70 protein-coding genes, 1 rRNA gene and 1 pseudogene (1 of these 72 running past the window's edge) are annotated in these 87,744 nt (G+C 68.2%); 25 read left to right on the top strand and 47 right to left on the bottom strand.

Annotated features, from left to right (window positions below):
• Positions 1 to 933 (bottom strand): 16S ribosomal RNA (locus tag VEW47_07710); the annotation flags it as partial.
• 310 nt (positions 934 to 1,243) lie between these two features.
• On the opposite strand from VEW47_07710, the gene rimP reads away from it, so the two are divergent.
• From rimP to amrA, 11 genes and pseudogenes are all read left to right on the top strand, one after another.
• Entirely contained in the window at positions 1,244 to 1,705 is a 462-nt protein-coding gene (rimP, locus tag VEW47_07705) for a ribosome maturation factor RimP (GenBank protein ID HYS05063.1), read from the top strand.
• Between the two features lie 39 nt (positions 1,706 to 1,744).
• Positions 1,745 to 3,316 (top strand): transcription termination factor NusA, encoded by a 1,572-nt coding sequence (nusA, locus tag VEW47_07700; protein HYS05062.1) that lies wholly within the window; start codon positions 1,745 to 1,747, stop codon positions 3,314 to 3,316.
• Positions 3,317 to 3,445, top strand: a pseudogene (locus VEW47_07695) (translation initiation factor IF-2 N-terminal domain-containing protein).
• A 705-nt stretch (positions 3,446 to 4,150) separates the two neighbouring features.
• Complete coding sequence (infB, locus tag VEW47_07690) at positions 4,151 to 6,088, top strand: translation initiation factor IF-2 (GenBank protein ID HYS05061.1); 1,938 nt, start codon at positions 4,151 to 4,153, stop codon at positions 6,086 to 6,088.
• 33 nt (positions 6,089 to 6,121) lie between these two features.
• Positions 6,122 to 6,406 carry a DUF503 domain-containing protein gene (locus VEW47_07685; GenBank protein HYS05060.1) on the top strand — a complete coding sequence of 95 codons (285 nt, stop codon included), beginning with the start codon at positions 6,122 to 6,124 and terminating at the stop codon, positions 6,404 to 6,406.
• Positions 6,407 to 6,446: 40 nt separating this feature from the next.
• Positions 6,447 to 6,821: a 30S ribosome-binding factor RbfA gene (gene rbfA / locus VEW47_07680; GenBank protein HYS05059.1), complete on the top strand. Its 375-nt coding sequence runs from the start codon at positions 6,447 to 6,449 to the stop codon at positions 6,819 to 6,821.
• A 2-nt stretch (positions 6,822 to 6,823) separates the two neighbouring features.
• Positions 6,824 to 7,744 carry a tRNA pseudouridine(55) synthase TruB gene (gene truB / locus VEW47_07675; GenBank protein ID HYS05058.1) on the top strand — a complete coding sequence of 307 codons (921 nt, stop codon included), beginning with the start codon at positions 6,824 to 6,826 and terminating at the stop codon, positions 7,742 to 7,744.
• Between the two features lie 99 nt (positions 7,745 to 7,843).
• Positions 7,844 to 8,113, top strand: a complete 270-nt coding sequence (rpsO, locus tag VEW47_07670) for a 30S ribosomal protein S15 (protein HYS05057.1) — start codon at positions 7,844 to 7,846, stop codon at positions 8,111 to 8,113.
• A 300-nt stretch (positions 8,114 to 8,413) separates the two neighbouring features.
• Complete coding sequence (gene pnp, locus VEW47_07665; GenBank protein ID HYS05056.1) at positions 8,414 to 10,624, top strand: polyribonucleotide nucleotidyltransferase; 2,211 nt, start codon at positions 8,414 to 8,416, stop codon at positions 10,622 to 10,624.
• A 32-nt stretch (positions 10,625 to 10,656) separates the two neighbouring features.
• Positions 10,657 to 11,970: a hypothetical protein gene (locus tag VEW47_07660; GenBank protein HYS05055.1), complete on the top strand. Its 1,314-nt coding sequence runs from the start codon at positions 10,657 to 10,659 to the stop codon at positions 11,968 to 11,970.
• A 32-nt stretch (positions 11,971 to 12,002) separates the two neighbouring features.
• The gene (gene amrA / locus VEW47_07655; protein ID HYS05054.1) at positions 12,003 to 12,575 is read left to right on the top strand and encodes an AmmeMemoRadiSam system protein A; all 573 of its coding nucleotides are present in this window, start codon (positions 12,003 to 12,005) and stop codon (positions 12,573 to 12,575) included.
• Here the strand turns inward: amrA and VEW47_07650 are convergent.
• From VEW47_07650 to rsmD, 3 genes are all read right to left on the bottom strand, one after another.
• Positions 12,569 to 14,035 carry a LysM peptidoglycan-binding domain-containing protein gene (locus VEW47_07650; GenBank protein HYS05053.1) on the bottom strand — a complete coding sequence of 489 codons (1,467 nt, stop codon included), beginning with the start codon at positions 14,033 to 14,035 and terminating at the stop codon, positions 12,569 to 12,571. The two genes, amrA and VEW47_07650, sit on opposite strands and share 7 nt — an antisense overlap.
• Before the next feature lie 191 nt (positions 14,036 to 14,226).
• Positions 14,227 to 16,575: a tetratricopeptide repeat protein gene (locus VEW47_07645; GenBank protein HYS05052.1), complete on the bottom strand. Its 2,349-nt coding sequence runs from the start codon at positions 16,573 to 16,575 to the stop codon at positions 14,227 to 14,229.
• The gene (gene rsmD, locus VEW47_07640; protein HYS05051.1) at positions 16,572 to 17,132 is read right to left on the bottom strand and encodes a 16S rRNA (guanine(966)-N(2))-methyltransferase RsmD; all 561 of its coding nucleotides are present in this window, start codon (positions 17,130 to 17,132) and stop codon (positions 16,572 to 16,574) included. Before rsmD ends, VEW47_07645 begins: the two co-directional genes overlap by 4 nt.
• Positions 17,133 to 17,293: 161 nt before the next feature.
• On the opposite strand from rsmD, the gene VEW47_07635 reads away from it, so the two are divergent.
• On the top strand, positions 17,294 to 21,424 hold the full coding sequence (locus VEW47_07635) for an FG-GAP-like repeat-containing protein (protein HYS05050.1): 4,131 nt from the start codon (positions 17,294 to 17,296) through the stop codon (positions 21,422 to 21,424).
• A gap of 3 nt (positions 21,425 to 21,427) precedes the next feature.
• On the opposite strand, the gene VEW47_07630 is transcribed toward VEW47_07635, so the two are convergent.
• From VEW47_07630 to VEW47_07580, 11 genes are all read right to left on the bottom strand, one after another.
• A complete protein-coding gene (locus VEW47_07630; protein HYS05049.1) occupies positions 21,428 to 22,573 on the bottom strand; it encodes an energy transducer TonB in 1,146 nt (381 codons plus the stop codon).
• 27 nt (positions 22,574 to 22,600) lie between these two features.
• On the bottom strand, positions 22,601 to 23,695 hold the full coding sequence (locus VEW47_07625; protein HYS05048.1) for a serine hydrolase domain-containing protein: 1,095 nt from the start codon (positions 23,693 to 23,695) through the stop codon (positions 22,601 to 22,603).
• Complete coding sequence (locus VEW47_07620) at positions 23,692 to 24,672, bottom strand: Gfo/Idh/MocA family oxidoreductase (GenBank protein ID HYS05047.1); 981 nt, start codon at positions 24,670 to 24,672, stop codon at positions 23,692 to 23,694. Before VEW47_07620 ends, VEW47_07625 begins: the two co-directional genes overlap by 4 nt.
• Before the next feature lie 11 nt (positions 24,673 to 24,683).
• Entirely contained in the window at positions 24,684 to 25,469 is a 786-nt protein-coding gene (lpxA, locus tag VEW47_07615; GenBank protein HYS05046.1) for an acyl-ACP--UDP-N-acetylglucosamine O-acyltransferase, read from the bottom strand.
• Complete coding sequence (gene fabZ / locus VEW47_07610) at positions 25,466 to 25,942, bottom strand: 3-hydroxyacyl-ACP dehydratase FabZ (protein HYS05045.1); 477 nt, start codon at positions 25,940 to 25,942, stop codon at positions 25,466 to 25,468. Before fabZ ends, lpxA begins: the two co-directional genes overlap by 4 nt.
• 31 nt (positions 25,943 to 25,973) lie before the next feature.
• Positions 25,974 to 27,044 carry a UDP-3-O-(3-hydroxymyristoyl)glucosamine N-acyltransferase gene (gene lpxD, locus VEW47_07605; GenBank protein HYS05044.1) on the bottom strand — a complete coding sequence of 357 codons (1,071 nt, stop codon included), beginning with the start codon at positions 27,042 to 27,044 and terminating at the stop codon, positions 25,974 to 25,976.
• A gap of 11 nt (positions 27,045 to 27,055) precedes the next feature.
• Positions 27,056 to 27,679: an OmpH family outer membrane protein gene (locus tag VEW47_07600; protein HYS05043.1), complete on the bottom strand. Its 624-nt coding sequence runs from the start codon at positions 27,677 to 27,679 to the stop codon at positions 27,056 to 27,058.
• A gap of 77 nt (positions 27,680 to 27,756) precedes the next feature.
• Positions 27,757 to 30,915: a POTRA domain-containing protein gene (locus tag VEW47_07595; protein ID HYS05042.1), complete on the bottom strand. Its 3,159-nt coding sequence runs from the start codon at positions 30,913 to 30,915 to the stop codon at positions 27,757 to 27,759.
• 49 nt (positions 30,916 to 30,964) lie between these two features.
• Entirely contained in the window at positions 30,965 to 33,388 is a 2,424-nt protein-coding gene (locus VEW47_07590; GenBank protein HYS05041.1) for an ATP-dependent Clp protease ATP-binding subunit, read from the bottom strand.
• Between the two features lie 38 nt (positions 33,389 to 33,426).
• Positions 33,427 to 34,167, bottom strand: a complete 741-nt coding sequence (locus VEW47_07585) for an ABC transporter ATP-binding protein (protein HYS05040.1) — start codon at positions 34,165 to 34,167, stop codon at positions 33,427 to 33,429.
• Complete coding sequence (locus VEW47_07580) at positions 34,160 to 35,401, bottom strand: FtsX-like permease family protein (protein ID HYS05039.1); 1,242 nt, start codon at positions 35,399 to 35,401, stop codon at positions 34,160 to 34,162. Before VEW47_07580 ends, VEW47_07585 begins: the two co-directional genes overlap by 8 nt.
• Positions 35,402 to 35,556: 155 nt before the next feature.
• On the opposite strand from VEW47_07580, the gene VEW47_07575 reads away from it, so the two are divergent.
• Positions 35,557 to 37,662, top strand: a complete 2,106-nt coding sequence (locus tag VEW47_07575; GenBank protein HYS05038.1) for a VWA domain-containing protein — start codon at positions 35,557 to 35,559, stop codon at positions 37,660 to 37,662.
• 25 nt (positions 37,663 to 37,687) lie between these two features.
• On the opposite strand, the gene VEW47_07570 is transcribed toward VEW47_07575, so the two are convergent.
• The 9 genes from VEW47_07570 to VEW47_07530 all read right to left on the bottom strand — a co-directional run bounded on the left by VEW47_07570 (position 37,688) and on the right by VEW47_07530 (position 44,901).
• Positions 37,688 to 38,458 (bottom strand): hypothetical protein, encoded by a 771-nt coding sequence (locus tag VEW47_07570; GenBank protein ID HYS05037.1) that lies wholly within the window; start codon positions 38,456 to 38,458, stop codon positions 37,688 to 37,690.
• A complete protein-coding gene (locus tag VEW47_07565) occupies positions 38,455 to 39,498 on the bottom strand; it encodes an Asd/ArgC dimerization domain-containing protein (protein HYS05036.1) in 1,044 nt (347 codons plus the stop codon). The genes VEW47_07570 and VEW47_07565 overlap by 4 nt, the downstream gene beginning before the upstream one ends.
• The gene (gene pssA / locus VEW47_07560) at positions 39,485 to 40,246 is read right to left on the bottom strand and encodes a CDP-diacylglycerol--serine O-phosphatidyltransferase (protein ID HYS05035.1); all 762 of its coding nucleotides are present in this window, start codon (positions 40,244 to 40,246) and stop codon (positions 39,485 to 39,487) included. The genes VEW47_07565 and pssA overlap by 14 nt, the downstream gene beginning before the upstream one ends.
• Positions 40,243 to 40,887 carry a phosphatidylserine decarboxylase gene (locus VEW47_07555; protein ID HYS05034.1) on the bottom strand — a complete coding sequence of 215 codons (645 nt, stop codon included), beginning with the start codon at positions 40,885 to 40,887 and terminating at the stop codon, positions 40,243 to 40,245. Before VEW47_07555 ends, pssA begins: the two co-directional genes overlap by 4 nt.
• Positions 40,888 to 40,972: 85 nt before the next feature.
• On the bottom strand, positions 40,973 to 41,218 hold the full coding sequence (locus tag VEW47_07550; protein HYS05033.1) for a hypothetical protein: 246 nt from the start codon (positions 41,216 to 41,218) through the stop codon (positions 40,973 to 40,975).
• Positions 41,219 to 41,355: 137 nt separating this feature from the next.
• Complete coding sequence (gene rimI / locus VEW47_07545; protein ID HYS05032.1) at positions 41,356 to 41,859, bottom strand: ribosomal protein S18-alanine N-acetyltransferase; 504 nt, start codon at positions 41,857 to 41,859, stop codon at positions 41,356 to 41,358.
• Positions 41,856 to 42,539, bottom strand: coding sequence for a tRNA (adenosine(37)-N6)-threonylcarbamoyltransferase complex dimerization subunit type 1 TsaB (gene tsaB, locus VEW47_07540; protein ID HYS05031.1), 684 nt, complete (start codon positions 42,537 to 42,539; stop codon positions 41,856 to 41,858). Before tsaB ends, rimI begins: the two co-directional genes overlap by 4 nt.
• Before the next feature lie 29 nt (positions 42,540 to 42,568).
• Positions 42,569 to 43,777 carry a diguanylate cyclase gene (locus VEW47_07535; protein ID HYS05030.1) on the bottom strand — a complete coding sequence of 403 codons (1,209 nt, stop codon included), beginning with the start codon at positions 43,775 to 43,777 and terminating at the stop codon, positions 42,569 to 42,571.
• Positions 43,774 to 44,901, bottom strand: a complete 1,128-nt coding sequence (locus VEW47_07530; GenBank protein HYS05029.1) for a PilZ domain-containing protein — start codon at positions 44,899 to 44,901, stop codon at positions 43,774 to 43,776. Before VEW47_07530 ends, VEW47_07535 begins: the two co-directional genes overlap by 4 nt.
• A 287-nt stretch (positions 44,902 to 45,188) precedes the next feature.
• Between VEW47_07530 and VEW47_07525 the strand changes: the two genes are divergently transcribed.
• The 7 genes from VEW47_07525 (at position 45,189) to pheA (ending at position 55,190) form a co-directional block, all read left to right on the top strand.
• The gene (locus VEW47_07525; protein ID HYS05028.1) at positions 45,189 to 47,321 is read left to right on the top strand and encodes a serine protein kinase; all 2,133 of its coding nucleotides are present in this window, start codon (positions 45,189 to 45,191) and stop codon (positions 47,319 to 47,321) included.
• A gap of 93 nt (positions 47,322 to 47,414) precedes the next feature.
• Positions 47,415 to 48,521, top strand: coding sequence for a DUF444 family protein (locus VEW47_07520; protein HYS05027.1), 1,107 nt, complete (start codon positions 47,415 to 47,417; stop codon positions 48,519 to 48,521).
• Positions 48,522 to 48,523: 2 nt separating this feature from the next.
• Entirely contained in the window at positions 48,524 to 50,017 is a 1,494-nt protein-coding gene (locus tag VEW47_07515) for a SpoVR family protein (protein HYS05026.1), read from the top strand.
• On the top strand, positions 50,017 to 51,882 hold the full coding sequence (locus VEW47_07510; protein HYS05025.1) for a helix-turn-helix domain-containing protein: 1,866 nt from the start codon (positions 50,017 to 50,019) through the stop codon (positions 51,880 to 51,882). Before VEW47_07515 ends, VEW47_07510 begins: the two co-directional genes overlap by 1 nt.
• A gap of 121 nt (positions 51,883 to 52,003) precedes the next feature.
• Positions 52,004 to 53,383, top strand: a complete 1,380-nt coding sequence (locus VEW47_07505) for a glutamate-cysteine ligase family protein (protein ID HYS05024.1) — start codon at positions 52,004 to 52,006, stop codon at positions 53,381 to 53,383.
• 2 nt (positions 53,384 to 53,385) lie between these two features.
• Positions 53,386 to 54,348, top strand: a complete 963-nt coding sequence (gene ftcD, locus VEW47_07500) for a glutamate formimidoyltransferase (GenBank protein ID HYS05023.1) — start codon at positions 53,386 to 53,388, stop codon at positions 54,346 to 54,348.
• Complete coding sequence (pheA, locus tag VEW47_07495; GenBank protein ID HYS05022.1) at positions 54,345 to 55,190, top strand: prephenate dehydratase; 846 nt, start codon at positions 54,345 to 54,347, stop codon at positions 55,188 to 55,190. Before ftcD ends, pheA begins: the two co-directional genes overlap by 4 nt.
• A gap of 7 nt (positions 55,191 to 55,197) precedes the next feature.
• Here the strand turns inward: pheA and pyk are convergent, their stop codons facing one another.
• The 8 genes from pyk to lpxC form a co-directional block, all read right to left on the bottom strand.
• Positions 55,198 to 56,622 carry a pyruvate kinase gene (gene pyk / locus VEW47_07490; GenBank protein HYS05021.1) on the bottom strand — a complete coding sequence of 475 codons (1,425 nt, stop codon included), beginning with the start codon at positions 56,620 to 56,622 and terminating at the stop codon, positions 55,198 to 55,200.
• Between the two features lie 28 nt (positions 56,623 to 56,650).
• Positions 56,651 to 58,708 carry a radical SAM protein gene (locus VEW47_07485; protein ID HYS05020.1) on the bottom strand — a complete coding sequence of 686 codons (2,058 nt, stop codon included), beginning with the start codon at positions 58,706 to 58,708 and terminating at the stop codon, positions 56,651 to 56,653.
• 95 nt (positions 58,709 to 58,803) lie between these two features.
• Positions 58,804 to 59,664 carry a PHP-associated domain-containing protein gene (locus VEW47_07480; protein ID HYS05019.1) on the bottom strand — a complete coding sequence of 287 codons (861 nt, stop codon included), beginning with the start codon at positions 59,662 to 59,664 and terminating at the stop codon, positions 58,804 to 58,806.
• A 101-nt stretch (positions 59,665 to 59,765) separates the two neighbouring features.
• Positions 59,766 to 60,173 carry an Rrf2 family transcriptional regulator gene (locus VEW47_07475; protein HYS05018.1) on the bottom strand — a complete coding sequence of 136 codons (408 nt, stop codon included), beginning with the start codon at positions 60,171 to 60,173 and terminating at the stop codon, positions 59,766 to 59,768.
• 78 nt (positions 60,174 to 60,251) lie between these two features.
• Positions 60,252 to 61,619, bottom strand: a complete 1,368-nt coding sequence (locus tag VEW47_07470; GenBank protein HYS05017.1) for a sigma-54 dependent transcriptional regulator — start codon at positions 61,617 to 61,619, stop codon at positions 60,252 to 60,254.
• Positions 61,620 to 61,644: 25 nt separating this feature from the next.
• On the bottom strand, positions 61,645 to 63,876 hold the full coding sequence (locus tag VEW47_07465) for an ATP-binding protein (GenBank protein HYS05016.1): 2,232 nt from the start codon (positions 63,874 to 63,876) through the stop codon (positions 61,645 to 61,647).
• Positions 63,860 to 64,429 (bottom strand): DUF4390 domain-containing protein, encoded by a 570-nt coding sequence (locus VEW47_07460; protein HYS05015.1) that lies wholly within the window; start codon positions 64,427 to 64,429, stop codon positions 63,860 to 63,862. Before VEW47_07460 ends, VEW47_07465 begins: the two co-directional genes overlap by 17 nt.
• Before the next feature lie 116 nt (positions 64,430 to 64,545).
• Complete coding sequence (gene lpxC / locus VEW47_07455; protein ID HYS05014.1) at positions 64,546 to 65,481, bottom strand: UDP-3-O-acyl-N-acetylglucosamine deacetylase; 936 nt, start codon at positions 65,479 to 65,481, stop codon at positions 64,546 to 64,548.
• 262 nt (positions 65,482 to 65,743) lie between these two features.
• On the opposite strand from lpxC, the gene VEW47_07450 reads away from it, so the two are divergent.
• Positions 65,744 to 66,817 (top strand): hypothetical protein, encoded by a 1,074-nt coding sequence (locus VEW47_07450; GenBank protein ID HYS05013.1) that lies wholly within the window; start codon positions 65,744 to 65,746, stop codon positions 66,815 to 66,817.
• 17 nt (positions 66,818 to 66,834) lie between these two features.
• Here VEW47_07450 and mpl read toward each other — a convergent pair whose 3' ends face one another.
• The 7 genes from mpl to VEW47_07415 form a co-directional block, all read right to left on the bottom strand.
• Complete coding sequence (gene mpl / locus VEW47_07445) at positions 66,835 to 68,235, bottom strand: UDP-N-acetylmuramate:L-alanyl-gamma-D-glutamyl-meso-diaminopimelate ligase (protein HYS05012.1); 1,401 nt, start codon at positions 68,233 to 68,235, stop codon at positions 66,835 to 66,837.
• 88 nt (positions 68,236 to 68,323) lie between these two features.
• Positions 68,324 to 68,764, bottom strand: a complete 441-nt coding sequence (locus tag VEW47_07440) for a biopolymer transporter ExbD (protein ID HYS05011.1) — start codon at positions 68,762 to 68,764, stop codon at positions 68,324 to 68,326.
• Positions 68,765 to 68,776: 12 nt separating this feature from the next.
• A complete protein-coding gene (locus VEW47_07435) occupies positions 68,777 to 69,217 on the bottom strand; it encodes a biopolymer transporter ExbD (protein ID HYS05010.1) in 441 nt (146 codons plus the stop codon).
• Between the two features lies 1 nt (position 69,218).
• On the bottom strand, positions 69,219 to 69,866 hold the full coding sequence (locus VEW47_07430; GenBank protein HYS05009.1) for a MotA/TolQ/ExbB proton channel family protein: 648 nt from the start codon (positions 69,864 to 69,866) through the stop codon (positions 69,219 to 69,221).
• A gap of 93 nt (positions 69,867 to 69,959) precedes the next feature.
• Positions 69,960 to 70,724 (bottom strand): TonB family protein, encoded by a 765-nt coding sequence (locus VEW47_07425; GenBank protein ID HYS05008.1) that lies wholly within the window; start codon positions 70,722 to 70,724, stop codon positions 69,960 to 69,962.
• Positions 70,725 to 70,791: 67 nt separating this feature from the next.
• Positions 70,792 to 71,640 (bottom strand): tetratricopeptide repeat protein, encoded by an 849-nt coding sequence (locus tag VEW47_07420; protein HYS05007.1) that lies wholly within the window; start codon positions 71,638 to 71,640, stop codon positions 70,792 to 70,794.
• A 285-nt stretch (positions 71,641 to 71,925) separates the two neighbouring features.
• Positions 71,926 to 72,279: a sigma-70 family RNA polymerase sigma factor gene (locus VEW47_07415; protein HYS05006.1), complete on the bottom strand. Its 354-nt coding sequence runs from the start codon at positions 72,277 to 72,279 to the stop codon at positions 71,926 to 71,928.
• 285 nt (positions 72,280 to 72,564) lie between these two features.
• Between VEW47_07415 and nth the strand changes: the two genes are divergently transcribed.
• Positions 72,565 to 73,299 carry an endonuclease III gene (gene nth / locus VEW47_07410; protein ID HYS05005.1) on the top strand — a complete coding sequence of 245 codons (735 nt, stop codon included), beginning with the start codon at positions 72,565 to 72,567 and terminating at the stop codon, positions 73,297 to 73,299.
• On the opposite strand, the gene VEW47_07405 is transcribed toward nth, so the two are convergent.
• From VEW47_07405 to VEW47_07380, 6 genes are read right to left on the bottom strand one after another with little or no spacing between them, the layout of a single operon-like run.
• A complete protein-coding gene (locus VEW47_07405) occupies positions 73,296 to 73,607 on the bottom strand; it encodes a PGPGW domain-containing protein (GenBank protein ID HYS05004.1) in 312 nt (103 codons plus the stop codon). The genes nth and VEW47_07405 overlap by 4 nt on opposite strands.
• Positions 73,608 to 73,626: 19 nt before the next feature.
• Positions 73,627 to 74,475, bottom strand: a complete 849-nt coding sequence (dapF, locus tag VEW47_07400; protein ID HYS05003.1) for a diaminopimelate epimerase — start codon at positions 74,473 to 74,475, stop codon at positions 73,627 to 73,629.
• Positions 74,476 to 74,477: 2 nt separating this feature from the next.
• Entirely contained in the window at positions 74,478 to 75,578 is a 1,101-nt protein-coding gene (locus VEW47_07395; protein ID HYS05002.1) for a hypothetical protein, read from the bottom strand.
• Between the two features lie 58 nt (positions 75,579 to 75,636).
• On the bottom strand, positions 75,637 to 77,037 hold the full coding sequence (hslU, locus tag VEW47_07390; GenBank protein HYS05001.1) for an ATP-dependent protease ATPase subunit HslU: 1,401 nt from the start codon (positions 77,035 to 77,037) through the stop codon (positions 75,637 to 75,639).
• Entirely contained in the window at positions 77,037 to 77,567 is a 531-nt protein-coding gene (hslV, locus tag VEW47_07385) for an ATP-dependent protease subunit HslV (GenBank protein HYS05000.1), read from the bottom strand. The genes hslU and hslV overlap by 1 nt, the downstream gene beginning before the upstream one ends.
• A gap of 43 nt (positions 77,568 to 77,610) precedes the next feature.
• Positions 77,611 to 79,707, bottom strand: coding sequence for an acetate--CoA ligase family protein (locus VEW47_07380; GenBank protein HYS04999.1), 2,097 nt, complete (start codon positions 79,705 to 79,707; stop codon positions 77,611 to 77,613).
• Between the two features lie 196 nt (positions 79,708 to 79,903).
• Here VEW47_07380 and VEW47_07375 point away from each other — a divergent pair, with 196 nt between their 5' ends.
• Positions 79,904 to 80,668: a hypothetical protein gene (locus tag VEW47_07375; protein HYS04998.1), complete on the top strand. Its 765-nt coding sequence runs from the start codon at positions 79,904 to 79,906 to the stop codon at positions 80,666 to 80,668.
• Between the two features lie 14 nt (positions 80,669 to 80,682).
• The gene (locus VEW47_07370) at positions 80,683 to 82,452 is read left to right on the top strand and encodes a tetratricopeptide repeat protein (GenBank protein ID HYS04997.1); all 1,770 of its coding nucleotides are present in this window, start codon (positions 80,683 to 80,685) and stop codon (positions 82,450 to 82,452) included.
• Here VEW47_07370 and VEW47_07365 read toward each other — a convergent pair.
• A complete protein-coding gene (locus VEW47_07365) occupies positions 82,449 to 84,140 on the bottom strand; it encodes a M20/M25/M40 family metallo-hydrolase (GenBank protein ID HYS04996.1) in 1,692 nt (563 codons plus the stop codon). The genes VEW47_07370 and VEW47_07365 overlap by 4 nt on opposite strands.
• Before the next feature lie 177 nt (positions 84,141 to 84,317).
• Between VEW47_07365 and VEW47_07360 the strand changes: the two genes are divergently transcribed.
• Entirely contained in the window at positions 84,318 to 85,322 is a 1,005-nt protein-coding gene (locus VEW47_07360) for a hypothetical protein (GenBank protein ID HYS04995.1), read from the top strand.
• Positions 85,323 to 85,419: 97 nt separating this feature from the next.
• Here VEW47_07360 and VEW47_07355 read toward each other — a convergent pair whose 3' ends face one another.
• Positions 85,420 to 87,744: the 3' portion of a cohesin domain-containing protein gene (locus tag VEW47_07355; GenBank protein HYS04994.1), read on the bottom strand. 1,587 nt of this gene lie beyond the right edge of the window; only the last 2,325 of its 3,912 coding nucleotides appear in the window; the start codon falls outside the window, past its right edge — the gene reads right to left on this strand; its stop codon occupies positions 85,420 to 85,422.

Raw genomic sequence — 87,744 nt, 5'->3', positions numbered from 1 at the left:
CTTTGAGTTTCAGCCTTGCGACCGTACTCCCCAGGCGGTGCACTTAATGCGTTAGCTTCGGCACTGGAGGGGTCGATACCCCCAACACCAAGTGCACATCGTTTAAGGCTAGGACTACCAGGGTATCTAATCCTGTTTGCTACCCTAGCTTTCGCGCCTCAGCGTCAGTACTGGTCCAGGAAGCCGCCTTCGCCACTGGTGTTCCTCCCGATATCTACGCATTTCACCGCTACACCGGGAATTCCGCTTCCCTCTCCCAGACTCCAGCCAGGCAGTATAAGATGCAATTCCACGGTTAAGCCGTGGGATTTCACATCAAACTTACCTGGCCGCCTACGCGCCCTTTACGCCCAATAATTCCGAGCAACGCTGGCCCCCTCCGTATTACCGCGGCTGCTGGCACGGAGTTAGCCGGGGCTTCCTCTAGTGGTACCGTCAAGGTCCGGAGATATTAGCCCCGGACCCATTCTTCCCACCCGACAGGACTTTACGACCCGAAGGCCTTCATCGTCCACGCGGCGTCGCTGCGTCAGGCTTTCGCCCATTGCGCAAGATTCCTCACTGCTGCCTCCCGTAGGAGTGTGGACCGTGTCTCAGTTCCACTGTGGCCGGTCGCCCTCTCAGGCCGGCTACCCATCGAAGCCTTGGTGAGCCGTTACCTCACCAACTAGCTAATGGGACGCGAGCCCCTCCTCAGGCGCCAACTTTCAATGAAGAGGTCGGCTTTAGATGCAGAGCCCGAAGACCCCGCATCGTCATCCGGTATTAGCCCGCCTTTCGGCAGGTTATTCCGGACCCAAGGGCAGGTTACCCACGCGTTACTCACCCGTTCGCCACTGTACCGGGGGTCTTGCGACCCCTTTCTCGTGCGACTTGCATGTGTTAGGCACGCCGCCAGCGTTCGCTCTGAGCCAGGATCAAACTCTCCATTTAAACTCGAAGCCCCGAAGGGCTTATCGCTTGGTTTGTCTGATCTGGTGATTGGTCTGACTGAAGCTCAGATCTAACGGACGCACTATTCAGTTTTCAAAGAGCAATTTTCGCGAGGGGCGTATTCTAGGAGAGCCTTGGGGGCCATGTCAAGCCCCTGAACGCATTAATTTTCCCTTGATCGACCCCGCATCCTTAATATAGGATACCTGCGTGAGAACGGCTCAGTGGGCTGGCGGTTCGCCCACTTTTTTATTTTAGGGAGGTCCCGGCTCCGCGGGCTCCCCCGCCGAGTGTCCGGGCCGTGAACAACATGGCAGCCGAGATCCTCGACAGGGTCACGACGCTGGCCCGCGAGATCCTGGAGTTCGCAGGGATGGAACTGGTTCATCTGGAGATGAAGCGCGAGCCCGGGGGGCTGCTCCTGCGGCTCTATATCGACAAGGATGGAGGCGTCACGCTGGATGACTGTGCCCGGGTCAGCCGCCAGCTTTCCGTGCAGCTGGACGTCGAGGATCCGATCGAGGGGCGGTACACCCTCGAGGTCTCCTCGCCGGGTCTGGACAGGCCTCTCCTCTCGGATCGCGATTTCGCGCGGTTCGCGGGCCGGCAGATCCGCCTTTCGACCCTCGTGCCGCTTCAGGGTCGACGCAATTTCCAGGGACGGCTGGACGGGCTCGTGGATGGATCGGTCCGGATGACGCTGGAGGGCGGGCACCGCGTAGATATCCCCCGCGACCAGGTGGCGAAGGCGCGGCTCGAGATCGAACTCTAGGAAACAAATTCCAAGGCTCGCGAGGAGAGGACGTCACGAATGAGCAATGAGATCTTTCAGGCCATCGAACAGGTCGGCCGGGAGAAGGGGATCGAGGTCGACATCATCATTCAGGCGGTGGAGGACGCCTACGCGGCCGCCGCCAAGAAGTATTTTCGCACCAAGGAAGACCTCGGGGCCAGGTTCGACCGCGACACCGGTTCTCTGGCGGTGTTCGCCCGCAAGAAGATCGTCGACGACGTGACCAATCCCGATCTGGAGATCTCTCCGAACGAGGCGGAGGAGATGACCCTGCCCGCCAACGAAGAAGGCATCGTGGAGATCCCGAAGCCCAAGGAGGAGCTGGCTCAGCTCGGACGCATCGCTGCGCAGGCCGCCAAGCAGATCATTTTTCAGAAGGTCCGGGAGGCCGAGCGCGACAACGTCTACAAGGAATACATCGGTCGGGCGGGAGAGCTTGTGAACGGTGTCGTCAAGCGGTTCGAGCGTGGCAGCATCATCATCGATCTCGGACGCACCGAGGGCATCCTGCCCAAGAAAGAACAGTCGAAGGCCGAGCGTTACAGCCAGGGTGACCGGGTCCGGGCCGTGATCGTCGACGTGGACCGGAACGCCAAGGGCCCCCAGGTCATCCTGTCCCGAACCGATGAGCGGCTCCTGATCAAGCTGTTCGAGATGGAGGTCCCCGAGATCTACGACGGAACGGTGCAGATCGAGAGGGCCGTGCACGATCCGGGTGATCGCGCCAAGGTGGCCGTGCGATCGAAGGACCGGGATGTCGATCCCGTGGGGGCGTGCGTCGGGATGAAGGGCTCGCGAGTGCAGTCGATCATCCGCGAGCTGCGCGGCGAGAAGATCGACATCGTCGAGTTCTCCGATGACGTCAGCACCTTCGTCACCAACTCGCTCAATCCCGCGAAGATCAACCGCGTGCAGATCACCGATCCCGAAAACAAGACGCTCGAGGTGGTCGTCGACGACGAGCAGCTGTCACTGGCCATAGGCAAGAAGGGACAGAACGTGCGCCTGGCGTCGCGTCTCGCTGGCTGGAAAATCGACATCAAGAGCGAGCAGGAAAAGAAGCGCGAGGTCCAGGCCGAGATGGAGCGCATGGCACGGGATGCCCGCGAGATGGCCGGCCTCGAAGGCGTGAGCGAGAAGCTCGTTCAGAAACTGCAGGAGGGCGGCGTCCAGAGTCTGGATGCCATCACCGCCTTCGGGATCGACGGGCTGACGAATGTCCCCGGAGTCGGTCCGAAGACCGCCGAGAAGATCCTCGCCGCGGCTCAGGCCGGGCTGCAGGCCCGCGCCGAACTCGAGGAGGCGGAGCGGATCGAAGCGGAACGCCTGGCGGCGGAGGAAGCGGCGCGCCAGTCCGAAGAGCAGGCGCGCCTGGCCGAGGAGGCGGCAGCCGAGGAGGCGGCCCGGCAGGCCGCGGAGTCCGCGGCGGAGGCCCCGGCCGCCAGCGCAGAGGACGACGAAGCCACCGAAGTCGGGGCGGAGCCGTCGGAGACCGATGAGGATGCCGCCGGTCCAGCGGCGGAAGAGGCTGCGACACCCCACGGCGAGACCCTCGATAGCACCGCCGGCGAGCGCAGGGAGGGCGACTAGATGGCGAAGATTCGCGTCGGTCAGCTCGCCAAGGAGCTCAACCTGAAGGTCGCCGATCTGCTGGCGCGCCTGCATGAGCTGGGTGCCGAGGCCAAGTCGAACCTGAGCACCGTCGATGACGAGGTTGCGGCACGACTGAGATCGGCCGCTCCCTCCGCCGGTAAGTCGCCGGCCGATGGCCCGGGCCCCACCCCGTCGGCCAAACAACCCGCGATTGCCAGAACGGTCCCGAGAACCGGCGCCCGAACTCAGTCTGCCGCCGAGACTGCGGGCGTTTCCCCGGTCGCGCCGAAGCCGGCTTCCCCGACGGTAAAGGGCACGGTCGGGACACCACTCAAGGGCAGCGTGGCGAAACCGGCCGCCGCCGCATCCGTCAAACCCCCGGTGAAGCCATCGGCGTCGACGCCGTCCGCCTCCGTTCCCCGCCCCGCCGGGGCGGTCGCGCGGCCAACTGTGCCCGCTCCAACGCGGCCAGGAGCACCCCTGGGGCAAGCGGGGCCGCACGCGACGCCGGCAACGCCGGGCACGCAGTCCCGTCCGATCCCGGTAGCACCGGTCCGGCCAGGAGGCACGAACATCCCGCAGCGACCGCAGGCGGCCACGGGAATTCCGAGGCCCGGCCTGGTCCGAGGTCCAGTCTCGGCCCCGGCGGCCCGTCCGGGGACTCCCCCCACAGCCACCGTACGCCCCTCGGCAGGAGTTCCTTCAGCCGGTCAGAAGCCCACCGGGATCCCCGCGCGCCAGACGTCGGGAGTGGTGCAGCCACAACGCCCGCTGCCGCCCCGCATAGGGGGTCCATTCAGCCCGGCCGCGCCCGGCGGCTCGAGGCCGGCGATGCCGCCGCGATCCGGAGCACCCTCCACGCCGCTCCGTCCCGTGCCGCGTGGCGAGGCGCCGCGCCGTACCGGTTCACCGGCCACGGCCGCGGCGACCGCCCAGGCGACGCGGCCGCAGGCCGTGCCGCCGCCGTTGACGCGCCCGGCTCCTCCCCCCCCGCCTCCCCAGGTGCCCGAGATCCTTCAGGGAATCACGATCACGGAGGGAGTGACGATCAAGGAGCTGTCCGAGAAGATGGATCGCAAGGCCAAGGACATCATCACGAAACTTCTCGGTCGGGGCATCATGGCCACGATCAACCAGCCCCTCGACGTCAACGTCGCGAGGGAGGTGTGCCGGGAGTTCGGATTCGACGCCAAGGTCATCACGTTCGAGGAAGAAGTGTCGATCGAGCAGACCCGGGAGGCCGTTCCCGCGGACATGCGCCCGCGCGATCCGGTCGTGACGATCATGGGACACGTCGACCACGGCAAGACCTCCCTCCTGGATGCGATCCGCGAGTCCAACATCGCCGGCGGGGAGGCCGGCGGCATCACGCAGCATATCGGCGCCTACCACATCCGCCGCCGTTCGCGCGGCATCACGTTCATCGACACACCCGGCCACGAGGCGTTCACCATGATGCGCGCGCGCGGCGCCAGGGTCACGGATATCGTGATCCTGGTCGTGGCGGCCGACGACGGCGTCATGCCGCAGACGACCGAGGCGATGCACCACGCCCGCGCAGCGGGGGTGCCGATGGTGGTCGCGATCAACAAGATCGACAAACCCGGTGCCAATCTCGATCGCGTGAAGAAGCAGCTCGCGGACCAGGGTCTCCTGGTCGAGGACTGGGGTGGTGACGTTGTGTCGGTGCAGGTCTCCGCCAAGCAGAAAACCGGTATCGACGATCTGCTGGAGATGATCCTCCTGTCCGCCGACATGCTGGACCTGAAGTCCGATCCTTCGTCCCTGGCGTCCGGCGTGGTCCTGGAGTCCCGGCTCGATCGCTCGCGCGGGCCGGTCGCCACGGTCCTCGTGCAGCGCGGCACGATCAGGATCGGCGATCCGTTCATCGCCGGCGCGATTCATGGAAAGGTGCGCGCCATGTTCGACGATCTCGGACACCGCGTGAAGGAGGCCGGTCCCTCCATCCCCGTCGAGGTCCTGGGCCTCGAAGGCGTCCCCGAGGCCGGGAACCCGTTCCAGGTGCTGGAGGATGAATGGAAGGTTCGGCAGATCGGGGCGTTCCGCCAGCAGAAGCTGCGCCAGGAGGCGATGGCCAAATCCTCGCGGCTCACCCTCGACCACCTGTACCAGCAGATCAAGGAGGGGATGGTCAAGGAGTTGCCGCTGGTGGTCAAGGCGGACGTCCAGGGATCGGTCGAGGCCCTCTCGAAGAGCCTCACGGACCTGCCCTCCGACAAGGTGAAGATCCGGATCATCCACGCGGGGTCGGGTGCGATCACCGAGACCGATGTCCATCTCGCCTCGGCCAGCAACGCCATCATCGTCGGGTACAACGTGCGTCCCGAGCGCAGCGCCCAGGACCTGGCCGAGAAGGAGAAGGTCGATATCCGGCTGCACTCGGTGATCTATGACATCACGAACGAGATCAAGAACGCCATGCTGGGGCTCCTGGAGCCCGAGGCGAAAGAGGTCTACCTGGGCAGGGCCGAGGTGCGTCAGGTCTTCAAGGTGCCGAAGATCGGCACGGTCGCCGGTTGTCATGTCGGAGACGGCAAGATCACGCGCAGCGCCGAGGTGCGCCTGCTGAGGGACAACGTGGTGGCGTACACCGGCAAGGTGGCCTCCCTGAGGCGCTTCAAGGACGACGCCAGCGAGGTGAAGGCGGGGTACGAGTGCGGCATCGGCCTGGCCAACTTCAATGACGTGAAGATCGGCGACATCATCGAAGCCTTCAAGATCGAGAAGATCGCCGTCAAGAACCTCTGAGGACCTGTCCCCCGCGCACCCGGGTCGGAAGCCGTGAACGTCGCACTCTGTGTCATCCAGATCCATCTGCCTGCGGTCGCATCTCTCAAGGAGAAGCGGCAGGTGCTGCGCAGCTTGAAGGACCGGTTGCGCCAGCACTTCAACGTCTCGGTCGCCGAAATCGATCACCAGGACCTCTGGCAGCGCGCCACTCTGGGAATCGTCGGCATCGCGGCCGCCCGGGTGCCCCTCGAGCAGACGTTCTCATCGATCCAGAGCGAGGTCGAGCGCAAGGTCCCCGGCGAAGTCCTGAGCTGCGACCTCGAGTTCCTCACCTGATGCGGTGGGGGCCCCCGTGGGCCCCGCGCCGGGAGACACCGTGAGCACGCGCACCGAGCGGGTATCCGATCTCATCAAGGGCGAGATTTCCCGGCTGCTCCTGCGGGAGGTGCGCGATCCGCGCGTCGGCTTCGCGACCATCACCGGCGCCACCGTCAGCCCGGATCTGAAAAGCGTGAGGGTGCACGTGAGCGTTCTCGCGGAGCCGGCCGCCCGGCAGGTGTCCATCAAGGCGCTCAATGCTGCGGCGGGATTCTTCCGGCGCGCGTTGTTCCGGAACCTGAGACTCCGCTTCGCGCCGAGCGTCGTGTTCGTTCTGGACGAGTCGCTCGATCGGGGCGACCGGATCGAGCGCGTGCTGCGGGAGATCCACGATCAGGACGGGCCGCGGACGCCCGGCGACGAGGAGGAGTAGTCATGGGCAGCGAACTGGACGGCGTCCTACTGCTGGACAAGCCCGAAGGCCCCACCTCCCACGACGTGGTGGCCCTGGCGCGCCGCGTGCTCGGCGTGAGGCGCATCGGTCACGCCGGCACGCTCGATCCGATGGCGACGGGGCTTCTTGTTCTGATGATCGGCAGGGCGACGCGCCTGGCGACGTTCCTGTCGGGCATGGACAAGACCTATCGCGGCGCGTTGCGTCTGGGGATCGCGACCGACACCTACGATCGGGACGGCGTCCCGACGGGTCCCGCGCGCGCCGTGGAGGTGGACGCGGCGGCCGTGGAGGCGGGGTTCGAGCGGTTCCGCGGAACCATCACGCAGGTGCCGCCCGTGTTCTCGGCGAAGAAGGTGCGCGGCACGCCGATGTACAGGCTGGCCCGCAGCCACAAGCCCGTGTCCCCGACCCCCACCACGGTGACCTTCCGGGTCCTGAGGTTCCTGGGACTCTCCGGAACGGACGTGACGTTCGAAGCCCAGGTGTCCGCCGGAACGTACCTCAGGGCATTCGCGCATGACCTCGGGGACATCCTGGGTTGCGGGGCGCATCTTTTCTCGCTCCGACGGGTGGCTGCCGGTCCGTTCTCCGTCGACGACGCGCTCACTCCCGACGACTTGATCGCGCTGGGGGCGCGCGCGACATCACGCATCACTCCGATGGAGGAGATTCCTCTGGGAATCCCCACACTGGTCCTCACGGCCGCCGGCACGCACGCCATCCGTCACGGCCGTCCCTGCGGACTGAGCGAGGTGGCGACGCCGGGCCCGCCTCTGCCCGCCGGACGCTGCCGCCTGAAGGGGCCCGAAGGGGCCCTCATCGGAATCGGCGAAGTCCAGCTCCGGGCTCCTTCCGAGGCCCGGCCGGTCATACGCCCCCAGATCGTGTTCACGGGATAGGACTCCCCCGGATCGCCTTTACAGGCCCCCCGACATGTGTTAGATTGGCGCCTCAATCGAGACCAACGGGAGATGCAAGAAACCGCAACGAGTCGAGGCATGGCACTGACGAAGGATCTCAAGACCCAGATCATCAGTTCTTACCAGACCCACCCGTCGGATACGGGATCTCCCGAGGTCCAGATTGCCATTCTGAGCCGTCGGATCGAAGATCTGACCGGGCATTTCAACGCGCACGCCAAGGATCATCACTCCCGCCGCGGCCTGCTCAAGATGGTCGGGACCCGCCGCCGCCTCCTGGACTACCTCAAGGACAGGAACGCGGAGCGCTACCGAGAGCTGATCAAGAAGCTCGGGATTCGCAAATAGGAAGGCACGGCGATCCCGGGCGACCGCGCCCGCGGGCGGAATCCACGCGAACGGGATGGCTGCGAGCGAACCTGAGGACCGACTCCGGGGAATACCAGAAGGGAACCCTGTCTTCATACTTACTTCTGGACGTTCAGTCTTCCCTTCCCCTGGCTTCGACCTCTTCCTCGCTCCGCCGCCGCCCACAGTCGCGGTCGGTCGTCGATGGTGCCTTCCATAAATCGCCGGGCGCCCAGATGCGCCCGATCGGACGCCGGGACGCCTCCGTGGCGCGCCTTGTCCGGCTGAGGAGACTGTTTGATGAGCACACGCACCATTGATTTCGGCGGAAGACCCCTGATCGTCGAGACCGGCAAGATCGCCAAGCAGGCGGACGGTTCCGTCACCGTGCGCTACGGGGACACCGTCGTCCTGGTCACGGCCACCGCGGAGCGCAAGGAGCGACCCGGCATGGGATTTCTGCCCCTCACCGTCGATTACCGCGAGAACACTTACGCCGCCGGGAAGATCCCCGGCGGTTTCTTCAAGCGGGAGGGGCGCCCGAACGAGAAGGAGACCCTCACCTCGCGCATGATCGACCGTCCGATCCGTCCGTTGTTTCCCAAGGGCTGGTCGTACGAGACGCAGGTCATCGCCCTGGTCCTGTCGGCCGATCTCGCCAACGATCCCGACGTGCTGGCGATCACGGGCGCCTCGACCGCGCTGCACCTGAGCGACATCCCGTTCACGACCCCGATCGCCGCGGTGCGCGTCGGCCTCAGCGATCAGGGTTATGTCCTGAACCCGACCTACGAGCAGATGGAGTCCAGCCGTCTCGACCTGGTCGTGGTGGGGAGCGCCACCGACGTGGTGATGGTCGAGGCCGGCGCGAACGAGGTCTCCGAGAGCGAAATGCTCGAAGCGATCTGGTTCGGCCAGCAGCACTGCAGGACGCTGGTCGGTGTGCAGGAGGACTTGCGACGCGAGGTCGGAAAGCCAAAGCGCGCGCCGAAGATCCGCGAGCTGGATCCCGCGCTCTACCGCCAGATCGAAGCCGCCTGCCGCGACCGTCTCTACCAGGCGATGAAGATACCGGTGAAGATCGACTCGTACCGCGCCGTCGCCGCCCTCATGGACGAGCAGGTCAAGGCGATCCCGGACTCCGAGCCGTTGAAGCGCGAGGAGGCGGCCCTCATCCTGAACGATCTTCACAAGAAGATCAGCCGGCACGAGATCCTGGTGGAGCGCCGCCGGTTCGACGGCCGGGCCTCGGACCAGGTGCGCAAGGTGACCTGCGAGGTCGGCGTCCTCCCGCGCACGCACGGATCGGCCCTGTTCACCCGGGGCGAGACGCAGGCCCTGGTCACCAGCACGCTCGGGACCTCCGAAGATGCCCAGCGGCTGGACTGGCTCGAAGGGGAGTCCGAGAAGCGCTTCATGCTGCACTACAATTTTCCGCCCTTTTCCGTGGGGGAGGTGAAGTTCCTGCGCGGTCCGGGCCGGCGAGAGATCGGCCACGGCGCGCTTGCGGAGCGCGCCCTTCTTCCCCTCATGCCCGGGGAGGATGATTTCCCCTACACCATCCGGCTGGTCTCCGACATTCTCGAGTCCAACGGCTCCTCCTCGATGGCCTCGATCTGCGGCGGCTCCCTCTCCCTCATGGACGCCGGCGTGCCGTTGCGTTCCGCGGTGGCCGGTGCGGCGATGGGCCTTGTCAAGGAGGGGGACAACTACATCATCCTGACGGACATCGCCGGTGTTGAGGATCACTACGGCGACATGGACTTCAAGGTCGCGGGCACGCGCGAAGGGATCACCGCCCTGCAGATGGACATCAAGATCGACGGCATCAGCAAGGCGATCATGGAGCAGGCCCTGAGCCAGGCGCGCCAGGCCCGCATGCAGATCCTGGACGTCATGGACACGACGCTCGCCAAGCCGCGGGCGAACATCTCCACGTTCGCCCCCCGCATCTTCACGATCCGGATCAACAAGGATAAGATCCGCGAAGTCATCGGCCCGGGCGGCAAGATGATTCGCTCGATCATCGAGAGGACCGGCTGCAAGATCGACGTCGAGGACGACGGCCGCATCCACATCGCCTCGGTGGACGAGGGCTCCGCCATGAAGGCGATCGACATCATCAAGGAAATCACCGCGGAGGCCGAGCCGGGCAAGACGTATCTCGGGAAAGTCACGCGCATCGCCAACTTCGGAGCCTTCGTGGAGATCCTCCCCGGTCTCGAGGGGCTGCTGCACATCTCCGAGGTCGCCGAGCACCGCGTCAAAGAGGTCCAGGACGAGATCAGCGAAGGCGAGGAGATCCTCGTGAAAGTGATCGAGGTCGACGGCGACCGTGTCCGGCTGAGTCGCAAGGCGGTGCTGCGCGACAAGCGGATCGAAGCCGGTGAACCCGCGCCTCAGGAGGTGGCGGCCGGCGCTCCTGGACCGTCCGGCCCGCGGCGCCCGTTCGGAGGCGGCTCGGGCGGGCATGGCGGCCACGGCCGGAGGCATTCGTCCCGGCACCGCTAGGAACCGATGATCGCCAGCCAGGAGCTCCTTCCTTGACACAGCAGATCGGCGAGTGGCTCGTCGGCAAGGGAAAGATCACCGAGGAGCAGCTCCAGCAGGCCCTGCACGACAAGGCGTTCTTCGGCGAGCGGCTCGGGAACAGTCTCATCAAGCTCGGATTCATCGACGAGGACACTCTCGGAGACTACCTGGCGGAGCAGTCGCGCACGCGCTACGCGGCGGCCCGACGCCTGGAACGTGTTCCACCCGAAGTCATCGCCGCCGTGCCGGCCCGGATCGCCGCAAAATACTGCATCGTGCCGATCGGGATCGAGAGTCGCCGGATCCACCTGGCGATGCGCGATCCGAAGGACTTGATCGCCCTGGACGAGATCGCCTTCCTCACGGGGCTCCCGATCGAGCCCTATGTGGCGACCGAGTTCCGGTTGATCCGGGCGATTGAGCAGTATTACCATATCAGTCTCGGCACGAAGGCGATCCCGGTGGCCCCGGGACCGCCCGAACCGGCGCGTCCGAGGGCGGCGACTCGAGCCGCGGCCCCGGCACCTGTCCCCCGGGGGCCCGAGGTCGGTCTCGACGGTCTGCCGCTCAACGCAAGCCCCGACGATCTCGACCAGCCTTTCATGGATGCGACCGGCGCCGCTCCGCCGTCGATCGGCTCCGGAGAGGCTGTTCCGAGCTCGCTCGAAGCCTGGAGGGAGCAGGCCGAGGTCCAGGAGTCGGCGGCGCGGCCGCGCGGCGCGGCCGAGGTCTCGCCGTCCGCTCCTCCCCGGCCGCGACCCGTGATGGTGCGTGGAGGCGTGATGTCGCCCGCCGCCGACGGCGCTGCCACCGCCCCGGCGACCCAGCCGCCGGCCACGACGATGGAAGCGGTCTCCACGCGCCTCCGCCAGGCAGAAACGCGCGACGAGGTGTTCGACGCGGTTCTCACCTTCACCGCATCCCGCTTCACGCGCGCCGCCCTGTTCGTGGCGCAGCCGGACCGCGTACTCGGTTGGAGCGGCCGCGGCGGCGGCCTGCAGCCGCTGCGGGTCCGCAACGTGATCGTCCCTCTCGACCGCCCCTCGCTCTTCGTCTTCTTCCGGACCGGGGGAGACTATTTCTATGGTCCGGTGCCGGACCTGCCCGCGAACGCCAAGTTCTATCTCGATCTGGGCTGCCCGCCGCCGGCGCGCGTCCTGCTGATGCCGCTCACGATCACGGACAGGCCGGCGGTCATTCTCTACGCCGACAACGGACCGGAGGCCTCCACGGCGCCGGACGTCCAGCAGTTCCGGCGTCTTCTCGGGAAGGCGGCGCTGGCGCTCGAGGTTCTGATCCTGCGCAACAAGATCATGATGATCTAGGGGTCCGCGGGGGCCCAGGAGGGGTCGCGCGCATGACGGTTGCCCTCCCTCGTCTCACGCCCGGGCAGGAGACCACGCTCCTCGACCTGGCGCGGCGCGCCGTCGCGGCGCGTCTGCAATCCCGGCCGGCTCCCCTGCTCGAGAACCCCTCCCCCAGGCTCCTCGCGCCGCAGGGCGCCTTCGTAAGCCTGCACCTGGGCCGCGCGCTCCGAGGCTGCGTCGGCGTGGTGATGCCGGTGCGCCCTCTGGCCACGACCGTGACCGAGTGCGCGGCGGCGGCCGCGACCGAAGACCCGCGTTTCGACCCCCTCGGGACAAGCGACCTCGAGCGCGTGACGATCGAGATCTCGGCCCTCGACCCGCCTTTCCGGATCGCGGACCCGTCGCGGCTCATCCTCGGAACCCATGGTCTGATGGTGACCATGGGACGCAGGCGCGGCCTGCTCCTGCCCCAGGTTGCGGTGGGGCAGGGGTGGAACGTCAGCACATTCCTCGAGGAAACCTGTCTGAAGGCGGGCCTGCCGCCCGACGCGTGGACGCAGGGGGCGATGGTCGAGGCGTTCTCAGCCCAGGTGTTTGCGGAGCCGGAGCGTCCGGCTCACTGAGGGACGATCGAATCCCCGATCTCGATCTCGCGGATGGCGTTCAGGATCTTCACGGTGGCCGTGTTCTTCTCGGCGAACAGGACCACCAGCTGACCGATCACCTTGACGGGTGGCAGATTGTTGTTGTCGTCCTTCCAGTTCTTGGGGTTCTGGAAGCGGCGGTTGTTGATCTGGTAGTTGTATTTGATCCGCGGGAGCTTGTCGAACGGCTCGCTCGGAAGGAAGACGGTGAGGAAGTCACCCGGCTTCAGTCCATCCTCGTAGCCCATGTCGATGTCGGCGATCTGGCCCGGGGACGCCCGCTCCTGGTTGTCCTTGACGTGCACGACGTAGCCGGTGTCCTTGTCCGGGGGGACGACGGTCAGCTGGTCGAATGGCGGGGCCATCCTGGCGGGCAGGACCGTCACCAGAAGCGGCACCAGCGCCTGGCCCGTGCGGATCTCGTCACACGCCATGGAGATGGTGGCGATCGCCGTGGTCTCCTGAGCCGCCAGCACCTTCACCGTCCCGAGCCTGCGGTAGTAGTAGCCGAGAAACTTGTGCGTGATGGGGTGACGCACCTCCCCCTCGCGCTCGATGGCGCTGTACTCGGTCCCCGGCTCGACGTGACCATTGGCCTTGCCGCGGTTCAGGTAGAGGATGTCCCCCTCGGTCAGGCCGACCTTGGCCTCTTCGACCTGATTGGAGATGAAGTAATCCGGCCGCTCCTCGCGCGGCGCGATGAAGCCGCTGCAGCGAATGTCGAACTCGTCGGCCAGCGGAACGACCTTCGGGACGGTGCGCGGCGCGTGCGCCGAGCCCGGAGACGGATGTGCGGCGGGCGGCTTCTCGGCGGTCACAGGGGCCGGCTCCTCCGTCTCCGCCTGCTCCTCGGTCGGCTCGGGCTGCGGCGGCTTCGCGGCCTCCGGCGTCGCCGGAGCGCCTTCCTGTCCCTGCGGTACGACCTCTCCGACCACCGTCGGGCGCGCGGGCAGTAGCAGCGGGTCTCCCGGGTAGATCCAGTGCGAGTCCTGGATGTACCGGTTCTCGTTCCAGATCTGCGGCCACAGGTAAGGATTACCGAACACCAGGTCGGCCAGGTCCCAGAGCGTGTCACCGGGGACGATGATGTGCAGGGTGGCGTCCGGTGGGAAGCTCTCCGGATCGGGCGGGTCGTACGGCGTCCAGTGATCGCCGACCTTCTTGAGGTTCTTCGGCGGGAGCGTGGAACCGGGCTCCAGAGCGACACCGTCCTTCTTCGAAGTCCCGCGGTGTTTCCGGGTTCCCTTCCGGGGGGCGGACCGGTCCGCAGGCTGATCCGCGCCCTGCGCGGAACCCTGCGGCGCCGGTGTCCCGACCGAAGGCTCGGCGGAGGACGCGGGTTGATTCTCCTGCGCGGACACGGAGGCCGGGAGGAGAAGAACCGATCCGAGAAGGAGTGCCGGCATCCGGGTCAGAATCGATGAGCGTCCAGTGTGCATTCTCGTATCTCCTGACGGCCGGCCGCGTCGAGGACGGCGGGGCGCCACGGCTACAAAAATATGTAACGGAGTCCCGAAGTCAAGACTGGCGCGGCAGATGGCGGCTGGCCGTCGGACCGATTACAGAATCGCAACAGACCCGAGGAGTCCGTTCCGCCGACCGACCCGGCTCGGGCAGGGGCGCGGAGGATTCAGGGCGGCCCGGAACCGCGCGAGCGCAGGTCCTGGAGGGCCTGTGCGGCCTGAGGGCAGGGCCGGCTCGCGGAGAACGCCTCCCGGAACGATCGTTCCGCCTCCTCGAAGCGCCCCTCCTCCGCGCTCATCCGGCCGAACGCCACGAGCGAAGCGCAGCCGTGCGGGTCGAGGAGGAGGGCGCGGCGGATCTCCACGGCGGCCTCCTCCTTGAGACCGCTGCGCCGGCAAAGCAGGGCGAGCGCCGCGTGCTGGTCGGCGTCGCGCGGGGACAGCGCGACCGCCCGCCGGTAGTCCTCGATCGCCTCGTCGATGCGCCCCCGGGCCGCCAGGAGGGCGCCGCGCGCCGCGAGCGAAGGGGAAGCCAATGGTGCTCTGCGTTCGGCCGCCTCCCAGTCCCTGAGCGCCCCTTCCGGGTCTCCGTCCCCGAGGCGTCGCAGCGCCAGCGCCTCGCGCGCGGGCGAGAACGACGCCTCGATCAGAAGCGCCGATTCGAACTCACGGCGCGCCTCCGACGGCCTGCCGGAGCGATCCAGCACCAGCCCCAGGTCGTAGTGGACCACCGCGTTGTCCGGGGCCTTCTTCAGCGCCTCCCGGAACAGCGACTCGGCGACCGCGTTGCTCCCGACGGCGCCGAAGAACAGCGCTGCGTTCACCACCGCCACCGGAACATCCCGACGGGGCAGCAGACGGCGCAGGAAGGCGGGGGCCGGATCGAGCCGCGCCGACGCCGCTTCGGCACGTCGCACCTGGTCCAGGACGGAGACCGCGAGGGACGGGTCGTCGAGGTCGATCGTGGGCGCTCCCTGGGGGCTCTCATCGCGCGTGAACACCGAGGCGGCCAGGTCCACGAACACCGGCCGCCAGCCGTGTCCCTGCGCCAGATAGCGCAGCAGACCGGCGGCCTCAGGGCTGTGGCGGTGGCTCCAGAGGACGGTGCGCGCGCCGAACCTGGTCGCGGTCTCCTCGAACACCGACGGATCGGTCTGCAGCGCCAGGTAGGTCGAGAAGAGCGCCTGGTCGTGCACCTCGAGGCGTCCGTCGATGAAGGTGCGCCGGGAGGGCTGGAATCGCCACGCGAGATAGCCGCCCATCGTCATGTCGTGGATCACTTCGCCCGGAGGGTCCCCCTCGAGGATGAAGTCGGCGGCCCCCTCGGGGTAGAAGCCGGGGGCCCATCCCCGTCCGAAGTAGCGCTGCGTCCCGTCGCGCTCGAAGAAGCGGTTCGACCAGACATCCGCGAGAAGGAACAGGGTCAGGGCCGGAAGGAGCAGCCCCGCGATGCCCGTCGTGAGCCGCCGCCCGATGGAGACCCCGCGCGCGGACGCCGCGAAGCGTGACCCCGCCCGGCGCAGCGCCTCGTCAAGCCCCTGCACCGCGCCCGGCACCGCGGCCAGGGCGAACAACGGAATATTGCGCCGCGCCAGGAGGGCCAGAGCGAGAAGCGCCGTCAGCACGGGCGCGTCCGAGACGCGCACCGACCTCCAGCCGACGATCATCGCCAGCATGACGACAACCGCGAGGATGGCGAAGGCGGCGATCGACGCGGTCGGATCGTATCCCCCGAACGGAGGCTGGAACTCGGCGATGCTGCGCGCGTAGACGTTGTCCGTGGCGATCCGTTCGAACAGGAGTCTCCACGGCAGGCCCCATCCCGCCCAGCCATACGGCGTCAGGAGGGTCGCCCCGAGCGCGAGGATCGCGATCCACGCGGTGCGGCTCCGGGAGGACCAGCCCCGGGCCGGTTCCGCCTCCGGGCGCGACCTGCCCCAGGTCTCGAGACCGTCCCCGGCGATCGTGAGGACCAGGACCGCCGCACCGACGACGAACAGCGCGTGACAGTTCGCCCACAGGGCCATGAGCGGCGGCACGAGGAGCATCAGGACCGGGCGTCGGCGGCGCTCGCCCAGCAGGAAGAGAAGAGCGGCGAGGAACAGGAAGGACAGGGCCTCGGGCCGCAGCGTGAACCGCTCCTGCGAGGCGAGGATGGCCAGAAACAGGAGGGGTGCTGCGACGGCCGGGGAGACGTCCCGCCGCAGCGCCGTCACCATGGCCAGGCTGAAGGCCCCCGCGATGAGCGCGATCTTCAGACCCTCGAGCCCCGGCCAGCCGGCCGAGCGGTGCACCAACGCCAGCAGCACCTGGAACAGCCAGTGCAGATCGGTCCACGGATGCCCGGCCGACGCATAGGTGAAGGTATCGACCCGAGGGACGGCCCCCTCCTGCAGGATGCGCTGCCCGGCCAGGAGGTGCCAGTGCAGGTCGACCTCGGCGAGCTGCGTCAGGCAGAACGAGGCGCAGAGCAGGATGAGGAGCCCAAGGCCGACCCGGGCGATCCAGTCGCTCATGCAGGCCGCAGATTTCCAGGGGCGCGGCACGCGGTCAGCGCCGCGTCCCCGTGCCTATAGGACCGGAACGGAAGGAGCCCGTCCGGCAACTCGACGCCCACGGAGGACCGGTGTTCCACGATCACCATGCCCCCGGGCGTCAGAAGACGCGCCGACAGCGCGAGCACTTCCGCCAGGGCGGGATCGTCGTAGGGAGGATCGAGATAGACAATCTCGAAGCGCTTCCCGGTGGTCCCGAGGCGGCGGAGGGCGGCGCGCGCGTCTCCCTCGACGATCTCGGCGGCACCGGACCACGCTCCGAGCTTGAGGTTCTCGGCGATCAGGCCGAGGGCGATCGGGTCGCGCTCCAGGAAGACAGCTCGACCGGCGCCGCGGCTCAACGCCTCGCAGCCGACGGCGCCCGTGCCGGCGTACCCGTCCAGGAAACGCGCTCCTTCGATGCGCGCTCCCAGGATGTCGAACAGCGCCTCGCGCACCCTGTCGGATGTCGGCCGGGTACGAAGTCCCCGCGGCGCCTTCAGCCGGCGCCCCCTGGCTTCTCCGCCCGTGAGTCGCAAGACCGCTCCAATGCCCGTCAACGAGGGCCGAGGATTATACACCGCGCCGATCACGGCACCTTTCCTTGACTTCCACCGATCCCCCCGGTACGATCTCGCGCAACTTCATCAAGGAGTTGAGTTTCTGCCATGCGGGTCATGAGGGAAGAGCGCGGTAGGTGATGAATCGGCTGACGCGGGGGGGTCTTCTCGCCCTGGCGCTCCCCACGCTCTACGGCGCAATCCTCCTCCTGGCTCCGACCCCGGGTGCCGCGGCCCTTCTGGCCCTGCGGCCGGGCTCCATCGATCATCCCCTGCACCTCATCGGGGCCGATTTCGATCAGGACGGCTACGACGACCTGGTGGTCGCCAACTTCGAGGCCGGGACGGTCACCGTGCTGATCAACCAGAAGGACGGGACGTTCGCGCTGCAGAAGGATTCCCCGAACATCGTCGGAGCGGCCACCATCAACCAGCCGACCCTGGGGCCCGTGTTCCTTGCCACGGGCGATTTCAATCCCGAGGACGTCGACGGCGACCGCGTGAACAACGACGTCGACAACTGCCCGAACGTCTACAACCCGCCGAATTGCCCGGCGAACGACAAGATCAATTCGCCAGAGTGCTTCGTGGACAACCCGTGCAAGAACCCCGCGAAGGTCCCCGTCGACTGCGCGATCAAGGACCCGGTCACGTCCCAGTGCGACAGCGACGGCAACGGCGTCGGAGACCAGTGCCAGATTCTGGACTCCGCCTGCCAGAACATCGATACCGATCTCGATCTCGTGCCGGACTATGACCAGTTCGCGGTGCCGGCGAGGCTCGACAACTGCCCGCTCAATCCCAACCCCGGGCAGGAGCCGGAGACGGCCGCGGGGATCGACGGAATCTGCGGGACGCCGGACGACAATCTCTTCCTCGTCCCCGCCGGCGCGCAGTGCGGCGTCCAGCAGACTCCGAAGGTCGGCGCCGTCTGCTCGCGCAGCAACGACCTGGTCGTCGTGAACAGCAGCTCGGGGGGCGGCTCGGCGCTGGGGCTGGTGCGAGTCCGGGTCAACGACACGACGGGAGGGCTGCTCAACCGTTTTTCTCTGCAGGCAAGCTTCGGGGCGTCCCATGCCGTGGTGGCCGACTTCAACGGCGACCTCCGACTCGACATCGTGGTCTCCAACACGGGGAGCGACGCCCTGCAGTTCTTCCCGGGCGCCGTGGGAGGCGACATGGGAGAGGTCTGCCTGGGCGGCAGCAACGCCGGCAGGTCGTGCGTGTCGTCCGTCGATTGTCCGGGCGGCACGTGCCAGCCGACCACCGTCCTCCTCGCGGGGGGGCTCTGCTCGGGTGGCACGCTGAACGGCATGTCGTGCGCGACCAGCGTCAATTGCTCCGGCGGCGGGACCTGTCGCCTTTCCCCCGTCCCCGGAATCAGCGCGACCTGCACGGGCGGCTCCGATCCCGGCAAGGCGTGCACAGTGGACACGGATTGTCCTTCCCGCGGGACCTGCCGCTCCCCCACCGGGCCTGAGGGGGTGGCGGCCGCGGATTTCAACGGCGACAAGGTTCCCGACCTGGCCTTCGCCAACCGCATCGCGGGGAACGTCGGCATCCTGCTGAACGGTGGAGCGGCCGCGTTCACTCCGGCTCCGGGCTCCCCCTTCCCGGTTCCGGGCCAGCCGGTCGACGTGCTCGCGGGGTCCCTCAACGGAGACGCGTGCGCCGATCTGGTCGTCCTCGAACAGGGATCGCTGAGCTGCCAGGGCGGCACGAGTCCCGGGGCGTCCTGCCTCATCGACCCGGACTGTCCGGGTGGCGGCCTCTGCCGTGTCCCGGGGAGTCACGGGACGATCAGGGTCTTCACCACGACCTGCACGCAGGGCTCCCTGGTGGCGGGGCAGAGCATCGATCTCGGAAGCGGCCACGTCCCGCGCGGCGGCGCCCTGGTCGATCTCGACGGGGACGGCAACCTCGACTTGGCGGTCGCCGATTTCAGCGGCGGGCAGGTCCTGATCTACAGCGGGTCCGGCGGCGCGACGTTCGCGCCGGCGGTCACGCTGACGGGGCTGGCGAATCCGTCAGCCGTGGCGACACTCGATTACGATCACGACGGCAGACTGGATCTCGCGGTCCTCGGATACTCCGACAACAGCATCACCCTGTACCGGAACAGCGGATCCCCCGGCAGCCTCGCCTTCTCTCTCGCCCCGACCTCGCCCGTGTCTCCCTGGAGAAACATCGCGGCGATGGCACTGTTCCCCGCCGACGCCTCCGTGGGACAGGACGTGGTGATGCTCAACACCACTCCGCCGCGTCTTGACGTCCTGTCCGGCACCGGCACCACCTTCCGCGGACTGCCGCCGGAGCCGCTCCTGGGCCCGCTGCGCGCCACCGGAATGACCGTGGCCGATCTTCGACAGGACGGTGTCTCCGACCTCCTCGTGCTCGACGACGACACGGCGGGGACCGTCACGCCTCTCATCACCGAGCTGACCGGCGTGCAGACGGAGCGCCCGACCTTCCCCGCCGGGAACGGGCCGGTCTCCGCCACCGTCGCGCCGCTCACTCTGCACGGAAACGACTACGACCAGGACGGAGTACTCGACGACGTCGACGACTGCCCGACGCGCTACAACCCGCCGAACTGTCCGGCGAACGACACGATCGGCTTTCCGCACTGTTTCGTGGAAAACCCCTGCACCGATATCATCAAGGCTCCGGTCAACTGCCTGACCAAGGACCCGATCACGTCCCAGTGCGACAGCGACGGCAACGGCGTCGGCGACCAGTGCCAGATTCTCGACGCCGCCTGCCAGAACATCGATACCGATCTCGACCTCGTGCCCGACTACGATCAGTTCTCGATCCCCCCGAAGCTCGATAACTGTCCATGGACCGCGAATGCCGACCAGGCCGACGCCGACGGCAACCATATCGGCGACATCTGTGACGGCAGCGGCTGCGACATCATTTCGGGCGCCGGCGGCATCTGTCACGCCGGACCGAGGGCGAACGCCCGGTGCAGCACCGCGGCCGATTGCGACGCTCCGGTGAACGACGCCGTCGTGGTCGATCAGGCCGGCGGAGCGTTGTCCTTCCTGATCGGGGACGCTTCGGGCAGCCTCCGGCCGGCGCCCGGGACCTGGTCCGCGATCGGCGGGCTCGCCAATCCGGTGGCCGCGGTCGTCGGACGCTTCGCCTACACCTGCACCGGGCTGATCTGCGCCGGCGGCAGCAACGTCGGCCAACCGTGCACGGGCGACGTCGATTGTCCCGGCGGGCACTGTCAGAGCTTCCCGCTGGTGTGCGACTCCAAGTCGGACCCCGCCCTGATGGTTGCCGAGAAGGGGGCCCCGGGAAGCGGTGACGACGACCTGAAGCTGTTCTTCGGCGACGGCGCCGGGGGCTTCGCGCCGCCCGCGTCACCGGTCGCCGCCCAGGCCCCCCTGCAGGGGGACCCGAGTCATCTGCTGATAGCACCCGAGCAGAACGTCTGCGGCAACCCGTGGCTGACGTTGAGCGATCAGCGCTACCACTTCGACGACGACAACACGACGAGCGTGATCGCCGTGGTCGAGCCGGGCACGTCCACCGTCGACGTTCTCCTCCCGAGCAACGAAGGGCCGGCGCCTCCTCCCGGGAACCCCAATCCCCTGACCTTGCCGTCATCGCCGGTGGACGCCACGTTCGTGGATGTCAATCAGGACGGGTACGTCGATCTGGTCGTCCTGTCGTCGGGGGACGGCGACCCCGCGACTCCGAACCTCACGATCTTCCTGGGGATCGGAAACGGATTGTTCTTCACCGATCCGTCGTTCAACCCGACCGACGTTCCGGACGGGATGACTTTCCTGGCGACGGGACAGGTCAATCTGTCCGTCGACTCGACCTACCCGGACGTGGTCCTGTTCGACAGCGTGAGTCGGAGTCCGGTCATCATGACCAACATCGTCCCGGAGCGGGCCGACATCGACCATTCCGGGCGCGTGGACGGCTACGACCTCGCGCTCCTGGCCCGCTCGTTCGGTTCGGTGCGCGGCGAGGATTTCACGATCCAATCCGACGGCACGCTGCTGCAGAACCCCGATCTGGGGTCGACCCCTGCGTATACGCCGACCCGCCTCCTGGTCGGAAGCGGTGTGCGCAAGGAGGGCATGGACCTGCCCGTGCAGACCGGCACGAGCGGCTTCCTCTTCTGCGATCAGGTGCTCCAGCCGCTCACGGGACTCTACGGCCTTCCCGTGGACGTCAATCTCGACGGCCGGGTGGACGGTACGGACCTCGCGCTGATCGCGAGCCGGTTCGGCAGGACCATCCCCTGAGGATTACTCCCCATCCTCCTCCGGGTACATGTTGTAGTAGAAGCAGAAGGTCACGCCTTCCCTGGGCTCCGGGAAGTCCGGCGGCAGCGGCGGGAGAGGGCTGCTGCTGGTCAAGGCGTCCGCCGACGCCCGGTCGAACGGAGCGACACCGGAAGGACGCACGGCCTGCACGCTCGATATCGCTCCATCTTTTTCTATCACGAAGCGCTGGCAGACCCATCCGCGGATCCCGTTCTGCGCGGCCAGAGGAATCCGTGCGTACCAGTTGTTGCGGATGACGAGATAGATTCTGCGGGCGTAGTCGCCCCACGGGAATCCCTGCGTGTCGAACGACATGGTGCCGTAGCTGCCGCCACGCAGGTACGCCGGATTGTTGAACTGGAACTTGTACTCTCCGGCCTTGAGATCCGAGAGCGCCTGCTTCAGGCTCTCGCGCGGGTCATCCCCCTGCTCGGCGGTCCCCTCGGGTACGCCGGGATCAACCAGAGGGCTCCCCTCCCGGCCGGGCGCCGCCTGTCTTCCCGGCGCGCTCTCCGGAGATCTTCCCTGCGCGCGCGGCCCGTCCGGTCTCGGCGCGGAGGCAATCTGCGGGGTGCTGTTGCGGGCGACTGCCCCGGTCCCCGTCGCGCCGTCCCCGCTGGACGACGACCCGCGGCGCGCCCGGCTCTGCGCCTCGACATCCTCCCTTCCCTGCGCGCGTTTGGGATCCGGCTTGACCCTGTCGATCGACGTCCCTTCCGAGTGAGGATCGATGGAGAATCGCTTGGCGTCGGGCGGCGTGCGCGTCTCCTGACGCGCCCGGCGATCCTTGTCCGACGCGAGCGGTGCTGTGGGGTTCTTGCTGCTCGCCTCGTCGTGCGGGACGCTCACGTAAGCGAACTTCAACGGAATGTTCCGCTTCTCGGACTGTCTTGGCGCCGGGGCCGGCCCGCCCGCCAGAGCCGCGGGCGGCTCGGGCCGCGCCGGCGGGAGGCGGGGGGAGAGAAAGGTGATGATCGACTGCGGCAGGAATCTGGAGGCCGCGATCGGCCCGAACATGACGAGCAGGAGCAGCAGGAGGTGCAGCCCGATTGACAGGAGGACGGCCTCCGATCGGCCGACCTTGAGGGTCGGCGTCTCGACAGGCTCGCTCAGGGACAGAAATTCCATGGTGCTTCACCCGGGGACTTCAGGGCGTTACAGGGCCGCGGCGATCTGGTGGAATCCGCGGCGGATGGCGTTCATGTCCGTCTCCCGGAACTCGGGGTGCACCCGGTTCGTCAGAAGAACGTAGATGCGCCGCGCGTCCGGATCGATCCACAGGGAGGTTCCCGTGAACCCCGTGTGCCCGAACGACCGGCGCGACAGCGCCCCTTCCGCGGCGGTGCCGGGACTCGAGGCCAGCAGGAACCCCAGGGAGCGGTCCTCTCCGAGCCCCGCAGTGAGGTTGGTGCTCATGAGCAGGCGTTGCGATTCCTCCAGGAGCCCTGTCCCCGGGCCCAGGACCTCCCGCGCCATCAGGTGGACCGCCCGCGCCGTCCCGAACAGGCCGGCATGGGCGCTGATCCCGCCGAGAGCGCGGGCGTTCAAGTCGTGCACCACACCCCAGGCCACCTCCGCGCGCCAACCATTGTAACCATCCCCTTCCGGCCCGGCGAGGAGCCGCTCTTTCCGGTTTCCCTCCTCGGTCGCGGCAATGCGCCTTTGGAGGGCCGGTTCGGGTCGGTAGAGCAGGTCCGTGATCTGCAGAGGGCCGGTGATCATCTCCGCGAACAGACGCTCCAGAGACGCTCCGCCCGCTCGCTCCAGCGCGAACCCCAGCAGGATATACCCGGGGTCCGAATACACCACCCGGGCGCCGGGCGGCCGATCCAGGGCCAGGTCTTTCAGGGACCGGAGATACTCCTCCCGGCCGGTGGCGTGGACGTAGAGCGGCTTCCAGGCCGGCAGACCGGACCGGTGCGTGAGGAGATCGAGGAGACTGATGCGCGAGGCCTCATCCTCCCGGTCCCATTCCGGCAGGAGGCGCACCAGCCGATCCTCGCAGCGCAGCCGGCCCGCCGACGCGAGTCGCGCCGCCAGGAGCGCCCCCGCGAAAGGCTTCGTGAGGGACGCGAGGTCGTAGAGGGTCGAGGTCGCGGCCGGAATTCGCCGCGGACGCACCACGGCCAGGCCGAGAGCTCCCTCCGCGAGAACACGACCCTCCTCGGCGACGAGGTAGGACGCTCCAGGGAAGTCGCCGGCCTCGACGTGGGCGCGGAGGTACTCCTCGACACGGACGTCGCCGTTCACCGGACGCCGTCCCGGCCCCCCGCAGGGCGGCCGGCCGCGGCGATCTGCTCCACGATCCGCAGGGCGGTCTCGAGCGCGCGCAGGCCCTCGTCCGCCGACACACCCGGGGCATCCTCTCCTCTCACGCGGCTCACGAAGGCGCGCAGCTCCACCAGGAGCGGCTCCTCGCGATCCGCCGACAGCTGTTCGCGGACGATCTCCGGCGGCGCCCCCGCCGCGCGCTTCAGGGTGTAGATCACCCCCTCCTGTCCGGCGTAGTCGATGGACAGGTAGGAGTCCGCCTCGAAGACGCGCAGCTTGCGGACCCGGTCGGTGCTGATCCGGCTGGCGGTGACGTTGGCGACACACCCGTTCTCGAATCGCAACCGGGCGTTGGCGATGTCGACCTTGTCGGTCAAGGCGTGCACTCCCACCGAGTCGATCGAGGCGATGGGGGACGGCACGAGACTGAGGATCACGTCGAGGTCGTGAATCATCAGGTCCAGGACGACGTCCACGTCCGTGCTGCGCGCGGTGAACACCCCCAGGCGGTGTGTCTCGATGAAGCGCGGGTCGCGCACGCGGTCTCGCGCCGCCCGCACGATCGGATTGAAGCGCTCCGTGTGGCCGACCAGGAGGAGCTTCCCCGCGCGCTCCGCCTGCCGCGTCATGGAGACCGCTTCCTCGAGACTCGCGGCCATCGGCTTCTCGACCAGGACCGCCAGGCCGCGCCGCAGGCACGCCTCGACGATCGGGGCGTGCGCCGAGGTCGGTACGGCCACGCTGACCGCCTCGAGGTCGCTCGGCAGGTCCGTGAAGGAGCTCAGGGCGGGAACGCCGTGGCGCGAGGCGACCGAGGCGGCGCGATCCGGGTCGGCGTCCACCACCGCCACCAGGTCGGCCTCCTCCAGGCCGGCGTAGATCCGCGCGTGGTGCTGACCGAGGCTGCCGACACCGATCACCGCGACACGGACCGGGCGGCGGCCGGAGGTCCCCATGAAGCCGCCCTTCAGCGGATCACGCCGCGGCGGCTTCCGCGGATGAAGGCGGCCAGGGTCTGCACCTCCGGCTGGGCCGGAAACTCGGCCTGCAGGCGATCGAGAGCCTCCTGGAGGGTGAGCCGCGAGCGGAACAGGATGCGGTACGCCTGCCGGAGAGCCTGGATCGCCTCCGGAGCGAACTGCTTGCGCTCCAGTCCGACCATGTTGATGCCGAAGCTCTTGGCGCGGTTGCCGACGGTCAGGACGTAGGGCAGGGCGTCCTGCGTGATGACCGAGTACCCTCCGATGTAGGCATGCGCACCGACTCGGCAGAACTGGTGCACGCCGGAGAACGCCCCGATCGTGGCTCCATCCTCGACCACGACGTGCCCGGCCAGAGTCGCGGCGTTCGCGAATATGACCTGGCTCCCGACGCGGCAATCGTGCGCGACGTGCGTCTGGGCCATCAGGAGATTCCCCGACCCGATCCGCGTCACCCCACCTCCCCCCACGGTACCGCGATGAACCGTCACTCCCTCCCGGAAGATGTTGTCGTCGCCGATCTCGATCGTGGTCCGCTCCCCCCGGTACTTGAGATCCTGGGGCGCCATTCCGATGCACGCGAAGGGGAAGACGCGGCAACGGGCGCCCATCACCGTGGGGCCCTCGACGACCGCGTGCGGGCCGATCTCGCAGCCGGGCCCGACGGTCACGTCGCGGCCGATGACGCTGAAGGCTCCGACCGTCGTCCCGTCACCCAGGCGCGCCCCCGCGTCGATTTGAGCGGTGGGATGGAGTCCGGCGGGGGCGGTCATGGGACCTCCGGTTGCGCGGGGCCGTCCCGATCGACCATGGACGAGAACAGCTCGGCCTCGGCGACCAGGCCTCCGTCCACGAACGCCTCACCTCGCAGCCGGGCGGAACGCGAGCGCAGCTTCAGGACTTCCACCTCGAAGCGCACCTGATCGCCCGGTGTCACCGGGCGCCTGAACCGGGCGCGGTCGATGCCGGCGAAATACACCAGCTTGCGCTCGCGGTCCGGGACACCGCGCAGGAGCAGCACCGCGCCGACCTGGGCCATGGCCTCGACGATCAGGACTCCCGGCATCACCGGATTTCCAGGAAAGTGTCCCTGGAAGAACGGCTCGTTGAACGTGACGTTCTTGATCCCGACCACCTTCCGCCCTTCCTCCATCGACACGATCCGGTCCACCAGCAGGAAGGGATACCGGTGCGGCAGGATCGCAAGAATCTGGCGGATGTCGAGGACGCCCTGCGGTTCGTCCATGTCCCCCTCGTCGCGCTGCGCGCCGCGCTGTCTAGGAGCGTCGCGCCCGGCGCGCCCGCGCTGATTTCGCCGACGGACGACCGCTCTTGCCCTGACCCGCGGCGCGCTCCAGGCGGGCGACGGCCCGCAGCAGATCCGGCAGGCGGCGGAGAGCCGCCTGGCTTCGCTTCCACTCGCGATGGTCCGAGGCCGGGTGCCCCACGACGAAGGAGCCGGCCGGCAGGTCCTGCAGGACCGCCGACTTGGCCCCGACCACCGTACGATCCCCGAGTACGAGGTGCCCCGCCGCCCCCGACTGCCCGGCCACGATCACGCCGCGGCCGAGACGCGTGCTGCCGGCGATCCCCGACTGGGCCACGAGCACAGAGCCCTCGCCGATCGACACGTTGTGGCCGATCTGCACGAGGTTGTCGATCTTCGTTCCGCGCCCGACCATCGTACTGCCAAACGTCGCCCGGTCGATGGTCGTGCAGGCGCCGATCTCCACGTCGTCTTCGATCACGACGTTGCCGACCTGGGGGATCTTGGCCCGCGCTCCGGCGGCCTCTGCATAGCCGAAGCCGTCGCTGCCGACGACGCTGGATGCATGCACGATGACCCTCGCCCCCAGAACGGAGTGGGAGTAGACCACGACACCCGGGTGCAGCACCGTGTCCTCGCCTATCCGCACATCGTCGCCCAGGACGACACCGGGCAGGAGGGCGGCGCGGTCCCCGATCGAGCAGTCGCGACCGGTGACGACGAACGGTCCGATCGAGACGTCCCGCCCGATACGCGTCCCCTCTCCCAGCACGGCCTGCGGGCTGAGCCCGGGCGCCGGCCGCGCCTGCTCGTAGAAGAGGCCCATCGCCGCGGCCAGGGCGACGTACGGGTTCTTGACCAGGATCAGGTTGCGCCCCGGGGCGATCCCCTCCTCGCTCACGATCAGGCCGGCGGCGCGGGACCCCTCGGCGGCCCGCCGGTAGCGCGGATGCGCCACGAAGCTGAGGTCCTCGGGGCCGGCCTGGTCGAGCGGCTTGATGCCGGAGACCGTGCGACTGGAGTCGCCGCGCACGGTCCCTTCGACACGGGAGGCAATCTCACCCAGCGTGTAGGCTCCCAACGGAGCGTCCTTCAGCGGCCCCCCGGCGGCTTCGGCGCATCCTTCGGCGCCTCCTTCGGCTTTTCGGGGGTCTTCTTGGGCTGGGCCTTCCCGGTGGCGGGCAGGGCCGCGGCCTTGTGCATGTCGTTGAACTTCTGGATCAGGTCCTGGGTGACGTCGACCTGGGGCGAGTTGTAGGCGATGACGCTCTTGTCGAGGACCAGCGTGAAGTTCCTTTCCTTGCCGTAGACCTCGAGGGTCTCGACGAGCATCTGCTGGAAGCGGTTCTGGACGTCGTTGAGCTGGGACTTCATCTCCCGCGTGGCGTCGTCGTTGAGCCGGTTCAGCTCGATCATCTTGTTCTGGATGTCCTTCTGCATCTGCGCGGCCTTGTCCTCGCTCAGGCTCTGCTGCTGCTGGCGCAGCTTGTCCTTCAGGGCGTCGATCTCGGCCTGCTTCTTGTCGATCTCGGCCTGCAGGCGGTCGCGCGCGTCGTTCAGGTCCTGGTTGTATTTCTTGCCCACCTCGGTGAGCTTCCACACGGTCTCCGGATCGAAGACGCCGACCTTCGGCGGCTCGGCGGGCTGCGCGGGCAGGGACGTGGCGCCGAAGGTGAGGAGCAGACAGACCAAGGGGCCGCACAACCATCGTGGCATCGAGGGTCTCCTTGACTCGCGACAGCGGGCCATGACTATACCACAGAGATCCGGGGCGTACATGGGCGGCGGGCCTCCTAGAAAGTGGTGCCGATGCTGAAGATGAAGTTGCTGGGGTCCTCGCCCTTCTGCGGGTTCTGGATGAAGCCGTAGATCAGACGCAGGGGCGCCTGGAAGACCGGCAGGTAGAAGCGCAGCTCGAAGCCGTAGTCGACGCGCATGTCGTTCAGCCGGATCTTCTGCCCGTCGTCGAAGGCGTTGCCCGCGTCGTAGAACAGGGCGAATTCGACCGCGTCGGCCAGCGGAACCGTGTACTCGGCGTTGAGCAGGATGTACTGGTTGCCACCCGGAAACACGGTGCCGAAGACGCCATCCCCGTTCGTGTCCTCGCCCGGATCGAGGCGGCAGTTGCCGTTGTCGAACTCGCCCGGATCCTGCTTGCCGTTCATGTTCGGATCGTCCGCCGGGCAGAACGGGGTCCAGATCCCGTCCGGGCGGTCCTCGCCCAGATCGAGCCGGCCGTTTCCGTTTCTGTCCTCGGTGTCCAGGATTCCGTTCCCGTTCTTGTCCTCGCCCGGATCGAGGACCCCGTTGTGGTTCAGGTCCTCCGTGTCGAGAATGCCGTTGTTGTTGGCGTCCTCGGCTGGATCGAGAAGGCAATTGCCACGGTCCGGCTCGTTCTTGTCCTGGACCCCGTTGCCGTTGAGATCCTCGCAGGGCTCGAAGACCCCGTCCGGGTTGCGATCCTCCGGAGTGTCGATGAATCCGTTGTGGTTGACGTCGACGTCGCGCCGCGCCGGACTGACCGTGCGGCTCTTGAATACGCGCAGGGACCTCTCGCCTCCGAGGAAGTAGCGCTCAAAGACCGGCACGACGCGCCCTCCGAAGGGCGAGACGTACCCGTAGGCGGCGTTCAGCCCGATGTAATGCTTGCGCGAGAGACCGGGGAGGTACAGCGTGGCGTCGAATCGGGGCTTGTAGAAGAAATTGTCCCCGCCGAGGAACCCTCCCGCATACTCCATGCTCCCCTGCACGCGGTAGCCGCGCGTCGGGCGGAAGTAATTGTTGCGGGTGTCCACGGTGTACAGCGTCGTGAGGCTGCTCGTGGCGCTGTTCTGGCGGTTGACCGGGAACCCGGCCGTGGTCGTCAGGAGATCCACGTTCTCGTAGCCGTAGGCCACGTCGAACCGGCTGAATACGCCGAGCAGCCGCCCGAGGGAGAGGGTGCCGCCGCTGCCGATCTGGCGGAATCCGGTGTAGTCGGTCTGGCGCCGGAACAGGGAGAACCCCAGCGTCCAGGGGTGTCCGAGGAACCACGGCTCCGTGAAGTTGAAGGAGTAGCGGTTGGCGCGCGTGCCGGTCTGGACGTAGGTCGAGAAGATCTCCCCCCGGCCGAGGAAATTGCGCGTGGAATACGACGCCTGGAAGAACCCTCCCTCCAGTCCGGAGACGCCGCCGCCCACCTGGATCTCGTTGCGGCTCGATTCGACGCCCTGCACCAGGATGTCGACGTGGTCGGTCTCCCCCTTCGGTTTCACCGCCGGGTCGTCGCCGACCTGGAAGTATCCGAGCTGGGCGATCTTGCGCAGCCCCAGGCGCATGCGGCGCACGTTGAACAGATCCTCCTCGGTCAGAGGCATCTCCCGCCGCAGGACGCCGTCGCGCGTCGTGGTGTTGCCGCCGAACTCGATGCGATCCACGAAGTACTTCTTGTCCTCGGTGATCGCCAGGGTGAGGTCGGCGGTGCGCTCATGCTTGTCGATCCGGGGATCGATCGACACGTAGAAGTACCCCCGCTCGCCGTAGTCCTCCTCCAGCCGCTTGGTGCCGAACTTGAGGGCCGAGTCGTTGAACACCATGCCCGCGCGCAGAGGCACCCGCGCCATCACCTCGGGTCCGCTGAAGACGCTGTTCCCTTCGATGTCGATCTTGCCGACCTTGTACTGCGCCCCCTCGTCGATCGGAACGGTGAGGTGCACCCACTTCTTCGGCGGCGTCTCGCTCTTCTTCTTGGCCTTCAGCTCGGCCTTGACACGCCGGGTCCGCTGCTTCTCCGTCTCGCCCGGCGGAGCCGGGGCGGGGGGCGGCTCCTCGAAGTCCTCCTCGTCTTCATCCTCGAGTCCTTGCGCGCCCGGTGTCGTGCCCGGCGCCACCAGGGTCAGGCTCTTGGGGGTGCCCTGTGGTTTCTTGGGCTTGCCGCCCACGAGCTCCACGATCTCGGGCTGGATGGCGATGTCGAGGTAGCCGACCGATTTGTACGACGTGCGGATGTTCTCCGCGTCCTGGTCGAACTTGGCCGGATGATAGAGGGTCTTGGACGAGGCCCACGAAGTCAGCCAGAAGGCCTGCTTGGTGAGCTTCAGCATCTTGCGCAGACGCCGGTCCGTGAACATCGTGTTCCCCGTGAAGTCGATCTTCTTGATCTTGGTCTTGGCCCCCTCGCGAATGTGGAAGGTCACTTCGCGCTGCCCCTGGCCGACCGGGGTCAGGCGCGCCTTGGCCCGCGCCTGCAGGTACCCCTTCTCCGCCAGGAGCTGCTCGATGGCCGCCTCCGCTCGGCTGAGAACCGAGAAGTCCACCGGCTGCCCGCGCTTCACCTCGCACTTCGCCTGGTTCAGCCGTTCCTGGATGTTGGCCTCGGTCACGGCCTTCATGCCGACGAACGCGACGTTCCCCACCAGAGGCCGATCGCGCACGTGGAAGATCAAGTCGTAGACGTTCCCCTCGCGCTTGCGCGATTCGACGTTGATGTCGTCGAAGAGGTCCAGGTCCCAGAGGCGGCGGAACTCGTCCTGGATGGCGCGCTCGTCGTACGGGTCGCCCGACTTGAGGTGCAGGCTGTTGAAGAACGCGGTGTCCGACACCCGGATGTTGCCGTCCACGACGATCCGTCCGATGACTCCCTTCCCTCCGCCGGCCGGGGCCTCCGGTGCCGTGGCCCCCTCCGGCTCTCCCCCGGGTCCGGGTTCCGGAGATTGCGGCCCCGTCTCGGGTCCGCGGTTCTTGTCCTGCGGGGAGGGGGCCGCCTCGGCCGGGGGGGCCGGGGTGGGTGACGGGGCCGGGCCGGGCGGCGCGGCGCCCGCTGGCGTGGGCCCCGGGGAGGCCTCCTGAGCGCTGGTCGCGACCTGTCCATCCGGAGCGGCGAGCGGGACAGCGCCCCGGATGATGGTCAGAGGGACGGCGAGGGCCAGGATCGCTGCGAACACCGGCGGGCAGACACGTACGGCGCGCGGCACGCGGTCTCCTAGCGGCACCGTACGGGCGCGGTAGTGGCGGGATTCGGTATCAGCGGGCGATCTCGATCGGCTCCCGGAAGGCCAGCCGCTCCTGATCGACGAAGATCTCGATCTCCCCGTTCTCGGGGAACTTTCCGAGAATGAGACTCTCCGACAGGGCATCCTCAATATTCTTCTGGATGGCACGGCGGAGCGGGCGCGCGCCGTAGGAACGATCGCTGCACGTCTTGTCGATCAGCCAGCGGTACGCTTCGTCGGTGAGCGTCAGGCGGACCCCCCGATCCGCCAGGCTGGCGTTGAGCTGGCTGATCATCAAGCGGGCGATCGCCAGCAGGTCGTCATCCGACAGCGCGTCGAAGACGATGATCTCGTCGACGCGGTTGATGAACTCGGGATTGAGGACGGTCTTGACCTCCTTCAGCACCAGATCGCGGCGCTCGCGGTAGTCGCGCTGCCGATCGTCCGGGCTGCGGAATCCCATGGACCGGCCCTTCTGGATCAGTTGGGAGCCGATGTTGCTCGTCATCACCACGAGGCCGTTCTTGAAGTCGATCGTGTCTCCGAAGGCGTCGGTGATCTGGCCGTCCTCCAGGACTTGAAGGAGGACGTTCAGCACGTCGGGGTGGGCCTTCTCGATCTCGTCCAGCAGGATCACGCTGTAGGGCCTCCGCTTCACGCGCTCGGTGAGCTGCCCGCCCTCCTCGTAGCCGACGTAGCCGGGGGGCGAGCCGATCATCTTGGCGATGGCGTGCTTCTCCATGTACTCCGACATGTCGAAGCGCACGAGCGACTTCTCGTCGCCGAACAGGAACTCGGCGATCCCCTTGGCCACCTCCGTCTTGCCGACGCCGGTCGGACCCAGGAAGATGAACGAGCCGACCGGCCGCAGCGGGTTCTTCAGCCCCGCGCGCTGCCTCCGGGTGGCGCGCGCCAGGGCCGAGATCGCCTCATCCTGCCCGACGATGCGCCGGTGCAGGAACTCCTCCATCCTGATGAGCCGCTCCGCCTCCTCCTTCTTCACCGAGGAGATCGGGATCCCGGTCCACTTGGAGATCACCTCTTCGATGTCCTCCTGGGTCACCTCGAGGACGGCGCGGCGCTCCTCCTCCTCGCGCACCTTGAACTCGTCGTACTTCTTCCTGAGGAGGATCTCCTCGTCGTGCTGCTTCACCGCCTTTTCGAAGTCCTTGCGGAACAGGTAATTCTTCATGCTGCTGACGGCGCGCTCGATGTCACGCTCGAGGTCCCGGATCTCGCGGTAATTCATGCGCCGGCGAAGCTTGACGCGCGCCCCGGCCTCGTCGATCACGTCGATCGCCTTGTCGGGAAGGAAGCGATCGGTGATGTAGCGGTTGGACAGCGAGACGGCGGCGCGCAGCCCCTCCTCCGTGTAGCGGACCTGGTGGAACTTCTCGTAGCGCTCCTTGACGCCGCTCAGGATCAGGAGGGTCTCGTCCTCCGTGGGCGGGTGAAGGCGGATGGGCTGGAAGCGGCGCACCAGCGCCCGGTCCTTCTCGATGTAACGGTGATAATCCTTAGGCGTGGTGGCACCGATGCACTGCACCTCGCCGCGCGACAGGGCCGGCTTGATGATGCTGGCCGCGTCGAGCGAGCCCTCCGCGGAGCCCGCCCCGATGAGCGAGTGGATCTCGTCGATGAAGATGATGATGTCCTCGTTCCCGATGATCTCGGAGATGATCCCCTTCAGGCGCTCCTCGAACTGGCCGCGGTACTTGGTGCCGGCCACGATGAGGCACAGATCGAGAGCCAGGATGCGCTTGCGGGAGAGGGACACCGGCACGCTCCCTTCGGCGATCCTCTGCGCCAGCCCCTCGACGAGCGCCGTCTTGCCGACGCCGGGCTCGCCCAGGAGCACGATGCTGTTCTTGCGCCGTCGCGACAGCACCTGGATCATCCGCTGCAGCTCATTCTCGCGCCCGATGAGGGGATCGAACACCTGGCGCGCCGCCATCTCCGAGAGATCGCGCGCGAACTCGTTGAGGAACGGCGTCTCCTTGACCTTTTTCGGCAGCGCCCGCTGCTTCCACACGGCGACCGTGTCCTCGCGCAGGGCGTACAGACGCATCCCCTTCTCGGCCAGGATGCGGCCGGCCGCGGAGTCCTCGACGCGCAGGAGGCCGAGCAGGATGTGCTCGTCGCTGACGTACGGATGCAGGAGGCGCTCCGCCTCCTCCTCGGCGCACGCCAGGATCTTCTTGGTCTCTTCGCTGAACGGGATCTCGATGGGGGCCGCCTGCTTTTCCCCCGACGGTCCGCGGGCCTCCAGCTCGGCCCGCAGCAGCTCCAGGTTGACACCGGAGCGGCCGAACAGATCACGGACCAGGTCGTCGCCTTCCTTGATCAGTCCCAGGAGCAGGTGCTCGGAGCCGATCACCTTGCTCCCCATCTGGCTGGCCTCGTAGCGGGCGAGGAACAGGACCTTCTTGGCCTTCTCCGTGTACTTCTCGAACATATCCCGCCCGCCCGACTGTTCCGATCCGTCCGTAATTTTCAGCGGGGAACCTGCGTGGTTCCTGCTTGCACATTGTACCGGCTGCCCGCCGGATCCGTCAAGGAACCGTGCTCCATCCTCAGGACACGGCTGCACTTGGAGGCCAGTCGGGCGCTGTGGGTGACGAACAGGGTGGTCATGCCGCGCCGGCGGTGCAGGTCGAAGAGGAGCGCGAAGACGGCCTCGGCGTTTCTCTCGTCCAGATTGCCCGTCGGCTCGTCGGCCAGGAGCAGGGCCGGACCGCCGACGATGGCGCGCGCCACCGCCACCCTCTGCTGCTCGCCCCCCGACAGCTCCGTGGGCCGCCTGTCGGCACTGTCGAGGAGCCCGAGCTCCTGCAGCAGCGCCAGGGCGCGCTGCCGGGCCCGGCGCCGCTCCTCCCCGCGGATCAGGAGGGGCATCATGGCGTTCTCGACGGCGCTGAACTCCGGCAGGAGGTGATGGAACTGGAACACGAACCCCAGGTCACGGTTGCGATAGACGGCCCGCTCGTGCGCGCCGGCCGCGGCGACGTCGCGGCCCCGGAACAGGATCGAGCCCCGGTCCGGGCGATCGATGCCGCCGATCAGGTGCAGAAGGGTGGTCTTGCCGGTGCCCGACTCTCCCAGGACGGCGACCATCTCCCCGCGCCGCACCTCCAGGTCAAGGCCCCGCAGCACCTCCACCCGCCGTCCCTCCGGACCGAACGACTTCCAGAGATCGGCGCAACGCAGGATCGGCTCGCCCGCCGGGCTACTCATAGCGCAGGGCCTCCGACGGGTCGAGGCGCGCCGCTCTCCAGGAAGGGTAGAGCGTCGCCAGGAACGACACTCCCACCGTGGCCACCGCCACCGTCACGACATCGAGGGGGCGGATATGGAACGGCACGTACGGGATGAAGTAGACGTCCACCGGAAGGGCGATCAGACGGTAGCGGTCCAGGATCCAGGCGAGGAGTATTCCGAGGACGATACCCGCGCCGGTGCCGAGGGCCGCGATGATCAGGCCCTGCATGAGGAAGATGCGCCGGATGCCCTGGGACGTCGCCCCCATCGCCAGGAGGACGCCGATGTCGCGCATCTTCTCCATGACCATGAGGATGAGGATCGAGATGATGTTGAGCGCCGCCACCAGGACGATGAGGCCGATGGCGATCGACATGCCGAGCTTCTCGAACCGCAGGGCCGAGAAGAATGTCCTGTTCATCCGGATCAGGTCGTTCACGTAATAGCCGGACCCGAGTGTCTTCTGCACGGCCTGCGACGCCTCCTGCAGTCTCTGGGGAGCCTTCACCCGCGCCTCGATTGCACTGGCCTGTGCCGGCTGGAGCCCCACGAAACGCCGGGCCGCCGCGAGCGAGATGTAGATCCGGCTGCTGTCGTAATCGTAGAAGCCGGCGTCGGCCACGCCCGCGACCTCGAACTCCCGGCTCCGGGGGACGCTGAAGAATGGCGTGACGTTCGCCTGCGCGATGATCACGCGCACCACGTCGCCCGGACCCACACCCAGGTTGAGGGCCAGGTCCTTTCCCAGGATGGCGCGTTCGCGTCCGCCGGCTCCCGGCAGGGACAGGACGCCGAGATCTCCGCGCACCTGCGACGCGAGCTCCGTGATGCCGCGCTCCGTCTGCGGGTCGATCCCCTTGATGAGCACCGCGGCGCCCGCCGCGTTCAGCTCGCTCGTCGCCATTCCCTTCTCGTAGACCACCGCCCCCGCCGCCGCGACCGGCTCGCACTCCTTGAGGCGTTGCAGCACCGCCGGGGCGTCGTCCAGCGGCCGGCCGCTCGACGAGGAGAAGATCGTGAGATGCGCGTTCGCCCCGAAGATCTTGTCCTGGATCTGGTCCTGGAAGCCGGTCATCAGCGCCAGGACCACCACGAGCGCCGCCACGCCGACGATGACCCCCAGGACCGAGATGAGGGAGATGACATAGATGATGGCCTGCTTGCGCTGCGCCAGCAGGTAACGTCCGGCGATGAACACAGGGTAGGACATGGAAAGGGCAGCCCCACGTGAGAGCGCCCGGGAAGGCGCTCGAAGGCGGCCGATGTTACTGCGCCGACTGATACAAATCAAGGAAGCAGAGGCGCCGATTCATCCACGCCGACCGGGGGCCTGTCGAGGCATAATGGGGGGCACGGAGGACCCCCTTGGCGCAGGCACGCCCGTGGCTTCTCGTCCCGATCGCCATGCTGCTCGCGGGCACGGTCGTGCCCCACGGCTTCCCCGCGCCCGCCCAGTCCACCTCCGGCCTGAGCGAGCGGACCACCGTCGAGCTCGTCCTCATCGAGGTGTACGTCACCGACGGCCGTGGCCGGCCGATCAGGGACCTCACCACGGACGATTTCGCCCTCATGGTGGACGGTCACGCCAAACCGATCCATTCGCTGGAATTCCACGAGGTCTCCCCGGACGCGCAGGCGCCCGTCACGGCAACCCCTCCCGCCGGCGGGGGCACGAGCGCGCCGAGCACGCCGGGGAGCCTCCCCCGGAGGTTCGTGCTGTTCTTCGACGACAGCACCTCGGCGGCGCATGGAATGACGGCGGCCCGCAAGGCGACGGAGCGATTCCTGGACGGCGCGCTCCTCCCGAGCGACCAGGTCGCCCTGGCCGACTACGACAGGAAGCTACGGCTCCTGCACGATTTCACCACGGACCGTGCGGCGCTGACGCGGGCGATCGAGGACACGCTCGGCGACCTGAAACGATACAACGATTACAACTCGGGGCAGGGGGAGTACGAGAGGGAGATTGCGAGCCTGCAGTCGATGGGCGGCACCGAGGTCGGGGGGAGACATTTGGATCTCCTGTTCACCAACTACGGCGAAGAGTTCACCCCACGCTCCCGGGACCTCCTGCGGGCCCTCACAACCCTGGTCGATTCCCTCGCTCCCTATCCAGGCTACAAGGCAATCGTCTTCATGGGGGACGGCGTGCCGGAGAACCCCGCCATGGACTTCCTGCAGCGCTTCGGTCCTTCGTCCGCCACGTCTGCTTTCCTCGAACGGGCCCGCAAGTACGACCTCTCGCACGAAATCCAGATTCTGGCCCACGACGCCGCGGCCGCGGGGGTGACCCTGCACAGCGTGCAGACGAGCGGGCAGACCGCCACCTCGGGCACCGAGATGCGCGCCTCCGTGCGCCGTTCCAATGCGCTCGAGACGCTCGCCCTCAACACCGGCGGCACGCGGTCGACCTCGAACGATCTCTTCAAGGGACTGGCCGAGGCGGAGAGCGCGGGTCGCGCCTACTACCTGATCGGCTATACCCCGGAAGGCCCGCCCGACGGGCAGTATCACACCGTGCAGCTGCGCCTGAAGCACGTCAGCGGATCGCTACGATGGCGGCGCGGCTTCACGCGCCTGCTCCCCGAGCAGGCGCGCCAGCGCGCGGTCGAGGCGGCCTACCTCCTCCCCGAGCTGTACTCCGACCTCGGAGTCGAGATCAGCGCCGTCCCGGGGCCGGCCGGCGGGACGGCGCGCGTCTACGACCTGGTGGTTCATCTTCCGCCCAATCGGGTCGTGTTCGTGCCGCAACCGAAAGGCGCAACCGCCCGGCTGGAGTCGGGGTTCGTCGTGATGGACGAGTCGCTGCACGAGACGGTCCGTGCGGCGCGCGAGGCTCGAATCACGCTCACGGACGCGTCCGCCCAGGGCCGCCTGGGCGTCGATTTCTACAGCAGGATCCGCGTGCCGCTCGGCGCCCAGACGATCACCGCCGTCGTCTCGGACCAGGCGGCCGGCACGTTCGGCGCGGCCCGCCTGAAGCTTCCCGGGATCGCGGGGGACCACGTCCCCGGGACGTTCGGGCTGTCGATTTACTCGATGACGGAAAAGAGCCTGTGGGTCGAGGTCCCCCCGGGCCGCGCGGCCGCGCCGTCCCAGGACGAGGCGGCCGACTACACGATCGGACCGACACTGAAGACGACGTTCGCGGTCGGCGAGGCCCTGGCCTGCGGCTTCCGCCTCGAAGGGGCGCTCCCCCCGGCCGGCCTCCGCCTGGTGATCCGCGACGGCGCGCGCGACCTGCGCAGCATCGACGTCCCCACGCCGGCGCAGGCGGGCACCGCAGGACCGGCGCCGGGCCCCGGATCGATCACGATCAACCTTCCACTGGACGGGCTCGCGGAAGGAGACTACCAGGTGGTGGTGCGCCGGAAGGATGCCGCCGGGGCCGAGACGGACGCGGGAACGGCGCCACTTCATCTGAGGTCGCCGCGCGGGACCGCGGCGACGGAAACGGCGGCCGGGGGCTGAGTCTCGTTCGCCCCGGGACAGGCTCCTAGTCTTCGGCCTTCTCCTGCCGCTTGCGGGCCACCCACTGCCCGGACGTGGGCTGGCCGCCCGACAGGATGAAGCTCTGCCAGGTGCCCCGGATCGTCCGCCCATCGGGTGCCAGGGAGCCTTCGAGATCGGAGGAGCGTCCCAGCTTGGAGTCGATGCGGTGCAGGAGCACCTTGCCGTCCACGAAGGTGCCCTGCAGGCTCCCCTTCCATCCCCCCTCCAGCGTGTACTCCCCCACCAGCAGCGTCCCCGACTGCCGCAGCGAGAACACCCCCTTGTCACCGCTCGGGAGATAACTGACGTCCCAGGCGCCGGTCAGAGACTCGTTGTCGGAGGGAAGGGTCTTGCGCAGCTTGCCGATCCGCTCGCCCAGGAGATCGATGCGCGCGTGCGCGTCCTTGATGTCGGCGCGGATCCGCCGGGTCTCCTGCGTGAGGACCTCCACCTGTTGCTCGACTTTCTGGATCTCCTCCTCGCGGTCACGCATCAGGGCCGCGTCGGCGTCCGAACGACCCTGCACCATGGCGTCGAGTTCGTCGTACAGGCGCGCCAGCCGGCCGCGCGCCTCCTCGCGCATCCGCGCCTGCTCGCTGTAGCGCTGCAGGGCGTCGTCCAGCCGTCGCTGCTCGATCTCGAGCTGTACCTTGAGACTGTAGATCGCCGCCAGCTGCTCCTCCGGGCGCTTCAGGTCCTGCGCCCGCGACACCTCGTACGGCCGGGGCAGGACCCCGGCCAGGAGCGCGAGGATGACGATCGCGCGCCCGCTCACGTCCGGCCCCCCCTCCCCGGTTCCCGCTCCAGGATCGCCTCGGCGATGCGCACGGCGTTGCGCGATCGCCCGCCGGCCAGATCGTCCGCCACGGCCCAGAGCCAGAACGAGGAGGCGTGCAGCCCCGGCTGCACGCCGGCCACGAGAATCTTGCCGTCGCCCGCCCGCTCGACCGGCGTGACCGTGTCGCCGCGACGCCCGATGCTGATTTCGTCGATCCCTCTATAGGAGCCGAGAAGGTCGTCGGAGCCCTTCCCTTCGCGCAGCACAAGGTGCGCCATGACCGCGTGACCGTGAAACACCGGCGCGTCGACGATCTGGATGCCGAGATCGTAGCCGCCTCCGGTGACGCGCAGAACCTGCCGCTCCAGATCGGCGTGCGTCGCCACCGCACCCTTTCCCTCTTCCGCCAGCCAGCCGGGGACGAGATTGAACGCGAGCTGGCGCCCGAAGACTTCCTTCGGCATATCCTGGAAGTTCATCAGGCTGACCGACTGGCGGTACAGCTCGTCGATCCCCTCCTGGCCCCGCTCGGAGGCCGGCTGCAGGACCACGACCACGGCCTCCTTCAACCCGCACTGTCTGCGGACGGGGGCGAGGAGCGTCGACAGCATCTGCGCCACCGCGTGCGGCGAGCCCACGACACCGGGCCCGGCAGGGATCGCCTCGGGATTGACGGACGCGTTGACCAGAGGGACCTCTCCGGCGCCGATCGACGCGCCGGTCAGGTCGATCGCCGAAAAGCCGGCCCGCCCGGCCCAATCGAGGTACTTCTCCCCTTCCTGCCGCGTGCCGCACAGGAACGCGACGTCCAGGTTCCCCAGGGTGTCGAGATCGGGGGGGGACAGGAGTACCGGCTCTCCCGCGAACTCTGTGAGATTGAAGTCGGGATCGGTGCTCGAGGTGAACATCCGCACGGAGGCGGTCGGGAACGATCGCGCGACCAGCTGGTCCTTCACTCCCTTGGCGGCGAGCGTCGTCGCGTCGAACACCGCTACGTGGGCGCGGCGGCGAAACCGGGCGACTTCAGGCGCGGCCATCGCGTCCTCCTGCGGGGGCGGGCCTCGGCTCCTTCTGCCCGGCCGGACGCAGACGTGGCAGGAGCCCCGAGAGAAGGTAGGCGAAGCTCAGGAGCAGCCCCACCTCGCGAGGATACCCCGCGACCAGGACGATGACCAGGGCCATCACGATGACGATCACCCAGCGGACCCGCCGACGCAGGTCGATCTCCTTGAAGGAGCGGTAGCGCACCTTGCTGACCATCAGGATGGACAGGGTGATCACCAGGACCATCACGAGCACACCGGTGATCGGGTCGGCGACGCGCGACGGGTCGTAAAACACGCTGGCCGCGATGGCGCAGGCGGCCGCCGGGGTCGGCAGTCCCACGAAGTAGCGCTTGTCCAGAGTGGGGGCCTGGATGTTGAAGCGGGCGAGCCGGGCCGCGCTGGTCGCCAGGAAGAGGAACGGGCTCAGGGACCAGGGCGGCGGCAGCGCCGAGAGGGCCCACATGTAAGCCAGCAGCGCCGGCGCGATGCCGAACGAGATTACGTCCGCCAGGGAATCGAACTGCACGCCGAAATCGCTTGTCGTCCCGGTGAGCCGCGCCACCCATCCGTCGAGCCGATCCAGGAGAGCGGCGATGAACAGGGCGATCGCGGCCCATTCGAACTCCCCCTGGATGCTGCGCACGACGGCGATGTAGCCGCAGAGCAGGTTGCCGGTGGTGAACAGGCTCGGGATGAGGTACGCGCCGCGCCGGAACCGGGTCCGCTCCCTGACTCTCATGCGCCCATCCCCGCGACCCGGCCCGCCTGCTCCTTCGGCAGGGCGCGCGCCATGATCGTCAGGCCGCCCCTGACCCGATCCCCCACGCGGACGAGCGGCTCCACCCCCGGCGGCAGGTGCAGGTCCGTGCGCGATCCGAAGCGGATCAGACCGATGCGCTCCCCCCGGCTCACGACGTTTCCAACCGATTTAGTGCAGACGATGCGTCGTGCCAGCACGCCGGCCACCTGCGTCACGCCGTAATCACCGGTGTCCGAGCGGAGCAGCAGGTGATTGCGCTCGTTCTCGTGGCTCGCCCGGCCCTGCCAGGCCGGATGAAACCGGCCCGGAGTGTGGCGCGCCCCGACGACCTGGCCACCGATCGGCGAGCGGTTGATGTGGCAGTTGAAGACCGAAAGGAAGACCGAGACCCGCGTGCCGTCGCGGGCGCGCAGGACCTCCGTGACCCTGCCGTCGGCCGGGGACAGGACGAGCCCCGCCCCCTCGGGAATGATCCTGTCGGGATCGCGAAAGAAGAAGAGAACGAACAGGGCGAGAAGACCGACGGGGACGGCGCCCCAGGGACCGAAGACGAGCCCGAGGACCAGCCCCGCGACCAGCAACCCTGCGAGAAACGGCACCGCCTGAATCGCCACCGGCACGTCAGCCCCCGGTTGAAAAGGGGGCGCCGGGCGGGCGCCCCCTCGCGTGTCGAGACGCTTACGCCGTGATTCCCCGGCCCGCCGGCTACCGGACCCCGGCGCCGCTCGTGCGCTCCATGTGCTGCCGGAGGATGGCCTCCATCCGGTCTTTGAGATGGAGCTTCTGCTTCTTGATGTTGACGCTCTCGACCCGCTCGGCGTCGTCGAGGACGGCCTTCCCCTGAAGTTCCTGAAGCCTGGACTCACAGATGGCGTGCTCCGCCAGCAGCTTTCGATACTCGTCGTGGTTCTCCGAAAGCGTCCGCTTCAGGTCCTCCTGGATGTGCACCATCGGCCTCAACCTCCTGATTTTAAGGGGTGTTCGAGCGAACTGGATCGATATTCACGCGCGTCCATATTTGTGCGTCAGTCTATCATCCCCGGTGGGAGGGCGCAAGCCGTTCGGACCTGTTCCGCCGTCCCCGAATCTCAGCCCTGCGGCGGTGCCTCGATCCGCCGCCACATCACGATGGCGTCTTCGTGCGTGTCCGTGTAGTACTGCTTGCGCCGGCCCACCGGCACGAACCCGGCCTGCTGGTACAAATGGAGCGCCACCTCGTTGCTGGGCCGAACCTCGAGCGTCACCTCCCGGCAGCCCTGCGAGGCGGCGTACTCCAGGAGAAACTTCAGGAAGCGTGTGCCGACGCCGCGCGTCCGGTACTCCGGATGGACCGCGATGTTGTTGATCTTCATCTCCTGGTCGACGATCCAGGCGCACGCGAAGGCGATGACCTCGACCGTATCGCGGGTCTTCGCCACGAACAGGCTGGCGTACGGGTTTTCCAGCAGCTCGTAGCGGAACGCCGACTCGCTCCAGGGCGTCGGAAACGAGACGTTCTCGATCACCAGGACGCCCGGTATGTCCTCGACCGACATGCCGGAGATGCTGAAGGAGTGGAGGCGCTCCCGTCCTTTCCGGGACTTGGCGATCACCGTCGGGGCGCCTCCGCGTCGGACGGACGAACGTAGTTCGGACGCGGCTGCCCCGGCACGTAGCGTACGCCGGGGACCAGGGTGCGGCAACCCCAAAGCGCGAGCGGACCGGCCAGGATCGGCCAGGGCTCGGTCATCAGGATGTCCCGCCCCTCGTCCCGAATTGCGCGTTCGACCGTCGAGGCCCCGTCCCCCACGACGAGCGTCCCCGACCGCAGAATCCTCGCCAGATCGGCCGGTCGGTAGGAGCGATCGTCGGTCTCGCGGACCGGCTCGCGATCGGCGACGCCGAACAGCGCGGCGTACACCTCGCCCCGGCCGGCCTCGATGGCCGCGCACACGGCCACCGCCCTCCCCGCCCCCTGCAGGAGCCCGGCACGCGCCAGGGCCTCGAGAGTGGACATGCCGCCGAGACCGATGTCGAGCGCATAGGCGAGCCCCTTCGCTGTGGCGAGCCCGACCCGAACGCCCGTGAACGACCCGGGGCCGAGCGTCACGACGATACCCCGAAGATCGCCGGGCCCGAGACCGGTCCCCGCGAGGAGCCGGTCGATTCTCTGTACCAGGTCCCTGGCGTGCGCGCCGCGCTCGTGGAGATCCGCGGCGGCCAGGACCTCCCCCTGACGCGCAAGCGCCACGCTCCCGCGCGAGGTCGCCGTGTCGATTCCCAGCACCGTCATGCGCATCGGGCGGCCGTCGGAATCCCCGGTCAGGCGGCCCCCAGACCGCCCCGGCGCAGGAATTCGGTCACCTGGGCCTCCTGGTGATCCCACTCGAGAAGGAAAGCGGCGCCCACCTCGAAGCGTCTGGTCTCCCCTTCGATCTCCTCGATGCGCACGATGCGGGCGCGCAGCGTGACGCGCGCCTGGTCGCGCCCGTCCTGACAGACGATGGTCACCTCGTCGCCGATGGCGTAAGGCTTCTCACTCTCGAACAGGAGACCGCTCCGGCTGATGTTGAGAGGGGCGTGGTCCGGCGCGCCGGAGCCGCCCGCGGACTCACCCGCGGGCTGGACCTTGATCGTCACCTGCTGGCGCGACACGTCGAAGCGGATGTAGTTCCGCCGCTCCCGGTAATAGACGCCGACGGTGTTCCCGCCGCGGGCCTTGGCCTGGTGCATCGCCTCCTCGGCGCGGCGCACCAGACGATCGGCGATGGCCGCGTCCTCGGGGTACTTGGCCATGCCGATGGTCACCGTCATGGCGATCGGCCGGCCGTCGACGTCCCGGCGCAGGAAGTGCCTCTCCATCTCCTTGCGGATCCGCTCGGCCACCAGGAACGCCCCCATGCGCTCGGTCTCCGGGAGGATCACTCCGAACTCTTCCCCGGCGAGCCGCGCCGCCATGTCGATGTCCCGGATCTTGTTCTTGATCAGGATCGCCACCTCCCGCAGCAGGATGTTCCCCACCAGATCGCCGTGGCGCTCGTTGATCTCCCTGAAATCGTCGATGTCCAGGTACAGCATCGTCAGGTCGAGGCGGTATCGCTTGGCGCGGCGAATCTCCTTCTGCAGCGCCGCCAGGAACTGGCGGGCGTTCCACAGCCCGGTGCTCGCGTCGATCGTGGAGGACGGATCCTGCCGGTCGGCGAGCGACAGGTCGATGATGCGCGGACTGGTGAGCTGGCGGTTGACGTTGACGAAGTAGTCGAGCACCGCCACCCTCAACCCCACGGTGCGCCCCAGCGACTGGCCGAGGGCCCGCCGGTGCTTCAGGATCTCCTCCCAGTGCCGGCGGGCTTCCGACTCCTCGAAGCCGAGGTTGGTCAGGATGAGCAGCAGCGCGGCGTACACCTGAAGCCCGCTCTGGGTGCGAATCTGGTCCAGACGCTTCAGGATGCGCTCTTCGTTGTGCGCGTCCTCCCGCAGCACCTCCGTGAGCTCTTCGTGGTAGCGGGCCGCCTCCTCGAGGGTGATCACGGCATCCCCGCCTGGTCCCTCGCCCGGAGCGTGGCGAGGACCGCGGCAACCCGAAGCCGCGCATCCGGTGAGAAACCGATCGCCGCCCGGTAGGGGGTCTGGCCCGGGGTCGGCCCATCCTGGGCGCGCAGGACCCGCGACGGGAGGAGGAACCCGGCCGGACGCGTGGAAGGACCGCGCAGGGCGAGGACGACCTCACCCCCCGGGGTCACGCGGTGCGGCGTGCTGAGCAGCGCCCCGCCCAGCGACAGGTCCTCGACGACGATCTCCGACTCGCCTCCCGCGCTCCGCAGCCTGGCCGGCACCGACGTCCCCACGAGGATGCGGGAATGGGCGCGCCGCTCGAGGCGGTGCAGGGCCGCGCCGGAGCCCGAGCCCCGGGCCTCGTGAAGAGCCCGACGCGCGCAGCGCATCAGGACGTGCGCGTCGGCCGCCCTGCCCGAGGCGGCCGCCACCCCTGCGCTGAAGGAAGACCCGGTCGAGGCGAGCAGGGCCCGGCGGAGCCGGTCGGCGGCGCGCAGACCCTCCCGGCCGCCCGTGCACGGCAGGAGGACGACGAAGTCGCCGTTCTTCGCCGCCGCCACCGAATCGACGTCGCGCGCGCTGTCGCGGAGCGCGACCAGCCCGGCCTCCATCCCCCGGGTCGCGGGGGCCGCGGCGCCGTCGGGCGAGAGGACGACGACCGCGAGGGAGCGGTCGGAGCGCTCGGCGCGCCGGGTCTCCCGGCGCAGGACATCCTCGAGACGGTCCGCGGGCTGCGGACGGGGATCGGGCGCGGCCGCGTCACCGGCCGGGGAGCGCCTGTCCCTGAACACCGGGTCGCGGAGCGTGCGCTCCTTCTCGTACAGCAGATCGAAGGCCGCCACCGTGAACCCCGGGTCACGCCCGAGAAGCGCTTCCATCTCGCCGCGATGGCTCTCGATGCCGGCCAAGGTGTCGCGCGCTTCGGGCTCGGTGAAGTCCATCGGCAGGACGAAGGACAGGGCGGCACGCAGCGGCTCGACGGAGTGCGTGAGGCCGACCAGGGAGATCGCCTCGATGAGCCGGTCGCCGCGCAGGACCCTCCCGTCGAGGACCTTCCTGATGTCGTCCTGGACGGCGTCCTGCGGGTCCCGCGAGGCCACAGCTCCCCCTCTGCGTGCGGCCGATGTTAATGACTCCCCCGGGGGCTGTCAACAAACGCTCCGCGCGAAGGACGGCCCGCACGGGGCCGCTCCTGCGCGTCCACCCTCCCGGCGCAGGCGTGGCCTCGCGAAACCCTGCGCAAGGTGCAGCGAACACGTGGGCTGGACGTAACGGCGCACGGCACCCCGGCGCGCACCGGGGGAGCCGCCCCGCGGCGGATAAACTTTTTGACAATTCAGTGACCTCGCTCTATATTACAGATAGGTCATTTGAAATAGAGGAAGACATGGCCTACCAAAGAGATACATCACATCCCCCCACCAGAGACGCGACGCCCGAACGGGAGGTGAGACCGGTGCCCACGGGTTCAGAGATTGTGCAACTGATCGGGAGGCTGCAAGACCTGCGGGGCTTCAGGGACCAGCATTGGGAGGGGAGCTTCGAAGACTACCTCCAGATCGTCCGCCACAACCCGAAGGTCACACGCACGGCGTTCCAGCGCATGTACGACAATGTCCTGGCCAAAGGGACGCGGGAATACTACGAGTACAAGAAAAAAATCCTCCATTACAACTTCTTCGACGACAAGGATCACGCCGGAATCGACGCGATCTTCGGCCTCGACATCGCGCTGATGAAGCTGGTGAACGTCTTCAAATCGGCGGCGCAGCGTTACGGCACCGAGAAGCGCGTTCTCCTCCTGCACGGGCCCGTCGGATCCTCCAAGTCGACCATCGTGCGCCTCCTGAAGAAGGGTCTCGAGGCGTACTCGCGGACGCCGGAGGGGGCGCTCTACACCTTCGTGTGGGTGCTGCAGGGCGAGATTGGACGCAAGAAGACCGACCAGATCGAAGTGATCCCCTGCCCGATGCACGAGGAGCCTCTGCACCTCATCCCCGAGGAGCTTCGTCCCGAAGTCCTGCGCATGCTGAACGAGGGGAAGCCCGAGGGAGAGAGAGTGATCCTGGAGGGGGACCTCTGTCCCGCCTGCCGGCAGACGTACCGCGAGCTCAACCTGCGCTACGGCGGCGACTGGACCAAGATCGTGTCGCACATCCGCGTGCGCCGCATGATCCTGTCGGAGAAGGACCGCGTTGGAATCGGCACGTTCCAGCCGAAGGACGAGAAGAACCAGGACTCGACCGAGCTCACCGGCGACATCAACTACCGCAAGATCGCCGAGTTCGGCTCCGACTCCGACCCGCGCGCTTTCAACTTCGACGGCGAGTTCAACGTGGCGAACCGCGGCCTCATCGAGTTCATCGAGGTGCTGAAGCTCGAGGTCGCCTTCCTCTACGACCTCCTGGGCGCGTCGCAGGAGCACAAGATCAAGCCCAAGAAGTTCGCCCAGACCGACATCGACGAGGTGATCATCGGGCACACCAACGAGCCCGAATACCGCAAGCTGCAGCACAACGAGTTCATGGAGGCGCTGCGCGATCGGACGGTGAAGATCGACATCCCTTACATCACCAAGCTGTCCGAGGAGATCAAGATCTACGAGAAGGACTACAACCCGGCCCGCATCAAGGGGAAGCACATCGCGCCGCACACGCTGGAGACGGCGGCGATGTGGGCGGTCCTGACCCGCCTCGAAGAGCCGAAGAAGGCCGACCTGACGCTTCTCCAGAAGCTGCGCCTCTACAACGGCAAGACGCTGCCGGGGTTCACCGAGGACAACATCAAGGAGCTGCGCAAGGAGGCCACGCGCGAGGGCATGGACGGCATCTCGCCGCGCTACATCCAGGACAAGATCAGCAACGCCCTGGTCTCCGACAAAGGGGAGGGCTGCATCAATCCGTTCATGGTGCTGAACGAGCTTGAATCGGGGCTGCGGCATCACTCCCTGATCACGTCGGAGGAGCTGCGCAAGCGCTACCGCGACCTCCTGGGCGTGGTCAAGCAGGAGTACGAAGACATCGCCAAGAACGAGGTGCAGAGGGCCATCTCGGCGGACGAGGAGGCGATCTCCCGTCTGTGCAGCAACTACATCGACAACGTCAAGGCCTACACGCAGCGCGAGCGCGTGCGCAACAAGTACACCGGTCAGGACGAGGAGCCCGACGAGCGACTCATGCGGTCGATCGAGGAGAAGATCGACATCCCCGAGAACCGCAAGGAGGACTTCCGGCGCGAGATCATGAACTACATCGGGGCCCTGGCCGTGGAGGGCAAGACTTTCAACTACAAGACCAACGAGCGTCTGCACAAGGCCCTGGAGCTCAAACTGTTCGAGGACCAGAAGGACTCGATCAAGCTGACCTCGCTGGTCTCCTCGGTCGTGGACAAGGACACGCAGGAGAAGATTGACGTGGTGAAGAGTCGCCTGAAGAAGGACTACGGGTACTGCGACATCTGCGCCACCGACATCCTGCACTACGTGGCCAGCATCTTCGCCCGGGGCGACGCGCGCGACTGAGGGCCGGGTGGTCTCCACGATGCCCCTGCCGGGCCGCGGGCCGAGGGATGGCGCGCGCCCCGCAGGGGCGTTGTCGTCGAAAGGGTGTTCGCGATGATCCTCAGGATCGAGCAGGATCACAACCGCTTCAAGCAGATCATCCGCGGGCGGATCAAGAAGGAGCTGAAGAAGTACATCAGCAGCGGCGAGCTCATCGGCCGCCGCGGCAAGGACTACATCTCGATCCCCCTGCCGCAGATCCGCATCCCCCAGTTCATCTACGGCCCCAAGCAGACCGGCGGCGTCGGCCAGGGAGAAGGGGCCCTGGGCACGGTCCTCGGCGCCGGCGAAGTGGAGGGGGGCAAGCAGGAGGCCGGCAACCAGCCGGGCGAGCACCTGCTCGAGGTCGATATCTCGCTGGACGAGCTGGCGGAGATGCTGGGGGAGGAGCTGGAGCTCCCCGCGATCCGTCCGAAGGGGCGCAAGAACATCCTGTCGAACCGGGACCGCTACACCGGCATCTCGCGCTACGGGCCCGAGACGCTGCGACACTTCAAGCGCACCTACAAGGAGACCCTGAAGCGCAGCATCTCGACCGGCACGTACCGTCCCGACCACCCGATCCTGATCCCTATCCGCGCCGACAAACGCTTCCGCTCCTGGAAGAGTGCTGCGATGCCGCAGGCCAACGCCGTCATCCTCTACATGATGGACGTCTCGGGTTCGATGGGCGAGGAGCAGAAGGAGATCGTGCGGATCGAGTCGTTCTGGATCGATACCTGGTTGAGGCACCACTACAAGGGGGTCGAGATCCGCTACATCATCCACGACGCGGAGGCGCGCGAGGTCGACCGCGAGACCTTCTACCACACTCGTGAGTCCGGCGGCACGGTGATCTCGGCCGCCTACAAGCTGTGCAGCAAGATCGTCGACCTGGACTACCCCGCCGAGGAGTGGAACATCTACTGCCTGCATTTCTCGGACGGGGACAACTGGTCCCAGGGCGACACCGAGGAGTGCGTCAACATCCTCAAAGCGCAGCTCCTGCCGCGCGTCAATCTGTTCTGCTACGGGCAGGTCGAGAGCCCGTACGGCACGGGTCAGTTCCTGGTGGACCTCAAGGAGGCGTACGGCGACGACGAGCGCGTGGCGGTGTCGAAGATCGAGAACAAGGACGGCATCTACCAGTCGATCAAGGATTTCCTTGGACGGGGCCGCTGAGCATGGCCAACCTGCCGAAGAACCTGGCCGACCTTCAGGAAGAGATTGAGGGGCACGCGCGATCCTACGGCCTCGACTTCTTCCCGGTCATTTTCGAGAACCTCGATTACCGCGGCCTGAACCAGGTGGCTTCGTACGGCGGCTTCCCCACGCGCTATCCCCACTGGCGCTTCGGCATGGAATACGAGTACCTCTCCAAGTCCTACTCCTACGGTCTGTCGAAGATTTACGAGATGGTCATCAACAACGACCCGTGCTACGCCTACCTGCTGGAGTGCAACGCCGTCGTCGATCAGAAGCTGGTCATCGCTCACGTCTACGCGCACTGCGACTTCTTCAAGAACAACCTGGCCTTCTCGAAGACCAACCGCAAGATGATGGACGTGATGGCCAATCACGGCACCCGCATCCGGCGCTACATGGACGCGCACGGCGTCGAGCCGGTCGAGAACTTCATCGACAGCTGTCTGTCGCTCGAGAACCTGATCGATCCCCACTCCCCCTTCATCGTGCGGGAGCGCCCCAAGGACCTGCCGGGGACCGAAGAGACCCGGCCGGTGGTCCGGCGGATGAAAAGCAAGTCGTACATGAACGACTTCGTCAATCCGCCCGAATTCGTCGAGGCGCGCCAGAAGAAGCTCGAGGAGGAGGCGAAGCGCAAGAAGCGCTTCCCCGAGTCGCCGCAGCGCGACGTGCTGAAGTTCCTCGTCGACAACTCCCCCCTGGACAACTGGCGGCGCGACGTCCTGTCCATGGTGCGCGAGGAGGCCTACTACTACGCTCCCCAGGCCCAGACCAAGATCATGAACGAGGGGTGGGCCACCTACTGGCACTCCAAGCTGATGACCGAGCGACTGCTCACCGACGCCGAGGTGATCGACTACGCCGACCACCACTCCGGCACGCTCGGCGGCCGGAGCGGCCGCCTGAACCCCTACAAGCTGGGGGTCGAGCTGTACCGCAACATCGAGGAGCGCTGGAACAAGGGGCGTTTCGGCAAGGAGTTCGACGACTGCGAGGACCTGGTGGAGCGGGCGCGCTGGGACAGGAAGACCGGTCTCGGCCGCGAGAAGATCTTCGAGGTGCGCAGGCACTGCACCGACGTGACCTTCATCGATAATTATCTCACCGAGGACTTCTGCCGCGAGCACAAGCTGTTCATCTACGACTTCAATCCGAAGACCGGCATGTACCAGATCAGCGACCGCGACTTCAAGAAGGTGAAGCAGAGACTGCTCTTCCAGCTCACCAACTTCGGACAGCCGTTCATCTACGTCGTCGACGGCAATTTCCGCAACAAGGGAGAGCTCCTTCTGCAGCACAAGTACGAGGGTGTCGAGCTGAAGCACGACTACGCCCGCGAGACGCTCCGCAACATCCAGCGCATCTGGGGCCGCCCGGTGAACCTCGACACCGTGGTGGACGAGAAGACCCGCCGCATCAGTTTCGACGGCGAGGAATTCGAGGAAAAGGAAGTCTCCGACAAGGTGGCCTGATGGAACAGACGAGCACGAACAGCAGCGGAACCGCCGCCCGCTCCACCACCTCCCCCCGGCCCGCCGAAGCGCGCGAGGCGCGCCAGTCGATCTGGGGCCTCGCGGGCGGCAAGGGAGGGGTCGGGCGGTCGCTCCTGGCGGCCAACCTCGGGATCCAGCTCGCGCGCGCCGGCCGGCGCGTCGTGCTGATCGACCTCGACCTGCAGGGGAGCAATCTGCACGCCTACCTCGGCTATCAACGCCTGCCGCGCACTCTCGCCGACATCGCCTCGGGGAAGGCGGCCCTCCTCTCCGAGATCGCCTGCGAGACGCCGACCACGAACCTGCGCATCATCGGCGGTCTCCAGCGCGGCGATCTGCGCGACGATCCCGTCGCGTTCGTGCGCCAGGTGGCCGAGCAGTTCGCGACGCTCTCCGCGGACCACATCATCGTGGACTGCGGGTCCGGCCGCTGGCCCGCGACGGTCGCCACATTCGCCGAGGCCACCGTCGGGATCCTGGTGACGACACCGGAGCCGGCCGCCCTCGAATCTCTGTACCTGTTCACCGAGACCTACCTGCGCTGGATCCTGCTGCGCGCCGTCACCGGCGAGTCGATGGGGACCATCCAGGAGCGTCTGCAGCAGGCGGGGATCGACCCGCAGCGTCTCTCCTTCCGGGACTTCATGACGCGTCTGCGGACCATCGATCCGGGGGCCCGCGACGCCATCGGGGCGCTGGTGCGGCGCACGCGACTCGAGCTGCTTTTGAACCAGGTGCGGGGAGAGTCGGAGGAGGAAGCGGCCGCCTGCCTCGCCAGCGGCTTCCGCAAGCTGTTCGGCGTGCCGCTGGCCACCGCGGGGATCATCGATCACGACCTGTCGATCCTGCAGGCGGTCCAGAAGAGGCGCCCGCTGTCGCAGCAATATCCCAACGCCGCGTCCACCAAGGAGATCTCCCGGGCCGCGGCGCGTCTCCTGTCGGTCGGCGTCGGGCCGCTGCGCGCCGCCGACGAAGAATGGGAGGACCTGGAATCGCTCGACCATTACCGGGTCCTGGAAGTGGTGCCCAAGGCCTCCGCGAAGGAGGTGCAATCGGCCTATCAGCTCCTCAAGAAGACCTACGATCCCGAAACCACCTGCCTGTCCACCCTCATGGACGCCCCGGGCCTGCGCGAGCTCCAGGGGCGCATCGAGGCGGCGTACCGCACGCTCATTTTCCTGGAGAGCCGCTCCGACTACGATCGACAGCTGCTCGGAAGCGGCGCGCTCAAGGAGGACCAGGTGCGCGGCCTGCACGCCGGCGCCGCCGCGAAGGACGTTTCCGCGCCGTCCGGCGAGCCACCGAAAGACGGGAGCGCCGCTCCGGACGAGCAGGCCGGGGCGGGGCTGGAGCTGGCCGGCGGCCAGTCGGTGCCGTCCCCGATCCTCCCCGATCCCCCGGCGGAAGACCCGCCGGACGGCGGGGCGCTCCTTCCCGCGACCGCTCCCCTCCCCGACGGCCCGGCCGCCGAATCCGGCGCGATCCTCGGGACGGCCGCGGAATCCTCGAATTCACAGCCGACCGAGCCCGCCTCTCCCCCTGCCGATCGACCGGCGCCCGAGAGCGGGGCCGATCTCCGCGAAGAACGGCAGCGTCTCCGCCTGGCGCTCGAGACCATCGCCGAGAAGACGAAGATCCGGCGCGCCTACCTGCAGGCGATCGAGGAGGAGCGTTTCGGTGAGCTGCCCGCCGCCGTCTTCGTGCGCGGGTTCCTGCGTGAGTACGCCCGCTGTCTGGGACTCTCGGGCGAGGACGTGGCGCGAAACTATATGAAGCGATACCGGGACTGGCAGGAATCGAAGGGCCAGCCGCCCGGGCCCGCCTCGCCCTTCTCTCACAACTGATCCGGCTCGGCACGCGCGCCCGCGGGTCGTCGAGACCGGTGTCCCGGGTCCGCGCCCCCCCCGGCGAATCGCCCCGGTGCCGGGGCGCATCTGATAGAATCCCCGCTTTCCCGGGAGACGCATGGACGCGACCATCACGCGGGAAGAGGACCTGCAGGGATACTTTGAGAGCGGCTCGAAGCCCCGTGAGCGCTGGGGTGTGGGCCTGGAGTACGAGCGCGCGGGCGTGTTCCGCGACAGCGGGCGCGCGGTGCCGTATGAAGGCCCGGCCTCGGTCGAGACCATCCTGAACACGCTGGCCAAGAGCGCCGGCTGGACTCCGATGCTGGAGGGGGGGCGGATCCTCGGTCTCTCCAAGGGGGGAACGCGGATCACCCTCGAGCCCGGGGCCCAGATGGAGCTGTCGGGCGCGGTGCATCGCGGCCTGGCGACCCTGCGTGACGAGCTCGCCGCCTACATCTCCGCCGTGGAAGAGGTCTCCCGTCCGCACGGCATCGCGTGGCTCGGCATCGGACTGCAGCCGTTCACTCCGCTGGACGAGATCGGCTTCATCCCCAAGAAACGCTACGCCATCATGCGCGACTACCTTCCGAAGCGCGGCTCGCGCGCCCACGTCATGATGAAGCAGACCTGCGGCATCCAGATCAACCTGGACTATGGCAGCGAGACCGACGCCGCGGACAAGCTCCGCACGGCCATGGGCCTGTCGCCCCTCCTGACCGCGCTGTTCGCCAATTCTCCGATCCTGGACGGCCGGCTGAACGGCTACATGACCTACCGTGCGTGGGCCTGGCTCGACACCGATCCGGATCGCTGCGGTCTCCTGCCGTTCGTCTTCAAGGACGGGGCCGGATTCCACGACTACCTCGAGTACGCCCTCGACGTGCCGATGTTCTTCGTGGTGCGCGGCGAGGACTACCGCCCGGCGAACGGCCTGACGTTCCGCAAGTTCATCAGAAAGGGGTTCGACGGCGAGAAGCCGACGCTTCTCGACTGGGAGATCCATCTGTCCACGTTGTTTCCGGAAGTCCGGCTGAAGAAGTACATCGAGGTGCGCGGCACGGACTCCGGGGAGCCCGCGTCCTGCCTGGCCCTGGCGGCGTTTCTCAAGGGGATCCTCTACGACGGTGCGTCGCGCCGCGCGGCCTGGGGGCTGGTGCGCGACATGTCCTTCAAGGAACGCGAGCGGCTTCTCGAGGACGTCTGCCGCGCCGGTCCGGCGGCGCGCCTGCCGGCCCCCGCACAGGGACGCGGCGAGGGGACCGCCGGGACCGTGCCGGCCCGCGACCTGCTCATCGAGCTGGTCCGCCTGGCACGCCAGGGTCTCAACAACCAGGGGTGCCCGGAGGAATCGGAGCACCTCGCCATCCTCGACCGTCGCCTCGGGGGGGAGGGTGGCTGCCCCGCCGCTCGACTCGCCGCGGATTGGGAAGGCCCCATGGGCAGAAACCCGCTGAAGCTGGTCGAGGCGCTGTCGCAGACCCAGGTCGAGGTTTCCTGAGCATGGAAGCGGGTGACGGACCGGGGCCGCGCGCCCCGCTCACCCCCGTCGTCGAGTGCGTCCCCAATTTCAGCGAAGGGCGACGGCGCGAGGTCATCGACGCCATCCTCGACGCCGTCCGTCGGAGCGGACCGGCGTCGGTCCTCGACTTCTCGTCCGACTCCGATCACAACCGCTCCGTCCTCACCCTCGCGGGCAGCCCTGAGGCGATTCACGCGGCCTGCCTCGCCCTGGTCGCGGCCTGCATCGAGCGCATCGATCTGAGGGCCCACACCGGCGCCCACCCGCGCATGGGGGCGGTGGACGTCCTGCCACTCGTGCCGATCCGGGGTCTCGCGATGCGGGACTGCGTCCTCCTGGCGCGCGATCTCGGCGACGCGATAGCCAGACGTCACGACCTGCCGGTCTACCTCTACGAGAACGCGGCGCTCACCCCCTCGAGGCGCAACCTGGCCGAGATCCGCAAGGGCGGGTTCGAGGGATTCCCCGAGAAGATCAAGGACCCGCGGTGGAAGCCGGATTTCGGGCCGGACCGCGTGCACCCGAGCGCCGGCTGCGTCGCCATCGGAGCACGCGAGTTCCTGATCGCCTACAACATCAATCTCGCGTCCGCCGATCTGGACCTTGCGAAATCGATTGCCCGGCTCATCCGCGAGAAGGACGGCGGTCTTCCCTGCGTCAAGGCGATGGGCGTCCTGCTGAAGGACCGCAACCTGGCCCAGGTGTCGATCAACATGACGGACTTCCGCAGGACACCTCTGCACGTGGTCTTCGACAGGGTTCGCGAGGAAGCCGCCCGCCACAGCGTCGGGATCGCCGGCAGCGAGATCGTCGGTCTCGTCCCCGCGGAGGCGCTGTTCCAGGCGGCGCGTCATTCCCTCATGCTGGAGGAGTTCGATCCCTCCAGGGTCCTCGAGCGGCGGCTCGAGGAGTCTGAGGCACGTGAGCGCGGAGACGGGCGATGAAACGGACCGGCTCGCCCCGCGTCGGCATCCAGGGTGAGAGGGGGGCGTTCTCGGAGCTGGCGGTGCTCTCGCTCTTCGGCGCGGGCGCCCGGATCGTGCCCTGCGCCGAGTTCGACGGGCTGTTCCGGGCGGCGGAGACGGGACGCTGCCGCTTCGCCCTGGCGCCGGTCGAGAATACCATCGCCGGCTCGATCCACAGGGTGCACGACCTGCTCCTCGCCTCCCCGCTCAAGGTCGCCGGGGAGGCGATCATCCGCGTCACCCACGCGCTCGTGGCCCTTCCGGGCGTCAGGTTCCGGGACGTGCGGCGCGTCTACTCGCACCCGGTGGCCCTCGCCCAGTGCGAGCGGTTCTTCCGCCGGAACCCGCGCCTGGTCCGCGTCGCAACGTATGACACCGCCGGAAGCGTGCGGCTGCTGCGCGAGGAGCGGGCGCGCGACGGGGCGGCCATCGCCTCGGAGCTGGCGGCCCGCCTGTACGGAGCACGCATCTTGAAGCGGGGTCTCGAGGACCACCGGGCCAATTTCACCCGCTTCTTCCTGCTGTCGCGTGACGGACGACCGCTGGGACCGCCGGACAAGACCTCGATCCTGTTCGCCACCCGGCATGTCCCCGGCGCGCTGTTCCGCTGCATGGGTGTCTTCGCCCTGCGCGACATCAATCTCCTGAAGATCGAGTCCCGCCCGATGCGCGGGCGCCCCTGGGAATATGTCTTCCACGTGGATGTGGACGGGTCGCCGCGCGAGGAGAGGGTCAAGAACGCGCTCCGGCACCTCGAGGAGGTGTGCGACTTCGTGCGCGTCCTCGGCTCCTACCCGCGGGCGCGCACACCGCGCCTCTGACCGCGTCTCAGCGCCCTTCCCCGAGACGGTGCAGCTTCATGAGGTTCGTCGCGCCGGCCTGGGGCGACGTGCCCGACACCACGACGACCCGGGCGCCCCTCTTCAAGAGGCGCGCGGCGAGGAGAGCACGCTCGCCGTCCCGGAGCATCCGGTCGGTGCTGCGCGAGAAGCGCATCGCCAGGGGCAGGACACCCCACCACAGGGCCATGCGTCGCCGCGCCTGCTCCGTGGGGGCGAGCGCCATGATCGGGCAGGGCGGCCTCAGCTTGGACAGGACGCGGGCGGTCTCGCCGGTCTGGGTGTAGACCACGATGGCGCGCGCCCCCCACTCGCGGGCGGCGTCGACCGCCGCGTGCGCCACGGCGCGCACCTCCAGACCGGCCCCCGGGGGAGGCCCGGCGCTCCGCGCCGGCCAGTGCAACCCGCTCTTCTCGGCCTCGCGAATGATGCGATCCATCACCGCAACCGCCCGCAGGGGAAATTTTCCCGAGGCGGTCTCGGCGGACAGCATGACCACGTCGGTCCCGTCGAAGATGGCGTTCGCGACGTCCGACGCCTCGGCGCGGGTCGGGCGCGGCTGCTCGACCATCGACTCGAGCATCTGGGTCGCCGTGATGGCGATCACACCCGCGCGGTTGGCCTCCTGCAGGATCCACTTCTGCAGCACCGGGACCCGCTCGAGCGGCACTTCGACCCCGAGGTCTCCGCGCGCCACCATCACGCCGTCGGCCGCATGCAGGATCTCGGGGAGCCGCTCCACGGCGCGGCGCACCTCGAGCTTGGCGATGAGCGGCACGCGTCTCCCCCGCCGTCCCAGCAGGCGCCGAACGCGCTCCACATCCCCGGCGGAGCGCACGAACGACAGCGCCAGGTAGTCGACCCCATGCCGCAGAGCGAATTCCAGGTCGGCGCGGTCCTTGGAGGTGAGGGCGCCGCCGGTGAGATCGGTACCGGGCAGGTTCATCCCCTTGTGCTCGTGGAGGAGACCGCCGGCTAAGACGCGGACGACCACGTCCTGCCCGCGGCTGCGCAGGACGATCAGCTCGATGCGGCCGTCGTCGAGCAGGATCGGATCGCCCCGCCGCACGTCGCGGGCGAGGCCGCGGTGGGAGGTCGGGATGAGCCCGGGGCGGCCGGGAACCCTCCGGGGCGTGAGCGTGACGACGTCACCGCGCCGCAGGACGAGCGGCCGGCCGCCGGCCAGCGAGCCGACGCGCCCCTTGGATCCCTGCAGGTCCGCCAGGACGGCGACCGGCCGTCCCAGGTCCGCCGCGGCGCGGCGGGTCGTCGCGATCGCCCGGGCGTGGGCGGCGTGGTCCCCGTGGGACATGTTGAGGCGCACGACATCGACCCCGGCGCGCAGCAGCCCCGTGAGGGCCGTGGGTGTCGCCGTGGCCGGACCGAGCGTGGCGATGATCTTGGTGCGTCTCATCCGGGTGCCTGCCCGGACGCGGCGGCCCTCAGTGGCAGCCGCACCCCGTGCCGCAGGCGGCGGTCCCTTCGGAGGATGAGCCCTGCAGGGCCGCCGGGGAGACGGCGGGAACGACCGGAGTCTCCCGCCCCTGGACGTGGATCTCGGAGACGACCGGCAGCGGCTGGGCGCTGTCCGACGACGGCCCGAGCGGAACGTGCTTGCCCGCGGCGAAGATCGGATGGCGCCCCTTCTCCTTGAACCACTGGGCGGTGCTGTGGGTGGAGAACATCTTCTCGACGATCTGCCGCCAGCCCACGCCGGTGTTGTAGGCGCAGAACGAGACCTCTCCCACCTGCGTCGCGTAGGGGATGATGCACATCTCCGTGCGGCGGAAGTCGTAGTTGAACAGATCCTGGAACCACATCCCCGCGACCATCATGATGCGCCAGTTGTAGCGGGACTTCTCGGCCAGGCCGAGCTTGCCGCCGTTGTGGCCGTCGATGATCTTCATCATCTCCCAGAGGTTCATGCCCTCCGGCATCTCGGAGAAACGCGCGTTGCGCAGCACCGACAGCACGAACTGGAAGACCGTCACCGGCTTCGCGCGGCAGGTGTCGTTGATGGTCTTGAGATCCACGAGCAGCCGGTCGGTGTCCAGGATCTGCGGGAAGGGCACGGCGGTCTTGTTCGTCTGGTTGACCAGGAGCATCGTGCCGACGCCGCAGTTGGGGTGGCAGCCGCACTTCAGGGAGCCCCATTCCGCGTCGGCCCCCTCGAGCTGGTCGCGCAGGTCCGAGAAGGGGCCGGAGGCCGACAGCGGATACCAGTCGCGCAGCGGCTCGGTGATGCCGAGCTGCTTCTTGACGTCGTGCGCCAGGTGCGACAGGGTGTAGCGCTGCTTCCGGCGGGACTCGTCGTCGATGTCCTCGTCCCGCCCGGTGAAGGACACCGGCTGGAACGACACGGCGTTGATCTTGTCGATGTTGTCGATGGCGAACTGGATGATCGGCCCCACCTGCTGATCGTTGATGGTGTTGACGATCGTCGTGACCAGGGTGACGTCGATGCCGGCCGCCTTCAGGTTCTGGATGGCCCGCTTCTTGACGTCGAACAGGTTGCCGACGCCGCGGTGGTTGTTGGCCTCGTTCGTGACTCCGTCGAACTGGAGGTAGACCAGCCGCAGCCCGGCCGCCTTGGCGCGCTTCGCGAAGTCGAGGTCCTGCGCGAACCGGATGCCGTTGGTCGCCGCCTGCACGCTGTTGTAGCCGACCTTGCGCGAGTAGGCGACCGCGTCGAGGAAATACGGCGACAGGGTCGGCTCGCCGCCCGAGAACTGCACCGACATCTGCCGGTGCGGCTTCACGTTGATCGAGTTGTCGAGGATCTGGCGGACGTCGTCCCACGTCAGCTCGTGCACGTACCCGACCTGGTTGGCGTCCATGAAGCAGGGGTTGCACATCATGTTGCAGCGGTTCGTCAGGTCGACGGTCAGGACCGCGCCGCGGCCATACTTGATGGTGGAGGAGCCGTGGTTGTGGAACGGATCGGGCGCCATGCGGAAGTCCCGACCCGGGTACAGCCGCTCCATGCGCCGCAGGAAGTCGGCATCCATGGCCATGAGATCCTCGAAGTGGCCGTGGCGAGGGCAGTCCTTCTCCATCCAGATCTGGTTGCCGCGCTCGACGATCTTCGCCTTGATCTCCCCCGGCTTGCCGTCGATGAGGACGCGCCAGTCGCTCTCCCCCTGGACGATGCTCTCGCGCACGTCCTTGACGCACTGGGGGCACAGCGAGTCGGTCTCCCTGGGAAAGCCCAGCTGCGGGAACGTCCGGTCCTTGCTCTTCATCAGCGGCGCGGGAGCCCACTTCGGCTGCTTCACGCCGTAGGGCAGGCGCGTGTTCACCGCCTGGAAAGCGTGCCAGGTCAAGTGGGCCGCCGCCTTGAGCAGCGAGCCCGCTACGACGTGCGGGCGGAGATAGCGCGTCGCTCCCCGCTTCGGGGCCGGCGCCTGAGGCGCCGCCGCCGGTCGGGGCGCCGGGGGAACCGGGCGCGCTTCCAACCCGACTTCGGTCCTCTCATCGATCCGGGCCACAGCCTGGCTCATGTGCGCTCCTCTCTAGAAACATCGGTCGGTTGTGTGTCGAGGTTCATGGGCGCCCCAGTTGGATGTACCGACTCCCACGGACGGTTCAGCGCGCCTCATCGGGTCCCGGGTTCACTACGCGGGCCCGTGATCTGGAACGATCGTGCCTTCTGCTGGAATTTTTCCACATCGATGGTATCGAGCCGTCGTCTCGCCCGCCGGGCGCCCGCGTTCCTGCGCGCGCGCCGCACGGCGTGGCCGAGGAGCGGGGCCGCGGAGAGGTGCAGAGGAGCCCTCCCCAGCACCTCGGCGAATGAGCCCCAGACATCCCCGTGGCTCCCCGCCGCCCAGGTCCGGCGCCGGCGCACCGCCTCGAGGAATCCGGCCCGGTCGCGGGCCCGCGCGACCGTCGAGGTGCGTCCCACCCGCCCGGACGTGTGGGCGTTGCTGCCGGCCGTCACGCCGAAGCCGCGACCCGCGGTGGTCTCCTGCACCAGGCGCGACATCAGCTCGTTGCACGTCCGGTCCTCCGCGCCGTTCCTGATTTCGAAGCAGTCGAACAGACGGATGAGATCCCGCACGGTCCCTTCCGATCCTCCCGCCTCGAGGACCTCCAGGACCGACCCGAGGGACGCCAGGAGGCCCGCGCTCTGCACGTAGGAGGCGACGTCGCGAACGTCACCCCGGAGCGCCCGAAGGTCCCTGTGCTGCGCTTCGGTCAGGTCGTAGACCAGGACGCTCACGACGGCGCGCGTGCGCGGCTCGACCGCCCGAACCTCCTCCGAAACGAAGAAATCGCCGGCGTCCGGATGGCGGTCCAGGAACGACAGGCAGCCGTCGATCGTGTCGAGATCGGTGAAGGTTACGAAGTCCATGCCGCGGGCACGGGCGGCCCGGTACACGAGTCCCGGATCGGGCAGGCCCCGGCGCAGCCGCGGCATCCGCAGGTGACCCGTCCCGGAGTGAAGCGTGTGCACGTGGAGGTCGGCACGGCACAGCGCCGCCTCGCCGGCGACGGTACGGGACGAATCAGACCCGGTTGGTCCGAAAGACCGCAATGGAGCGCCCTCCTGCGGAGTTATAGAGTCGCCTGCAGGATGTCCTCCAGGGTGGTCTGCTCCAGGATGGAGGCGACCTTCCTCTGGACTTTCCGGAACACCCTTCGGACATGACAACGGTGGCGACGCCCGCGCTCCCTGAGATGATCCAGGCAGCGGTGGAACTCGATCGGACCCTGCAGCGCCTCGACGATCTCGCGCAGCGTGATCCGCCCGGCCGGGCGGGCCAGCCGGAAGCCGCCCCGGAAACCGCGGCGCGACCTGATGAGACCCTTGCTCGCCAGCCTCTGGAAAATCTTCGACAAGAACGTCTCCGGGATGGACGTGGCGCGCGAGATCTCTCGGATCAACGCCGGGTGTCCATCGTCCCGCCGCGCCAGGTACAGGATCCCTTCGATGCCGTACTCGACGCCCTTGGTCAGCTGCACGTATCCCCCGTTGGACGCTTGACCGACCCTATCTTACTAACAGACGAATAAGGAGTTGTCAAGCCGAATGAAGAAATATCACGGGGCCTCTCCACCCCTGATCCCGTACGCCCTCATCTTGCGGTACAGATTGCTGCGCTCCAGCCCCAGAAGCTCGGCCGCCCGGACGACGTTTCCGCCCGCCTCATCGAGCTTTTTCAGGATGAACTGCCGCTCGAAGCTCTCCCGCCCCTCGCGCAGGGAGGTGAATCCTTCGAACGGGTCGGCGGCCGGCTGCGAATCGGACCCCGGCCCGATCGTCCGCCGCACCTGGTCCCGCCCAATCTCCTCGCTCGGCGTGAGGATCACCATCCGCTCGATGACGTTCTTCAGCTCGCGCACGTTGCCCGGCCAGCGGTAGGCCTGCAGGGCGGCCAGGGACTCCGGCCCCAGCGTCCTCACGCGGCCGTAGGCGCGGGAGAATTGCTCCACGAAATGGCGCGCCAGGGCCGGGATGTCCTCCGCCCGCTCGCGCAGCGGCGGCACGCGCAGGGGCACGACGTTCAGCCGGAAGTACAGGTCCTCGCGAAACCGCGCGGCGGCGATCTCCGCCTTCAGGTCCTTGTTCGTGGCGGCGATGACGCGCACGTCGACACGGAGGGTCGATCCCCCGACCGGCTCGAAGGCCTGCTCCTGAAGGACGCGCAGCACCTTGGCCTGCGTGCGCAGCGACATGTCCCCGATCTCGTCCAGGAAGAGCGTGCCGCCGTCGGCGAGGACGAATCGCCCCGGCTTGCTGTCGCCGGCTCCTGTGAACGACCCCTTGACGTGGCCGAAGAGCTCGCTCTCGATCAGCTCCTCCGGGATGGCGGCGCAGTTCATCTCGACGAAGGGCTCTTCCCTGCGCGCCGACAGGGCGTGGATCGCGCGGGCCACCAGCTCCTTGCCGGTGCCGTTCTCCCCGAAGATCAGCACGCGTCCGTTCGTGGGCGCCGTGACCTCGATCTGGCGCCGCAGCTCGCGGATCGGACCGCTGTCGCCGATGAGCGTGATGCCCTCGTCCAGCTGCTCGCGCAGCTGATGGATGCGCTCGTCCTTCTTCTTGTCGCCGATGGCGTTGCGCAGGGTGAGCGCCACCTTCTCCAGCGACAGCGGCTTCTCGATGAAATCGTAGGCGCCCAGGCGCCCGGCCTTGTGGGCCAGCGGGACGTCGGCGTGTCCCGAAATCATGATGACGCGCGGCGGGTACGGCTGGTTGATGACGTCCTCGAGGATCGAGAGACCGTCGCGTCCCTTGAGCCACACGTCGAGGAAGATCGCGTGATAGGGGGCGCTCCGGACCATCTCCAGACAGCGCTCCCCCGACTCGGCCACCTCGACGGCGTATCCTTCATCCTTGAGGATGTTGCGCAGGGAATTCCGCACTCCCTCTTCGTCGTCGACGATGAGAACACGCTCTTTCGCCACGCGGCCTATTGTAGCAGGGGGCAGCCTAGGCCGCCGGGGCCGGCAGCTCGATGACGAAGCGCGCCCCGCGCGGCTTGTTGTGCTCGACGTGGATGCGTCCGTGGTGGTCGGAGACGATGCGGTGGACGATGGCGAGGCCGAGCCCCGTCCCCTTCTTCTTGGTCGAGAAATAGGGCAGGAACAGCCGGTCGCGGTCCTCCTCCCGGATCCCGGGGCCGTCGTCCGCGACCTCCAGGCGCACGGTGCCGGAAGGGTCCCGGCGCGCCTCGATCGTGACCGTCCCCTGTCCTCCCATCGCCTCCACGGCATTGTCGAGGAGGTTGACCAGGACGCGCTTCATCTGGTCGGGATCGAGCAGGACCCGGGGCAGCCCCGCGTCGCACACCGGCTGGATCGTCACCCTCGAATGCACGCCGTTATAAAGCGACAGCGATGCGGAAATGACGTCCTCGAGGCTCGTGGCCACGCGGTTCGGAGCCGGCAGACGGGCGAAGCGCGTGAACTCGTCCACCAGATTCTTGAGAGTCGCGACCTCGCGCACGATCGCCGCCGTCCCCTCGTCCACGATGTCGTCGAGATCGCGCGCCTTCTCGGCGTATTTCTTGCGGATGCGCTCCGCCGACAGCTGGATCGGCGTGAGCGGGTTCTTGATCTCGTGCGCCAGCCGCCGGGCCACCTCCCGCCAGGCGGCGATCTTCTGCGCCCGCATCAGGTCGGTGAGGTCCTCCAGGACCAGGATGGCCCCGAGGGGATCCCCGGTCTCGTCCCGGAGCGATGTGGCGCTGGCCGCGATGGTACAGGTCCTGCCTCCGATCGACAGCTCGAGCCCGAGGGCCGCCGACTCGCCGCGCGAGGAGAACACCTCGCGGATCAGGTGTTCGATCGCCTCCCGACCCTCCGGCGGCAGGAGCGCGGGCAGCGGACGACCGACCGGCTCGGGCCCCCGCTCGAGCTCGAGCAGCCGGAGCGCCGCCTGGTTCAGCGTGGTGACGCGCCCGTCTCGATCGCACGACACGACGCCCACGGTGACGCTGTTGAGCAGCGTCTCGATGTAGCGCCTGCGCTCCACCAGCTCGCGGTTGCTGGCCGACAGCTCGAGGTTGCGCTTCTCGATGGTCTCCTTGCCGGCCCTGAGCTCCGAGGTCATGCGGTTGAACGACTCCACCAGGATCCCGAGCTCGTCCCCGGCGTCGACCTCGACGCGGTAATCCAGGTTGCCTGAGGAGATCTCGCGCGTTCCCTGCAAAAGCGTCTGGATCGGCTCGGTGATCCGCCGCGCCAGGTACAGCCCGATCCAGGTCACCGAGAAGAGCACGACGAGGGTGATGAGGGCGAACACCAGCACGTACACCCTCTTGATGACGACCTTCTGGGCGCGGATTTGTCGATAGTCTTCGTTGCTGCGCGACACGTACGACGCGAGGCGCTGCAGGTCCCGCGGCACGTAGATGCCGACGATCGCCACGGCGCGCGGCTCTCCCCCGGGCGGGTCGCGCACCGGATGGCCGCATCGGATCAGCATGCCGCCCCGGTAGTCGGACATCCAGATGAACGGCTCCCCCCGCAGGGCGCCCTGGCGCAGGTTGGCGGGAATCTCCTGGAGATCGCCGGTGGCCGGCACGTGAGGGTCGAGCACGACGTAGGGCGGATCGCGCCCCGTGTCGAGCGCCACCAGGTCGAGGTGGTACTCGCGCAGGAGGCCGCCGAGCGCTTCGTGCACCGAGCCCCGCGCCGAGGGATGGGCGGCCCCCGTCTCCTCCAGCCGCCGGGCCACCTCGCGGGCGAACGAGGCTCCCCGCGTCTTGGCCTCGCCGTAATACGTCTCGACGATCTGCTGCGAGGCGTCGGTGAGACGGTCCATCGGCTCGTTGAACCAGCGGTCGACGCTCCTCTGGATGAGGTGCAGCGCGGCCCAGAAGATGATCATCGAGGGCACAAGCCACAGGAGGAGAAGGGAGAACACGAGCTTGGTGCGGAAGCGCGAGCCGAGGATCCCGCGACGTCGCTCCACGAGCACCTTGATGAGATTTCTCATCAGGAGCGTCAGGAGCGTCAGAATCAGGAGGATGTTGATCAGCAGGAGCGACCACAGGAGGACCTTGTTGGTGATGTACACCCAGGAGAAGCTGGTCGCCTTGCTCAGAAGGGCGTAGCCGCCCACGAACACCACGAGGAGCGCCAGCACGCTCGTCCACACGAGTCGGTCGACCCGTATGCGCGAGGCCGGCGTCTCCCGCCTGTCAGGGTTGGGTGCCAAGGCTCTTCGCTCCCCCCGCCACGATCGCGACGCGCTCCCAGTCGGTGTCCATCGGCCACGGGATCACGTAGAAGCGCCAGACGAGGCCGAGAGTCGACTTCGCCTTCAGGTAATAGTCCTCGCCCGCCTTCAGCGTTCCGGTCTTCACCAGCGGCACCGCCTGGAGCGACGTCATGAACTCGCGCATCGCGGCCGGATCGTCGGTGACCTTCGTCTCCTGCAGGTCGTCGTCGATGCGCCGGGTCAGGGTGTATTGTTGCGTCAGCGTGTCGTAGCGCACGGTGCACTGGACGCGGCGCTTCACGATGAGCTGATCGAAGAATGCCGGACGGCGCCGGTAGAGGTGCAGTCGGTACTCGATCGTGGTCGCGAGCCCCGCGGCGATCTCCTCTTGCACGCCCGGTGTCAGGCCGCCCTCGAGGCGGCAGGAGGCCTTGTAGGCGTCACCGTCGCTTTCTGCAGTGAGATGGGTGAGGACCGGGCTGCCGATCGCGGGAGCGGCAGTCAGGCCGGAGATCAGCCAGAAGGTGAGGGCAGGCAGGCTGGCCTTCATCGCTCGCTCGGGCCGGTATCCCCCGACCGAGCGCTTCAGGCGTGCGGTCTTCGGGGCCCGGACGCGGCCAGTCTATCGGAGAGGGAACGGGGTGACAAGGGCCGGCGGCGGCGTCTCTACCCGGCCAGGCCGACCGGATGCGGCAGCAGGCTGTCCTTGAGGTGCGCGAACTCCGCCAGGTGCGCGGCCGGCAGCCGGTCCTCCGAGGTGCCGAGAGACCAGGCCGATCGCGTGGACATGATCTTGGCGACCAGGGCGGCGTGGAGCCGATGACCGCCCTTGAAGGCGATCACGTGGGCGCGGATCGGCGCCCCGAGGAGCGCCAAGTCGCCGACCAGATCGAGGACCTTGTGACGGGCGAACTCGTCGGGGAAGCGCAGCGAGCCGTTCAGGACGCCGTCGTCGCCGACCACGAGAGCGTTGTCGAGCGATCCCCCCAGCGCCAGGCCGGAGCTGCGCATCGCCTCGACGTCGCGCAGCAGGCAGAACGTGCGCGCGGGGGCGATCGCGTCGGCGTAGGTGTGCTCGCTCACCTCGGTCGTCACGGTCTGGGAGCCGATCGCGGTGTGCGGGAAATCGATCGCGTAGGTCGCCTGGAAGACGTTGTCCGGCAGAGCCAGGATCTCCTTCTCCCCCGCCTTGACACGCACCGGCCGGGTCAGGGTCAGGAACCGGCGGGGCTTGCCGAGCGCGCGGACACCGGACTCGCGAATCAGCGTGACGAAAGGCAGGGCGCTTCCGTCGAGGATCGGCACTTCGGGACCATCCAGCTCGATCCGCACGTTGTCGATCGAGAGCCCCTGCAGGGCCGAGAGAAGATGCTCGACCGTCGCGACGGCAAGCGCCCCGCGGGACAGCGTCGTCGAGAGATTGCCGTCATTCAAAAGACGGTGCGTGGCGGGGATTGCGGCGTTCCCTTCGTCCGTGCGGAGGAAGACGATTCCGGAGTCAGCCTCCGCCGGGAGCACGCGCAGCCGGACGCGTCTGCCGGAGTGCAGCCCGACCCCTTCCACTTCCATCGGCCGGGCCAGAGTTCTCTGCTTCTGCGCCATTCCCCCTCCCAACTGTCGACGAACGTCGAGCCTCCTCCATTGCAGCCCATATGCCAAGCATCTCTGTTCCATGTGTAAACCTATAAGTCAATATGTGACAATATGTTACGAATATGACCCCGAGAGGCTTCGGGAACCGTCGGTGGCCCGAGTCGCAAGGCAGCCACACCGATGTGTGGCGATGCTGCCACCCGGAAGTCGTTTGACTGCGTCGATCCGCTGTGATATCTAACCGCACGCGGCATCCAGAGGGGGGGGCGGCATGGGTGGTCATCTGAAGGACAGGGTCGAGGCGGAAGCCAACCGGCACGTGCGCGAGCGGGTCGAGCGGCTGCGGCAGGCGTTCGAAGACGCGCTCTCGGCCGCCTCGGAGCCGATGCGATTCCCCCTCACACCGGGGGAATGGGGGGCGGCCTCGGGTGCGGCGCAGCTTCACGTGATACGGGACGCCGTCGACTCGATCGCGCGACACGAGTCACAGCGCGAGATTCTCTCGGCGCTCCTGGATGCCGCCGCGGCGATCTATCCGCGGACCGCGCTGTTCATCGTGAAGGGATCGACGCTCTCCGGCTGGGCGGGCCTCGGCTTTCTCGGCGAGGGGGGATTCAAGAGCGAGAACGTCTCGCGCGTGACGCTCAGCGCCGCCGGGCACCACATCCTGGCGCGCGCCGCGTCCGGACGCGCGGCCGTGCGCGCCTCGGCCCAGTCGGTCGGCGAGGAGGTCCGGGCCGCCCTCGGCGGAATTCAGCCGGCCGATGCGTGCGCGGTACCCGTCCAGGTTCGCGGCCGCCCCGTGGCGATCCTTTACGGCGACACCGGCGGAGCGACGGAAGGGGGCGACCCCCTCGCCTTCGAGATCCTGGCCCGGGTCGCCGCGATGGCGATGGAGCGCCTGGCGGGGCCCCAGCGCAGGGCACGCGCCGATGTCGCGGCCGGCGCCCCGGGGGCCGCTCCGCATGCTGCCGCGCACGCGCCGGGCGGCACCGTGACGCCCCCGGAGGAGGCGGAGATGCAGGCGATACTGGCCGATCTCGGAGGCCATCCCAGGTCCCCGTCCGCCGACGACGGGCAGAGCGACGAGGAGCGCCGCCGGCTGGCCGACGCGCGTCGCTTCGCCCACCTCCTGATCTCGGAGCTGCTGCTCTACAACGAGGCCGCGGTCATCCAGGGGCGCAAGCATCGCGACCTGTACACCCGCCTGCGCAAGGAGATCGATCGCAGTCGACAGGCGTTCCAGGTCCGGTTCCCGGCGCTGGTCACGGGGCAGAACGACTATTTCAGCCAGGAGCTCGTGCGCACCCTCGCCCAGGGGGATCGGGGACTGCTCGGGAACTGACGGCGCGTGCGTTTCGATCAGCGGCGCGCTGCGAGGGCGGCGAGCAGCCGATCGTGCAGCCCGCCGAAGGCCCCGTTGGACATCACCAGGATCACGTCGTCGCGGCGGGATTCCTTCGCCACGAAGTCGACGATGTCCGGGACGCCCGGGATGGACACGGCGTCCTTGCCGCGCGCGCGCAGATCCGCGATCAGCCGCTCGACCGAGAACCTCTGCCCCTCCGGCGCCCTCTCCGGGTGGTCGACGGCGGCGACGACGATGCGCTCCGCGTCGTCGAAGCTCTTCGCGTACTCCTCCTGGAAGACACTTCTTCGCGTGGTGTTGGTGCGCGGCTCGAAGACGGCCCAGATGCGCCGTCCGGGATACCGATCCCGCGTGGCCTGCAGCGTCGCGCGCACGGCCGTCGGGTGGTGCGCGAAGTCGTCGATGACCGTCACGCCCGCGGCGACGCCGCGGACGTCCTGCCGCCTTTTCATTCCCGCAAAGGTCGCGAGACCCTCCCCGATGGCCTGCGCCGGCAGACCGCGGTGGTGCGCGACGGCGATCACCCCGAGCATGTTGCGCAGGTTGTGCAGCCCGGTGAGCGGCGAGCGGTACACGCCGAACAGAGCACCGTCCTGCGTGACCTCGAACTCCATCCCCTCGGAGCCGGCCTCGCGGACGTGGCCCCGGAAGCCCTCGCCCCGTCCGCAGCCGTACGGGACGAGCGGAGAGCGCGCTCCGCGGGCCGCCTCGCGCGCGTTGGGGTCGTCGGCGCAGTAGACCAGCAGGCCGTCGCGGGGGACGAGCGCCACGAGCTTCCTGAACGCTTCCTTCACCGACTGGAGGTCGGGGTACATCTCGGCGTGGTCGTATTCGACGGATGTCAGGATCACGCTCTGGGGCCGGTAGTGCAGGAACTTCGGGCCCTTGTCGAAGAACGACGTCTCGTACTCGTCCCCCTCGATGACGAACTCCTCCCCCCGCCCGAGACCGTAGGAGCGGTCGAAGTTCTTCAGTACCCCTCCGACGAGGAACGAAGGATCGCGACCGGCCGAGGTCAGCGTCCACGCCATGATCCCGGCGGTGGTCGTCTTGCCGTGCGTCCCCGCCACCACGATCGAATGCCGCCCTTCCAGGAACAGTCTTCCGATCGCCTGCGGCATGCTGGCGTAGGAAAGGCCGCGCTCGATCGCCGCGACCGCCTCGGGGTTCGACTTCGTGGCTATATTGCCGATCACGACCAGGTCGGGCCGGTCGTCGAGGTGGTCCGCCCGGTACCCCTCGAGGACGCGGATCCCCTTGTCGCGCAGCATCGTGCTCATGGGGGGATAGACCGCCTCGTCCGATCCGCGCACGTCGTAGCCGGCGTCGGCCAGGAGGCCGGCGAGCGATCCCATCCCCGTGCCGCAGATGCCGATGAGATGAACGCGCTTCACGGGAGGGCCTGGAGGAGGAACGGTCATCGCGGCGGGCGCCCCTCTGGTTTCGCCACCCGGCGGCGGGTGTGGAGACGACGGCGAGGTGTTACTGGGCGCCCTGCGTCACGTCCAGGTTTTCGTCGGTGATCAAGCCGATATCGGCGCCGCCCTCGCGGATCTTGTCCATGACGTTGACCACGTCCTGGTAGACGAGATCGTTGTCCGCCTGGAAGAAGACGATCTTCTCGCGCCGCCCTTTCATCAGCTCGGCGACGCGATCCTTGACGCCGTCCAGTCCGCCCGAGATCTCCTCGCGGTTCAGATAGACCTTGGGCGGGCTGTCGGGCCCCTTGACGCTGATGATCAGCTGTTCGGTCGGGTCGGGCGGGACGTTCGATTCCGTCTTGGGGGGCACGGCGACGTCCAGGGCGCGGCTGAGCATTGGCGTGACCACCATGAAGATGATCAGCAGCACCAGGACGATATCGACGAAGGGCGTGACGTTGATGTCCGACTTGACGCCGCTGGAACCGAGTTGCATCGCCATGTCAGTTTCCTCTCACTCCTCCGACTGCCCGGGGACCTTCTCGGTCACGAGGGCCACACTGTCGAACCCGGCCTGGTTGGTCTCGATCATCATCTTGCGGACGTCGCCGTACTTCATGCTGCGGTCCGCCTTGATCAGCACGTTCTTGTCCGACATGCGGTCGTGGATCTCGGTCATCTCGGCGAGGTACTGGTCGCGCGGCACCGGCTTCTTCTGGACGAACACCACCTGGTTGCCGTTCTGCTCGGTCTTCACCGCCACCACGATCGCGTGGGCATCGTCGTCCTCGTGCTTGGTGGCCTTCTTGGCGTACGGCAGGTTGATCGTGATCCCCTCCTGCAGCATCGGCGTGACCACCATGAAGATGATCAGGAGCACCAGGCAGATGTCGACAAACGGGGTGACGTTGATGTCGGAGTTGAGACCCCGGTTGCCTCCGGCGCTCATCGCCATGTTACTTGGCGTCCTGCGACGAAGACTGTCGCTTCAGGAAGAAATCCACCAGCTCCGACGACGAGTTCGCCATCTCGATGCCGAAGAACTCGACCTGGCTCTGGAAGTAGTTGAACATCCACACCGCCGGGATGGCCACGCCCAGGCCGACCGCGGTCGTGATGAGCGCCTCGGCGATACCGGCCGACACGGCGCCGATGCCGCCCGAGCCGGTCTTCGCCATGCCGGTGAACGCGTTGATGATTCCGACGACCGTCCCGAACAGCCCGACGAACGGTGCGGTCGCACCGATCGTCGCGAGACCCCCCAGGCCTTTCTTCATCTCGGCCGTGGTGAGGGCCGCGGCGCGCTCGACTGCGAGCCGCACCGATTCGACGGCGTCGTGCGCCGGCATCTCCGATTTCTCGAACATGAACTGCTGCAGCCCGGCCGCCAGGACCTTGGCCAGGTGACTCTTGTTGTACCGCTTGGCGGCCTCGACGGCGAGCTTGTAATTCCCCTCGCGCAGCGCCTTGGTCGCCACGGGGAGATACTCGATCGACTGCTTCTTGGCGGCCCGGAAAAACAGGAACCGCTCGATGAACAGTCCCAGCGAATAGATCGACATCAGGATGAGCATGATGGCGACACCTTTCGCCAGGTACCCCATCTGTAGCCAGATATCCCAAATGCCTGTTGCCTGCATTGTCCTGTACCCTCCTTGTGCCTTACCTGCTCAGCCATGCACCGTATCGTGTCCGAATCATTGCAGGACGAAGTCGACCACGATCGTGAAGTAGACGTCGACCGGCTTGCCGTTCTGCAGACCCGGTTTGTAGTGCCACTGCTTCACGGCCGCGATGGCGGCCTCGTCGAAGCCGAACTTCGAGCCGGGGGAGCGCAGCACCTGGATGTCCCCCACCGACCCGTCCTTCTTGACCACGGCCTGAAGGATCACCTGCCCCGAAATCTTCGCCTTGCGGGCGATCTCGGGATAGACCGGCTGCTTCTTCGTGGAGGTGATCAGCTCCGGATTGGTCACGCCTCCGATCCCGGCGTACAGCGGCTGGTCCAGCATGCCGCCTTCCACGCCGCCCAGCATCCCGCCGAGGACACCCCCGACGACGCCCCCCACGACACCACCGACGACACCCCCTTCGACGCCCCCCTCCACCCCTCCGTCAACACCGTCGTCCTCATTCGTGTCCTCGGGGGCCGTGACCGGGACCGGCTTCTCCTCCGGCACGATCTTCGGCTGGACGATCTCGACCGGCTTCGGGATCTCCTTGGGCTTCGTCTCGGTCGTCTTCTTGTGCCTCGCCGGCGGCGGAGGCGGCGGGGGCGGTGGCGGAGGGGCCGCGACGAACGAGATGGTGATCGGGGGCGGCGGAACCGACTCGACCGACATGAAGCCCGCCAGGATCAGCCCGCCGAACACGATCGCGTGCGCCAGCAGGGCGACAGGGACCGTCAGCCACCGCCGGGTGCGGGTCTTCTTTTTGGTGGAGAACACCATCGATTCGAACAACGGCCCACCTCGACCGCCGGGGCCTCGCCCCTGGCGGCTCCTGGCGGCGCCCGGGGCGCCGCGCTCCCTAGCCTTTCTTCGCCATCGACTTCTTGCGCTGCTCCAGCGACAGCCTCATGAACTTGTCCGCTTCCTGGTTGTACTTGGCGAAGTCCTCCATGTTGCCGCCCAGCTGGGCCAGCTTCGCCTTCTCGCGGAACATGAGGTTGATGTAGGACGTCGCCTCGAAGTAATCCTGGCGGATGTCCGCGGCGCGCTGGAGGTAGTCCATGCCCATGTTCACGAGCTCCTTGCGCTTGTCCAGATCCATGGTGATCCCGGCGTGGTACACCTTGTCCCAGCACAGGACCCCGATCGTATAGAGCGCCTCGGGATTGTCCTTCTCGATCTCGGCGCGCTTCTTGTACCACTCGAGCGACAGATCGAAGTCCCCCTTCTTGGCGTAGATCATCCCGAGGACCTGGGCCAGGCGGGAGGCCACCTCCGGATCGCTGCCGCGTGCCTTGATCTCGGCCTCGAAGAACTTGGCGGCATCGTCGTACCGCTCCGCCTGCAGGAACACGGTGAGGAGCTGGTTCTTGGCGTCCTCGTCGTTCGGCTCGAAGCCCAGGAAGCGCTCGAGGTGATCGATCGCCTGCTGCGAGTAGTACAAATCTTTAGGATGGTGCGACCCGGGCTTGTACAGGGCCATGTAGGCCAGCCCGGCGTTGTGATACGCGATCGGCAGCTCGGGATTGAGGTAGAGGGAGTAGCGGTACCACTGGACAGCCTTATCGAAGTCCTGCCCCTTGTAGAAGTCGTTCCCCTCTCTCGCCGCGTAGTTCGCCTTCAGACGATCGAGAGTCCCCTCGCAGCCCGTCCCGGCGAGGATCAGGAGGGCGAGAGCGGCCCCCGACCCCAGGCGATTCCATCTCATCAATCGTTTCCCTCGTGAGTGCGGCGCATACGGCCCGCAGCCACCCGGCCCATTCGTCTTGTCATGCGGACGGGCCGTGTCCACCGACCGGCCCGGGCCGGATGATAGCGCGATCCTACCCGATTTGCCAAGCGACGCAAGTGCCGGCGCGGGCTCCACGCAAATTGCCTCTGCATACTCTCCGCAGCGCCCAGGCGGCCCATCATGGTCCAGAAAAAAACCGCCGCCCGGGGGGGGAAGACAGGGCGGCGGCTTCACCACGCACTCCGTTCCGAAAGTGTGACTTCAGGCACCCGTGAGCTGGCTGCGCATTCCTTCCAGGGACAGACGCAGCTTGAGCAGGGCCTCGCGCTCGAGCTGTCGGACCCGCTCCTTGCTGAGCTTCAGGATTCGCGATACAGCCTCGAGCGTCAGCTCACTGCCGTCGCGCATCCCGAACCGTCTCTCCAGTATGTAGCGCTCGCGTGCCGGGAGCTGCCGGAGGGCCCGGTTCAGGATCCGGTCGACCTCGGCTCGCATGATGTCGCGCTCCTGGCGGAAGGAGTCCGGATCGGATATGAAGGCCTCGAGACGGGTATCCTCGTTCGGGGAGATGAAGTCATCGTAGCTCGTTGCGTGCGGAAGTAATTGACGCCACATGGCTGCCTCCTTTCCCTGACGCGATCGGATTAGCAACATCCCTGCCAACGTCGAGTCGCGCCCCCGCCTGTCCCGGGATGCGGGCCAGATGCCGCAGTCGGACCCGGCCTGACTCCAGATCGGGCGTGATTTCAAGCCGGCGGTCGCTTCGGCGCCATGGTTCCGAAGTTCCCGCGCCTGCCCGCCCGGGCCGCCCCTCCCCCGCGGCGCCCGCCTTTTTGACGCACCTGGGCGACACCATGACTTTTTGACAGGTCAGTCCTGCCTCCAGTAGCATCCGGTCTGATGACCCGGGCCGAGACGACCCGCCGCGCGCGCGCCGCCGCTGTCCTGGAGGCGCTGCATGGCGCCCGCCCGGAAGCGCGCGTCGAGCTCCGCAATACCTCTCCCCTGCAGCTCCTGATCGCGACGATCCTGTCGGCGCAGTGCACCGACGAGCGCGTCAACCAGGTCACCCCGGCGCTGTTCCGCGCCTGGCCCGACGCCCGGGCGCTGGCGCGCGCCGCGCTTCCGGATCTCGAGAAGGTCATCCGCTCGACCGGCTTCTTCCGCGCCAAGGCCCGATCCATCGTGTCGTGCTGCCGGGCGCTGCTCGAGCGGCACGGCGGCGAAGTGCCGCGCACGATGGAGGAGATGGTCCGCCTGCCCGGCGTCGGACGGAAGACGGCGAACGTCGTTCTCGGCGCCGGCTACGGGATCCCCTCGGGCATCGTCGTGGATACGCACATGGCCCGCGTGGCGGGGCGACTCGGTCTGACGAAGCAGACCGACCCGGTGAAGATCGAAAGGGACCTTGTGGCCGTCATCCCGCGCGAGGAATGGATCTTCTTCTCGATCGCCACGATCCTGCACGGGCGATACGTCTGCCAGGCCCGCCTGCCGCGTTGCGGGACCTGCCCGTTGAGCCCGCACTGCCCGTCGAATCACCTGGAAGCGAAGCTGCTGGCCAAAAAGAGCAGCGGGGCGCGGAGGCCGCGAACCGTCCCCGTCCGGACCGGCGGGAGCCGGCGGCTGTCCTAGGAGGGGGACCGGGTGGGGCCCGGCGGGGGGGTCTCTCCCGGGCCGTCGTCGTCGGGACCGAAGTCAATCTTGATGCCGGCCCTCTCCGCCTCGCGGATGGCCCGACGAACGAGGCGTCTGTCGCGCAACCGGCGCAGGAACCTCCTGACCCAGAGACTCTCCGCGCTCAAAAGCGTCAGACCGGGGATGAGGAACAGGATGCCGGGACCGGGAAGGACCAGGAGCGCCATCCCGATGAGCGTCAGGAGCCAGCCGACCCCCAGCCGGATGATGCGCCAAGCCTGCCTCTTGCCTCTCTGGTAATCCATGCGCGGGGTCCCGGGACGATCAGACGGCGGGTTGGAAACCCTGGAGCGCCTCTTCGGTGAGCTGCCCGACGTACACCAGCCGCGCCTCCCCTTCGAGGCGGACGCCCCGGGCCTTCTGAGGCGGTCCCTCGAAGTGCACGCGAATCAGGGCCCCCGAGCGGGTGCGCAGCGACACGGGGGACGCGGCGATCCTCCCCGAGGCGGCCGCGGCGACGGCCGCGGCGACGCAGCCGGTGCCGCACGCCAGGGTCTCCCCTTCGACACCTCTCTCGTAGGTGCGGATGGCGAGCGCCCCGCCCCCCGCCGCTCCGACGAAATTCACGTTCACGCCGGCGGGAGCGAATCGCGGGTGCGAGCGCAGGGTCCGGGCGAGGCCGACGATCGAGTCCGATTCAGGAGTCTCCCTGAACACGACGAGGTGGGGAACGCCCGTGTCGACGAGGACGCCGCGCACCGGGCGGCCGTCCACCTCGACCTCGACCCCGTCGTCGAACCCCCGCGGATCGCTCATCTCGAACGTGACCGACGACCCCCGCACCTCGGCGCGGTGCACCATCACCGAAGTCTCGACCGTCATCCGCCCCGGCGCGATTCCCTGCAGGTACGCCAGACGGGCGGCGCAGCGGGCCCCGTTGCCGCAGAAGGTCGCCTTCCCGTCCGGGTTGAAGAAGGAGACGCGCAGGTGCGCCACCGACGACGGCTCGAGCAGGATGACGCCGTCCGCGCCGACCGACAGGGCGCGCGTGCACAGACGTCGGACCAGATCGGGAAGGGTGTCGCGCTTCAGCGCGCTCAGACGATTGTCGAACAGGATGAAATCGTTGCCGGCCGCGGACATCTTGAAGAATTCGGTCTGTGCGGGGGTCACCGTCACCTCCCCAGGCCGCCCGGAGCGGAGACCGAGTCGCCGCTCATGCTCTCCGACACCTCCGCCGAACGCGCGCTCTCGTTGGGGGGTGTCGCTCCGTCCAGCGCGGTCACTTCATAATAATACCGCACGCCCCGCGCCGCGGTCGTGTCTGCGAACGACGTTTCCGCCGCTCCGACCTCGCCGATCGGCCGGTACTCCCCCTTCGCCTCGCGGCGATAGACCCGGTAGCCGTGCAGGTCCGCCTCGCTGTTCGGGAACCAGTACAGCTTGATCGCCTGCCCTTCGACCGCCGCCGCCAGCCCGGTCGGCGCCTTGGGCGCGAAGACGTCGAGCGGGAGCACCTCCACTTCGTCGCAGGGGACGCTCTCCCGCAGCGGTGGCGGCGGCTGGCGTAGCGCCCGCACCGAGTAGCGGTAGGTCTCGCCGTACGTGAACCGCGTGTCCACGTAGGTCCGCTCGGAAAGCGGCGCCGTGTTCAGCGGTACGAGCGGCTCCTCCTCCTGCGCGCCGGGACGCCTGTAGACGTTGAACAGCTCTCCCTTGGCGTCGGGGGCGCCCGATTCCCAGGCCAGACGCACCTCCCCCTCGGCGGTCTCGACCTTCAAGCGCAGGGGCGCCGGCGGAGGGGGCGCCAGCAGGATCTCCTGCACCGCGGAGAGCGGCGAGCTCTGCCTGTGCCCGTCCACCAGCTGCACCGCGTAGAGGTAACGCGGCATCGCCGCCGCGGGCGCGCCTGCCCCGGCGGCCGCCGTGTCTCCGAGCACCGAGCGGTCGTGGTACACGAAGTGACCCGAGACGGCAATCGACGCGACGACCGTGGCCAACCTCTGGAACTCCATCATGAGGTAGCGGACCGACACGTTCGACGGCTTCAGCGTCGGCGACGGCCGCATCCTCATGATCTGCACCCTGGCCTCCGGCCCGAGGGGCGTGTCGTCGGTGCGGCTGAGAGACACGGTGGCGTCGAGGAGCACATCCGCGCCCACCTGACGCACGTGGACTTTCTGCACCGGCCGGGGCAGGATGCGTATCGGCGCCAGCGGCGGCCCCTTCTTGCCGCAGCCCTCGGCGTGCAGTCCCGCCACGGCGGCGAGGACCACGCAGACCCAGGCCCAAGACCGGGACGAGGGAGATGCCGAGCGGGTGTCGGAGGACACGTTACAGGATGTACCGGCTCAGGTCCTGGTCCTTCACGATGTCGGCGAGCATCCGGCGGACGTAGGCGGCATCGATCGTGACCTTTCTTTCTGTCATCTCGGGGGCGTCGAACGAGAGCGTGTCGAGAAGCCTTTCCATGATCGTGTGCAGCCGACGCGCGCCGATGTTCTCGGACTGCTGGTTCACCTGGGCGGCCAGCTCGGCCACGGCGCCGATGGCATCGTCGGTGAACACGAGGTCGATCCCCTCGGTCAGAAGGAGGGCGCGATACTGGCGGATGAGCGCGTTTTTCGGCTCGGTCAGGATCCGCACGAACTCCGCCGCCCCGAGCGACTGCAGCTCGACGCGGATCGGGAAGCGTCCCTGCAGCTCCGGGATCAGATCGGACGGCTTGCTGACGTGGAACGCGCCCGAGGCGATGAACAGGACATGGTCGGTCCGCACCATGCCGTGCTTGGTCGAGACGCGCGTCCCCTCCACCAGCGGCAGAAGGTCGCGCTGCACCCCCTCGCGGCTGACGTCGGGGCCCTGGCCGCGCTCCCGCCCGGCGATCTTGTCGATCTCGTCGATGAAGACGATGCCCGACTGCTCGACGCGTAGAAGCGCCTCGCGCTTGGCGGCATCGGCATCGATGAGCTTCTCCTCCTCCTCGTGCTGCAGGATCTCCCGCGCCTCGCGCACGCTGACGCGGCGGGGCTTCTTGCGCGCCCCGAACAGCCCGCCGAGCGATTCCCTGAGGTTGATGTCCATCTCCTCCTGCCCGCTGCCTCCGAAGATCCGGAACGCCGGGAAGGAGTCCTGGGACACCTCGATCTCGATCGCGTGCTCCTCCAGCGCCCCCTCGCGCAGCTGCTGGCGCAGCTTCTCGCGCGTGCGCTGGAACTGGTCCTCCGGCTCCCCCTCGCTCCCCGGCGCGTGTCTCGTTCCCGGCGAGGGGAGCAGGATGTCGAGCAGCCTCTCCTCGACGTGTCCGCGGGCGGTCTGGGCGACGTCCCGCGAGCGCTCCTGCTTCACCATCTCCAGGGAGATGTCCACGAGATCCCGCACCATCGACTCGACGTCGCGCCCGACGTAGCCGACCTCGGTGTACTTGGAGGCCTCCACCTTGATGAAGGGAGAGTTGGCCAGCCGCGCCAGGCGGCGCGCGATCTCCGTCTTGCCGACGCCGGTCGGACCGATCATGATGATGTTCTTCGGCGCCACCTCCTCGGCCATGTCCGGCGGCAGCTTCAGGCGGCGCACGCGGTTGCGCAGGGCGATGGCGACCGCCCGCTTCGCCTTCTCCTGCCCGACGATGTAGCGGTCCAGCTCCTGGACGACCTGCCGCGGCGTCAGGTCGGCGGGCGGATCCATCAGACGCGGCTTCCCGTCCGCCGCGCCGCGCGGCAGCCGCTCGGCCATCACAGCTCCTCCACGACGATCCGGTCGTTGGTGTAGATGTCGATTTCCGCGGCGATCGCCAGGGCCTGCTCGACGATCTCGCGGGGGCCCAGCTCGGTCCTGCGCGCCAGGGCCCGCGCCGCGGCGAGCGCGCACGGTCCGCCCGAACCGACCGCCACCAGCCCGTCGTCCGGCTCGATGAGATCGCCCGTGCCGGAGAGGAGGAACGATTTCCTGTCGGAGGCGACGAGCAGGAGCGCCTCCAGCCGCCGCAGCGCCCGGTCGGTGCGCCAGTCGCGCGCCAGCTCGACGGCGGCGCGCTCGAGGTTGCCGTGGTACTCCTCGAGCTTCGCCTCGAAACGGGTGAACAGCGCGAAGCCGTCGGCGGCCCCCCCGGCGAAGCCCGCGAGAACGCTGTCCTTGTACAGGCGCCGGATCTTGCGCGCCGTGTGCTTCATCACCGTGCGGTCGAGCGTCACCTGCCCGTCCGCGCCCATCGCCACCTTGCCCCGGTGGCGCACGCACAGCACGGTCGTCGCGTGGATCGTCACGAAGATCTCCCGTCCGGCATTATGGTGGAAGGCACCCCGGGGGTCAACGCGCGACGAGTCGCACGCGCGCGTCGACGGCGCACGACGAGGCGCGGTCCTCTCCGGCGAGCAGCGGATTGATGTCCACCTGCTCGATCTCGGGGCGCTCGTCCGCCATCTGGGCCAGACGCAGGAGGGCCTCGACGAGGAACGCCTCGTCGACCGGCGATGCGCCGCGCGCCCCGGCGAGCAGCGCGTGGCCGCGGATCCCGCGGACCATCTCGCCGGCCTCGACGTCGGTGATCGGCAGGATGCGGAACACCACGTCCTTCAGCACCTCGACGAAGATGCCGCCCAGGCCGAACATCAGGATGGCGCCCAGCTTCGGATCGCGCGCCACGCCCAGGATCGTCTCGCGGCCGCCGCGCACCATCTTCTGGACCTGGTACCGGAGGTCGGCCGAGCGCAGCGACTGGCGCATCTCCCGGCAGGCCTTCTCGACCTCGGCCGCCGAGCGCAGGTCGAGCCGCACCGCGCCCGCCTCGGTCTTATGCACCAGATTGTCCGCGACCCCCTTCACGACGACCGGATACCCGAGCTCGGCGGCCGCGGCCACCGCCTGCGTCTCGTCGGTGACGATCCTCGACGGAGCCAGCGGAAGCCCGTAGGCCCGGAACAGACGCTCCGTCTCCTCGGGCAGCAGGACCCGGCGGCCGGCCGTCGCCGCGCCGCGCAGGACGGCCTCGGCCCCGGCGTGGTCGACGTCGAAGGTCCGCCGCGACCCTTCCGGCCGCGCGCGCATGCGCCTGTAGCGATCGAGGCCCGCCATGGCGCGCGCCGCCTCCTCGGGAAACATGTAGACCGGGATGCCGGCGTCGCGCAGCTCCTCGACGCCCTGCTTCCCCTGCTCCTTCCCCATGAAGCAGGTCAGGATCGGCAGGCGCGCGTCCCGCGCCGCATGGATGATCGCGCGGGCCACCTCGACGGCGTTGATCATGATGGGCGAGACGAAGATGACGACCAGACCGTCCAGTCCCGGGTCGTCCTTCAGGATCGCCAGCGCCGCCGCATAGCTCTGCCCGTCGGCGCCGGCCACCATGTCGACCGGGTTCCGCACGCTTGCCTCCGGCACCAGGACGCGCCGGAGCCGCTCCTGCGTCGGGGCGGACAGCTCGACGACCTCGAGCCCCAGGGTGGCCAGCGCGTCGGTGGCCATGATCGCCGGCCCCCCCGCGTTGGTGAGGATGCCGATGCGATTCCCCTCGGGAAGACGCTCGAGCGAGAACGCGGTGGCGAGCGCGAACATGTCGCTCATCGACTCGACCCGGATCACGCCGGCCTGGTCCAGGAGCGTGTCGTACGCCACGCCCGTCGCGGCCAGGGCCCCGGTGTGCGAGAAGGCGGCGCGCGCCCCCGCCGCGGTGCGCCCCGACTTGACCGCCAGGATCGGCTTCTTGCGCGACACGCGCCTGGCGATCGACAGGAAGCGCGTCGGGTTGCCGAACGACTCCAGGTACATGAGGATGACGTTGACGCGCGGGTCGTCCTCCCAGGCCTCGACGATGTCGTTCCCGGAGATGTCGGCCTTGTTCCCCATGCTGACGAAATAGGCGATCCCCAGGCCGATCTGGTGGGCGTGCGCCAGGATGACCTCGCCGAGAGCGCCGCTCTGCGAAATGAAGCCGGCCGACCCCGGCTCGGGGCGGGTGGCCGCGAACGTGGCGTTCATCCGCACGTCGGGGTCGGTGTTGATCACACCCATGCAGTTCGGCCCCACCATCCGGATGCCGGCCGCGCGCACCTTGTCCCGGAGGGCGCGCTCGGCGGTCTCCCCCGCCCCGCCGACCTCCTTGAAGCCGGCGGTGATCACCACGAGCCCCTTCGCACCGCTGGCGATGGCGTCGTCGACGACCCGCGGAACGAGCCCCTTCGGCACGACCACAACCACCAGGTCGACCGGCTCGGGAATATCGCGCAGGCTCGGGTAGCATCGGATGGAGTGAATCGACGCGGCGTTCGGGTTCACGGGATAGAGGGGTCCCGAGAACCCGTATTCGATCAGGTTGTGCAGGATCTCGCGTCCGATCGAGGTCTCGTGGCGCGAAGCGCCGACGACCGCGATCGACCGCGGTCTCAGGATCGCCGACAGCGTCGAGTCCACGTCGTCCTCTCCCCTCGCCTATAATGCGGCGCGGCCTCGGGCGACATCACGCTGCGCCGCGGCAACGTGCGCGCTGAGGCGCCTGTTGTACTCCAGGACGCCCCGCGACTCAAGCCGCGCGCCCGGTCCGCCACGACCACGCTCCTTGACACCCGGCGGCGCCGCTCCATAGGATGTGCCGGCTTCGGAGACCCGCATGGCCCCCTCGTTCCGCGAGCGGAACATCGACCTGTCGATCGGCTACGCCTCGGCCGCCCTGTTCGGCGTCTCGATCGGCGTGCTGATCTGGTTCCTCCTGGCGCTCGTGGACCGGCCCGAGCCCGTGGTGAGCTTCGTGCACCGGGAGATCGAGCGCGCCACCGACGGCCGCGGCGACGCGCGCGCGACGTTCAATGTCCTCCTGATCCTGGTCTGGGGGGCGCTACACTCGGTCATGACCCGCCCGCGCTTCAAGGTCCATCTCCAAAAAGTTTTGCGGCCGCATCTGGAGCCCGCGTTCTATTCCCTCGTCGCGAGCGGCGGGCTGATCGGCGTCTGTCTGCTGTACCGGCCGATTCCGCGCGAGGTGTACCTGCTCGAAGGGGGAGCGGCACTCCTGGTGCGCCTGCTGTTCTACGCCGGCTGGGCGCTCTTCGTGTACTGCTGCTTCCACCTGGACGTTCTGGAGATCGTCGGGCTGCGGCCGATCCTCCGCTATCTCGACGGGGTCCCCCGGCCGCTGACGCCGTTCCGTCCCAGCGGCCCGTTCCTCTGGGTGCGCCATCCCGTGGAGCTGGCGTTCCTGATCGCCTTCTGGGCGGCGCCGATGATGACGGTCGGCCACCTCCTGTTCGCGACCGTGATGACCTTCTACACGTTCCTCGGCGTCGATCACGAAGACCGGCGCATGCTCGAGATGCACGGACCGGGATACGCCGACTACATCAAGAAGGTGCCCCAGATCCTGCCGCTGCCGCGTTGAGCCGCCTCCGGCCGATGCCGCCCCGCCTGGCCCTCCTCCTCCTGCTGCTCGTCACGTTCCTGTGCTGCCTGCCGGCCGTGAACGCCCCGTTCACCTACGACGAGCACGCCGGCATCGAGGAGAACCGGGTCGTCCACCCCGGCGCGCGCCTGGCGGACGCGGTGGCGTTCCGCTACTCGCCCGACCAGGCACGGCCATTGTTCTTCGCCTCGCTGCTGCTGGACGCCGACCTGTGGGGCATGCGCCCCGCCGGCTTCCGCGTGACCGGGTTCCTCCTGCACCTCGCCTGCGGTGTCCTGCTCTGGCTCCTTCTGGCGCGGCCTCCGGGGGACGCGGTCACGGCGCTCGCCGGTACCGCGGTGTTCCTCCTGCACCCGCTGCAGTCGGAATCGGTGCTCTACATCTGGGGCCGCTCGGAGGTGCTGGCGACCCTCTTCGGCCTGGCCGCGATCCTCCTGGCGCTGCGGGCCGCCGGTCGACCCACCCGCTTCTTCGCTCTGTGGGCCGGGGCGCTCGCCTGCGTGGCTCTCGGCCTGGCCTCGAAGGAGGAGGCCATCGCAATCCCGATCCTCTTCTTCCTGTGGTGGACCGTCGCCGAGGGACGACCGTGGAGGCCGGGAGCGGCGCGCGCCCTGGCGCTCGCCGTCCCGGTGATCCTCTTCCTGGCGATCCGCGGTGTCGCGCTCGGGGAGGTCGGCCGGCAGGTGTACGTGCGGAGCGTCGGCGACAACATCCTCGGCCAGGGGGTCGCGACGCTCGAGATGCTCCGTCTCTTCTTCCTGCCGATCGGCCAGACGGTCGATCACCCGACCGGCGTCCCCGGCGCCGTCCCCGGAGCGCTCGCGGTCGCGGCGTGCCTGGCGCTCGTGGCCGGGGCGGGCTGGGTCGCCGCGATGGCCGGGCGCCGCTTCGCGGACCGGGCGGTTGCCGCGCGGGTCGCCTGCGGCATCCTGCTCGCCGCCGTCGCCACCGTGCTCTACTGGCTCGTTCCCCTCCCCGACCTCGTGTGCGAGAGGCGGATGTATCTGCCCCTCGCCGGCGCGGCGCTGTCTGTGTCGGCGCTCCTGGCCGGCGGCCGGCGGCGCGGCTGGCTGGCCGCGGGCGTCCTGGTCCTGCTGCTCGCCCCGGCAATGGTGCTGCGCGCGCGCGTCTGGGCCGACCCGACCCGGCTGTGGAGCGAGGCGGCGCGGCTGGCGCCGCGCAAGGCGCGCCCCCTGATCAACCTGGGCGTGGTGGCCGCGGAGAAGGGAGAGACCGGCAGGGCGACCGATCTGTTCGGACGCGCCATCGCGCTCGAGCCGCGGAACGCCGAGGCGCTGTTCAACCGCGGCAAGCTGCACCTCGACGCCGGCGAGTACGCGCCGGCTATCGAAGATTTGGGGACCGCGGTTGAAGCCAACCCCGGCTTCGTGCGGGCGCGCATCAACCTGGCGATCGCCCGCATCGACACGGGGGATCTGGCGGGCGCCGAAGCGGATCTGCGCGCCGCCCTCGCGATCGAGCCCAAAAATCCCCGCGCTCTCACCAACCTGGGGGAGGTCCTGCGCGCCACGAACCGGACGAACGAAGCGGTCGGCGTGTACCGCGAGGCGCTGGACGCCGACCCGACCTACTCGCACGCCGCCGCCCGCCTCGGCGTGACCCTGGAAAATCTCGGCGACCGGCAAGGCGCCCTCGGCGCGTACCGCGAGTTCCTGGTGCGCGGCACGACCTCCCCCTCCGATCGCGACGCCGTATCCAGGAAGATGAAGGCGCTCGAGGCGACGCCGCCTGCGGGACCCTAGGGCGCGGCGGGCGGCTTCTGTTGTTTCGGCAGCGCCGGCGGCAACGGTTTGCGCGGCAGCAGGTCGGGGCGCGTCGCGGCGTGATAGACGAACGAGGCCATGATGGCGGACGCCTGCATCAGGTCGGCCGGCACGGCGCGGTCGTACACGTCGAGATCCGAGTGGTGCGTGCGCGTCATGTAATCGAGCGGGTCCTGGATGAACTGGAAGCCTGGGAGACCGACGGCGTCGAACGACTTGTGGTCGGTGCCCCCCGTGTCCGCCAGGGCCAGGGTCGTCGCCCCCAGGTCCTTGAATGGAGCGAGCCAGGACTGGAAGATCGGCCGCGCCATGTCGTTTCCCTGCAGGTAGACGCCGCGAATCCTCCCCGAGCCGTTGTCGAGATTGAAGTAGGCCGACAGCCGCGCGTGCTCGGGCTTCGGCGCCATCGTGACCGGATCGGCGAAGTGCTCCTTGACGTAGGCGCGCGACCCCAGGAGGCCCTGCTCCTCGCCGCTCCAGAGGACCAGGCGCACCGTGCGGTCCATCTTGAGATCGAGCGTCTTCAAGATGCGCATCGCCTCCAGGACGACGGCGCACCCGGCGGCGTTGTCCGTGGCCCCCGTGCCTCCGTGCCACGAGTCGAGGTGGGCTCCCAGCATCACGATCTCGTCCTTCCTGCGCCCCCCCGGGATCTCGGCGATGAGGTTCGACGCGTCGAGCGTGTCGTCGATGAATTTCGCCTCGATGTCGAGCGAGACCTTCACCGGGACGCCGCGGCCCGTCAGCCGGACCAGCCGGTCGTACGACTCGGGCGCCAGGACGACGCAGGGGGGAGACACCGGGGCGTCCGGATCCCCCGACCGCACCCCCTCGGCGAACACGATGCCGCCGTTCCCCCGCTTGTCCCCCGCGAGGACCGCCGTCACCCCTTCGTCACGCAGGAAGCCGCTCAGGCGATCCAGCACCCTCCGGCGTCTCACGTAGAAGTCGGAGGTCACCTCCTGGGGGAGCGAGCCGGTCACCTTCTCGCGCTCCTCGCGGTCGGCGGGCAGGCGCTGCAGCGGCCACTCCAGGGGGGGCAACGGCTCGGGCTCCGGGCCCTGGGCCAGGAGCTCGAGCTTGGGGTCGTCGTAACGCTCGACCAGCGGTTTGGTCGGCAGCGCGGGGTTCGGGGGCGGCTCGATCAGGACGATCTTGCCACGCAGCTTCCCCTTCTGCTTCGAGGCGTAGTCGCGGATCCCGGCAGCGAGTGTCTCCAGGTCCCAGATTTCACCGGTCTGCTTCTCTTCGAACAGCGGCGCGAACACGACGTCCCCGCTCACAGGCCCCTGAGTGCCCGACGTCCAGGCCTTCGGGACGCCGTGCAGAGGCGCGTACACCGGCTGCAGCAGGCTCGCCGAGAAGCGCTGCAGCGTCCAGCCGCGCCCGAAGCGCCCCCACGTCTCGAGATGCGGCCCGGCGACGCCCCAGCCCTTCAGGCTCGTCATCGCCCACTCGGCCGCCGAGCGCCACCCCGGCGACCCGGTCAGCCTCGGACCGTTCACGTCGGTCAGGAAGAAGAGGTGGTCCATCACCTTCGAGTCGCGGAACGCCTCGTCCTTGATCCTGTGCACCGTCTTGAGATCGACCGGCTCGTCAGCGACCGCGGCGATTGATGCGCCGATCGTGATCAAGAAGATCGCCAGCCCGCGTGCGCGCAGCCTCATCGTCCATCCCCCGCTCTCCCGGTCCGATCCTGAGATCCCCGGGAGGGGGCGGATGTTATGCGCACGGAAAGACCCGGTCAAGTTCGCGCGGCCGGTGGTGACCTGGGGCACGAGGTGCGTTATACTCCCGCAATTCGATTCGTTGCCCGACGACGGTTGGCGGAAGGTGACTCTCCGATGCGCCGTCCCCTCGTGCCCGTCCTGATGGTTGCGGCCCTCCTTGCGGCATCTCCCGCGATCGCGGCTCCGCACGAACTCTGCGCCGGATTCCTGACCGCGCCCCCCGGGACGCGGGTGGGGATCCCGATCACTCTGTTCGACGGCGACGGCGTGGCCGGGATGCAGGTCGACATCCATTTCGACCCGGCGAACCTGGCGCCGGCGGCCGTCCATCTCGGCGCGGACACCGCGGCGGCCGGCGTCTGGCTCGTGGACAGCGCCCTGCGGGGCCCCGGCATCATGACGGTGCTCCTCTACACCAATCCCCCCCGCGCGCTCACCCCGGGCTTCAAGAGGATGGCCATCGTCGATTTCGACGTCGTCGCCGCGGCCTCGCTGAGCAACATGCCCCTCCCTCTGTCAGGCTGCGTGCTGGGGGACGTGAACGCGCTGTCCCTGCCGTGTACGATCTGCCTCCAGCCCGGTGTCACCCTGGCGGCGCCGCGATTTTTCATCTCCCTGGCGCAGGATGACCTCGTCTTCCATCCCTCCGCCATCGTCGTGGAGCAGGGGGACTGGGTGCTGTGGGACAACGTCGGCTCGAGTCTCTTCCATACGACCACCAGCGGCACGCGCGACCCCTCGACGCGCACGTGCACGGCGGACGGTCTCTGGCGGGGAGAGCTGCAGCCGGATCAACAGTTCGCCCGGCAGTTCCTCGAGCCGGAGGGAAGCCTCCTCCCCTACTTCTGCGAGCCCGACTGCGCCGCCGGCCAGACCGGAACGGTGGCGGTCACCGGGCCGATCGTCCTCATGCTCTCCGGCGGCCCCGGGGTCTCCCTGCTGACCTGGCAGGGAGGGAGCGGTCGCTACCTCGTGCACCGCGGCGAGGAGCCGTCCTTCACCGGCACGACCACGACGAGCCTGGTCCCCGACGGCGGGGACACCGGGACGACCCTCACCGAGCCCGCCGTTCCGGTGGCCGGCGGTATCTTCTTCTATCTCGTCGCGAACAAGCCCTGAAGCACCCGATCGAAGAAATAAAAAGGGGGTCCCGGTTTCCCGGGACCCCCGAGTCGTTGCTGGAGGGCCGCCCTGCGCCCTCCGTCGAGGCGGTCGACTAGCGCAGCGTGATGTTACGGCCGGCCGAGTCGGAGAGGACGATCGCCTCGAGGCTCGGGCTGCCCGCGCCGGTGATGCGCAGGATGGCGCCGTCACCGTTCACGCCGGCTCCCGAGGCGCTGAAGAGGATCACTCTCAGGCGCGCCCCGTGACCGGTGTCGCTCGTGATCTGCCAGCCCTGCGCTGCCAGGCCGGCCGCCGTGATCGTCGTGTTCGGGGAGGCGTTGCGCAGATCGATCTGCAGGCCGCTCAGATCGACGGCCCCCTTGACGGTCAGCAGATAGCTGCGCTGACTCTCCTTGACGAGACTCACGCCGATCGGAGGGGAGGCGACGCGCAGCGCGGCCCCCGCGGCCGTCCCGATGCACGGACAGAGGGGCGGGCGACCCAGCGCCTTGTTCCTGACCCGCACCACGTCGAGAACGTTGATCGTCCCGTCGACCCCGCAGTCCTGGTCCAGCATGTTGCCGGCCCAGAACTGGAACGTGGTCGGCGGCGGAGTCGCCACCGGGATGAGCAACGCCTGGCGGACGTCGCGCTGCACGTCGAGGACGTTCACTCCTCCGCTGGCGTCCACGTCTCCCTTCGCCACCCCCTGGAACGGATCGCTCGTCCCCGAGATCAGGATCGGCGGATCGGACACCGTGAGATTCAGGGGGAAGGCGGTCCCGGGAAGGAACGGATCGAGGCAGCAGCGCAGGTTGTAGACCTGCGAGCCCAGACCGCCGGCGAAGTTCATCGTGGCGGGGACGAGTTTCCCGGAGCAGATCGGCCCGACCGCCATCGGGTCGACGGCGTTGTAGCCGGACGCGAGTGTCCCCAGGGAATTAAGCGCCGCCACCTTCACCAGGAACGGCAGCGGGTCAAACGGATCGACTCCGACCGGCGAGGGGATCGGCTGGAACGAGAAGCTGCTGGCGTTGCGCACGATGATCGAACCGGGCTGCCGGCACGGCTGGCAGGGGATCGAGCGTCCCGCCGGATCGCTGAGGACGCAGTTCTTCTCGGCGAGCGGTACCGGGCCGTTCGGGGCCGACGCGACGATGTCGAAATCGATCAGGGCGACTTCGCGCGGTCCGGGGCCCAAGCCCACGGGCGGATTGCTCGACCCGAGGATACGCACGACGCCCGGTCCGACGGGAGCGCTGTTCACCGTCCACCCCCCCGCCGCGGTTGTGTCGGCGCCCAGCTCCACGGCCGCCACGCTGAGCAGCGCGGCGTTGTAGGAGACATCCACCTGGAATCCGGCCACGCTGTCACCGTTGTCGAGAGTGATCGGCACGGCGACCCGGGTGCCCGGCTCGCCCGCCGTCGACTCGTTGCAGATCGTGCGGATGTTCGGATCCACCACGAACCCGCCGCCCGCGCGGCCGAGAGGCGCCAGCGGGCTCAGGTTTGGCTCGAAGACGACCCCGTATCCTCCGGTGGGCGGGGCCGTGCCCTGGAAGATGTCGAAGAAGCTGAAGCGCAGGGTCTGTGTCTCCCCCGGCTTCATGAGAAGCGGAGTCGACTTGTCGATGATGTGGAGGGCGCCCGCCGGATCGGTCAGCGTGACGTGCGTCCCCTTGCAGGCAAGGTCCACCGGCCGCGGGTTCTTGAGCTCGACTTCGAAGAACACATCGAAGAAGCTGTCGAACGTCTGGGTCGGCGTGCCCTGCGAATCCAGGATGGAGACCTTCACCTGCAGGGGCTGCTGCTCGAACGGATACGGGCAGCCGTCGTTCTCGGGCGGTCCGGGGATGGTCGGGCAGCGATCGGCGTAATCGGGCGTGCCGTCGAAGTCCGTGTCTCTCGTCAGCGGCGAGACATCGATCGGGATCTGCGCCACGCCCGCGACGCCGAAGCGGTCGATCCCCGTGAGGGTGATCACGTGCCGCCCGGCCTTGAGCTGAACGTCCAGGTTGTACCCCGTCCCGAGCGGTCCCTGGAGATCCGACGACCACTGCAGCTGATCGCCCGGCAGGACGCCGTCGTCCGGGCTGCTGCCATACCCCATCAAGGTCACCGGCTTCCCCTCGCCGGCCACGGCCGGCTGGTCCTTCGAAGGAGGAACCGGCTCCGCGATCACCACAACGGGCTTCTTGCGCGCCACGACGAAGGGACCGGCCGTCGCCTCGGCGGTGTTGTAGCCGTCGCTGACCGTGACCCGGATGATCCCGTTGTTGCTGCCGGGGAGATTCGCCGGATCGAGCGTCAGGGCGCTCCGGTCCTCCATGTTGCCGGTCAGCGAGATGAAGTGCTGCCCGCCGTCCGGGCTGTATTGCACGGAGGAGTAGATCTCCGGGCTGTCCTGGTCGGTGGCGTTCCAGGACAGCAGGAACGG

The organism is Candidatus Dormiibacterota bacterium (genome assembly GCA_035635555.1).
Lineage (GTDB): Bacteria > Acidobacteriota > Polarisedimenticolia > Gp22-AA2 > Gp22-AA2 > Gp22-AA3.
Note: the sequence above shows the minus strand (reverse complement) of the source record. Positions and strands in the feature narration are given on the sequence as shown.

Coding starts and splice junctions, on each gene's coding strand:
- truB (HYS05058.1), top strand. CDS start 6,824: ATGGGCAGCGAACTGGACGGCGTCCTACTGCTGGACAAGCCCGAAGGC.
- lpxC (HYS05014.1), bottom strand. CDS start 65,481: ATGGCGCAGAAGCAGAGAACTCTGGCCCGGCCGATGGAAGTGGAAGGG.
- VEW47_07365 (HYS04996.1), bottom strand. CDS start 84,140: ATGAGGCTGCGCGCACGCGGGCTGGCGATCTTCTTGATCACGATCGGC.
- VEW47_07645 (HYS05052.1), bottom strand. CDS start 16,575: ATGAGCGACTGGATCGCCCGGGTCGGCCTTGGGCTCCTCATCCTGCTC.
- VEW47_07405 (HYS05004.1), bottom strand. CDS start 73,607: ATGGATTACCAGAGAGGCAAGAGGCAGGCTTGGCGCATCATCCGGCTG.
- VEW47_07370 (HYS04997.1), top strand. CDS start 80,683: ATGCCGCCCCGCCTGGCCCTCCTCCTCCTGCTGCTCGTCACGTTCCTG.
- rpsO (HYS05057.1), top strand. CDS start 7,844: ATGGCACTGACGAAGGATCTCAAGACCCAGATCATCAGTTCTTACCAG.
- VEW47_07440 (HYS05011.1), bottom strand. CDS start 68,764: ATGGCGATGCAACTCGGTTCCAGCGGCGTCAAGTCGGACATCAACGTC.
- tsaB (HYS05031.1), bottom strand. CDS start 42,539: ATGACGGTGCTGGGAATCGACACGGCGACCTCGCGCGGGAGCGTGGCG.
- pyk (HYS05021.1), bottom strand. CDS start 56,622: ATGAGACGCACCAAGATCATCGCCACGCTCGGTCCGGCCACGGCGACA.
- VEW47_07420 (HYS05007.1), bottom strand. CDS start 71,640: ATGAGATGGAATCGCCTGGGGTCGGGGGCCGCTCTCGCCCTCCTGATC.
- VEW47_07505 (HYS05024.1), top strand. CDS start 52,004: ATGGACGCGACCATCACGCGGGAAGAGGACCTGCAGGGATACTTTGAG.
- lpxA (HYS05046.1), bottom strand. CDS start 25,469: ATGACCGCCCCCGCCGGACTCCATCCCACCGCTCAAATCGACGCGGGG.
- ftcD (HYS05023.1), top strand. CDS start 53,386: ATGGAAGCGGGTGACGGACCGGGGCCGCGCGCCCCGCTCACCCCCGTC.
- VEW47_07650 (HYS05053.1), bottom strand. CDS start 14,035: ATGCACACTGGACGCTCATCGATTCTGACCCGGATGCCGGCACTCCTT.
- VEW47_07415 (HYS05006.1), bottom strand. CDS start 72,279: ATGTGGCGTCAATTACTTCCGCACGCAACGAGCTACGATGACTTCATC.
- VEW47_07525 (HYS05028.1), top strand. CDS start 45,189: ATGGCCTACCAAAGAGATACATCACATCCCCCCACCAGAGACGCGACG.
- VEW47_07430 (HYS05009.1), bottom strand. CDS start 69,866: ATGGGGTACCTGGCGAAAGGTGTCGCCATCATGCTCATCCTGATGTCG.
- VEW47_07630 (HYS05049.1), bottom strand. CDS start 22,573: ATGGAATTTCTGTCCCTGAGCGAGCCTGTCGAGACGCCGACCCTCAAG.
- amrA (HYS05054.1), top strand. CDS start 12,003: ATGACGGTTGCCCTCCCTCGTCTCACGCCCGGGCAGGAGACCACGCTC.
- VEW47_07590 (HYS05041.1), bottom strand. CDS start 33,388: ATGTTCGAGAAGTACACGGAGAAGGCCAAGAAGGTCCTGTTCCTCGCC.
- VEW47_07565 (HYS05036.1), bottom strand. CDS start 39,498: ATGGCCGCGCCTGAAGTCGCCCGGTTTCGCCGCCGCGCCCACGTAGCG.
- VEW47_07620 (HYS05047.1), bottom strand. CDS start 24,672: ATGGGGACCTCCGGCCGCCGCCCGGTCCGTGTCGCGGTGATCGGTGTC.
- pnp (HYS05056.1), top strand. CDS start 8,414: ATGAGCACACGCACCATTGATTTCGGCGGAAGACCCCTGATCGTCGAG.
- VEW47_07585 (HYS05040.1), bottom strand. CDS start 34,167: ATGAGTAGCCCGGCGGGCGAGCCGATCCTGCGTTGCGCCGATCTCTGG.
- VEW47_07635 (HYS05050.1), top strand. CDS start 17,294: ATGAATCGGCTGACGCGGGGGGGTCTTCTCGCCCTGGCGCTCCCCACG.
- VEW47_07600 (HYS05043.1), bottom strand. CDS start 27,679: ATGCCACGATGGTTGTGCGGCCCCTTGGTCTGTCTGCTCCTCACCTTC.
- hslU (HYS05001.1), bottom strand. CDS start 77,037: ATGGCCGAGCGGCTGCCGCGCGGCGCGGCGGACGGGAAGCCGCGTCTG.
- VEW47_07375 (HYS04998.1), top strand. CDS start 79,904: ATGGCCCCCTCGTTCCGCGAGCGGAACATCGACCTGTCGATCGGCTAC.
- nth (HYS05005.1), top strand. CDS start 72,565: ATGACCCGGGCCGAGACGACCCGCCGCGCGCGCGCCGCCGCTGTCCTG.
- VEW47_07450 (HYS05013.1), top strand. CDS start 65,744: ATGGGTGGTCATCTGAAGGACAGGGTCGAGGCGGAAGCCAACCGGCAC.
- pssA (HYS05035.1), bottom strand. CDS start 40,246: ATGAGAGTCAGGGAGCGGACCCGGTTCCGGCGCGGCGCGTACCTCATC.
- rimP (HYS05063.1), top strand. CDS start 1,244: ATGGCAGCCGAGATCCTCGACAGGGTCACGACGCTGGCCCGCGAGATC.
- VEW47_07580 (HYS05039.1), bottom strand. CDS start 35,401: ATGTCCTACCCTGTGTTCATCGCCGGACGTTACCTGCTGGCGCAGCGC.
- VEW47_07520 (HYS05027.1), top strand. CDS start 47,415: ATGATCCTCAGGATCGAGCAGGATCACAACCGCTTCAAGCAGATCATC.
- VEW47_07510 (HYS05025.1), top strand. CDS start 50,017: ATGGAACAGACGAGCACGAACAGCAGCGGAACCGCCGCCCGCTCCACC.
- fabZ (HYS05045.1), bottom strand. CDS start 25,942: ATGGACGAACCGCAGGGCGTCCTCGACATCCGCCAGATTCTTGCGATC.
- VEW47_07360 (HYS04995.1), top strand. CDS start 84,318: ATGCGCCGTCCCCTCGTGCCCGTCCTGATGGTTGCGGCCCTCCTTGCG.
- VEW47_07460 (HYS05015.1), bottom strand. CDS start 64,429: ATGAAGGCCAGCCTGCCTGCCCTCACCTTCTGGCTGATCTCCGGCCTG.
- VEW47_07435 (HYS05010.1), bottom strand. CDS start 69,217: ATGGCGATGAGCGCCGGAGGCAACCGGGGTCTCAACTCCGACATCAAC.
- infB (HYS05061.1), top strand. CDS start 4,151: ATGCCGCCGCGATCCGGAGCACCCTCCACGCCGCTCCGTCCCGTGCCG.
- VEW47_07515 (HYS05026.1), top strand. CDS start 48,524: ATGGCCAACCTGCCGAAGAACCTGGCCGACCTTCAGGAAGAGATTGAG.
- VEW47_07485 (HYS05020.1), bottom strand. CDS start 58,708: ATGAGCCAGGCTGTGGCCCGGATCGATGAGAGGACCGAAGTCGGGTTG.
- VEW47_07550 (HYS05033.1), bottom strand. CDS start 41,218: ATGGTGCACATCCAGGAGGACCTGAAGCGGACGCTTTCGGAGAACCAC.
- nusA (HYS05062.1), top strand. CDS start 1,745: ATGAGCAATGAGATCTTTCAGGCCATCGAACAGGTCGGCCGGGAGAAG.
- pheA (HYS05022.1), top strand. CDS start 54,345: ATGAAACGGACCGGCTCGCCCCGCGTCGGCATCCAGGGTGAGAGGGGG.